Below are 112288 nucleotides of genomic sequence, written 5' to 3'. Positions count from 1 at the left end.
TGGTTTACCTGGAGCGGTGGCGCACCATCCGCCTGAGCGACGGGCGCACCGTGCCCGCGCTGACCTATATGGTCGACCGCACCCACCCGCAATATGCCGGCTCGCTGCCGCGGGAGAAACAGCTCGAGATCGTGCGTGGCGCGCAAGGACAATCGGGACAGAACCCGGATTATGTCCTGAACACGGCGGCTCATCTTGCCGAGCTCGGTATCAAGGACCGTACGGTGACCTGGCTGGCGGACAAGCTGAGGCTTGACTGCGTCAGGTGACGGTTGCCTGGGCGCTGCCTGAGCCCCTGCGGGAGCTGTTTTCCGGCAACCGGGAAAGGACCGGGGAAGGGTGGGGCGCATGCCGGGCTTCGTCGATCAGCCGGTTGCTGGCGGTTTCGATCCGTTCCACCATTTGCGTATGGAACTCATCCATCGCCAGTCCCGGCGGGAGGATCGGCAGGAATTCAACGATCACCGTTCCAGGATAAACCAACCAGGACGATCGTGGCCAATAGAGACCCGCATTGTGGGCCACGGGCAGCACCGGACACTGGAGCTCCTTGTAAAGGTGCGCAATTCCGAACTTGTACTTCGGTTCCGCCCCCGCCGGGCGGCGCGTGCCTTCGGGGAAGATCATGATCTGCCGGCCTTCGCAGATCGCCTGCTTGGCGGACTCCACCATGGCCGCAAGCGCTTCAGACCGTTTGCCGCGATTGATCGGAATTTGCCGGAATTTTGCCGTGTACCAGCCGAAAATCGGGATCCAGCGCAATTCCCGCTTCAAGATGAAGGTCGGGTCCGGGAAGTGCGGGATCAGCGTCACCGTTTCCCAGGCTGATTGGTGCTTGAGCGCCACCATGCACCCGCCCTGCGGGATGTTTTCAAGTCCGCGGAGTTCAACCTTGAGACCGGCGACATAACGCATGAGCGCCAGCAGCATTCGGGACCACAGGGGCACGACCCACCAGCCCCATCGGCGCGGCAGCAACATTACCGGCGACAACAGGATCATCATGACCAGCGTAACGCCGTAAAAAAGGATCTGGAACAAGGTGGAGCGCAGAAACAGCATAAAACCTCTCGTCCGCTGGCTAGGCTCTTCGTCGGCCTAGAAAGCATGTGCCAGCCTAGCCAAAAATCCGGCTGGCCCCGATGCGTAGACGCGCGAGGGTATACTTCACATATTCCCGCATGAGAAGCTGCATGGTCTTGCGATCAGAATACCAGGAAGACAGGTCGAGACCCGACGCATAAACCGGATAGGGCACCAAGTCGATATCCGGAAGCGTATCGGTCAGTTCGAGACTTGCCCGCGGAAGGTGGTAAGCGCTCGTGACGACCAAAAGTGTCTTGAAACCGTGCTTCTTCACCCAGTGTGCGGTTTCCGTCGCGTTTCCGGCCGTGTTCAGGGCGATGCGGTCCAGATCCACGCAACAATCGAACAAAGGACGGTCGGCCGACGTGACAGAGACGATCTGGTCCCGGGTCGTTCCCGGGTGAACCCCGGAAATCAGCAGGCGACGGGCCCTGCCTTCATCCAACAAGGTCAACGCCTGGGAGATGCGCTCCGTCCCGCCGGTGAGAACGACAATCGCATCCGCCTGCGGATCGGCGGGAAGGCTGGCAGTCGACACCTTATGGGCAAAAACGCCGAACAACCCGGCAAAGGCGATCAGTATAAAGGCAAAGCCGAGTACACCGCCCGCCAAGAGACCCCGGAGCGGGACAGACCACCCCGCCTGCGGGCCATTTGGCCAAATCCCGCCCCGGCGGATCGCTTCCGAACGCGATCCGGTCGAGCAGGAGGGGGTGGGTTCGGCCCGGAGCGAATCGCGGCCGGGCGGGCTAGCACGTGTCATGTCCCTGACGATGATAGATGATTCGGCCGATTTTGGGACATTCAGGTTCAATCCCGCTGCCAGCGTCAATCCCCTTTTGCAAGATGGGCTTTTACGGCCAGTCCAGACGTCAAAGCGGTCAGTACCGCAACAAGGAACACCACCGCAAGAACCCCGAGATAACCGGGAAGTGAAACGGATACAGATCCGAACAAGGCCGACAACTGGTCCGAGCTTGCCAAACCTTCCGCTTCCCGGCTGAAAACATCAAGCACGACAAAACACACGACCGCACAGGCGCCTCCCGCGATGCCGCCAATCAAGCCGAGCACCAGGAAGTGACGCTGGAACTCCCGGGCGATGAAGCTGTCTTCGGCGCCCACAAAATGCAGGACCGAGATGACGTCCTTGTTCCCCGCCATGGCCGCCTGGGTGGCGAACACGACGCTGAGAACCATGGAGGCCATGACCAGGGCCAGGATCGCAAAGCCGGCCAGCACCACGGTGCCGGCCATCGCCGACAAGCGGGAGGTCCAGACCGAATGATCGTCGAGGCTCGCACCGGAGATCGATCCCGTGATCGCGGTGCGCAACTGATCCAGATCAACACTCCCTGGATCCGCCAGGGTTATTTGGATCAACCGGGGGACAGGCAAAGCGTCGAGATCCAGCCCCCCTCCCAGCCACGGTTCCAGAAGCTGCCTTGTCTCCGCATCCGACAGGGCGCGGACGACCCCGATCCCCGGAAACTCCTGCGCCAAAGCCACCGCCCTGTCGATTTCCCGCGCCATATCAATACCGTCCACAGGCCGGATCTGTATGGTAACTTCGCGAACAAGATCGTTTTGCCAGGCGTCTGCGGCGTCCCATACGACAGAAACGGCCCCGACCGTCAGACACGCCAGAAAACTCATGATGGCAACGACCAGGGTTAGCGCGCGCCCGGCCACGGATTGCGGCGGCACGATAGGCGCCGTGGGCCGGAGCGCATTCCCTTCCCGCGCCAGCCTCCTGCGCCGTGCCGGTTTGGCGCGGGCCGGTGCGGGAGGCCGGTTGGGGGCTGACTTGCCTGGTGCTTGGCGTGAAGCGTTCGCTCTGGGTTTCGAGATCTTGGCCATTCCCCACCTAATCGAACACAGACAAGCGGCCATCGGCAAGCACCAGCCGCCGGGCTTCAACCTGTTCGAGGAGCGCGATGTCATGGGTGGCAATCACCACGGATGTCCCCAGCTTGTTGAGTTCAATGAAAAGACGCAAAAGGCGGCGGGCCAGCGGCGGGTCGACATTGCCCGTCGGTTCATCCGCCAAAAGCACGTCCGGCCGGGTGATTAGCGCCCGGGCAATGGCGGCGCGCTGCTTTTCGCCACCTGACAAAACCGGCGGCATGGCCTGCATTCGCTCGCCCAGCCCCACCCACTTCAACAATTCAACCACATCCGCGCGATACTCGGCTTCCTCCTTGCCAACAACACGTAGGGGAAGCGCGATGTTTTCATAGGTTGTCAGATGATCCAGGAGGCGGAAATCCTGAAACACCACGCCGATTTTCCGGCGGAGCAAGGGGATTTCCTGCTTGTCTATCTGGCTGAGGTCGCGGTTGAAGATCCGGATCAACCCCCGGGTGGGCTTGAGCGACATGAACAGCAGGCGGATAAGACTTGTTTTCCCCGCTCCCGATGGTCCGGTGAGGAACTGGAAGGATTGCGGGGCAATCTCGAACGAGAGATCGCGCAAAATCTCCGGCCCCATGCCGTATCTCAAGCCGACATTCTCGAAACGGATCACGCGGTTTACTCCTTGGTCGCAAGGCACGTTAACGCCCGCCGCGTTAACGTTTCATTAAACATATGGATGCCCATCTTGAGAAAAAGGGTGGGAACGCGCGCGCGCCGCCCAGCTATAGTGTGGGTAACGTATTTTGGACAGTGCCGGAAGCGGTACATATCGGCCAGGCTGACCGCTATGGCTTCAAGGAAGGCGAGGGGTCTTCTGACATATGAAGATCAAATGCCCGGAGTGCAGCACCACCTACGACATCAAGCCGGCCATCCTGGGCACAGAGGGCCGGAGCGTGAAATGTGCGCGCTGCGGAAATCGCTGGTTCGTTTCTCCACAGGATAATGCCGCCGAAGAGGATCCCTCTCCAGTCGGGGATACAGATCGCGGCGACATGAAGGACTGGACTGACGATGCTGCGGAAGACTCGTCCTCGTGGAGCGAGGGTGAGCAAAAAGCGGACGACTGGGATGATGCGGACACTGGCGCGCCTGAAAAGCCTGCCCCGCGGGCCGCTGAGCGGAAAGCAGCTCAGCAGAAGGCCGCGCCCCAATCCGAAGCTGCCGCGCCCGAGGCGGGAAAGCAGCCGGTCGATGTCGAATCCTTTGCCAACCGGCCGAAAATCAAGGTCAATCCCTATAAATTCCGCCGTGACCGGATCGGTGCCATCCTGACCTGGCTGGCCCGCCGGAATTACCGTCGCATTTCAGGGATCGCGCTGTTTGTCGGGTCGATCGGCGTTCTGGCCCTGCTTGTCCTGAACCGGGCGGCGATCGTCAAACAAGCGCCGGATCTGGCTAGCCTTTATGGACTTGTTGGCCTAGACGTGAACCTGCGCGGGCTCGAATTCAGGGATCTCCGGACCTTTTCCGACGTCAATGAAGGCGAGCGAGTGCTGGTGGTGGAGGGCACAATCCGCAATGTTCTTGAAGGCCCCAACCCGGTTCCCGCCGTTCGCCTGACTATTCGGGGAACAGATTTGCAAGACATTTATTCTTGGACGGTAGAACCACGAACCAAATCGCTCAACGCCCTCGATGAAACCAGGTTCCGGACGATCCTGTCCGATCCTCCTGACGGGGCCAACGACATCCAGGTCCGGTTCATTGACCGCACCCAACGACAGATAGTGCTCGAGTAATATGGCCGTTACGATCAACACCCTGTTCGATGAAGACACGATTTCGACCCGCGTCGAGGATCTGGCGGCGGAAATCGCCCGGAGCAACCCTGACAACCTGCTTGTAGTCGCCGTTTTGAAGGGAAGCTTCATATTCGCAGCGGATCTGGTCAGGGCAATGCATCGCGCGGGCCTGGAGCCCGAGATGGAATTCATTCACCTGTCCAGTTACGGCGCAGGGACCGTCGGGTCGGAAAATATCCGGATTTTGCGCGATGTCGAAAGTGACGTTAACGGCCGGGACATCATTTTGGTGGACGATATTCTCGAATCGGGCCGCACACTGAGTTTTGCCTGCCAAAGGCTTCTGGACCGCGGGGCAAAATCCGTCAGGATCGCCGCGCTTCTCGACAAGCCGCAGAGCAGGAAAATCTCCATTTCGGCCGATTATATTGGTTTTGCCTGTCCCGACAAATTTGTCGTCGGCTACGGCATGGATATGGGACACGCATGGCGGCAATTGCCGTTCATCGGTTACGTGGTTCCGGAAAACGATCCGGAGACCCGTGATAACGAGGGAGACTAGGATGGCCCGCATTCTTCTGACCGAAGATGACGACGCGGTGCGGGGATTTGTAAAACGCGCCTTGGAACTCGACGGGCATTCCGTGGAGGCGGCCGAAGACGGCGGCGAGGCCGTGGACCGTTTGACCCGCGAGAATGGTGCCTTTGACCTTCTCCTGTCCGACATCAAGATGCCGGTCATGGACGGGATCGCGCTGGCCTTGCACACCGCACGCGCTTTTCCCGACATGCCCATCTTGCTGATGACCGGCTTCGCCGATCAGCGCGAGCGAGCGAATGGTCTGGACGAATTGGTCAGGGATGTCATTTCCAAGCCTTTTTCGCTGGCTGACATCCGGCGCGCGGTGCGTCAGGCTCTTCCCAAGTCCCTGCCCGACCACGCCTTGCGGATCGCCTGACCGGCCGGCCGGTTTTTCCGGCAGGCGTTATCCCGGCACAGATGAAAACCCCGGCCAAGAACCGGGGTTTTGGTTTTCAATCTGCCCTTGGACCAGATGGGACAGTTTTGCGGATGACCCCCGCTTGCAGCATCCCAGACACCGGGCTAGTACCGCCGTAACAGGCGTTCAAGATAATCGAGCTCGATTTGCGGCCGGTCCGGGTCCGAGAAGCGGCGGCGCAGCTCTTCCAGGATGCGACGTGCCCTTTGAACGTCGATTTCATCCGGCACCTGCACGCGGTTGCCGAAGTCTGGGCCCTCTGTCCGGCGGGGCCGTCCCAGCGGGTCCTCGTCCATCGGAGAACGGCCTTGCGCCATGCCCGGTCCCTCGCCCTGGCCCATCATTTGCTGGGCCATGCCCTGCGCGCCGCGCCGGAGCGCATCCAGCGCATCGCCTTGCTGACCCAGCGCCTGCTGCCCCTGACCCTGGCCGAGGGAGTCCTGTGCCTGACCCATCGAATCACCGGCTTCGCCGAGAGCTTCGTTTTCCCCCATGCCGTTCTGACCGAGCTGGTCCATGAGCTGCTGGAGCTGCTGCGCCAGATCGCCTTGACCCTGCTGTAGCTGATCGAGCATTTGCTGCAATTGCTCTGCGGTCATTTGTTGCTGGCCCTGTCCGCGTTGCTGCTGCTGGCCCTGCTGACCCTGCTGCTGGTTTTGATTGAACTGGTGGGTCTGATCCATCAACTGCTGCTGGCGCTGGATCATTTCACCGAGTTCGTTCAGCATCTCCATCATCTCGCTGGTCATGCCGTCCGGCATCTGTTGCGGCCGGCCAGCTTGCAGATTTTCCAGCATTTGCTGCATCTGGGCGAGAAGTTCGCGCGCGGCGTCCCGGGAACCGGTGCGCGCCAGTTCTTCGATCCGGTCCAGCATCTGCGAAAGGTCCTGCTGCGACAGGTTTTGCTGCTGCGAATTGAACGGCTGCATGGCCTGGGGGTTGCTGCGCAACTGTTCCGCCAAAGCCTGCATGTAATCGTTCAACGCCTCCCGCAACTCCTGGGTCAGACGTTCGATCTCCTCGTCGCTGGCGCCGTTTTCAAGCGCGTCACGCAGCGCTTCCTGCGCGTCGCGGAGTGCCCGCTCGGCCATCGACAAATCCCCATCCTCGATGGTCAGCGCCAGATCCCAGAGCAAGGGAAGCAGGGACTTCAGTTCGTCATCCGTCCGGGCTGCCACGACCTGGCGATAAGCGTAGTCCATCCCCAGATAGACGCGCGCTCCGACATCGAACGTTTCGGGAGAGAGCATCAATCCATCCAGCGCGGTAATCACCCGGACGTGGTTGTTGGCATCCAGGGCCAGATCCCGGCGCTGTTCGACGATGGCGCGGGCCAGCGGCTTGCGGAAGCGCCGCTGCGGAAGGGTAATCCGATACGCCGGGGAATATCCCTCCTGACCGGCTTCGTCACGCGCAAGGAGTGTAAGGTCCACGTCGGAGCCCGCCCAGGGATGGGATGTCAAATCGCGAATGGTTTCGCCGGTACTCGACGATGCGGAGCGTGGCGGCAGCGAGAGGGGAAATTGCGGTGCATCTACCAGCGGACGGCGGGGCTTGGGATTGGGCGAGGTATCCGGCGCCGGGGCAATCCGGGCCTCCGCCGCAACGACGCCGTAGTCGTCCTGCACCAGGTATTCGAACTTCAAAGCGCCGCTCAACTGCTGTTCGGGATCATCCAGAAGGCGGATATCCGGACTGTCATCCGGACGAACGTCAAAGCCGAACCGGGAAATCTCCGTTTGCCCACGAGCCAGGACGATTGCCCCGGTGTCGTTGAGCTCATGGCTGACCTCGAACGGGACGTCTTCGCCGAGCGCCTCATCCTCGCCGGCGGGCAGGACCGCAACCGGGTCGGCGCCGTCCGAGCCTTCGAAGGTCACGCTCAGATTGCTGAGGCCTTGCGCCCGGATGGTCACAACAGACCCTTCAGGCACGGAAATCAGGGCGCCCGGATCGCGCAGACCCGCACTTTCGCCCGTAAGGTAAATCGGCGGCTCGTTGGTGTAGACCGGCGGGGTCACCCAGGCATCCAGACGGCTGGCGATCTCCTGGCTGCTCAGCGGCACATCAAATGCCGCGCCAAGCCGCATCCATCTGTCCTGACCGGAAGACATGAACCCGACGACAAGAACCATGACCGCCACGACCCGGAACGCAAAAGGGTCCAGCCGGAACGCCTGGGGATCGGGGCGCTTCGCCTTCATCTTGGACAGCGCTGCGCTCATCCGGCGTTTGTGGAGGGTCCACAAAGCCAAGGTGGCCGGGTCATCTCCACCCAGGGAAAGCTCGTCCTCGAAGGCCGTCAAAGGGCGATGGTCGACACCGCTGTCGCGCTCCACCCGGGCCAGCGCCTCTTCGCGGCCCGGCCACCGGACACCCAAAAGCCCGCGCGCGGACCACAAAAACCCGGCCGCCAGACCAACCAGAACGATAACCCGCAGCCAAATCGGCAGCACCAGCCAAAGCCCAAGCCAGGACAAACCCACGAACAAGGCGACCACGATGAGGGGCGGGAAGACGGCGCGCCACACCCGTTCCACAAAGAGGGACATGCGGCTTTGACGAATGACCTTGTCAAGGCGCCGCGCAATAACCGAGGGCGTCAGCTGATCCGGATCAGCGGGCCGCTCGGGGGAATGGCCTGGGTCATTGGTGCTGCGGGTCAATTGTCCGCCTCCGTGTCACGCGTCCTGGCTCAGCCCTGGCGTTCCCACCCGGACTTTGGCCCTCGTCGCCTTATGTAAGGTGAGGCAAAGGACCGGACTCGGCAAGCAGTTGACCCGGTAAACACGGCAGAAATTATGTCACGAACCCGTTAGCCACTCCGGAATCCGGTCCAGACCGATCATATCGTCATAGGTTGGCCGGGGCCGGACGACGGCAAACTCGTCATTGTTCACAAGCACCTCGGGTATCAAAAGGCGGGAATTGTAGGTGCCGGCCTGAACCGCGCCATAGGCGCCCGCCGAAAAAACGGCCAGAAGATCTCCGGCGGCGACAAGCGGAATATCGCGCCCCTTGGCGAGATAATCGCCGGTTTCGCACACCGGCCCGACAATATCGGCCTTCAGCCGCGATGCATCGCCGCCAGGTTCCAGGACAGGCCGCACTTCATGGTACGCATCATAGAGCGTCGGGCGGATCAGATCATTCATCGCCCCGTCGACGATGACAAAGTGCTTGTCATCGCCATCCTTCACGTAAATGACCTTGGTAACGAGCAGACCGGCATTGCCTGCGATCAGGCGGCCCGGCTCGAACATGATCGTGCAATCCAGCTCACGAACATGCTTTTTCACGACTTCGGCATAGGCATCGGGATGCGGCGGCGGGTCGTTGTCGCTCGTGTAGGGAATGCCAAGGCCGCCGCCGAGATCGATGTGATCGATAACATGGCCGTCCGCGCGCAAATCCCGGATCAATCCGCCGAGCCGGGCAAAGGCATCATCGAATGGCTGCAAGTCCGTGATCTGGGACCCGATATGCATGTCGATGCCGGTGACCTTGATCCCCGGCAGGCGGGCGGCGGTCGCGTAGACTTCCCGGGCCCTTTGCCATGAAATCCCGAACTTGTCTTCCGCCTTGCCCGTGGAGATTTTCGCGTGGGTCCTGGCGTCCACATCGGGATTGATGCGCAGGGAAACCCGGGCAACGGTTCCCATGTCCATGGCGACCCGCGACAGCTGATGCAACTCGGGCTCGGATTCCACGTTGAAACAAAGAATGTCCTCGGCCAGTGCGCAAGCCTGTTCCGCCTCGGTTTTGCCAACTCCGGAGAACAAAATCTTGCTGGCCGGAACGCCGGCCGCGCGCGCGCGGCGAAGCTCGCCTTCCGACACCACGTCCATGCCGGCGCCCAGCCTTGCCAGGGTCGCGAGAACCGCCTGGTTGGAATTGGCCTTCATCGCGTAGCAGACCAGCGAGGGGATATCGCTGAAAGCTGAGGTGAAGACCTCGTAATGCCGGGTCAAGGTCGCCGTGGAATAGACATAGAACGGCGTCCCAACGTCGGCGGCAATCCGCGGGAGCGGAACATCTTCGGCGTGCAACACGCCATTCTTGTAAGCGAAATGGTGCAAGACAGGCTCCCATTTGGGGCAAATCCGGGCGCGTTGCCCGGTCAGGATGCGGCAATTAACGGATCAGCGGATCCAGGACAAAGCCTCGAGGTTCGGTGCTCGGAAGCGGTTCGATCGCCGCTCCGGTGGCCGGGTCAACACCTTGACTGATCGCGTCCGGGGCACTCCTGGGATCCTCCAGGCCACCCTTCCGGCCGCATCCGCCAAGGAGGATCGCGCCACTCACCGCCACCAGCAAACATGCCCTGCCCGCAGAATTCATCCGCATCTTCTTTCCCCGGTTGCCCTCAAGCTGCTCGGCCTTCTCCTCGCATGCAAAACGCCGAACGGCAAGGGGCCGCCGCGTCTTGAGCGATCAGGCCTTCTCCGCGGCCAGCGCCTTCAGCCAGCGGCGCGCCTGCTTGCGCACATTAACTGGCGATGTCCCGCCATAGCTTGTCCGGCTGCGCACGGACTTATCAACCGACAGAACCGAGAACACTTCCTGGGTGATTCTCGGCTCAACCGCTTTCATGTCCTCAAGGGGCACCTTGTGCAACTCGACACCCTTGTCAACGGCGAGCGCCACCATCTTCCCGGTCACGTGATGGGCATCGCGAAACGGAAGCCCCAGAACCCGGACCAGCCAGTCCGCCAGATCGGTTGCCGTGGCATATCCCGATCCGGCCGCTTTCTTCATGGTTTTGATCACGGGCTCAAGGTCCCGCATCATGCCGGTCATCGCCGCAAGCGCCAGGGAGATGCTGGCCAGACCGTCGAACGCCTGTTCCTTGTCTTCCTGCATGTCCTTGGAATAGGCCAGGGGCAGGCCCTTCATCATCGTGAGCAGACCCTGCAGCGACCCGTAGATTCGGCCGGTCTTGGCGCGAACCAGTTCGGCCGCATCCGGATTTTTCTTTTGCGGCATGATCGACGAGCCGGTCGAGAATTTGTCCGACAGTTTCACGAAACCGAATTGGGCCGAGCACCAGATCACGATCTCTTCCGCCAGCCGGGACAAATGCATCGCTGTGATCGAGGCGCAGGACAGAGCCTCGATCACGAAATCGCGGTCCGAGACGGCATCCAGCGAATTGGCGGTCGGACGGTCAAACCCAAGCGCCTCGGCCGTCATCTTCCGGTCAATGGGAAACGAGGTCCCGGCCAGCGCCGCCGAGCCAAGCGGACTTTCATTCATCCGTTTGCGGGCATCGCGAACCCTGGACCGGTCGCGGGCGAACATTTCGACATAAGCCATCAGATGGTGGCCGAAGGTGACAGGTTGAGCCGACTGAAGGTGGGTGAAGCCCGGCATCACATCGCCGGCATGCAGCTCGGCCTTTTCCGCCAGGACTTGCATCAACTCCGACAGTTGGTCGTCGAGCGTGTCGAGCGTGTCGCGGACCCACAACTTAAAGTCCGTGGCCACCTGGTCGTTGCGCGAGCGGGCGGTGTGCAGACGGCCGGCCGCCGGACCGATCAGTTCCGCCAATCGGGCCTCGACATTCATATGGATGTCTTCCAGCGCTCTGGAAAACGTGAACGTTCCGCTTTCGATCTCTGACAGGATCGTGTCTAGACCTTGAACGATCGCCTTGGCATCGTCCGGCGTGACAATTTGACGGGCGGCCAGCATGCGCACATGGGCTTTCGAGCCTTCGATGTCCTGCCTATATAGCTTGCGATCGTAGTCGATAGAGGCGTTGATCTCCTCCATGATCGCGTCCGGTCCTTCGGCGAACCGACCGCCCCACATGCGATTGCTCATGCCCTGGCCCTTTTGAAATGCCCCTTGCGAGGACGAAGAAAAATGACGAATCCGACGGAAACCGGACCCCGCTTGAAACCTGGTGTGATTGCTGCCGGCCTTGGCGGTGCCGCGGCCATCGCGGTCGCGGTATACGTGATCGCCAGCCCCGCTGGCAATATCGCCGGCGGCCAAAGCTGTTCCGTCTCCATGGCCGCGGCTCAGGAAACAAAGCCTTTCGCGACCGGTGAAGTCGCCGCGTTTCTGCCCGCGCAGAACCCGCTCCCACTGGACGATCTGGTGTTTCTCGGGCCTGACGACGAGGAAGTCAGTATAGCGGATTTCGAAGGGCGCACCGTCTTGATGAACCTTTGGGCCACATGGTGCGCACCCTGCCGGAAGGAAATGCCGGCACTCGACAAACTCCAGGCGGATCTGGGAGGGGAGGATTTCAAGGTCGTGGCGGTGAATCTGGATCGCGGGGGACCGGAGAAACCAAAAGCGTTTCTGGAAGAAATCGGCGTCAACCGCCTTACCTATTACCACGATGCCTCGAACGGCCTGTTCAAGGACCTGCGGGCAAAGGCGCGCGCAACCGGACTGCCGACAACCATCCTGATCGGGCCAGAGGGCTGCGAAATCGGTACCATGTATGGTCCGGCGGAATGGGCCGACAGCGAAGCTGTGGCCCTCATCAGGGCGGCGATGGCACGCCCCCAAGATTAACGGTCATGGCGCCGGTTAGATTTGGCCGGCGCTGTCACTCACGAACCGAAGAAGTCTTGATCCGGACCGGCGTCAGACGGTGATGTCGACGGCGTTTCCAAGCCCGGGGATCTGCCGGTTCTCACGTTCTTCCTGCTGCTCGGTCGCGTCAGCCTCTTCCAGACGTTCGGCCACCTGGCGTTCCTGCTCGTTTTGATCCCGAATCGCGTTCGTCGCCAGTTCGCTGCGGACATTCGCCGTGCTGTAGGCAGCCGCAGAGCTGGTGCTGTCAGATATGCTTGCCATGATTCCAAACTCCAATGGTTCGCCTTGCGGCACGCCCGGTCCGGTCAAACGACGAGATTGACGCGGTTCCCCAGGCCATTCTGGTCATTTCGTGTCTCGACCCGGTTTTCGAGTTGCTCAGCTTGCCGGGCGAGCGTCTCGGCCCGGCTGCTGCTGAATTGCGCCTGGCGGCCAACGATTTCCGCGACCGCTTCACCCTGGCGGGTCCGGACCGCCTCGGCCTTTTCGGCCATCCGCTCGTTTTGCGGAAGGACGGTCGATTGACTAAGCGCCTGGGCGGACGAATATCCAATTCCCTCAGGCATGAGTACTCCAGTTCTTGGATAATACTCGCCTATATGTCACCACTTGCACCCGAAAGAAAAGTAAAGGGAGGCAGCTGCTTCAGGATAGAGAAAAGAAGCCGCTTACCTTATCGGAGGGTATTTAATAAAATTTTAGATAATTCCGATCATCGGCATGAAAACAAAGGTTTTTTGAAAGAAGGTCAGCTTGATTTCGATCCAAAAAGCCATAACACGCCCCGGCTTCACCGGAGCCGAAAAAATACGATACCGACCACTAGGAGTTTTCGTTCAGTCAAAGACGATCAAGCCGTGACGTCGATGGCGGTGCCAAGGCCCTGAGGGGGGGCTGCCTGCGCCGATTCGAGACCCTGGGCGCCGGCCTCGAGAAGAGCGACGACACCAGCTTGCTGGTCGGCGGACATCTTCAAGAGTTTGGCCTGCAGTGCCTGGCCGGTTTGAGCCTGGGTGCTGGCTACGTAGGCATTGGCAAGGCTGACAGTATCCATCGGTCAACTCCGGTTTCCACCACCGCACCATGTCGGGAAACGGTAAACGCAACGTTAAAAGTTTGCCGGATCAGACCAGGGACTTGCGCTGCAGTTTGCCGGATGGCGTCCGGGGCAAGGAGCTGACAAACCGATAGGCTTTCGGCCGCTTGTACTCGGCAAGGCAACCGCCCGCATGGGCGGCAAGAACGGTGGCATCCTCAAAACCGGGATCCCGGGGAACGACAAAAGCGGTGATCAGATGAACGCCGGGTCTCGCCTCCACCGAGGTGACCGCCACTTCCGCCACCTCCTCGTGGCGCATCAAGGCCCGCTCAACCTCCTCGGGCGCCACGCGGTATCCGAATGCATTCATCACGTCATCTGCACGCCCTTCGTACCAGATGTAGCCATCCCGATCCTGCCGGGCCCGGTCTCCCGTCAAGAACCAATCGCCCCGAAACGCGGATTCAGTCTCACCGGGGCGATTCCAATAGCGCAGCATCAAGCCCGGTTCGGACCGATGAACGCTCAGCAGCCCCACCGCATCGGCCCCCGCCTGTTCGGGCGTCTCGCTTGCCTCACTGAGAATGGCGACCCGCCGCCCCGCTTGCGGCTTGCCGGGCGATCCGGGGCGAACAGGCACGGTCGGGCCGGATGAGATATAGGTGGAGATTTCACTCATCCCAAGCGCCTCATACAGGGGACGGCTGGTTCGTGTTGTCCATTCCAGATGAAGATCCGCTGCCAGAGCTTCCCCGGCGGTCAATCCATGCCGGAGGGCTGGAAACGATCCGGCCGTGACATCGGCATATTTCAATATCCGCCGATAGAGGCTCGGAACGGCAGCGAAAAGGGTCGCGCCCGATGCCTCCAGCAAACGCGGCCACACCGCAGGATCACGCGGCCCGGAATAAACAAGACTGGTTGCGCCATTGGCCCAAGGGTCCATAAGCCCCACGCCGAGCGTATAGGTCCAATTGAAAGCGCCGGCATGAAGCAAACGGTCCGTGCGTTCCAGCCCGTACCAGTCCGCATACATGGGACTGCGCGCTGCCGCTGCCCGCTGACCGTGCAACACCCCTTTGGGTGTCCCGCTGGTCCCGGAAGTGTATATCAGAAAGGCCGGATCGTCCGGACCGGTGTCTTCAAAGCCCGGTATCGCGCCGGTTTTCAGGGCTTCGGGGGACAGGAGAGGGAGGCTGGAGGCCGGAAGCGCGGTTTTCCCGTCATGGACGACGAGCGCCGCGCCGCTGTCGGACAGGATCTGGCCCGCCTCCACGGAAGTCAGAAGATCGGATGTGGGGACGGGAACGAACCCACCGGCAATCGCGCCAAAAAACACCAGCGGAAAATCGCTGCTGTGCCCCAGGCGGATCAACACCCGGTCGCCGCGCCGCAGTCCGGCGGATTGCAGCCCCCCTGCGATCCGCAGAATGGTGTCGCGCAGGACCCCATAGGTCCAGGTTTCAAGACCCTCGCCTTCGGGTCCGATCACCTCCAAAGCCACATCGGCGGGATCCGGAGATGCGTTTTCAAGGCAGTATCGGGCGAGGTTCATGCGCCGCGGATCAGCGGGTTGGCACCGGGACGTCGCCACGGTAATCGTAAAAGCCGCGCTGAGCCTTGCGGCCGAGCCAGCCGGCCTCAACGTATTTTACAAGAAGCGGGCAGGGCCGGTACTTCGTGTCGGCAAGCCCCTCGTAAAGCACCTGCATGATCGACAGACAGGTATCCAGACCGATGAAGTCGGCGAGCTGCAAGGGTCCCATGGGATGGTTTGCGCCCAGTTTCATCGCCTTGTCGATCGAGTCAACCGAGCCGACACCCTCATAAAGCGTGTAGATTGCTTCGTTGATCATCGGCAGAAGAATGCGGTTGACCATGAAGGCCGGGAAGTCTTCGGCGACCGCCGTCTGCTTGCCTAAACGGTCGCAGAACGCCTGGGAAGCCTCGAATGTCTCGTCTTCCGTCGCGATCCCGCGCACTAGTTCAACCAACTCCATCAACGGCACCGGATTCATGAAGTGGATGCCGATAAACCGCTCTGGTCGATCGGTCGCGGCCGCCAGACGGGTGATCGAGATGGAAGAGGTGTTGGTGGCCAAAATGGCTTCGGGCTTCAGAAGCGGGCAAAGCTGGGAAAAGATCTTCCGCTTGACCTGCTCGTTCTCGACAGCCGATTCAATCACGAGATCTGCGTCGCTCAGTAGATCGAGATCCGGGGCTGGCTTGATCCGGTCGAGGGCCGCTTTGCGCTGATCTTCCGTGATCAGTTCCTTTTGAACCTGGCGGGCCAGGTTGCCATTGATCGAGGCGAGCCCCGATTCGATGCGCTCCAGGGAGATATCGCTGAGGGCCACGTCATAGCCACCAAGCGCACAAACATGGGCAATGCCGCTGCCCATTTGACCCGCGCCAATGACACCGACTTTCTTGATCTCGACCACCATACTGCAATCCGTTTGTTCAAACGATCCCTGTGACCGTTATTGCCGGGCTAGTTTTGGCAAGTCTCGGGCCCAACGGCAAGAACTCTCCGGCGAAATCGTCCGTTCGCCGGAGGGAATTTTGGGAATGAGGTTGTTCCGCCTATTCGACGGCTGCCTTCAGTTCCGGCAAAACGTCGAACAGATCGGCGACAAGCCCATAGTCCGCCACCTGAAAAATCGGCGCTTCCTCGTCCTTGTTGATCGCCACGATGATCTTGGAATCCTTCATCCCGGCCAGGTGCTGGATGGCACCGGAAATACCGCAGGCGATGTAAAGATCCGGGGCGACCACCTTCCCGGTCTGGCCAACCTGCCAGTCGTTCGGGGCATAACCGGCATCCACCGCGGCCCGCGAAGCGCCAACGGCAGCACCAAGAGCATCGGCCACCGGCATGATGACTTCCTGGAACTTCTCTTCCGATCCCAACGCGCGGCCGCCGGAAATGATGATCTTTGCAGATGCCAGCTCCGGACGATCCGATTTTGAAAGCTCTTCCCCGACGAACTGAGACAGATCGGATCCGCTCCCCACAGTCGCCTCTTCGATCGAAGCCATTCCGCCGTCCCCGGCCGCGGCGAAGCTTGCCGTCCGCACGGTGATGACCTTTTTCGGATCGGTTGACTTCACGGTCTGGATCGCATTGCCCGCGTAGATCGGCCGCTCAAAGGTTTCGGCGTCGATAACGGCAGTGATTTCAGAAACCTGCATCACATCGAGCAGAGCCGCGACACGCGGCATGATGTTTTTGCCGTTTGTCGTCGCCGCGGCGACGATCGCGTCATAGTCACCGGCCATGGCAACAATCAGATCGGTCACCGGCTCGGCGAGCATGTGGCCCAGCGCATCGCTGTCGGCAACCAGAACCTTGGTCACGCCTTCAAGCTTGGCGGCCTGTTCGGCAGCGGCTCTCACGTCCTTCCCGGCAACCAGAACATGAACATCGGACCCGAGCGCTGCCGCCGCGGTCAAGGCCTTGGCGGTCGCGTCGTTCAACCCGGCGCCGGAGACTTCGGCCACAAGAAGTGTAGTCATGATTTGTCCTCCTGTGACGGGCCCTTAAAGGACACCGGCCTCATTCTTGAGTTTATCAATCAGCTCGCCAACCGATGCGACCTTCACGCCGGCCTGGCGTGCTTCAGGCTCGGCCGTCTTGATAACGGTCAGGCGCGGCGTGAGATCGACCCCGTAATCCGCCGGTGTCTTCTCGGCGATCGGCTTCTTCTTCGCCTTCATGATGTTCGGGAGCGACGCATACCGCGGTTCGTTCAAGCGCAGATCGGTGGTCACGATGGCTGGCATCTTGAGTTTGACGGTCTGCAAACCCCCATCGATTTCGCGGGTCACATCGACGGTGCCCTCGCCGAGCTCAACCTTGGAGGCGAAAGTCCCCTGGCTCCAGCCGAGCAACGCCGCCAGCATCTGGCCGGTCTGATTGCAGTCGTCATCGATGGCCTGCTTGCCGACGATCACAAGCCCTGGCTCTTCTTCCTCCACGACCTTCTTCAAAATCTTGGCCACCGCCAGGGGCTCGACCGAGTCATCGGTCTGCACAAGGATGCCGCGGTCGGCGCCCATCGCCAGACCTGTCCGCAGGGTCTCGGTCGCCTGCTTTGGTCCGATCGATACGACGATCACTTCGTCCGCCTTGCCGGCTTCCTTCAACCGCAGCGCCTCTTCGACGGAGATCTCGTCAAACGGGTTCATCGACATTTTCACATTGGCAAGATCGACACCCGAGCCATCCGGCTTCACGCGGACCTTTACGTTATAGTCAATCACCCGTTTTACGGGCACAAGGATCTTCATTGCCTCTCAACCTTTTGCTGGGCCGGCAGGGGTGCCAGGCCGCCTCCTCCGGCTTAGCCGCCACAATGCCCGAACGGGCAAAATGGCGGAATTCAGCCAATCATGGCGCTCGGTGCGGGACGGTACTGACCCAAACAGCACGTGTCAACGCTGGCCTAACGGAAGGTTGGCCAAAAGAGCGGGGCCCGCCCGGGACCCGTCCGGCCACCTTCCCTCAACCCGCTTTCAAGCCTCGGTCGAACAAGGGCACGCCCCGGCGGCGCAGAAAGACAACGAGCACGCACCCGGCCGCCATTCCCCCAATATGTGCCGACCAAGCGACGTTGCTTTCTGGCCCGAAAGCGGCATTCACCACTTGATATACGACCCAGGCGCCAAGGACCCATTTGGCAGATAGCCGCAGCGGGATCCGCCCCAGCACGAGCACCCAGACCTTCACCCTGGGATGCAGCATGAGATAGGCGGCAACGATGCCCGAAACCGCTCCGGACGCGCCAACCAGCGGAATATCCGACCCATAGTTGGCGAATGTGTAGGCCAGCCCGCCGGCGGCCGCGCACAGGAGATAAAACAGCAGATACTTCACATGCCCCAGGGCGTCCTCGATGTTGTCACCGAACACCCAGAGGAACACCATGTTGCCGATCAGATGCCACCAGCTGCCGTGCATGAAGGCATAGGTGACGATCGAGAAACTGTCCGGAAGCACCTGCAGCTCGGGCGGAAGGCCTTTCAAATCGAGAAAAACGCTCGGCACCAGACCATAGGAATAGGCCGACGCGTTAAGCGCGGCTTCCGCGCCGCCCCGCTGGAGAACGGTGAAGGCAAGGATGTTCAGGGCAATCAGAGCCAGGTTGACGACGGGCGTAGTGACATGCACCAGGCGGTTGTGGTCATGAAGAGGAAGAAACATCTGCGCGGATTCCAAAGAGCGATCCCCGCACTTTAGTCCCTGCGCCTGTGGTTTCCAGACTTATTCGCATCCCGGCCGAATGGAACATGCCCTAGCGGTTTTTGCCAGGCACCCACAGCACATCGCTTTCGCCCTTGCCGTTCAAGTAGCGGGAGGCGACGAAGAAGAAATCCGACAACCGGTTCATGTAGCGGATCGCCGCCGGATTGATCGTTTCCTGCCCGGCAAGCTCGGTCATCAGCCGTTCGGCCCGGCGGGCCACGGTCCGAGCCAGGTGCAGATAGGTGGCGGCCGGACTGCCGCCCGGCAGCACGAATGAGCGCAAGGGCGACAATTCGGAATTCAGCCGGTCGATGGCCGCTTCGATGGCCTCCACCTGGCTGTCGACAATGCGCAGGGGCTCGTATCCCAGGTCCTGACCGGTTTCGGGCGTCGCCAGATCCGCGCCGAGGTCGAAAAGATCGTTTTGAATACGGTTCAGAACCGCATCAATTTCCGGATAGGCGTGCCCGGTGTGCAACCGGACCAGCCCGACGACGGCGTTGGTCTCGTCCACGGTGCCGTAGCTTTCCACGCGCAGATCGTGCTTTGGCCGCCGTTCGCCGGAGCCCAGCGCCGTGGTGCCATCGTCACCGGTCTTCGTGTAAATCTTGTTCAAGACAACCATAGTGCCCCCACAGGTCCATATTCATTTTCAAGACTGGATCCCGGCCTGTTATCGCGCGGGACCAAAGAAATAGAGCCCGCCCATCACAAGCACAATGACAAGGAACTGCAACCCCACGCGCCACCGCATCAATTGCTGCGAACGGTTCGCGGAACCCCCACGCATCATGTTCCATATGCCCATCAACAGAACCAGGGCAACGGCGGCCATCCCCACAGGCACGAGCGCATTCACGATTGCGGCCATATCTTTTCCTAACGTGTGTTGTTTGACCAGCCTAGAGGAAGTGTCGCCGAAGCCGGTGTGTTCAAGGCCGTAGCCCGGAATTATTCCTCTGCGTCCGCGGCCCGGATGCAAAAACGATCCAAGAGCCCCGTTGGCAAGATCCGTTTTGCAACCGCCATGACTGTTGTTGGAATGGTCACATGATAGCGCGCTTTCGGGCGTTTGGCTTCCAGGGCATGTATGAGCCGCTTCACCACCGCCGCCGGCGGCAGCTTGAAAGGACCTGGCTCGCCGGCCTCCATTCGCGCCCGCCGCTTTTCATAGGTGGTCCGATGCACCGACGCCTGCAATCCATCCGGCCCGATCCATCGGTCGAAGGCTGAAAGCGCGTTTTGCGTGAACCTCGTATCGATCGGACCGGGCTGGATCAACGACACATGGATGCCGCTCCCCGCCAATTCCTGCCGCAGCGTGTCCGAATAGGCCTCAAGAGCGAACTTGGAGGCCGTGTAGGCGCCGCGATACTTCAGCGCAACAAAACCCAGCACCGAAGAGCACTGGACGATCCTTCCATGGCCCCGGACACGCATGGCCGGGATCACCCGGCGGGTCAAATCGTGCCAGCCGATGAAATTCGCTTCGAACAGGGCCCGAAGCGCCTCCACCGGGATATCTTCCAAGGCGCCGGGAACCGCGTAGGCACCATTGTTGAAAACGGCGTCCAACCCCCCGTCGCACGCCGTGAGCACCGCTTCGGTTGCCGCTTCGATACTGGCCGCATCCTGGTAATCGAGCCGGAACGCCTCAAACCCGCAGTTCAAAAGAGCGTCCACATCTTCCGGTTTCCGCGCGGTCGCGAAGACCCTCCAATTCCGGCCGCGCAGGATCCGGGCCGCTTCCGCGCCTATGCCGGAAGAACACCCGGTGATCAGAACGGTTCGAGCCGGGCTGTTCGTCATAGCGTCGGTGGGCATGCGAAACGGATCCAATCAGATTAACAAAACCGCGGGCACGATCGCCCGGTCAGATTGCCTCGCCCAAGAGCAGCTTCGGGGTCGGACCGGCCAGACCGGCGGCCTCGGAAATGAAGCGCGACTTGAGCGACGGCATCCGGTCCACGAGCGCGAGGCCGAAGTCGCGCACGGCCCGGATCGGATCCATGTCATTGGAGAACAGCCGGTTCAGCACATCCGTGACGACACCCATCTGGTAGGTGTCGAACCGCCGCCAGCGTTGATAGCGATCAAGCACGTCGAGACCGCCCAAATCCTGCCCGATGCGCCGGGCATTGACGAGAACCTCCGCCAGGGCCGCCACATCCTTGAACCCCAGGTTCAGTCCCTGACCGGCGATCGGATGAATGCCATGGGCCGCATCGCCAATCAGGGCGAACCGCGGTTTCACGAAATCGCGGGCCAGCCGGAGCCCAAGCGGGTAGGCTTGGCGTTTGCCATCCAGTTCGAGCTGGCCAAGATGATGGCCGAACCTGCGCTCCAGCTCCAGCTCGAAGGTGAACGCGTCACTGTTCACCAGACGGCGCGCGTCCGCCGTCCGCTCCGTCCAGACAAGGGACGACCGGTTTCCTTTCAAGGGCAGGATCGCGAAAGGCCCGGCCGGCAGAAAATGTTCCTCGGCCCGGCCGTTATGGGGCCGTTCGTGCCGGACGGTCGTGACGATTCCGGATTGCCCGTAATCCCAGTGGACGGTTCGGATGCCTGCCAGATCACGGAGCCGGGAGCGCACGCCATCGGCGGCCACCAGCAGGCTGGCCGTGACCGCCCCTCCGGTTTGAAGTGACAGTGCCACGCGCTCTCCACGGGTGGCGAATTCCGTCACACTGTCGGGTGTGATGAAATCCACGCCCAGTCCCGCCGCCTTTTGATGCATGGCCGGCAGCATCACGCTGTTGGGCGTCATATGCGCGAATGGCTCGCCGTCGGTCACTTCTCCCCCGAATGTCAGGAAAACCGGGCGAACCGTGTCCCTCAACTTGCTGTCCGTCACGATCATTTCATTGATCGGCTGGGTTTCGGGCGCAATGTCCGCCCAGACGCCGAGCTGGTCCAGCATGCGGACCGCAGCCGCCGCGATGGCGGAAGCGCGCGGATCCTGCGCCAAAGCCTCGCCGGGCTTGGGATCCACGACCGCAACCGCGATGGCCGGATCGCCGGTCTTGAGTGCCAGCGCGAGCGAGAGGCCGACATACCCGCCACCTGCGATGACGACATCATAGTTCCGATCCGCGGCTTGCGACTGTGCCATGTGTTCTCTCCCGGGCGGTGCCCTTACCTTTGGGAAGCTTGACTTTGACGTCAGGTGACGCCCAAGACTGCTCAAAGCACAGCCCGATCGGTCCCGACCGGGCCATTGTTCCCGTCCTATTTAGCAAGGATCGCGCCGATGAACACGGCCATTCATACGCTCCTCGACATCCTCGATCTGGAACGGCTGGAGGAAAACCTTTTCCGGGGCCGGAGCCCGCAAGTCGGCTGGCAGCGCGTCTTCGGCGGCCAGGTGATCGGCCAGGCCCTGGTCGCCGCGTCGCGGACCGTTGTCGAGGATCGCCACGTGCATTCGCTGCACGGTTATTTTCTGCGGCCGGGCGACCCGGAAGTCCCGATCATCTATGAGGTCGACCGGATCCGGGATGGCGGCAGCTTCACCACCCGCCGTGTGGTCGCCATTCAGCATGGGCATGCGATCTTTTCCATGTCCGCCTCGTTCCAGATCGCAGAAGAGGGGCTGGAACATCAGGTCGAAATGCCGCAGGTGCCCCAGCCGGACGACCTGCCAGGCGACAAGGATCTGAAGGAAAAATTCCTCTCCATCGCGCCGGAAAATGTCCGCAAGTACTGGGAACGCGAGCGGCCGATCGAGCTTCGTCCCGTGGACCTCACCCATTATTTTTCCAAGGAGAAACTGCCGCCCAGGCAGTATGTCTGGGTCAGGGCGACGGGTGTCCTGCCGGACGATGAGCGCATCCATCAGTGCGTCCTCGCCTATGCCTCCGACATGACCCTGCTCGACACGTCCCTGTTTCCGCATGGAACCTCTGTCTTCAGCCCGAAGATCCAGGCGGCAAGCCTCGACCATGCCATGTGGTTTCACCAGCGTTTCCGGGCCGATGAATGGCTTCTATATGCAACCGACAGCACCCAGTCCGGGGGCGCAAGGGGTTTGAACCGGGGCATGCTCTTCACCCAGGACGGAAAACTGGTCGCTTCGACAGCGCAAGAAGGACTGATACGGCTGAGGCGGAAACCGGAAAACTAACCCGGTCAGCGCGCCGTGAACCCGCTGATCGCGAGTGGGTTTTCGGTCATGGCCCGAGGGTCGGGCGTATCGGGCAGCAGCGCGCCGGAAAAAGCCTCAAACAGCTTGCGGATAAAGCCTTCAGGCAAGTCGTAGGTGATAAACACCATCCGCGTGCGATGGTCGTCGTCCGGCCAGGCCTCAAGGGTCGCGGGCGGGTGAAAGACATGCTGGACACCGTGGATTACCACCGGCCGTCCCGGATCTTCGGCCAGCTTCACCACACCCTTCATGCGCAGGAGTTTCGGTCCGTGGGCGGACCGCAAAAGGTCGAGGAACATCTCCAGCGAGGCCGCCGAGATCGGCCGGTCCGTGGCCAGCGTGAACGCCCGGATCTTGTCATCATGCCGGTTCACATCGTGGGCATGATCGTGATGGTGCCCGTGGCCATGCCCGTGGCCATGCCCGTGGTCATGGTCATGGTGCTTGTGCCCATGGCCATCATCAAAGGCCTCCGCGTTTAGCCATTTCGCCACGTCCGGAATTTTGGTCTCGGGATTGTATAGACCCGCATCGAAAAGTCTTGAGGGAACTGCCTCACCCTTTTGGGTATCAAGGATCCGGGCGCCGGGATTGAGGTTCGTCAAGCGGGCCAGGAGGGGCCCGGGATCCCGGGCCGGATCCTTTTCAAGAAGATCGGTCTTGGTCAGAACAATCCGGTCGGCAACGGCTGCCTGCCGCCGTGCTTCTTCATGTTCTTTCAAGGTGTCCAGGCCGTTCACGGCATCGACCAGCGTCACCACGCTTTCCAGCCGGTAACGCAGCACAAGATAGGGGTGGAGCATGACCGTGTGGAGGATCGGCGCGGGGTCGGCCAGACCCGTCGTTTCGATCACAACCCTCGCGAGCCGGTCCATCCGGCCATTGTCGACACGCCGGAGAAGGTTTTCCAGCGTCGTCACCAGATCGCCGCGGATCGTGCAGCACAAACAGCCGGAGGATAGCTCCAGGATACCGTCACCTGCCTGATCCACCAGCAGGTGATCGAGCCCGATCTCGCCAAATTCATTGATGATGACCGCCGTGTCGGCCATCGCCGGGTCCTTGAGGATGCGATTGAGCAAGGTGGTCTTTCCCGATCCCAGAAACCCTGTGATCACGGAAAGCGGGATCGGTGGCTTCGGGCCGCGAGGCTTGGCAGAGACAGGCGCGGATTGCGATTGAGACATGGAACAGGTCCTGGACGATCGGGAAAGCGATATCCCATGACCTAATGTACCTCACTGCCGGATAGAAGCACCCATGACAAGAAAACCATGGTCGGCCGGGCTTCGGAGCGGGCAGTCCGATCAGACGATGAGGGCTGCCCAAGGGGCTTGTTCGCGCTTTAAGCGCTGATCGGCTTGGGATCCCCGCTTTCCGCCGTGGTGAGGTCCGTCAGATCAATGGGGGTCAGTTCGTCTTCAATCGAGACAGGATTGCCGTCGGGTTGATCCGCCACCGCCTCGTCTTGCACCGGCAATCCATCCGGATCCGGTTCCCCCGAATCCGCGCCGGACGCATCGTCCAGATCGCAAGGCATGTCGTGTTCGAACGGATCGTCATCATTGGCCACCGGAACGGTTTCCCGGACCGCCAGCGCCGCGCGGCGCAACAACGCGATCACCTCCTCGACCGAGCGGCCGCTTTCGAGCTGGTCGGCCGAAAGCTCGGCCAAATCAGCCAAGGCTATGATAGTCGCAGAAGACTTTGGTTCATACATCGGTCAGCTCTTCTAGCTGCAAGACTGGCTTCGAGCCATTGGTGGCGTGATCACTTTTTCGCGCAACTGAGGCCGTTCGAGATCACCATGAACCCTGCGCGAGGATTCCGGTTCCATAGACTTTTATGATCAAGGTTAAAAAATCTTTAAACACAGGTCTTTATGACCTGTTCTTGGGAATCTGAGCCAGGTATCATCACCGATCAAGAAATAGCCAAAAAAGGTTCGACTAGGCCTAATTTTTCCGCGGGCTTGGTGCGGGAACAGGAACGGCAAAGCCGACACTGCCCCGAAAGATCGCGCCGGGAGAGGGGGTGATGACGGCGGCTGGAAGCTCAACCGCGGCTCCGGGGCGGGAAACAGCCGCCGTCTCGCTGGCATTCTGTACGACCCGCCCGAACCCGGGCTTTGCGTTCGGAACAGGGATCACGGCCAGCTCGAGCCGGGGAGCTGCGACGCCGGAAGGTGTTCCGAGGGTGAGCGGTATAGGGTTAAACGCGATGCGGCGCGGCCCGATCGTCCGATCGAGAATCAAGCCCCAGTCGGTCTTGCCGTTGGGCAGGGTCCAGCTGTCCGGGGTCTCGTTCTGCGGAGCCTTGGGCTGCGCTCCGGGCAGCACGAGGTCGCCGGCGGAGGTGGGTGCAGCAAAGGACAGCGCGCTCGCAAGTCCCCTTTTTGGCGAAGCCTTTTGCATGTCATAGCGAGCCATGATGCCTTCGGCGCCCGGTTTGGCGTTGCGCCGGCAATAACCGTCGGCAGGTGGCGGAGTGCCGCTGCTGGGCAGACTGGTCACCAGCGGCCCCTGCCGGATCCGGAAACCCTTGTCCATCAACTCACGCGTATGGGCAATCCGCTCCAGCCCGGACGCGGCTCCCAGAACCACCGCAATCAACGTACGTCCACGACGGGTGGCGGTTGCCGCGACATTGAAGCCGGAATTGCAGATGTAGCCGGTCTTCATTCCATTGGCCCCGGGCACGCGGAGAAGATATTCCCGGTTGGCAGACCGAAGCGTCTTGTTGCCGAACTTCAAGCCGGGCTGTTGGTAAAGATCGCGCGCCTCGGGAAAATCGCGCCAGAAGGCCTGGGCGAGGATCGCCATATCCCGAGCCGTGGACACCTGCCGGTTGTCGGGCAAGCCATGCGGATTGTAGAAGCGGGTGTCGGACAATCCCATGCGCCGGGCTTCCGCGTTCATCATGTCGATGAAGGCTTGTTCGCTTCCGGCAACGGCTTCGGCGAGCGCAACCGAGATATCGTTCGCCGATTTGATCATGATGATCTTCAGAGCAGCTTCCACTGTAAAGGTCGTGCCGACCTTGAAACCCATCTTGCTCGGTGGCTCGGCCAGGGAGTTCGCGGACTGAACGACAGGCGAATTCAAGGAAATGCGGCCTTCGCGGACCGCCTTGTAGGTGACATACGCGGACATGATCTTGGTCAACGAGGCCGGATACCATTTGCGCGTGGCATCCTTCTGGTCGAGAACCCGCCCGGTTTCCGCATCGATGACAATATGCGCGCCAATGGCCGCATATGCGGAAACCGGAAGAAAGCCGATCACCAAACCGGCCGCCAGGGTAGCGATCCACGTTTTTGGACGTCGAAGAAGACTTGAAAACACCGCGTTCCTCGCCTGTCGTCGCTTCGGTTGACCTTACGCCAGTGCCCCCATCCATAGCGAAAATGGGGCGGTTTGGCAAAATCAAAGCAAAGCTATCCAAAAATGGAATTGCCTCCATTCTAGGCAATTGCTCATTCAACAGCCGGATCAAGAGATGTGTGACAATCGACGCTTGGCAAGTTTGCCGGGGGTTCCTCACTGGCACGGACCTTGCTGTCCTGCCGGCAGTATTTTCTGATGGATCGCAAGGACCCGGTCGCCGGCCTTGTGCTCTTCATCCAATCGCAGGCAAACTGTTCACGATCAGGCCAAAGGCTCCGCTCGCCAATTCGCATCCCTCCGCAAGCCGCAAATCAGGGTGTTCATGTACCGATTTGACGAACCCGAATTCAAGGACCGAAGCGCACCGGTCCTGCAGCGCGCCCGGGGAGAAGCCCGTGTCGCGTTCAAGCGCAAGGAGGGCAGGACCCGGCTCCAGGATCTGTTTCAAAGCGGATCCGCCAAGATGCGCCTGCCGCGGATCTACACCGGGGCGCCAACGGCGGTTCTGATCAACACGGCCGGTGGCCTGACCGGCGGAGACCGGATGATTTACCGGGCCGCGACGCAAATGGGTGCCCATGCGATCGTCACAACACAAACGGCCGAACGCGCCTATCGCAGCTCCGGCGGCGCCGCCACAGTCTCGGCGGATCTCGCAGTATCGTCAGAAAGCCGTCTCGAATGGCTGCCTCAGGAAACCATCCTTTTCGACCGTTCCGCCCTGGCCCGGTCCCTGACCGCGGATCTGGCCGGCACCGCCGGTTTGCTGTGTCTTGAGGCCGTTGTGATCGGCCGGCCGGCCATGGGGGAAGTTGTCGAGCACGTGCAGTTCTCGGACCGCTGGCGCATCCGGCGCGACGGAAAACTGGTTTATGCCGATGATATTCGTCTCCATGGAAATCCGTCGGAGGTTTTCAAAGGGCCGGCGACCGCGAACGGAGGAACGGCATTCGCCACCCTGATCGACTGCGATCCGGCCGCGGAAGAGCGTTTGTCGCGCGCCCGCGAGGCTCTGGAGGCCGCGCACCGGTCATCAGGCCTTGCCGGCGGGTGCAGCGCGTGGAACGGTGTTCTGACCGCAAGATTTGTGGCTTCGGATGGACGGACCCTGAAACAGGGTCTCTCGGCGTTTCTCACACACTATCGGGACGCCCAGCTTCCCCGGGTCTGGCAAATATGAGGCGAACCGAAAACAAGGAGAGGGCTGCGTGAACCTGACACCTCGCGAAAAAGACAAGCTTTTGATTTCCATGGCAGCGATGGTCGCGCGTCGGCGCCTGGACCGTGGCGTCAAGCTCAACCATCCGGAAGCCATCGCGCTGATCACGGATTTCGTGGTGGAAGGCGCGCGCGACGGACACTCTGTTGCCGAACTCATGGAGTCCGGTGCCAAGGTGCTCACGCGGGATCAAGTCATGGAAGGGGTCGCCGATATGATCCATGATATCCAGGTCGAAGCCACCTTTCCCGATGGCACCAAGCTCGTGACCGTTCACGAACCGATCCGATAGCGACCGAAGGAGAGCGGGATGAAAAGACTTTACCTGTGTTTTGTGGCGGCCGCGCTGGCTCCGGCGAATGCACTGGCGCATCCCAGCGTCCAGGACCACGCCCATCCACATACGGATGCCGCCAGCTATTTCACGGTGGAAACCCTGCTGCTCGTTCTCGCGGGCTTCAGCATTGGCGGAATTCTCGCCTATCGCCGCCGCCGCAAGGAGATGGACAAATGATCCCCGGACAGATTTTTCCGGCCGGCGGTGACATCGAGCTGAATGCCGGTCTTGAGACCCTCACGCTGGATGTCGCAAACACCGGCGACCGGCCGATCCAGGTCGGCAGCCACTATCATTTCGCCGAGACCAATCCGGGCTTGTCCTTCGATCGGGACAAGGCGCGCGGCATGCGGCTCGATATTCCGGCCGGGACGGCTGTCCGGTTTGAACCGGGGCAAACACGCAGCGTCACGCTCGTCGCCTATCGCGGCGATCGAACGGTCTATGGTTTCAATCAGAAAGTCATGGGGCAACTTTGATATGAGTAAGGCATCGACCGCGGGTTGGATCATCGTGTTTGGCGTCACGGTATTTGCCGCGGTCGGTGGCGCACGGGGGCAGGGCGACGTGGACTGCAAGGACCCCCAAACCCAGCTCGATATGACAATCTGCGCCAGCCGGGACTGGCAGGACGCAGATGCCGAGCTGAATGCCGCCTACAAGGCAGCCATGATCGAGATGCAGCAAACCGACAGCGCCCTTCCGGATGCTCTGAAAGGCGCGGCGGACACACTTCGGGCTGCCCAGCGCGACTGGATTCCCTTCCGCGACAAGGCCTGTGCAGCCTACGGATTTCTGGCCCGGGGCGGCACGATGGAGCCCATGCTCGTGGCCAACTGCAAAACGGACCTGACCCGGCAAAGAACAAAACAGTTGCAAGAGCTTGCCAAGGGGCTTGGCAATTGATCCGCTCCTTCGCTTTTGCTGCCCTTGTTGGCGTGGCGTTTTTCCCCTGCAGCGTCGCCGCCCAGTCGGCCATCGATTGCGGTTATCCGCTTAATAATGCCGAGCGGACCTTTTGCGCCGAACAGGCGCTTCTTGAGGCGGAAACTGAAATGGCCGCCGCCTTCGGCAAGGCTCTCGCCCGGATGGAAGAACTGGACGAGCCGCTGCCAGAGCACCTGAAGGGGGGGCCGGACGCGCTGCGCGCGGCCCAGGAGGCCTGGACCGATTATCGCGACAAGGACTGCCTCGCTTACAGCTATCCGTTCCGGGCTGGAACCCGCGGCAACATGAGCCGCCTGACCTGCATGATCTTTCTGACCCGCCAGCGCGGGGAGGATCTCCTGGCCATGATCGAGGACTACAGCCAATGACGGGCCTGCGCATCAATCACCGAGTGGAGGGATAAATGGCTTTCAAGATGCCCCGTGCCGCCTATGCGGACATGTTTGGACCGACAACCGGTGACAAACTCCGGCTGGCCGATACGGACCTCATCATCGAGGTGGAGAAAGACTTCACGACCTATGGCGAGGAGGTCAAGTTCGGCGGCGGCAAAGTGATCCGGGACGGGATGGGCCAGTCCCAGGCTCCGCGCTCGGCAGGCGCTGTCGATACTGTCATCACCAACGTGCTGATCGTCGACCATTGGGGCATCGTGAAGGCGGATGTCGGCTTGAAGGACGGCCGTATCGCCGGCATCGGCAAGGCGGGCAACCCGGATGTCCAGCCCGGCGTCGACATCGTCATCGGCCCCGGCACGGAAGCCATCGCCGGCGAAGGCAAGATCCTGACCGCGGGCGCCCTGGATGTGCACATCCATTTCATCTGCCCGCAACAGATCGACGATGCGCTGATGTCCGGCGTCACCACCATGCTGGGCGGGGGGACGGGACCGGCGACCGGCACCAACGCGACCACCTGCACGCCGGGACCCTGGCACATCACGCGCATGCTGCAAGCGGCCGACAGCTTTCCGATGAACCTTGCCTTTGCGGGCAAGGGAAACGCCTCGCTTCCCGCCGCTCTGGAAGAACAGATCGTCGCCGGGGCGTGCGCGCTCAAGCTTCACGAAGACTGGGGCACCACGCCGGCCGCAATCGACACCTGTCTGTCCGTCGCCGACGAGTACGACATTCAAGTGATGATCCACACGGATACGCTGAACGAATCCGGCTTCGTCGAAAACACCAAGGCCGCGTTCAAGGGCCGTACGATCCATGCCTTTCACACGGAAGGGGCGGGTGGCGGCCACGCGCCGGACATCATCAAGGTCTGCGGCGAGATGAACGTCCTGCCGTCATCGACCAATCCCACACGTCCCTACACGGTGAACACCATCGATGAGCATCTCGACATGCTGATGGTGTGCCATCACCTTGACCCGTCCATTCCCGAGGACGTGGCCTTTGCCGAGAGCCGGATCAGGCGCGAGACCATCGCGGCGGAGGATATTCTCCATGACATGGGGGCGTTTTCGATCATCGCGTCCGACAGTCAGGCCATGGGCCGGGTCGGCGAAGTGGTGATCCGCACACTTCAAACGGCGCACAAGATGAAGGTCCAGCGCGGCCGCCTGGCCGAAGAGACCGGGGACAACGACAATTTGCGGGTCAGGCGTTACATGGCCAAATTCACCATCAACCCGGCCATCGCCCACGGGCTCGATGAGCATATCGGGTCGGTCGAAGTGGGCAAACTGGCCGATCTGTGCTTGTGGACTCCAGCCTTTTTCGGCGTGAAGCCGGACATGGTCCTGAAACTCGGCACAATCGTGGCCGCGCCGATGGGCGATCCCAATGCCTCGATCCCAACGCCACAACCCGTTCACTACCGGCCGATGTTCGGCGCGTTCGGCAAAGCCATGCGCGAAAGCCGGGTCACGTTCGTCTCACAGGCCGCCCATGACATGGGGGTCAAGGCCAAGGCCGGTCTGGACAGTCTCGTGCTGCCGGTGAAGAACGTGCGCAGCGGCATCTCCAAGAAATCGATGATCTTGAACGATGCCACTCCGGACATCGAAGTTCACCCGGAGACCTACGAGGTGCGCGCCAACGGCGAACTGCTGACCTGTGAACCAGCGGAAGTCCTGCCGATGGCCCAGCGCTATTTCCTGTTTTAGAACAATTGCCAAGGGGTTCGATCCACCGACGCACACCACCGGGGAGGGTGGGACGACATGTACAAGATCATCGGATTTCCGCGCTCAAGGGCGATGCGGGTCATGTGGCTGCTCGAAGAGCTCGAACAGCCATATGAGATCGATCCCGCCAAGCCGCATTCGGAGGCGATCACGGCCGTCAACCCGAGCGGCAAGGTACCGGCGCTGGTCGACGGTGGCGCGGTGCTGACGGAATCTGTCGCCATTTGCACATATCTTGCCGACAAGCACGGGCAGTTCACATTTCCCGCCGGAACGCTTGAGCGGGCGCGCCAGGACGCGTTCACCCAATTCGCTGTCGATGTGCTCGAAGGCGCTCTTTGGACCGCGGCGAAGAACAGTTTTGTTCATCCGGAAACCCTGCGGGTCCCGGAGATCAAGCGGCTGTGCAAAGCGGAGTTTTCCGCCGGCCTTGAGCATCTTGGCCGCATGCTGGGGCAAGGGCCTTACGTGATGGGGGAAACGTTCACGCTTCCCGACATCATCCTGGGTCACTGTGGCGGTTGGGCGGTGACGGCCAAGTTCGATCTGCCGAAGGATGGACCGGTCTACGACTATTTCAAACGGCTGAGGGCGCGCCCCGCCTATCGGGCCATGATGGACAAGGTGATGGCGGCCGAATGAACCGGGTAACCGAGATTTTGCCGGCCGGAACGTGGTCGGGTCCTGCCAGCGACACGGTGCAGCTCGATCGTGAGGCCAGGCACAAGCGCCGGGCGGTTCTGACGGGGCAGGGCGGCCTCATCGCCCTGCTGGATGAACCCAAGGCCGTTTTCCTGGCCGATGGCGATGCGCTGCGGCTCGACAGCGGGCAGATCATGGTTGTCCGGGCCGCGCCGGAGGACCTTGTCGAGATCGAGGCCGACGACATGGCTCACCTGGTGAAGATCGCCTGGCATCTGGGCAACCGCCATTTGCCGACCCAACTGTTCGCCGACCGGCTGCGGATCCGGCGGGACCACGTGATCGAGGACATGGTGCGCAAGCTTGGCGGGCGCGTGACGCAGGTCACAGCCGCGTTCGATCCGGAAGGCGGCGCCTACGGTTATGGCCAAACCCGCGGCCACGGCCACAGCCACGGGCACCATCATGACTGACACTGCACACGCGGGTGCGCTCTACAAGCTTCTGTCGTTTTTCTCGCCGGCCTTCCCGGTGGGCGCTTTCACCTACAGCCACGGACTGGAACAGGCCGTCGAAAACGGAACACTGCAATCGGCGTCCGATGTGGAGCGATGGCTGGGGGAAGTGGTGGCCTATGGGGCGATCCGGTCCGATGGGATATTGCTGGTTCACGCGTTCCGTGCGGTGCAAGCCGGGGATCGGGCGGCGCTCGACGATCTGATCGGCCTTGGCCTCGCGCTTCAGCCGTCGAGGGAACGGTATCTGGAATCGAGCGCCCAAGGGACGGCGTTCATGGTCACCTTTCTTGCGGCCTGGTCGAGCCAGCAGGACACGGCTGCCTGCGCGTGGTTGAGATCCGTCGATACGAACGGGAAGACCGCCTGGCCCTATCCCGTTGCAATCGGAGCCGCCGCCTCCGCGAGCGATCTGCCCGTCGAAGAAACCGTGACCGCCTACATGCAGGCTTTTGTGTCCAATCTGGTGTCCGCGGCGATCCGCACCGTGCCGCTTGGACAAACCCAGGGCCAGAAGGTGCTCGCTACGCTCCAGCCGCTCTGTCAATCGGTTGCCAGGGATACGCTCGCGGCCAGCCTGGACGATCTTGGCAGTTCATCATTCCTGGCCGACATCGCGTCGATGAACCACGAAACCCAATACACGAGGTTGTTCCGCTCATGACATCCGTGAATGGCCCTTTGCGCGTCGGTATCGGTGGGCCGGTCGGCGCCGGCAAAACCACGTTGACAGGCCGGCTTTGCAAGGCCATGCGCGACCGGTATTCGCTCGCCGTCATCACCAACGATATCTACACGCGGGAGGATGCCGAAGCGCTGGTCCGATTGCAGGCACTTCCAAGCGAGCGCATCCGCGGCGTGGAAACGGGCGGTTGCCCCCACACCGCGATCCGCGAAGATGCGTCGATCAACCTTGCCGCGGTCGGCGAACTGATCCAGGCCTTCCCGGATCTCGATCTGATCCTGATCGAATCCGGCGGCGACAATCTGGCAGCCACCTTTTCCCCGGAACTCGCGGATTTGACGATTTATGTGATCGACGTCGCCGCCGGAGAGGACATACCGCGCAAGGGCGGACCCGGGATCACCCGATCGGACCTGCTTGTGATCAACAAGACGGATCTGGCGCCCCATGTCGGCGCCGATCTTGCGGTCATGGAACGCGACGCGGCCCGCATGCGGAAGGGCAAGCCGTTCATTCTGACCAACAACAAGCTGGGCGCTGAAATTCAGGTGATCGTGGATTTCCTGATCGAGAATGGCGGGTTGTCCCGGCGCGAAGCCGGCAAGATCGCTTCCGAAAACAGATGACGGTCTGCCGTTCAGCCTGTAGACCCATGCTCGAAATCGCGTGGGGAGAACAGCCATGATGTTCGACGGGATCAATCTGCTCGGTGCGCTGTTTGGCGCAATCGCCTCCTTTGCCTTTGGCGCGGCCTGGTATGGCGTGCTCGGCAAGGCATGGCGGGCTGCGGCGGGACTGACACCGGAACAGACCCGCCTGACGTTCCCGAAGCTGATGCTGGCGTTTGTCTGCCAGTTCCTGATGGCCTTCATTTTTGCCGGCGTAATCTATCACGTGGACGGAACGTCGATCCGGGCGGGCGTGATTTCCGGCGTCCTGCTGTGGACCGGCATCATTCTCACCACCCATATCGTCAACCACCGGTTCCAGAACCGGCCATGGTCCTTGACCCTGATCGACAGCGGTCACTGGTTCGGCGTCCTCATGATCCAGGGTGTGGTCATCGGGGCGGTCGGAAGCTGGCCCAGCACTACGTAAATCCCCGTAAACAAAAAACTTTCCCACCTGCAGGGAACGGCTACGAAAGTACGAATTCCCACTGGTGGACGCTGCGATACCTCCCGCGCATAATGGCGCCGGCAAAAACCGACTTGCGTCCGCTCCGGGCCGGTCGGACTTTTGAAAAGTCGTCTGGGAGGAATGATCGAAATGTCGGACAGCGTTTTTCCGGTCCCGTCGGACCTGGCGTCCCGTGCCCACGTGGACAACGCAAAATACCTTGAGATGTACAAGCGGTCGGTCGATGACCCGGATGGTTTCTGGGGCGAGCACGGCAAGCGCGTCGATTGGATGAAACCTTACACCAAGGTCAAGAACACCTCCTATGACCACCATAATGTGTCCATCAAGTGGTTTGAGGACGGCACGCTGAACGTTTCCGCCAATTGCGTGGACCGGCACCTGGAAACCCGCGGCGACCAGCCGGCGATCATCTGGGAGGGTGACGATCCCTCCGAACACAAGGTGATCACCTACAAGCAGCTTCATCATGAAGTGAACGTGTTCGCCAATGTCCTTCATGCGCAAGGCGTGAAAAAGGGCGACCGGGTGACGATCTATCTTCCGATGATCCCGGAAGCGGCCTACGCGATGCTCGCCTGCGCGCGGATTGGCGCGATCCATTCGATCGTCTTTGGGGGCTTTTCGCCCGACAGCCTCGCCCAGCGCATCGACAGCTGCCAGAGCAACTGTGTGATTACAGCCGATGAGGGATTGCGGGGCGGCCGGAAAGTGCCCCTCAAGGCCAATGTCGACAAAGCCACCGAGAAGGCACCGGTGAACAGCGTCATTGTGGTGAAACGCACTGGCGGCGAGATCACCATGAAAGACGGCCGGGATGTCTGGTACCACGAGGAAGCCGATCGGGTATCCGACCATTGCCAGCCGGTCGAGATGAACGCCGAAGATCCGCTGTTCATTCTGTACACGTCCGGATCGACGGGCCAGCCGAAAGGCGTCGTGCATACCACCGGCGGATACCTCGTCTATGCGTCGATGACGCACCAGTATGTTTTCGACTATCAGGAGGGCGATATCTACTGGTGTACGGCCGATGTGGGCTGGGTGACTGGGCACAGTTATATCGTGTACGGCCCGCTGGCCAATGGCGCGACGACCTTGATGTTCGAAGGTGTCCCGACATATCCGGGCCCCGACCGGTTCTGGGAAGTGTGCGACAAGCATAACGTCACGATCTTCTACACCGCTCCGACCGCGATCCGCGCGCTGATGGGGGCCGGCGACGATCACGTCAAGAAGCACTCGCTCAAGTCCCTGCGCCTGCTGGGATCGGTCGGCGAGCCGATCAACCCGGAAGCCTGGACATGGTATTACAACGTCGTCGGACAGGGCCGGTGCCCGATCGTCGACACATGGTGGCAAACCGAAACGGGCGGCATCCTGATAACGCCTCTGCCGGGCGCGACCGATCTGAAACCAGGATCGGCGACCCGGCCGTTCTTCGGGGTGCAGCCGGCGATCGTCGATGCGGAAGGCAAGGTGCTCGACGGCGCGACCGAAGGCAATCTGGTCATGCTCGACAGCTGGCCCGGCCAGATGCGCACGGTCTATGGTGACCACGAACGCTTCGTTCAGACCTATTTCTCCACCTACAAGGGGATGTATTTCACCGGTGATGGCTGCCGGCGCGACACCGATGGTTATTACTGGATCACCGGCCGCGTCGACGATGTCATCAACGTTTCGGGCCACCGGATGGGCACGGCCGAGGTCGAAAGCGCGCTCGTGTCCCACCCCAAGGTCTCCGAGGCCGCGGTCGTTGGATATCCGCACGACATCAAGGGGCAGGGCATCTATGCCTATGTCACTTTGATGGATGGGGAAGAACCGACCGATGCTCTCAAGAAAGAGCTGGTGACCCATGTGCGGGCGGAAATTGGCCCAATCGCCTCACCGGATCTCATCCAATTCGCGCCGGGGCTCCCCAAAACCCGGTCCGGCAAGATCATGCGCCGCATCCTGCGGAAAATCGCCGAGGACAGCTTCGACAGCCTTGGCGATACGTCGACACTGGCCGATCCGGCGGTGGTCGACGATCTGATCGACAACCGGCAGAACCGGGCATGAGGTGACGGGAGCCGCCGAAGACAAAAAAGCGCGGCTTGTCCGCGCTTTTTCTCGTCAAATCAGATGAATTACCGGGCGAGATAAATCGCCTGGATGGTTCTGGCGATATTGCCGAACGCGTCAATGAGGTCCTGGCTGGAGGTCGCCCTGTAATAGCTGTTGGGCGACGAGCAGGCCTGCATGTTCCGCGCCCCGGTCGAACTGTTGTTCGACCCGAAATAGACACCGAACACGCGGATGCCTTCATTTTTCATGTTTTCGCAAATCTGCCGGTGCCGTTGCGAGGACTGGTTATTGTATCCACTGTTCCCGTCGGTAATTACCCATTGATCGCAAAGCCACTGCCATGTCCAGCCGACCCGGACCCAGCCGCAGCCATAATCATAAGCACGGTTGTTGTCGCCATCCGTCATCATGACCGCAAACTTCAGGACGTCCGCATTGTTGTAGGGCTCCGGATCGCTGTCCGATGGCCACAGGTTCACCCAATTCGGCGACAGCGTATACCAGCCCCAGGCAGCGCCGGTCTGGCCGGCCGTGCCGCCACTCGCCTGCAACGCGCGGATCGCCGGGATCAGCACGTCCCGGTCCGAGGTCAGCGGGATCAGGCGGGACGAGGACGAACAGCCTGTCGACCCCCCGCCGAAGAACGTGTCTTCCCCCCGTTCGGGATCCCAATCGTATCGGGCGTCCGTGAATTTCTGCGGTCCCATCCGTTCCGTCACGCACCGGGACGATGCTCCGTCCGTGACTGTAGTCGCATAGGGCTGCAGATTGACGCCTTCACTGTAGGGCACGAGCGATATCCGCACCTTGCTGTCTGATGCGCCCACTTCCGCAGGGATCAAAATGTCGACGATCCCCTCGGACGCCGTTCGCAGCGTGTTCATGTCCCCGCCCATGGAGCCGGTGACGTCCACGATCAGCGCCAGTTCGACATCGAATTTGGAGTAGTTGACCTGGGCCCCCACGTCGACGGACATTTTCTCTGATCCCAAGCCACCCAGTTTCATGAAGGGCGTCGGGACCGCGATCGAGGACCAGACATCCACGGTGCCCAGTTCAGCGTTGATGGAATAGTCGAGTTTTTCAATGGCTTCCGCGCTCAAGCCCATGTTTTCGACATTGGCCGTAAACGCAGCTTCGATCGCGGCTTCGATTTCACTATCGGTCATGACGGAGCTGGATAGCTGGGTGGCAACGCTCAAAGCCGCCGCGTCCAGGGCATGCGCCATTTTCTCACGGTTGCTTATGACCTGCGTGAAATCCACCGCGGTCCCGGCAATCACCACCAAAAGGACGACCAGAACACCGAAAATCGGCAGGATCGAGCCGCTGCTGTCCCGGCAAAAGCGCCTGGCAAAAGCGCGGATACCACGTTGCGTAAAGTCTATCATTCCAACTCTCCGAAGAATACGCGGAGAGTACACGATGTGTTTGTCGAAGACGTTAATACCAATAAGGAAAACTGGTAATTTTTACAGTATATGTCTCAATGTTTATCAGACATTCTTTATAAATGGTAAACGGCGCTGGATAATTCAGCCATTCCCGTTTCCACCGGCTCCGGAGGCCGGGTCCGGGGAGGCGGCGGATAGGAACCGGATCAAGGCTCGAGCTCGGTATCCCAGTAAAGAAAGTCCAGCCAGCTGTCGTGGAGATAGTTCGGCGGAAAGGCCCGACCGTTATTGTGCAGATCCTGGATGGTGGGCTGAAAGGGCATGTGCATCGGCCACATGTTGATTTGTGCGCAGCTCTTGTTCGCCTTGCGAAGGTTGCAAGGGGAGCATGCGGTGATCACGTTTTCCCAGGTGGTCTGCCCGCCTTTGGAACGCGGGACAAGATGATCAAAAGTCAGTTCCTCGAGGGAGCCGCAATACTGGCACTGGAACTTGTCACGAAGGAAGACGTTGAAACGGGTGAAGGCGGGAAATCGGTTGGGTTTGACGTATGTCTTGAGCGAAACAACACTCGGCAATCGGAACTCGAAGCTCGGACTTCGGACCGCCGTATCGTATTCGGAAACAATGTTCACCCGATCCAGAAACACGGCTTTGACCGTGTCCTGCCACGACCAAAGAGACAACGGATAATAGCTCAGAGGCCGGTAGTCGGCATTCAGCACCAGCGCGGGATGGGCACCTGACGAAACGGCAATCGTCACCTTTCGCTCCTCACGTCCTGTTCAGCAAGACGGGTGCCCGGTCAATCGGACAAGACCGCCCTCTTGAGACGGGAGTATTGTAGGCAGCACATGACAGTCTTGTGAAGCCTGATAAAGTCGAATGCCGCTTTTGGTCGCAGCGCCGGGATCAAAAGCGAAGAGCATCGGGAAGAAATTGTTCCCAAACTCTTTTCGGTCAGCTGCGAAACGGAAAACCGACACCAACTGCCGCTGTTCAGACGGGCTCGAAATGGCTCTTTTGGATGTCCGGCGCCGAATCAGTGCGGCCCCATTTGTTCACCCGTATCCATTCACACGAAATAGATATGCCGAACCGGCCGGCGCGAACGCTTGAAAGCGTTCGCGCCTTTTCCCTGATCAGATGGAAATCAGTTTACGGTCCACTCGCGGATATCGACGAAGTGGCCCGCGATGGCGGCTGCGGCAGCCATGGCCGGAGACACGAGATGCGTGCGGCCCTTGTAGCCCTGGCGGCCCTCGAAATTCCGGTTGGACGTCGACGCACACCGTTCGCCCGGCTTCAGTTTATCCGCGTTCATGGCAAGGCACATGGAGCAGCCTGGCTCGCGCCACTCAAAACCGGCATTCTTGAACACCACGTCCAAGCCTTCCGCCTCGGCCTGCTCCTTCACAATGCCGGAGCCCGGCACAACCATGGCATTCACACCTTCCTTGACCCGCGACTTTCCAATCACCGCGGCGGCGGCGCGCAGATCCTCGATCCGGCCATTGGTGCAAGATCCGATGAAGACACGATCGATCGGAATATCCGTAATCTTCGTCCCGGGTGTCAGGCCCATATATTCCAGCGCGCGTCTTTTCGAGTTGCGGCGGTTTTCATCGGCGATGTCATCGGGATTTGGCACGACGCCCTGAACCGACACGACATCTTCCGGCGACGATCCCCAGCTGACGATCGGCGGCAGGTTCGCCGCATCCAGCTTCACGACCTTGTCGAATTCGGCGCCTTCGTCGGTATGCAGGGTCTTCCAGTAGGCCAAGGCATGATCCCAAGCCGCGCCCGACGGCGCCTTGGGGCGGCCCTTGATGTAGTCGAAGGTCTTTTCGTCGGGCGCAATCAGGCCGGCCCTTGCCCCGCCCTCAATGGTCATGTTGCACACCGTCATCCGGCCTTCCATCGACAGGGACCGGATCGCCTCGCCGGCGAACTCGATCACATGGCCGGTTCCCCCCGCGGTGCCGATCTCTCCGATGATCGCGAGAATGATGTCTTTTGCGGTCACGCCCTCCGGCAACTGGCCGTCGACCTGCACCAGCATGTTCTTCGCCTTTGACTGGATGAGGGTTTGCGTCGCCAGAACGTGCTCCACTTCCGATGTGCCAATTCCGTGCGCGAGCGCGCCGAAGGCGCCATGGGTGGATGTGTGGCTGTCGCCGCACACGATGGTCATCCCCGGAAGCGTGAAGCCCTGTTCAGGTCCCACGATATGGACAATGCCCTGCCGCATATCGAGTTCAGAATAGTATTCGATGCCGAACTCCGCTGCATTTCTCGCCAGTGTTTCCACCTGCAGCGCGGATTCAGGATCGTCAATGCCGCCACTGCGGTCGGTGGTCGGGACGTTGTGATCGACAACGGCGAGGGTTTTCTTGGGTTGACGCACCTGGCGTTTGTTCAGCCGCAATCCCTCGAAAGCCTGAGGGCTGGTCACCTCATGGACCAGATGCCGGTCGATATAGAGCAATCCAGTGCCATCTTCCTGCATGTCAACGACGTGGTCGTCCCAGATCTTGTCGTAAAGTGTGCGTGCGCGCGCCATGGTTCTCTCCTGAAACCGCTTCCCTGATTGACCGGCAAGACAGGCCGCGGGCGGCCACCTGACAGGATCCGGGAAGATCAGCCGATTTTGGCTGTTTTTGTCTTCTATGACATGACTCACCGCAGCACGTCCGGTCAAGCGGGAGCAGTTGAGCTTTCGTCAAGCGTCCTTGAGGGGCAAAGAAAAAGGCGGCCCAAGGACCGCCTTCAAAAGGATCGTGAAACCTGACGGTTTATTCCGCTGCTGCGTCCGCTGCGTCCTTGGCGGCAGCTTTTTCGGCGGCCAGGGCGGCCTTGGCGGCCGCAACTTCGGCGCGGGTTTGCTCATTGAGGCGCTTCGCGCGGGAATTGGTTGCCTCGACGATACGGGCGGATTTGCCACGGCGGTCGCGCAGGTAGTAGAGCTTCGCGCGGCGGACCTTACCGCGGCGGATCACTTCAACCCCTTCCAGCATCGGGGAGTAGACCGGGAAGACACGCTCAACGCCTTCACCATAGGAAATCTTGCGAACGGTGAAGCTTTCATTGATGCCGCCGCCGGACCGCGCGATGCACACGCCTTCATATGCCTGGGTCCGGGTGCGGTTTCCTTCCGTGACAATCACGTTCACTCGGACCGTGTCGCCGGGTGAAAACTCGGGAAGCGTCCGCTTTTGTTCAATGCGCGCCATTTCTTCGGCATTGAGCTGTTCGATGATGTTCATGGCATTTTTCCCTTCTCAATTAACAAAGCGATCAGAGCGTTCCCCGATCGGGCCGGGAACGAATTCATCGACTTTGGGCCATGCAGATGTTTTGCCGGGGGCGTCCCTTCGGGACAGTTCCGGCCGACAGCCCACATTTGTGGACAATTCCACGCGCGCTCATACAGCAAGCCGACGCCTTTGTCATGTGTTTTAGCTCGCAAGAACGTTCATTTTCGAAAAATGCGGGGCACCCGTTCGGTCGATCAAACCGCCGTTTAGAAGTCCCAAAAAAGTCTGCCGCCTCAGCGGAAGCCGATCAATCGCTGTCATCTTCCGCCATGTAAGCGCCCCAAAGATCGGGACGCCGGGCGCGCGTCAAGCGCTCGGCTTCGGCCAGGCGCCATTCATGGATTTTCTTGTGGTTGCCGGAGCCCAGAACCTCGGGAATTGTCCGGCCTTCAAACTCCACCGGGCGGGTGTAGTGCGGGTGTTCGAGCAAGCCCTTCTCGAAACTTTCCGTTTCCGCGCTTGCCATGTTTCCCATGACACCGGGAATGAGACGAACCACCGCGTCCAGGACCGTCATGGCCGCCATTTCGCCGCCGGACAGAATGTAGTCGCCGACCGAAACCTCTTCGAGTTCGCGGGCTTCGATCACACGCTGATCAACCCCTTCGAACCGGCCGCAGATGATGACGGCCCCCGGACCTTTTGCCAGATCGTGGGCGCGCGCCTGGTTGAATGGCCGCCCGCGCGGGCTCATGAGAAGGCGCGGGCGCCCATCGTCCTTGTTCGATGCAGCATCGATCGCGCGGGCCAGGACATCCGCCCGCAACACCATGCCCGCACCGCCCCCGGCCGGCGTGTCGTCGACCGACCGGTGCTTGTCTGTGGTGTGATCGCGGATCTGGCAGGTATCGAGGGCCCACAAGCCGCGCTGCAATCCGCGTCCTGCCAAACTCATGCCCAGCGGACCGGGAAACATCTCCGGATAAAGCGTAAGAACCGTGGCTTTAAAGGTCATGACCTGTGTCCGTGTTCCCTTGGATTTCCCCAGACCATTAACCCAATTTCTCCAATTGCGCGAAAACTGCACCTGCCCATCCGGGTATTTGGATTTCATTAACGGTACACGCGGACGATAGGACACGAAATCAAAGGAAAGCCCAGTGTCTCCGCACCGCGCCAAAACGATCCGCCTTCCCTTGCCCACTGCCGTTCAGCGCGTGCTCGGGCCGATAGAGGTCAATCTGTCACCGAGCCGGTTGCTTCCCATGGCGGGACTGATCGGTTTCGGGGTCCTGGCCGGACTGTTGTTCAATACCGGTGTCGGGCACCCATACGACAAGATCGTTCATGTGGTGTTTTTCGCCCTGCTGACCCTGTCGATTCACACCTTGTTCTCATGCCGTCTGCGGGTATCCGCCGCGCTTTCCTTCACAATGGGACTGGCCGGTGAGGCGGTCCAGGGCTTGCTGCCTCATCACGAAAGCTCTTTTCAAGATGCCTTCGCCAATGCGGTCGGCATTGCGTTGGTCGTGGCCGCTATCGCATTGAAGCGCTCGGAAGTGAAACAGGCCTTGAACAGCGAACCGATCAAACTGGATCTGGAGCGGATGGGCTTGCAGCCCGTTCACTCGGACCCAGGTTCCCCGGGCCGGGACCGCTCCTCGGACAAGTAGTCTTCCGGGAGATCAACCACAACATACCCGTCGGTCACAGCCACAGTGGGAACGAAATCCCGGGTGAAGGGAACATAATAGCTCGGACCGCGAGGCGGCCGGACTTCCAGAAGATCGCCCGCGCCGAAGTCCTGAACCGAAACGATCCTGCCCAGCTGCTCCCCCGACGTGCTCCGCACCTCAAGGCCGGCCAGATCCTCATAGTAGAACTCATCTTCGTCCGGAGCAGGCAAGCGCCCGCGTTCGATGAAAAGGTCCGTGCCATTCAGCGCTTCGGCGGTGTTGCGGTCGTCGATTTCCCTGAATTTCGTGACTACGACCGTCTTTTGCATCCGGGCCCGGACAACCTCGAATGTCCTTGATCCGTCCGCGGTCATCAGCGGACCGTAGTCCCCGAAGGAAAGCGGATCATCCGTGAAGGATTTGACCCGCACCTCCCCACGGATGCCATGGGCGGCGCCGATGCGCGCCACCAACACCCTTTGTGTCTCTTGGGAGTTCATGTCAATGGGCCCCATGATCAGGCTCGGCGCATGCGTCGCCCCGCAGGCTCTTTTCCTCAGGCCGAGGACATCCGGGGGCGCATCGAGGCACAGGCGCAAAGCGTTGGCTTCGCGGCCCGTGCTTCGCGGCGCGGCCGAAGGCCTTACTCGGCCGCGGCCTCTTCAGCGGCAGCTGCTGCCGCCGCGGCGGCTTCTTCTTCGGCGGCCTTCTTCTCATCCAGACGCTCTTGCGCCTTGCGGCCGAGCTGGGCCTTTTTCGGATTGTTGCGCGGTTCACGCTTCAGCAACCCGGCGGCATCGAGAAACCGTGCGACACGATCGGTCGGCTGGGCACCGGTTCCAAGCCAGTGTTGAATGCGCTCGACATTCAGCTCAACCCGGTTCTCGGAATCTTTCGGCAGCATCGGGTTGTAGGAACCGACCTTTTCGATGAAACGGCCATCGCGCGGAGCGCGGATGTCAGCGACAACGATGCGGTAGTACGGGCGCTTTTTGGAACCGCCACGTGCCAGGCGAATTTTAGTAGCCATTTTTACTTGTCTCCAATTGTTTCAATGCCGGTTCTCGCGGCAATGGCTTCGTGGTGCCGGATCACCTCCCGAACGATGAAGTTCAGGAATTTCTCGGCAAAATCAGGATCGAGATGGGCATCGCTCGCCAGCTGGCGCAACCGCTCGATCTGGATCCTTTCGCGCGCCGGGTCTGCCGGCGGCAAATCATGTTCGGCCTTGAGACGGCCAACCTTCTGGGTGCACTTGAAGCGTTCCGCCAACATGTGCACCAGAGCGGCGTCGATATTGTCGATGGAAGCGCGCAGCCGCTTGAGCTCTTCCAGGGCGGCCTGACTGGTCAGGCCGGTTTCCGCATTGCTCATCGCTTCTTGCCCTTGCCCATCCCGGGCAAACCGCCCGGCATTTTCGGGCCTCCAAGACCTGGAAGCCCCGGAAAGCCCGGCGGCAGGCCTGCGCCACCCAGACCGCCGGGAAGTCCACCCGGCAATCCGCCCGGCAGGCCCTTCGGCAATTCGCCGCCGCCCGGCAATTGTCCAGACTTGGCCATTTCTTCCAGCTGTTTCGGATCGACATCGGGCATGCCACCGCCCATGCCGCCCATCAGTTTCCCGAGCAAGCCTTTGCCCTTACCCATCTTCTTCATCATGTCCGCCATCTGGCGGTGCATTTTCAAAAGCTTGTTGACCTCGGCAACCTGAACGCCCGAGCCGGCGGCGATGCGCTTCTTCCGGCTGGCCTTCAAAAGGTCCGGCTTGCGCCTTTCGTCCGGCGTCATGGATTGGATGATCGCGATCTGCCGCCTGAAAACCTTGTCATCGAGGCCGGCGGCGTCGATCTGCTTCTTCATTTTTCCGACACCGGGCATCATTCCCATCATGCCGGACATCCCGCCAAGCTTTTCCATTTGGCGCAGCTGCTCGGACAGGTCTTCCAGGTCAAAATGACCTTTCTGCATCCGCTTGGCCATTTTTGCGGCCTTTTCCGCATCAATGGCCTCGGCCGCTTTTTCGACCAGCGAGACGATATCGCCCATGCCCAGAATGCGGTCGGCGATCCGCTTCGGATGAAAGTCTTCCAGGGCGTCCGATTTTTCGCCTGTCCCGATCAACTTCACCGGCTTGCCGGTGACGGCCTGCATGGAAAGCGCTGCGCCGCCGCGCCCGTCACCATCCATCCGCGTCAGAGCGATCCCTGTGATCCCGACCCGCTCATCAAAGTTCTTGGCCAGATTCACAGCGTCCTGACCGGTGAGCGAGTCGGCCACCAGCAGGATCTCGTGCGGCTGGGCGGCCGCTTTAACCTCCGCCATCTCGATCATCAACGGTTCGTCGATGTGGATTCGGCCCGCGGTGTCGAGAAGCACGACATCGTAACCGCCAAGCCTGGCCGCAGACATCGCCCGCTTGGCGATCTCAACCGGTCCCTGGCCTTCGACGATGGGAAGGGTATCGATGCCATTCTGCTCGCCGAGAACCTTCAACTGCTCTTGCGCGGCCGGGCGGCGCGTATCAAGCGAGGCCATCAGGACCTTGCGCTTCTCGCGTTGGGTCAGGCGGCGGGCGATCTTGGCCGTGGTCGTCGTTTTACCGGAGCCCTGCAGACCGACCATCATGATCGGCACGGGCGCGGGCGCGTTCAGATCCAGCGTCCGGGTGTCGGACCCCAGCATCTCGATAAGCTGGTCATGGACAATTTTGACGACCATCTGGCCCGGCGTGACCGATTTGACGACTTCGGCCCCCACAGCCCGGTTCCGGACCTTGTCAGTGAAGGACCGGACAACCGGCAGTGCAACGTCCGCTTCGATCAAGGCACGGCGAATCTCGCGCATTGCTTCGTTGACGTCGTTTTCCGACAACGCACCACGCCCGGTGAGCTTGTCGAAAATGCCGCTTAATCGATCGGACAGGCTTTCAAACATCAAAACGTCCTTGGGTCTCGTATTCGGGAAATTCCCGAAACCATATGGCAAACAGGCAATCGAATCCAAACGGATCCATCTGCGCAAAGCAGTTTGGCACCCGAGAGCGCATCGCGCTGTCGGATGTTGACCTCCGGGAACTCTTTAGACCTTCGCGGGTCCCGGTCGGCGGCTCGAATTGTCAGTCACTCATATGGAGTTCGCGGGCTTATGCCGGAAAGGGTGCGATGAGTCAAGGAAGGGCGGGGATATTGGGGAACTCGCGCATCAAGCGAGCCGTCATTGCCGGAGTTGATCGCGAAACAATCATTCCCGCTTGGACGTTTCGTACCTGGCCGAGGTTTCATAATAGTCATTGAAACCTATCCGGTCCCGCAATTCCGAAAAGCTCATCAAGTCCGGTGTGCGGTCCATATCGGCTTTCAGTTTTTCAAGCGTTGCCGCCATCGCCTTCATGGCGCTTGCCATCAATGTCAGGGGATAGGCCGCCAGAGAAAACCCTATGTCCTGAAGTTCCCGGTGGGACAGGTCCGGCGTTTCACCGCCCTCCACGATGTTGGCCATCTTCGGGCCTGGCAATTCGCGGCAGATGGTGTGCATCTCCTCGACGGTCTTTGGCGCTTCCACGAAGAGAATATCAGCCCCGAGTTCCTTGAACCTTGCCGCACGGTCGATTGCCTCGGCGAGCCCGTGATCGTGGCGGGCATCCGTGCGCGCGAGGATCAGGATATCGGCCCCTTCAGTCCTTGCGTCATTTGCGGCCCGGATCCGGTCGAACGCCTCCGCCCGGGACACCACCGCCTTGCCCGGTGTATGGCCACAGCGTTTCGGTGCGAGCTGATCCTCGATCATGACAGCGGCCGCACCCGCCTTGGCAAATCCGTGCACCGTGCGCCGGACATTCATGGCGTTGCCATATCCGGTGTCCCCATCGGCGATGAGCGGAATGGACACCGCATCGGTGATGTTGCGGACCTGGTCGAGCACCTCCGCATAAGACATCAAACCGAGATCCGGTTGACCGATCCGCGCCGCGGACGTGGCAAAGCCCGACATGAACGTCACGCCAAACTTCCCCTGCTCTATCAGCTTGGCGGACAGGGCATCGAAACAGCACGGCATCACATGCAGCCGGTCCTGGTTCAGAAGGGCCCGAAGGTCGGTCGCCGGAGATGACATGGGTGTTCCTTTTGCCGCGCGCATGGTGGTTCCTTTTTCAAGGAGCGACCTATAGCGGTTTCCTGGCCACCAAACCACTGCCGGACAGAACAAGACCACCGCCGGTGACGATCCGGCGATGGTCTTGGTCTGAGGACATCGTGTCAGTCACACGCGCCTCTGTGGAGCACCCGGAAACTGCTAGAGGTCAAGCGCCTCAAATTCCTGCGGATCCAGAACCAAGTCCCGGTTTGCGTCTGCCGCATCGAAAGCCTCCTGGGTGATGTTCGGGATTGCGACGGACAGTTCCTCGAAGCTGACAACACCGTTCTGGTCCCGATCCACCTGTTCGAAGGACATGCCTTGGGCCATCGCCGTTCCGGAAAGAACGTAGGCCGCGGTCAGGGCCGCAGCAGTCGTGGTTCGTATCATGAGAGACCTCCTCTTGGTCTTTGGCGTTCCGTCCGTTCACTTGCTTCTCACAAGCCTGTGAACCGGAACGGTGTGACCTTGCCGCCGGTTTCGGGTCTCAAAGAGGACGATTTTTGAAAGTGTTTGGGAGTTTTCTGGGCTAGCAAGCCGGTTTCGTCCAGAAATCGGCTAATCCCTGTCAATTTTGACAGTTTGCGGCGATTTTACGGTCAGCCGCCAGATCGGTGTCCCATCCGGCGAACGGTTCCGTGCTTCTGGCTAAAAAAAAGGACGGTGGGCGGGATTTATTCGGCTCAGTCCCGGGCCCCGAAAATGGCCGACCCAACGCGGACATGGGTCGCACCGAAGCCAATCGCCACTTCATAGTCCGATGACATCCCCATCGAAAGGCCGGTTAGTCCGTTTCGGTCCGCGATTTTTTGCAGAAGCGCGAAATGCGGCCCGGGTGCCTCTTCAACCGGCGGAATACACATCAGCCCGGCAAGGGTCAGGCCGATCTCGTCGCGGCACAGCTTGATGAAGGCGTCGGCCTCACGTGGCGGGATCCCTGCCTTCTGCAGCTCTTCGCCGGTGTTGACCTGGATGTAACAGGGAAGATCACGGCCCTGCTTTTCCATTTCCGTTTTCAGCGCCTTGGCGATTTTAAGCCGGTCGACCGTATGGATGACGTCGAATGTCTGCACCGCCTCCCGCGCCTTGTTCGATTGCAGGGGGCCGATCAGATGGAGCTGAAGGTCGGGATATTCTTCTTTCAGGGCCGGCCATTTCGCCATCGCCTCCTGAACACGGTTTTCTCCAAACACCCGCTGGCCAGCGTGGATCACGGGCCGGATGGCGTCGGCATGGTAGGTTTTGGAGACGGCGATCAGGACAACGCTGCCGGTGGGTCGGCCCGCGGCCGTTTCAGCACCACAAATGTGGGCCTTAACCTCAGCCAGACGCGTTGCAGATGTATCGGTCATGAACGGCTCCAGATATGCGGCAGATTGGTTGAACCAGGTCGGTCGTCCCGGGTGTCTTAGGCCGCCGCTTGGCAATCTTCAAGACGGGCCACCGCACCCGATGGACACCCAACGGCCAGGGATTTTCAGCAATCTGCGCCGCTTTGGGGTCAAACTCGCTCCCGAATGTTGACCGGCGGCCCGAATTCTGGTGACTGTCCCAGAACTGAAGATCAATAACGCCGTCAGCGCAAGCGGGCGGACAAACGACACGGCAATTCATGACAACGGAACGCTACAACGCGCGTGAAGTCGAAGCGCGCTGGCAAAAGGTTTGGGAAGACAAGGACGTCTTTGTCACGCAGAACGACGACCCAAGGCAAAAGTACTACGTCCTTGAAATGTTCCCCTATCCTTCGGGGCGGATCCACATGGGTCACGTGCGCAATTACGCCATGGGCGATGTCGTGGCGCGCTACAAGCGGGCCAAGGGCTTCAACGTCCTGCACCCGATGGGATGGGACGCATTCGGCATGCCCGCGGAAAACGCCGCCATGCAGAACAAGGTCCACCCACGCGATTGGACCTATGAAAACATTGCGACGATGCGCGGTCAGTTGAAGTCCATGGGCCTCTCTCTGGACTGGAGCCGGGAATTCGCCACCTGCGATGTGGAATACTACACACAGCAACAGCGCCTGTTTCTCAAGTTCCTGGAAGGCGGGCTCGTTTACCGCAAGAAATCCAAGGTGAACTGGGATCCGGTCGACATGACCGTTCTGGCAAACGAACAGGTGATCGACGGACGCGGCTGGCGGTCTGGCGCCCTGGTCGAGCAACGTGACCTGACCCAGTGGTTCTTCAAAACCTCCGACTATTCGGAAGATCTGCTCGAGGCACTGGAAACGCTCGACCGTTGGCCCGAAAAAGTGCGGTTGATGCAGAAGAACTGGATCGGACGCTCGGAGGGCCTGCGCGTCAGGTTTGCCTTTTCCGAGGCGGCTCCGACCGGCGACACGTCCCTGGAGATTTTCACCACCCGGCCGGATACGCTGTTCGGGGCCTCTTTCATGGGCCTGTCACCGGATCATCCGATTTCAGTGAAACTGGCGGAGACTAACCCGACCCTGAAAGCGTTCATCGACGAATGCCGCCGGGTTGGAACATCGGAAGAAGCGATCGAGAAGGCCGAGAAGAAGGGCATTGATACCGGACTTCGGGTCAAACATCCCCTCGATGACGGGATCGAGCTTCCGGTTTATGTCGCGAACTTCATTCTGATGGACTACGGCACTGGCGCGATTTTCGCCTGTCCGGCCCATGACCAGCGCGACCTCGATTTTGCCCGCAAATATGGTCTGCCGGTGAAACCGGTGGTCCTGCCAAAGGATGCGGACCCGGCCAGCTTTGACATTGGAGATGAGGCCTTCACCGATGACGGCAGCATCTTCAATTCGGGCTTCCTGAACGGCCTGTCCATCGCGGAAGCGAAGGAAGCCGTGGCCGCCAAACTGGAAAGCAGCACGCTTGACGGACATCCCCAAGCCAGCCGCCAGGTGAATTTCAGGCTCCGGGATTGGGGCATTTCCCGCCAGCGCTACTGGGGCTGTCCGATCCCGGTCGTTCATTGCGACGGCTGCGGCGTCGTACCGGAAAAGGATGAGAACCTGCCGGTCGAATTGCCGTCGGATATCGATTTCGAAAAACCGGGAAATCCACTGGACCGGCACCCGACGTGGCGCGATACGCCCTGCCCGGCCTGCGGCAAGCCGGCCAAGCGGGAAACCGACACGATGGACACCTTCGTCGATTCCTCTTGGTATTTTGCGCGGTTCACATCACCAAGGGCCGATCAGCCGACGGATCCGGCCGCTGCCACGGACTGGCTGCCGGTGGACCAGTATATCGGCGGGATCGAGCATGCGATCCTCCATCTTCTCTATTCCCGCTTCTTCACCCGCGCCATGCAGAAAGTCGGTGCGCTTAATCTCAAGGAACCGTTCAAGGGCTTGTTCACCCAGGGCATGGTTGTCCATGAGACCTACAAGTCCGACGATGGAACCTGGCTGAGCCCTGCGGAGATCACCCTGTCGGAAACGGATGGGACACGCAGCGCCGTTCACGCGGTAACCGGCAAGCCTGTCACGATTGGCTCCATCGAAAAGATGTCGAAGTCGAAGAAGAACACCATCGACCCCACCGACATCATAGACTCCTACGGTGCCGACACGGCGCGGTGGTTCATGCTCTCCGATTCCCCGCCGGACCGCGATGTCATCTGGACGGAAGAAGGCGTTCAAGGTGCCTGGCGGTTTGTTCAACGTGTCTGGCGGCTGATCGGCGAAATCGCGGCCACCACGGACCCCAAGGCCGCGCTGCCCGCCGATATCGACGACCAGGTTCTGGAACTGCGCCGGACGACCCACAAGACGCTGCAAGCGGTCTCCAATGATATCGAGACCCTCGGCTTCAACCGGGCAATTGCCCGGATCTATGAGTTTGTCAACGCGATCAGCAAGGTGGCGAATGCGAGCGAGCGCGGCGCTGGCGGAGAATTCGGATTGCGCGAGGCCGGAACGATCCTGGTTCAGATGATCGCACCGGTCATGCCACATCTTGCCGAAGAAAGCTGGAAGGTGCTCGGTCACCGCACATTGGTCAGCGAAACGGCATGGCCCGAGGCCGACCCCGACTTGCTCGTGGATGACACGATCCTGATGCCGGTTCAGATCAACGGCAAGAAGCGCGGCGATATTTCTGTCAGCCGGGAGGCTTCCAAAGATGCGATCGAAGCGGCTACGCTCGAACTCGATTTCGTGAAGAAGACCTTGGATGGGCAAACCCCAAAAAAGGTGATTGTGGTCCCGCAAAGGATTGTGAATGTCGTTGTCTAAACCCCATTCCCGCAGGGGCGCCCTCGTGGCCCTCCTGGGCCTTGCGGTCGGCGCACCGCTTTTGGCCGGATGCCAGGTCCGGCCTCTCTACGGCTCCCTGGACACAAGTTCTGGGGTCTCCGGACCGGGTGTCGCGGATGAACTGGCCGCGATTTCCATCGATCCGATTTCGGGTTACAGCCGGTCCACCGCCGCCCGGGAACTGTTCAATGAACTGACCTTCCGGTTTGAACGCGGCACAACAAGCCCTTCAAAGCGATACAGGTTGAAAGTGTTGATCAATGTGGTCAACTCCGAAGTGGGTGTCCAACAGTTGGCCGACGTTCCGGCGGCCTACTCCACGACCCTCAATGCCACCTTTGTTTTGTCATCCCTGACGGAGGACAGAACGATCCTGACCGGCAAGTCCTTCGCAACAGCCAGCTATGACTTTTCGAACCAGCGTTTTGCAAACAGCCGGGCCCGCCGCGATGCGGAGGAGCGGGTGGCAAAATCGGTGGCAGAAGACATTCAGGCCCGTATCGCCGGGTATTTCGCGAGCCAGGCCTCCTGATCCTTCAAACCCGGGCCCATCGATACCGTGACCGCACTCAAGGCCACAGAAGCTGATCGCTTCATCGCCAATCCGCCCACCGGTGGCGGGGTGATCTTGATCTATGGGCCGGATACTGGTCTCGTTTCAGAGCGCGCGAGCCGTCTTGTGGCAAAGGCTTCAGAAGGTGAAAGCGACCCGTTCAGTCTCGCCAAGATAGACGCGGCCGATCTGGCAGCGGATCCCGCCCGGTTGATGGATGAGGCGCTCACCATTCCCCTTTTCGGGGGCCGCCGGATTATCTGGATCAAGGAAACCCCCGGGAAAAATCTTGCGCCTGCGGTCACTCCGCTTTTGAAAGAAGCGGCGTGGCCATCCCTGATTGTCATCGAGGCCGGTGATCTGAAAAAAGGTGTCGGGCTGCGAAAACTCATAGAGCCACACAAGCGGGCCATTGCAATTCCGTGCTATGCCGATAGCGAACGCGCCATCGATCAGCTGATCGACGAGGAAACCCGGGAAGCTGGCTTGGCAATATCCCGAGAGGCGCGCGCGGCGCTTCACAGCCTTCTGGGCGGCGACCGGATCGCAAGCCGGGGCGAGCTCAAGAAACTCTGCCTCTATGCCATGGGCAAGGAGCGCATTGAAACCGATGACGTCATTTCCATCATCGGTGATGCGTCAGCGTTCGAATTATCCGAATTGATCGATGCTGCGGCCCTCGGCGATCTGGGAACACTGGATCACGGGCTCGAACGGCTCGCCGCATCCGGGTCCAACGCGTCGGTGATAGCCAACCAGGTGCTGAAGCATTTTCAACTTCTGCACCGCATGCGCGGCGAGGTCGACCGGGGCCGGACGGCTGGCCAGGTTGTCGACAACCAGCGGCCGCCGATTTTTTTCAATCGCCGGCCTGCCATAACGCGGCAACTTCAGATCTGGACCTCATCCGACATGGAGAAGGCCTTTTTGATCTTGTCAGACGCCACCCGAACCTCAAGGTTAAATGACCGGATCAGTATACCGGTCTTGTCGGAAGCTTTGCTAACCATCGCCCGCGCGGCAAAAGCGCGTGGCACCCGCTCTCGATAAAAAGGCCAAAGACCGTTAGATTGCCGGGGGCATTTCGGATGCGAATCGAAAGGTCAGCGCAATTCGACCCCGAGCTTGCGGCAGAGTTCTTCCAACTGTTCCAGCGAGCTGTACTTGATTTTCAGATCGCCAGCTTCCTTGCCCGGCTTGTGCCCCAATGTGACCTTCAGCCCCAAAGTGTCGCCCAGGCGTTTTTCCAAGGACTTGGTGTCCGTATCCTTTTCGGCCTTTGGCGGCCGGTCTCCGCCCTTGCCCATCGCCTTGGCAAGAGCATCCGGGTTTTGAGCCAGTTTCTCCGCATCGCGAACGGTCAAGCCCTTGTCCACGATGAGCTCAGCCAGCGCGGCGGGATCCTCAACCGTGATCAGGGCCCGCGCATGACCGGCAGTCAAGAGCCCTTCAGCCAAGTAGTCTTTCACCGAATTCGGAAGCTTCAAGAGCCGCATGGTGTTCGCAACATGACTGCGGCTCTTGCCGATCACCTTGGCAAGTTCACCCTGGCTGTAGGAAAATTCCGCCGTCAGTTGCTCGTATCCCATCGCTTCTTCGATGGGATTCAAATCCGCGCGCTGAACGTTTTCAATAATGGCAAGCTCGAGCGCTTCTTGATCTGTGACATCACGAACAACGATCGGCGCCTCATGCAAACCAGCCTTCTGCGCCGCCCGCCAGCGCCGCTCGCCCGCGATGATCTCATATTTGTCCGAGTGGCCAGCCGCAAGACGGACCAGGATCGGCTGGACGATCCCCTTCGCGCGCACTGATTCGACCAGATCGGCCAGATCCTTTTCATGGAACGTCTTGCGGGGATTGCGCGGGTTTGGGGTGAGATGCTCGATGGGAACCTTTCGGGTATCCTTCTGGATGCGCTCCGGCGGTGGCGTTGGCTCGCTCTGGTTCGAAGCATCGCCGATGAGTGCCGCAAGACCGCGACCCAAACGCTTCTGTTTTACACCGTCGTCTGCCATCTCTTTCCTCGTCTTGTTGTTCTTCTTGGTTTTGAGATTCCATTCGGGAAAAGAACCATTTAACCACCTGGTTCCCAAGGTAACCGGAACGGTTCAAGCCAATCCCGTCACGGTTTGATCAGGCGGCGACCCGTCGCAGATCCCGTTCACGCTGAATGATTTCCGATGCGAGCCGGAGGTAAGCCTGACTGCCCGCGCATTTCAGATCATACAGCAGGGCGGGCTTGCCATATGACGGCGCTTCCGAAATCCGGACATTGCGCGGAATGATCGTTTCATAAACCGCATCCCCCATCGTCTCGCGGACATCCGCCACGACCTGGCTCGAAAGGTTATTGCGGCTGTCATACATGGTCAGCACGATGCCATGGATCGTAAGCTCGTTGTTCAGCGCATTCCGGACTTGCTCCACCGTGCTCAAAAGCTGGCTGAGACCTTCCAGAGCGAAGAACTCACACTGCAGGGGTACAAGGATCGAGTGCGACGCAGACAGCGCATTGATCGTCAGCAGATTGAGCGATGGTGGGCAATCGACCAACACATAGGTGAAGCCCACCTCCTGAAACAGCCGGGATGTTGTCAGGCTTTGAATGGCATTTCGCAACCGAAACGCCCGATCACCACTGGATGCGATTTCAAGCTCAAGCCCCAGCAGATCCATGGTCGAAGGCGCAACCCAGAGCCGGTTCACCGCGGTTTCCTTGACGGCCTCGGCAAGCGCGCAATCCCCGCTCAACACATCGTAGGTCGACAAACCCCTGTCCCGGCGTTCAATACCAAGACCGGTCGAAGCGTTTCCCTGCGGATCGAGATCAATCACCAGGACCCGTTCTCCGATGGCCGCCAGCGCGGTTCCAAGGTTTATGGCTGTCGTGGTCTTGCCTACACCACCTTTTTGGTTGGCAAGCGCAAGCACGCGCGGGCTTTCTGGAAGCAAGCTCATTTTGGCGATAACCTTCCTATTCGGGCCGGGCGGAAACGTTCGAGAGCACCAGCATCCGGCTCATAGGGTCGATGACACTTTTCTTTTCTACCAGATCAAAGCTCCAGGCGTGAGACGCTTCGTCAACTTCCCGCTGGAAATCTTGACCTTTGTGGAAAACGCTGACCGCACCTTCGCTCGTGAAGGGCCGGGAAAGAGCCAAGAGTTCCGGCAAAGAGGCGAGCGCACGCGCCGATACCCCATCCACACGGCCAAGATCCCAGCCGTCCGCGACGGTCTCGATGCGGCCGCAATGAACGGTCCCCTTGGACCCAGTTTCCCGCAGTGCCGCCCGCAAGAAGGCCGCCTTCTTCTGACTGCTCTCAATCAGGTGCACATGGGCCCCAGCAACGTCGGCCAAAACGATCGCGGACACTATTCCAGGGAAGCCGCCGCCGCTGCCGATATCGACCCAAACCCGCGCGTCCGGCATCACCCAGGTGGTTTGAAGACTATCGATGACATGCCGCGTCCAGATCTCGGGAATGGTCGAGGGAGCGATGAGGTTCTGGGCCTTCTGCCATTTCAAAAGCAGATCGACATAGACCATCAGGCGCCGGAGCGTTTCACGTGAAACATCCCCGTACTTATTCACATGCTGCTCAAGCTTGTCCACATCCGCCGCGGCGCCCATCACGCGGCTGCCTCGGAACCCATCCGCCGTTTCAGATGAGACAGAAGCAGGGTCAGGGCCGCCGGCGTGACACCGTCAATGCGCGATGCCTGGGCAAGCGTGCCCGGACGAACGGTCTCAAACTTCTGACGCACTTCATTGGACAGCCCGGTCAAAGACGCATAGTCGAAATCGGACGGGATCCTCAGCGCCTCATCTTTCTTGAGCGCCGCAATATCCGCCGCCTGCCGATGCAGATACACCGCATAAAGCGCATCGGTCGCCACCTGATCCGCGATCTGGGCGTCCAGGTTGCCGAGCTCGGGCCACACCTCCCGCAACCGATCAACGGTCATATCCGGGTAGGATAACAGATCGAACGCGCTTCGACGGATGCCGTCCTGGTTCACCGGCAGACCCTTCCGCTTGGCTTCGGCCGGTGTGATCGTCAAGCCCTTGAGCAACGCCGCCGCATGATCGAGCGCCTTCATTTTCATTTCGAAAGCGACTCGACGCCGTTCGCCGATGCATCCGATCTCCAAACCAACGGGAGTCAGCCGCTGATCGGCATTGTCCGCCCGCAGAGACAAACGGTATTCGGCGCGCGAGGTAAACATCCGGTACGGTTCTGTGACCCCTCGGGTTACCAGATCGTCAATCATCACCCCGATATAGCCCTGAGACCGGTCAATGACGATCGGCTCACCGCCCGTCGCATGCTGGGCCGCATTCAGGCCGGCAAGCAGTCCCTGAGCCCCCGCCTCCTCGTAGCCGGTCGTTCCGTTGATCTGACCGGCCAGGAAAAGCCCTGGGCACCGTTTCGCCTCCAAACCAGCCGTCAATTCCCGAGGATCGACGTGATCGTATTCGATCGCATAACCCGGCTGAAGGACCGTGACATTTTCCAGACCCGGAATGGTCTTCAAGAACGCGAGCTGCGCATCTTCGGGCAAGGACGTGGAAATACCGTTTGGGTAGACCGTATGGTCATCGAGCCCTTCCGGTTCCAGAAAGATTTGATGCCCGTCCCGATCACCGAACCGGACCACCTTGTCTTCGATCGACGGGCAGTATCTTGGCCCGCGCCCCTTGATTTCCCCGGAATACATCGCCGAGCGGGACAGGTTCTGCCGGATGATATCATGGGTCTCAGGGGTCGTGCGCGTGATGTAGCAGTCGACCTGCGGCGTCGTGATCTTGTCGGTGAGGGTCGAGAAAGGAACGGGATCCTCATCCGCCGGCTGCGCTTCGAGCTGGGCCCAGTCAATCGTCCGCCCGTCGAGGCGGGCCGGTGTACCCGTCTTCAGTCTTCCAAGAGCGAAACCGATTTCTTCCAGGGACGCGGACAAACCGACGGCCGGCTGCTCCCCCTGCCGCCCGGCAGGGATCTTGCGATCGCCAATATGGATCATGCCGCGCAAGAACGTTCCCGACGTCAACACAACGGCGGCGGCATCGATCGTCCGGCCATCTGCAAGCAGCAGACCCGTAATTCGACCGCCGGTCCGGAGGAATTCATGAGCCTCCCCTTCCACGACGGTCAGGTTCCCGATCGCAGCGATTTCCTCCTGCATCGCGAGCCGGTAGAGCTTTCGGTCCGCTTGCGTTCGCGGACCGCGAACGGCGGGCCCCTTCCGGCGATTGAGCAGCCGGAACTGGATCCCGGCCTTGTCCGCCACACGCCCCATCAAACCATCGAGAGCATCGATTTCTCGAACCAGATGACCCTTTCCCAGTCCGCCGATTGCCGGATTGCAAGACATCACACCGATCGTTTCGAACTTGTGGGTCACAAGGGCAGTCGCCGCGCCCATGCGCGCTGCTGCCGCCGCAGCCTCGCAGCCCGCATGCCCACCACCGATTACCACCACATCATAAGCCAAGTTGCTCATCTTGCCGTCCATCAGACCTGAAGAAAGGAAGCCTCTACGACCCGACCCAAAACCAGATCCATCAGGCCGTCTTGGTCACAAAAGATTTTTGTCGTCACCGAAGATACGGGTGGAGACCGGTGACCCAATAGCCAAGCCGACCTCGCCTCACAGCCGTGGTTTCCCACAGACGCTTCGCCCCCTTATACGAAGGAGCAGTGTTCTGGTCAAAACAATCCACGCCCACATGACCCGCGTCCCGGCTGGAAAGCACCAATCCTTATCCGAAATGATTCACGTGAAACACGTTTCGATCCTGAATCGAAGCTTTGTTCAGGCTGATTCACGTGAAACATCACACCGTTTCGCCAGCCTATTTCCCGATGCAAAACTCCCGGAAGATCACATCCAGCAAATCCTCCACATCGATCCGTCCCGTAATCCTCCCCAGAGCGTCGGCTGCCTGTCGCAGATCCTCCGCCCGCAATTCCATGGGCAAATGAGACTGCAGGCACGCCGTGCTCAATGCCTCAACTGCCTCTTGAAGGTAGTGCCGATGCCTGGCCCGCGTGGCAAGCGGCGCTTCGCCCACCGAAATCCTGTCCTGGGCAAATTCGGTCAAGGCGGCCAGAAGGGGCTGGATCCCGGCCTCGGTCTCCACCGAACACGGAACAACCCGAGACCCAGGATTGGCCCCGTTTGCGTCCAGCCGGTCGATTGGAGACAGATCCTGTTTGGTGGCGATCGTCCAGACCGGAACCCGATCCAGGATCTCAGCGCCCACTCCAGTCGCCGGATCGGAACATTCGGGCCCACCCGCCTCCCGGGCCCAGAGGATCAGATCGGCGGACAGGCCGCGCGCCCGCGCGCGCCGGATCCCCTCCTGTTCGACGCGGCCTTCCGTTTCCCGTAAACCGGCGGTGTCCGCAAGGGTGACGGGATATCCGCCCAAATCCAGATGAACCTCAATCACGTCCCGGGTGGTCCCCGCCTCTTCCGTTACAATCGCCACATCCCGCCCGGCAAGAGCGTTCAGGAGACTTGATTTCCCGGCATTGGGAGCCCCCATCAAAACAACCTGAAGACCGTTTCTGAGCCGCTCCCCGCTTTTGGATTGTTTCAGATGCGATTCAATTTCACCGGCAAGCTCTGCAGCCTCCCCCCACACGAGATCGGCAACGCTTCCTGGGACATCTTCTTCATCGGCAAAATCGAACTCGGCTTCGATCATTGCCCGCATGTGGATCAGCCGGGCTCTCCAGCCTTCATAGAGGATGCCCAACGCTCCGCCCATCTGCCGCAGAGCCTGTCGTCTTTGCTGTTCGGTTTCCGCCGCAATCAGATCGGCAAGACCTTCGACTTCGGTCAGATCGAGACGGCCTTTTTCAAAGGCCCGCCTGGTAAACTCTCCGGGCTCGGCTGGACGGCATCCGGTCCGGTCGGACAGGGTCTCAAGAACGGCCGCGACAACGGCCCGGCCGCCGTGACAATGGAACTCGGCAACATCTTCGCCGGTGAAACTGGCGGGCCCCTCAAACACGAGAACCAGAACCTCGTCGAGAATGGTGCCGCTCTGGGGATCCTTTAACAATCGCAGACAGGCCCGCCGCGCCGGGGGCACATCGCCGCACATCTCCTTGACGACAGTCAACGTTCGCGGACCAGACAGACGGATCACGGCCACGCCCGAAGGGACAGCACCGCTCGATAAGGCGAAGATTGTATCGGTCATGATGTGTTGTTCAGATGCTGACTTGATGTTTCACATGATCGGCCACGAGACCGATACGGGATATGGAATGTTGATAGACCAGGCGTCGACCGGGGAGAGTGATGTCATTCACCCTCGTTGATCGGACGGGCATCGGATCGGGTTCCTCCCTCTATCCCCTGTTTCACGTGAATCCGGACGGTGTTTTCCGCGCCCTTCTATACAACACATGCCAGGACAGCGCGTGAGTCTCAGGAACCAAGGGATGCTGGAAATCATCAGCATTGGACCGCACCATCCCCAGCCGCTCCATCACCGCGATCGACGGTTTGTTCTGCCGCGCCGTGAACGATACGATCTCGTCCAGTCCAAGCGTATCGAAGCCGAATCGAATCCAGGCCCCGCCAGCCTCAGTCGCATATCCCTTGCCCCATGCGGCCGGTTTCAAGCGCCACCCCACTTCGACACAAGGACCGAAATGCAACCGGTTGGCATAATCTGGGATGCTCAAACCCACGAACCCCAGGAACTCTCCACCTTCCTTGGTATCGATAGGCGAGAAACAAAACCCATCGCGATCCGTCTTCACAAGCGCCATATCAATAAGAGCTTTGGTTTGATCGCGGGACAGAACATTGGGAAAGAACCGCATCACCTGAGGATCGCTACACATTTCGCAAAACGGATCGAGATCGTCTTCACGCCAGGGGCGGATGACCAATCGATCGGTTTCAAAGCTGGGACCGCCCATTTTGTTTTGCCTCCGATTCAATTGGATTCACGTGAACCATCTCATGCAAAAAGGCGCGGGGTTGCGCCCGCGCCTTTGTCACACCAATTCGGGTCCGAATCCAATCAGGTGTTCATGCTATCGAAGAACTCGTCATTGGATTTGGTCTGCTTCAACTTGTCGAGCAGGAACTCGATAGCGTCCACTGTCCCCATCGGATTGAGAATGCGGCGCAGGACGAATGTCTTTTTGAGACGTTCCGCCGGCACAAGAAGCTCTTCCTTCCGGGTCCCGGACCTTTGGATATCGATCGCGGGGTAGACCCTCTTGTCGGATATCTTCCGATCAAGAATGATTTCCGAGTTACCGGTCCCCTTGAATTCCTCGAAGATAACTTCGTCCATACGGCTCCCGGTATCGATCAATGCGGTTGCGATGATGGTCAGGGAACCGCCTTCCTCGATATTCCGCGCCGCGCCGAAGAAGCGCTTTGGCCGCTGCAACGCATTGGCGTCGACACCGCCGGTCAACACCTTGCCCGAGGATGGGACAACCGTGTTGTAGGCACGGCCGAGACGCGTGATCGAATCCAGCAGGATCACGACATCACGGCCATGTTCGACCAGCCGCTTGGCTTTTTCGATAACCATTTCGGCCACCTGAACGTGACGGGCAGCCGGTTCATCGAATGTCGAGGAGACCACCTCGCCATCAACCGTCCGCTGCATGTCGGTGACCTCTTCCGGCCTTTCATCGATCAACAGAACGATGAGGTAGCATTCCGGATGATTTGTGGTGATCGACTGCGCGATGTTCTGAAGGAACACGGTCTTGCCGGTCCTGGGTGGCGCGGTGATCAATCCACGCTGTCCCTTCCCCAGGGGAGCCACAAGATCGATCACCCGCGAGGACAGGTCCTTGCGGGTGGGATCTTCGATTTCCATCCGGAAACGCTCATCTGGATAAAGCGGGGTCAGGTTGTCGAAATGAACCTTGTGGCGCGCCTTGTCCGGGTCCTCGAAATTGATGGTATTGACCTTCAGAAGGGCAAAATACCGCTCACCGTCTTTCGGACTGCGGATCTGACCTTCGACCGTATCCCCCGTGCGCAAGGAAAAGCGCCGGATCTGGGAGGGGGACACATAGATATCGTCCGGCCCCGGAAGGTAGTTGGCGTCCGGCGACCGCAGGAAGCCAAATCCGTCCTGCAACACCTCGACGACACCTTCGCCGATGATATCCACGTCCTGGGCGGCCAGATTTTTGAGAATGGCAAACATGAGTTCCTGTTTGCGCATCGTGCTGGCGTTTTCGACGTCAAGCTCTTCAGCAACCTGCAAGAGCTCTGTCGGCGTTTTCTCTTTGAGATCTTTAAGTTTCATTTCCCGCATCAAACTGGGATCATTTCTACAGATTGTGTTCTAGGAGAGGGCTTCTGAGCCGAACCGAATACGCGCGTCAGAAGGGAACTGAGGGAACTGCCAAATCGTCTGGATTAGACTGGGCACACCGAAATGACTTTCGGAACCACGGCCACGTTGTTGGAGTCGAGCGGACAATAAGCTCTTTTAAAGAATTCCGCAAGTCTGCAATGTATTCCAAAAAACGCCGCAACCGGTCACCGGCTGCGGCATCATTGTATCATCGGAATCCAAGTCTCGTCAGAACGGCTGAACGATCACAAGAATCACGATCAGAACCATGAACAACGTCGGAACTTCGTTCAAGATCCGATAGAATTTGCCCGATTTTGTATTTTCATCACGGGCGAATTTTTTTACGCATACAGCCAGATAACCGTGAGCAGCAGACATCAGAACGACCAGCAAAAGCTTGGCGTGAAACCAGCCCTGGCTGAACGCTCCGATTTCAAATGCCGCCCAAAGCCCGAAAATCCACGATGAGATCATCGCCGGAGTCATGATGGCCTTTAGCAAGCGCCGTTCCATCACCTTGAAGGTTTCCGACTGATCCGAACCAACCGGTGCGGCAACATGATAAACGAACAACCGCGGCAGATAGAGAATGGCGGCCATCCAGGCGATGATCGAAATCACATGGATCGCTTTGATCCAGAGATAAAGATTATCCAAACCGCTACCCCCTTTTCACCCGTTCGACCATCCGGGCGACATTTTCGGGATCCGCGTCCGGCGTCACGCCGTGTCCAAGATTGAATATGAACGGACCCTCCTTGAAAGTCGACAGGATATGGTCGATCCCCTCGTCAAGGGCCGGGCCGCCGGCAACCAACCGCATGGGATCCAGATTCCCCTGGACCGGGACCTTCTTCTGGATTTCCAGCGCCAGTTCATCCGGAGCGGTCCAATCGAACCCGACAGCATCCACACCCGTGCCATCGACATAGGCTTTCATCCGCGCCGAGGACGCTTTTGGAAACCCGATGATCTTGGCCTGCGGTCGCTGGGCACGGACACCTTCGACAATCGCCCTTGTGGGTTGAATGGACCATTTGCGGAACCCGGCATCGTCGAGCACACCTGCCCAGGTATCAAAGATCTGGACGGCGTCCGCCCCGGCATCCAATTGCCGCACCAGATAGCGGATCGAAGCTGTCACGAGTGCTTCGACAAAGGCCTGCATCAACTCCGGATCGCGATAGGCGCCAACGCGGGCGGCCACCTGATCCTGGGTCGTATGTCCGGCGACCGAGTAGCACGCAACAGTCCACGGAGCGCCACAGAACCCCAACAACGTGGTCTCATCCGGCAGTTCCCGGCGTAAGCGCCCAACGGTCTCGATCACCGGTTCAAGGTGTTTCTCTGCTCGATCCTGATCCAGCCCGGCCACCAGATCCCTGGTCAGCGGTTTGAGAACCGGTCCTCGTCCTTCTTCAAACCACACCGGATACCCGATGGCATCCGGCACCACGAAAATGTCCGAAAAAAGGATACTCGCGTCAAAGCCATACCGGCGGATCGGCTGGAGGGTCACCTCTGTCGCCAGATCGGGTGAATAGCAGAACTCAAGGAAGTTCGAGGCCTTTTTGCGGGTTTCCCGGTATTCCGGCAGATACCTGCCAGCTTGACGCATCATCCATATGGGGGGTGGCCATATCTTTTCTCCGGCCAACACTCTCATCACCGCCCGATCTTGAGATTTCATACAGACGATCCCTTTCTCACCAATCCCTCTTAAAACAAGATTCTATATTTGAATCTGTTTTTTCTTATTGTGCGTGGATTACAAGGATCCTTCCTTATCCACACACGGCGACGATCAAATTCCAGATCTGAAAACTCTACCTATTTTCTGGACAAGTTATCATCCCCAAGAGTCGATAACCCGCAAAAGCACCTATCTGCAATAGTTTATGGAGTTGTTAACCTTCCGTTAACGATTTTGACCTCAGTGGAGAACCTGTCGATTAATTCCATCGGCTATGTTAATCCACACCAGTTCCGAACCGTTTCGGGGAAGCTGTTCACGCGTTTACGATCTGTTCATAAATTTGGCCAAGTGGGCATAAATTCCGCCTCCAACGGGCCGGTGAGATCGTTAGACCCAAATCATCAACAGGCCTGGGGATGACACCGTGCGAAACTCGAAACACTATTTTCATCTCCATCTGGTGTCCGATTCAACCGGCGAAACACTGATGACCGTTTCGCGCGCAGCCACCGTGCAATACGACAACGTTCAGTCGATCGAACACGTCTATCCGCTGGTTCGCACGCAAAAGCAGCTGGACCGGGTGATCAGTGAAATCGAGGCGGCGCCCGGGATCGTGCTTTACACCCTTGTCGATCCGGAGGTCGCAGGCCGCTTGGAGGCCAAATGCCGCAATGTGGGGGTCCCTGCGGTCAATATCCTCGATCCCGTGTTCGCGGTATTTCAGTCGTATCTCAATGTCGCGCAAACACCCCGGGTCGGAGGGCAGCACGAACTGGATGCTGAGTATTTCAAACGCATGGAAGCGCTGAACTACACCATGATGCACGACGATGGTCAGGACTGGAACGACCTGGAGACCGCCGATATTGTCCTCGTGGGAATTTCGCGGACATCCAAGACACCGACCTGCATTTATCTTGCGAACCGCGGCATCAAGGCTGCCAACGTGCCACTGGTGCCCGGCATCGAATTGTCGCCCCATGTGAAGGCGCTGAAGAAGCCTTTGATTGTCGGATTGATCGCATCTGTCGAACGCATTCAGCAGATCCGCCGGAACCGGGTTTTGTCCCTGAATTCCGATGGGTATACGGACACCTATGTGGACCGGAAGGAAATTGCATCGGAAATCACCATGACAAGGCGTCTGTGCTCCGAGTTCGGATGGCCACTGATCGACGTCACCCGGCGGTCGGTCGAGGAAACGGCTGCAGAGATCCTGACCTTGTACAAGGCCTTCAAAGCGCGTAGCCCTATGGAAAGCCAAGCCTAAATCTCCAATCGATCGGAATCTCCCCGATGTCACTTGTCCTTGCAAGCGGGAGCCGGATCCGCGCTGAACTGCTCGCGAATGCCGGTCTTGCATTTGAAACCGACCCTGCTCAGGTCGATGAGCGGGCAATCGAAGACCCACTGCTGAAGGCGGGATTTCCGCCTGAAGATCTGGCAGCGATCCTCGCCGAAGCGAAAGCGCAGGATGTCAGTGCCCGCCGGCCGCATGATCTGGTCATCGGAGCGGATCAGATCCTTGCCTTCGAAGGGGGCCGCCGGACCAAACCGGACGATATGCCTGCCGCCCGCCGCCAGCTTCTCGAGTTTTCGGGCAAGTCCCACGAACTTCTGTCCGCCGTGGTCCTTGCCAAGGATGGAGAAACGATCTGGCGCCATGTCTCCGTTGCCCGGCTGACCATGCGTTCCTATTCCCCGCAATTCGTGGGTCATTATCTGGCGGCGGCAGGCGATGCGGTGCTCTCCAGTGTTGGTGCCTACCAACTGGAGGGCCTCGGCATTCAGTTGTTCGAGAAAATCGACGGGGACTATTTCACCATTCTCGGTCTGCCGCTTCTGCCTCTACTTGAAGAACTGCGAAATCAGGGAATGTTGGAACGATGACTGCTGGTCCGAAAGCAGCCGTAACCGGGTGGCCCGTCGCTCACTCCCGGTCTCCCCTCATTCACGGATACTGGCTGGAAAAGCATGGTTTGGAGGGATCCTATATCCCTTGCGCCGTACCTCCCGAGGATGCGGAACGGTTTTATTCCCAGTTCAGGAGTTCCGGACTTGTCGGCTGCAATGTAACGGTGCCGCACAAGGAAATCGCGGCCAAGGCCTGTGATGAACTCGATCAGGCGGCTCAGGCGATGGGCGCGGCGAACACGCTTTGGCTGGATAACAACGGCCGTCTGTGCGGTGCGAATACCGATGGGCTCGGCTTTCTGGGAAACCTGGACCAATGGTCGCCGGGTTGGGATGAAAACCGGAAAACCGCTGTGGTTCTTGGTGCTGGGGGCGCAGCCCGTGCAATCGTATGGGCGCTTTTGCAACGGAAATTCACAGATGTGCATATCGTCAACCGGACCTTTGAAAAGGCCCAGCTAATATCGGAGCATTTTGGTTCCGGTACGAAAGCCGTTCCCTGGGACAGATTGTGGGAAATTCTTGGACAAGCCGATCTTCTGGTGAACACGACGGCGCTTGGAATGCAGGGAAAACCGGCGCTTGAAATCGATCTGGGGCGGTTGCCAAATCATGCACTGGTCACCGACATCGTGTACGCCCCGCTGGAGACCAATCTTCTGAAACAGGCCAAAGCGCGCGGGAACCCGACGGTCGATGGGCTGGGTATGCTTCTCCATCAGGCCGCGCCTGGATTTGAGAAATGGTTCGGCATGCGGCCTGAAGTAGACAGCGACTTGCGCGCCCTGGTTTTACGGGATCTGGGGGATGCGCCGTGATCAAGATCGGCCTGACCGGTTCGATCGGCATGGGCAAGTCGACCACCGCCAAGCTGTTTGCCGACCAGGGTGTACCTGCGCACGATGCCGACGCGACCGTCCATTGTCTTTATGCCGGCCGTGCGGCCCCTTTGATCGAGGCCGCCTTCCCCGGTACCGTCGAGAACGGGATCGTTAATCGCTCCAAGTTGTCACCTTATGTTTTGGGCAAACACGAGGCTTTGAAACGGCTTGAAGCCATTGTTCATCCCATGGTTCGCGAGGAGGAACGCGCTTTTCTGGCGCGCGCGGCTGCTGGCCGTCGCCGTGCGGTCCTTCTTGATATCCCCCTCTTGCTGGAAACCGGCGGTGAAGCGCGGGTCGATGTCGTCGTGGTGGTCAGCGCCGCGGCCGACATCCAGAAAGCCCGCGTATTGGCCCGTCCCGGTATGAACGAAGACCGGTTTGAGAGCATCCGGGCGCGTCAGATGCCGGACGCGGAGAAACGGCGCCGTGCGCATTTCGTGATCGACACGGGCCATGGCATCGAAGCTGCGCGCCGGTCCGTTGTTGCGGTCTTGCGGGCGTTGGCTCCCCTGCCTTGACAAGAGGTCTACTGGATCCCGGGAATGAAGCTACAATAGATGTCACGGTAGGTGGTTTGCTCGAAACATTCGGACTTCGCCATTACATCCGCCGGAGCTCGAACTTGCAAAGCCGGTTCGCCGTTGACGGTGTTTCCATCACTATGCAGCTTCATGATTGTCTTGTGTCCGCTTTTCCATTCCAGAACATAGGTCGCGGAGAACGCGTTCGCGGAGACCCTGATAGAGCATGGCTCCACAACGAGTGTGTTCCCGGAAATCAGCGAGCAGGTGCCCTCATGTGTTTCGGCTCCGGCGACCGGAGCTGGCTCGTTCACGATGGCAAGAACCGCAAAAACACCAAACATCGAAAATGATCGCATCGTCAAAATCTCCACCCGAAATAGAGATGAATGATGCCTGTCATTTCGAAGGGTCACAAGACGACGGAGCACGTCTCAACTGTTGGCCTTCGATTTGAGCTGCGCGAAGATCGGGGAAAAGGGGTTCTATCCCTTGCACCCGGCTCTCTATGGGGCAGAGTGGCCTCATCTTTGTGAACGGGTCGGACAATGCGAGAGATTTCCTTCGATACTGAAACGACGGGTCTTAATCCGCGTGGGGGAGACCGCCTGGTCGAAATCGGCGGCGTGGAGCTGATCAATCACATACCGACCGGAAACATCTGCCATCTTTACATTAACCCGGAACGGGATATGCCGGAAGAAGCCTTCCGCGTGCATGGCTTGTCCGAGGAGTTTCTCTCCGACAAGCCAAAATTCGCCGAAGTCGTGGACGAGTTTCTCGCATTCGTTGGTGATGGAACGCTGGTCATTCACAATGCGGCTTTCGATATGGGCTTCATCAACATGGAGCTGGAGCGGGCTGGCCGGCCGATCATTCCCGACAGTCAGGTCATCGACACCCTCGCTTTGGCACGGCGCAAACATCCGACCGGGCCTAACTCGCTCGACGCGCTCTGCTCGCGCTACAACATCGACAACTCCAGGCGGGTGAAACACGGCGCCCTGCTCGATGCCGAAATCCTGGCGGAAGTCTATCTTGAACTGATCGGGGGCCGTCAGACAGCGCTCGGTCTGGTCATGGAGACGGAGGAAGCTGGAGAAACCGGGTCCAGCGCCGAGCTTGAGCCAGGTGTCCTGTTGAAGTTCAATGCCAAATCCCGCCCCACCCCGCTTCGCTGCCTCATCAGCGAGGCGGAGGCAAAGGCGCATGCCGCCTTCATCGCTGGAATGGGCGATGATGCGATCTGGAAAAAATACGGCCTCTAGCCTGATCCGCCCGGACCGCCGGCGATTTGAAGGCGGATCCCAGGAACGAACATTGTCGTGACGCCGGGCACGATATCGATACTCTTGTTCAGAGCATCGAAGGAAGAACCCTGTCCGGCGGCCGGTGGCCGTCCATGAATGTCTTGATATTGATGATGACTTTTTCGCCCATCTCGATCCGGCCCTCCATCGTGGCGGATCCCATATGCGGCAGCAGGACCACGTTCTCGAGTTTGACGAGTTTCGGATTAACGGCCGGTTCGTGTTCGAACACATCCAGGCCGGCACCGGCGAGTTCTCCGGCTTCCAGCATGCGGATCAGGGCGTTTTCGTCGATCACCTCGCCCCGGGCCGTGTTCACCACATAGGCTTCCGGCTTCATCAGCTTCAATCTGCGGGCGGACAGAAGATGGAACGTGCCTGGCGTGTGCGGACAGTGGATGGACACGACGTCCATGCGGGCCAGCATCTGGTCCAGGCTTTCCCAATAGGTGGCTTCCAGTTGCTCTTCCGTTTCCGGGGCGACCCGGCGCCGGTTGTGATAGTGGATGGACATGCCAAAGGCTTTAGCTCTGCGGGCTACAGCCTGGCCAATCCGGCCCATGCCGACAATTCCGAGCCGCTTGCCCCAGATCCTGTGGCCGAGCATCCAGGTTGGCGACCAGCCCGCCCATTCGCCATGTTCCAGGGCCTTGATGCCCGCGGCGAGGCGCCGTGGAACGCCAAGCATGAGCGCCATCGTCATGTCGGCGGTGTCTTCGGTCAGAACCCCCGGCGTGTTGGTTACGTTGATGCCGCGGTTGTTTGCTGTCACCACGTCGATATTGTCGACGCCATTTCCGAAATTCGCGATGAGTTTCAGGCGCTCACCGGCTTGAGACAGGACCGAGGCGTCCACACGGTCGGTGACGGTCGGAACCAACACGTCGGCGGTCTTCACAGCTTCCACCAGTTCGGCTTGGCTGAAAGGCCGGTCGGACTCATTAAGCCGTGTCTCGAACAACTCCCGCATGCGTGTTTCAACCACGTCCGGCAGTTTCCGGGTCACCACGACAACAGGCTTTTTCTTGACCATGCTTTACGCCTTGTGCTTCCTGTGCAAGCTGACGAGTCAGCCCTTCCTCCAAACGGCGCTAGCCGATAAGCGCAACGTTTCCCAAGGTCTTTTCCTTAGCAGATGAGACGGCAGAAACAAGTGGACGCTCGATCAACGGTCTCTGGTCATCCCGGGCCGCAACGGGCATGCTGGCACTTGATGAAAGGGCTCTATATGGGTGATGCCAGACAAACCGCCGCAAGAACAGTTGGACACATGATTAACATGCCAGGATGGAGTTTTTCGAGGGTGAAACGGTTTTGGGGTATTCTTTGTCTTGCCGCTTTTTTGGCCTTTCCAGCGGTGCCGCATGCGCAGACCTCAGAGACGGGCCCCAGCGGATTGCCCCTTCCCCGCTTTGTGAGCCTCAAATCTGATCGGGTGAACGTCCGGAACGGGCCGGAGCGCGCCCACGACATTGTCTGGACATTCGTCAAGGCCGGCTTGCCGGTGGAAATCATCCAGGAATTCGATAATTGGCGCCGGATTCGGGACTGGGAAGGAAATGAGGGATGGGTTTTCCACTCGTTGCTGTCCGGCCGGCGCACCGCGCTGGTCACACCCTGGGAAGAAGGCGTGCGGACACCGCTGCGGGCGCGCTCGCGATCCGATGCCCAAATCGTTGCTGAACTTGAGCCTTTCGTTCTTGTCAGCGTGAGCGAATGCGCGGGTGGTTGGTGCCGGGTCAATGGCGACAATTTCGATGGCTGGATGGATCAAACCCGGTTGTTCGGAGTGTATCCGGACGAATTGGTCGATTAGCCACAAAAGACGCACAGGCTGTCAAAACAGGCCTTTGGTTTCCAAAGGCTTCTGCGCATCCGCAAAAAAGCTTCCTATGGACCGCCGGGCTGAACGGCGGGGCGGCCCGAAACCGGGCTTTTGCGCCTCGCCTGTTCAAACTTCCTTAGTCCGCTTTTGCGCGTTCCTGCACTTTCAATTCGTCCAGATGCGGCATGGAAATGATGTTGTAGCCGCTATCGACGAAATGAACTTCACCGGTCACACCGCCGGACAAATCCGATAGGAGGTAAAGCCCGGTTCCCCCGATTTCGTCCAGTGATACCGTCCGGCCAAGCGGGGCATTGCGCTTCTGATAATTGAACATCAGGCGAGCGTCCGAGACACCGGACCCCGCAAGTGTTCTCACCGGGCCTGCCGAAAGGGCGTTCACGCGGATGTTGCGATGGCCGTAGTCGACGGCGAGATAGCGGACCGAGCTTTCCAGCGCGGCCTTGGCGACACCCATCACGTTGTAGTTCGGCATCACGCGGGTAGATCCGCCATAGGTCAAGGTGACCATGGATCCGCCATTGGTCATCAGTTCGGCCGCCCGCTTTGCGATTTCGGTGAACGAGAAACACGAGATCACCATCGTGCGGATGAAGTTTTCCCGTGACGTGTCAGCGTATTTTCCGCGCAGTTCTGACTTGTCGGAAAAGGCGATGGCATGCACGAGAAAATCAATGCTTCCCCATTCCTCCTGCAGTGTCTCGAACACCGCATCGACGGAGGAAATATCCTCGACATCGCAAGGCAGCAGGATTTTGGATCCAACCGAATCGGCCAGAGGCTTCGTGCGCCGCCCGAAGGCTTCGCCCTGATAGGTGAAGGCGAGGTCCGCCCCGTGGTCTGCCAGTGTTTTGGCGATGCCCCAGGCAATCGAGTGGTCGTTGGCGACCCCCATGACGAGACCGCGCTTGCCTTTCATTAAACCGGACATGAAGATCTCCTCAGCCTAGGTATCGCGACAGGACCAGGGAGGCATTCGTGCCGCCAAAGCCGAAGCTGTTGGAAAGAACGGTATCCAGTCCGGCATTGTCGATGCGGGTTGTGGCGATCTCGTCTTTGTGCAGAGCGGGATCGAGCTCTTGGATGTTGGCCGACGCGGTCACGAAGTCGTTCTGAAGCATCAGCAGGCAATAGATCGCTTCCTGAACGCCCGTCGCGCCCAGACTGTGACCGGTCAGCGATTTGGTCGACGAGGCCACGGGCTGATCGTCGCCGAACACCCGGCGGATCGCCTCGATCTCCCCGACGTCGCCGACCGGGGTCGAGGTGCCGTGGGTGTTGATATAGTTCACCTTCCGGTCGCCCAGGTTCTCGATCGCCAGCCGCATGCAGCGTTCACCGCCTTCGCCGGACGGAGCCACCATGTCGTAGCCATCCGAATTGGCGGCATAACCGGTTATTTCCGCGTAGATCTTGGCGCCGCGCGCCTTGGCGTGCTCGAGCTCTTCCAGAACAACCACGCCGCCGCCGCCGGCGATGACGAACCCGTCCCGGTTGGCGTCATAGGCGCGCGAGGCGGTTTGCGGTGTGTCGTTATACTTCGAGGACATGGCGCCCATGGCGTCGAACAGGCAGGACAACGTCCAATCCAGCTCCTCGCCGCCGCCGGCGAATACGATATCCTGCTTGCCCCACTGGATCTGCTCCGCAGCGGCTCCGATACAATGCGCGGAGGTCGAGCAGGCGGAGGTGATCGAGTAGTTGATCCCCTTGATCTTGAAGGGGGTGGCAAGGCAGGCCGAATTGGTCGAGCTCATACCGCGGGTGACCATGAATGGTCCCATCCGCTTGGGCGAGCCTTTTTCCAGAACGATTTGATGGGCCTGGAAAAGGTTTTTGGTCGATGGACCGCCGGACCCCATGATGAGGCCCGTCCGGGGATTGGACACATCGCTGTCTTCAAGACCGCTGTCAGCGATGGCCTGTTGCATCGATATGAAATTATAGGCCGCGCCATCGCCCATGAAGCGGAGTTGCCGCTTGTCGATCAGCTCCGGGATGTTGACATGGGGCATGCCATGCACCTGGCTGCGAAACCCATGTTCCTGATAGTCCGGCGCGAACTCGATCCCCGACTTTCCTTCCTTCAGGCTCGTGAGGACTTCCTCAGCGTTTGAGCCAATCGAGGACACAATCCCCAATCCTGTGATGACAACCCGCCTCATTGCGGTCTCCTAATTTTTCAACGGCTCGGCTTTTGGCAAAAGCGCCAAGCCCTTAATAACGTACCGGCCGGTGCTGGCTTCACGCGCAGCGCCGGCGGAGGTGTCCGGTTTTGCTGGCCGCGTCAGGCGGTTGAGAGGCCGACGCGCAGATCCGTTGCCTTGTATATTTGTTCGCCGTCCGCCTTCAGCCAGCCATCCGCGATGCCCAGCACGAGGCGGCCCTTCATGATCCGTTTGAAATCGACGCCATACTCAACCAGCTTGGTGGCTGGTGTGACCATTCCCTTGAATTTCACCTCGCCGGTGGACAGGGCCATCCCCTTGCCGGGCAGACCTTGCCAGCCGAGGTGAAAACCGGTCAGCTGCCACAAGGCATCGAGCCCGAGACAGCCCGGCATGATCGGGTTTCCCTGAAAGTGGCAGGGGAAGAACCAGAGATCGGGTTTGATATCGAATTCCGCTCGAATGAAGCCTTTGTCGAACTCGCCACCGGTTTCGGAGATCTCGGTGATCCGGTCGAACATCAACATTGGCGGGAGGGGCAACTGCGCGTTGCCTTGGCCAAACAGCTCGCCGCGGCCGCAGGCGAGCAAGTCTTCATAGTCGTAGCTGGAGCGCCGCTCGGTCATTCATGATCCGTTTGTCTTTGGCCCAATCGGTCGAGTCCACGCTTCTGGGCCAGTTCTTGTATAGGACGAATAGGGCGCTTTCCTAACACACAGGCAATCGCTTCGAAAGGTTCCGCAAAGGTGAAGTGGCTTGCGCGATTTCGAGGCGGTACCTTGCCGGGTGAATTGTGACATCGCGCCACATTGGATTTGTGCAATGAAAAACTTGCATTTTAGCCCCAAGAAATGGCAGTAATGGGAACGCTGGACGCGTCAACCATGCCGGATTTCCTGACGAAAACACCGGATATGTGTTGCGGATGTAGCTTTCAGTTGCCAGGCGAAGATTACGGAGAAGGCCAGATATGACCGAAAATGCAGCGGTACATTACAGATGTACTGATGTCTCCGACATGCTTCGGCAGGCCGGACTGCGGCCAACCCGTCAGCGCGTCTCCCTGGCTGAATTGCTGTTTTCAAAGGGAGATCGGCACATTTCTGCCGAGCTTCTGCATGAAGAGGCCGTGGGCGCAAAGGTTCCGGTCTCTTTGGCGACCGTTTACAATACCCTTCACCAATTTACCCAGGCTGGCCTGTTGCGCGAAGTCGCGATTGACGGGACCAAAACCTATTTCGATACCAACACCTCGGATCACCATCACTTTTTTATCGAAGGTGAGAACAAGGTGGTCGACATTCCCGGGGAAGGCGTCGGCATCGGTTCGGTTCCCAAGGCGCCGGCGGGGATGGAAGTCGTTCGCGTCGATGTGATCGTGCGGGTCCGTCCAAAGGCGTGATCTGACCTCAACCGGCCGTATTTTCGCTCAAGAGACGGTTGATCCGCTTCAGACTCACATCATAAAGCGCGACAGGTTGCCCGTCCGGTGACTTGCGAATGATCTTCCTGAAGCTGAAACCCGCGCTTGTCAGAAGACGAACGGATTTACTGTTGTCCGGCAGCGTGACCGCCAGGATGCGGGGAAGCCCAAGGGTTGAGAACCCGTGGTCGACGATGGCGCCCACCGCCTCCCGTGCGAATCCCTGTCCTTCAAAGCTGGATACGAGGGCGTAGCCCAGATCCGGCGCGAGAAGCCCGTTCCGCTTGTTCAAACCGCAAATGCCGACGGGCGTCCCCTCCGGCTTTAGGTTCATGAGCCACATTCCGAAACCGTTTTGGCGGAACGTGGACAGCATCCGGTCCTGGATGAAGGCTTCCGCGTCGGCGATCGAGCCAATTCCGCGATCGCCGATGAACCGGTGGTAACCCGGCTCATTCATCAGTTGCAGGATGAACGGGGCATCCGATGCCGCGGGTCTTCGGAACCGGAGCCTTGAGGTCGGTGATGGATCCTGTTGAGGCCGGCTCACGATGCAGACAGCGCCTCGCCGTCGGAAATGCGCTGGGCAGTGCGCAGGGCAATGTCGGGGATTGCGTCCAGCTTTTCCCGTTCAGGGCTGCGGCACAGATCATAGATCACGCAGCGCTTGCATTCCGGCTTGCGCGCTTTGCAGATGTACCGGCCATGCAGGATGAGCCAATGATGGGCATGTTGCCCGAATTCCCGCGGAACGGCTTTTTCCAGGGCCTTCTCGACATCCAGCGGCGTTTTTCCCGGCGCGATGCCGATGCGGTTGGCGAGCCGGAACAGATGGGTATCGACCGCTATCGTCGGATGCCCGAAAAAGATATTCAGGACGACATTGGCGGTTTTCCGGCCGACACCGGGAAGTTTCTCCAGTGCCTCGCGGTCCTCCGGAACCTCGCCGCCATGGTCCCGAATGAGCTGCTCTGACATCAAGATGACGTTTCTGGCTTTCGTCTTGAACAAGCCGATGGTCCGGATCTCCTCCCGCACCCTGTCTTCTCCCAGCGCCAGCATTTTTTGCGGTGTGTCGGCCATGCGAAACAAGTTTTTGGTCGCGCGGTTGACCCCGACATCCGTCGCTTGAGCAGACAGAAGGACCGCCACCAACAGGGTGTAGGCATTGGTGTAGTCGAGTTCGCCTTCCGGTTCCGGGTTGTCTGCATGGAACCGGCGGAAGATGTCGTAGGTCTCCGAACGCGAGTACCTGGAACGCTTCAGCACCTTGCCTGGGTTGTCGACCGAGGGCGCGCGCTTTGCCGGCTTTGCCGGCTTGGAAGAAGGGGCGGCCCGTTTTCTGCGGGGTTTGGTCTTTGCTTCTGACATGCCCTCTCTATAATCGCAGGGCATGAGTGAGGACAATCCGAAACGCGGCCAGTCTGGACGACAGGATCTCGACGCCCCCTTTTTTTCAGCCGTCCTGACACCCTACCGGTCGTTGGGTCCCAATGGGTTTGTCGTTCTGATGGTGTGCCTCGGCCTGATTTCCTTCGTGGCCGGGATTTTGTTTCTCAGCATCGGTGCGTGGCCGGTCTTCGGGTTTTTCGGCCTCGATATGCTGCTGATCTATCTTGCGTTCCGCCTGAACTACCGCTCCGCCAAAGCGTATGAGGAAGTTGTCGTTTCCCGCACGGAGATTGTCATCCGGAAAGTGGGTCCGGGTAAACGGCACCAGGAGTTCCGCTTCAATCCGATGTGGGTGCGGTTGTCGATCGAGCGGATCGAGGACGAGGGCGTGACCAAGATCGCCCTGACAAATCGCGGCCAGAGCGTGGATCTCGGCGCTTTCCTGAACCCGGAGGATCGCACGAGCTTCGCCGGGGCCATGGCGAACGCCTTGTCCGTCGCCAAGTCGGGCGGCATTTGAACCGGCCTTGCCGTCTGACAGCAGCGCGAGGTTGCATCGCAACAAGAAGACGCGGTTTAATATGGCGCTCCATTGTCAAGCGCGAGGTCCAAGCCATGCCCATGTTCAAATTGCCCCTGTCCGGAGACGTCGCCCAGACCATCAATCCCTGGACCAGCATGGTCCAGATGTTTGGCGGCCAGTTCGGCCTGATCAACATCAACTTGGGAAAATCGCGCAATCCGGCGGTCGAGCAGGCAATTTTGGAAGATGTCGGCAGCTACGGCCGGCAGATCGGCCGGATCAGCGAAGCGCTGGAGGTTGTGGTCCGGAAACTGGATTCGGACACACTCAGCGCGGCCGACCGCAAGGCAATCGACGATTTCACCGATATGATGGCGGAAGTCCAGAAGGTCAAAAACCGGCACACCGGCTGAAGGGCCCAAGATCAGCGGGCGTTTCATCTGAACCGATTTCACGCCAAAGACTGATCGATTCTTGAGTGGCCGCGTGTTACGCGGGTCTGCCAAACCACCCGATGCGCTACGCGGTGGCAGAGAAGCTGTAATTTCGGGAATCCGAAGGATCGCTCCTGTCGGCTACGGTATACGGCTGACTAGGAACGTCCATGGAAGGACTGTCGCCGCGGTTATAGGCGTCCATCGAAAGAAGGGCGTAGTCCAAATCTTCGGGCCTGAGTGCCATCGTCAAATCCTTTCAAAGTAGAATTGCGGAACAAAAGGACGCTGCGAGCCGTCCGCGTCCTCGATCATCACTGAATAAGAAGGAGGAGGGTCTTTTGCGAGCCAGGGAAGACGCGTCCGGAGCCCGGTTGTCAGCGGTGCGCCTGTGAACGTGACGCTGGCGTTGATGAAGCGGACACCGGCCCCAAAGGCCGCCGCCAAATGCTCTGGCCGCACAACGTGCACCGAAGACTGATCGTTCTCATCGTCAAACCGGACTATCACAGGCAATTGGTCCGCTGTGAGCGGACATGAGCCGTCGAGCCGCTTGAACCGCCGTACATAGACCGCGAAATTCGGCTGTTCCCGCTTGATGCCGCAGGCCTGGTCCACGAGATAGCCATAGTCGCCCTTGCACTGTCCCCACTCGGTCGTTCCGGTGCAGTAGCGGGTCATGGCCACGAACAGCGTGCCGCGCCCGGGCAGATCCAGCGCCAGCGCCTGGCCCCGGACGTTGCGGGAAACCTGACCCGCGTCCGGCAGAAGATCGATCGGCGTGCTGCTAATCGTCATTTCCTGCACGACGCTGCCGGTCACCGGCGCACCGTCCACCTCTAGCGTCACGTCCAGCCGGTAGCGCACATGGGCGGTCGGTGCGAACCAAGACCAGAGAGTCCAGGCGGTAACACCGAACACAATCAGGTAGAGCAACACAGGCACGATGCGCCGTTTGAAGAAGCTGGTTGCGGGCATGGTTACTCCGTCTTGCGTCGGCTTGGGCCAAAACGCATGTTTTTTCTGATTCTGCAACCTAATCGGGAAAATGCGTTTGAAGGGTAAGCGCCCGCCCCGGTGCCTTTCAGCAAAAGAACCACTTTCAAAACAAGGTCATCCCGGGCGAAGACCCGGGACCAGGTCTGGTTCATTGATTGCCGCGCAAAAGAGGGCGCACACCCTTCAGGCGGCGAACGGTTGTTGGGGTTTTTGCAGTCTACAGCCGCTTGGCCCGCTCTGCCTTGAGCGCATAAAGGGCCTCAAGGGCTTCGCGGGGGGTCATGTCGTCCGGGTTGATGCCGTCGAGATGCTCCACGAGAGGATCGGTTGCGGAAGGACCTGAAGCGGCGGGGCTTGCAGGTGTGAGGGCGGCAAAAAGCGGCAGCTCGTCGATCAGGCTTTGCGCCGGGTTTTGCCGGTCCTGCTCCTCCAGCTGGCTCAGCACCTGTTTGGAGCGCTCCACCACACGGGCCGGCAAGCCGGCGAGCTTGGCCACCTGGATGCCGTAGGACCGGTCTGCCGCGCCCGGCACGATCTCATGCAGGAAGATCACCTCGCCGTTCCATTCCTTGACCGAGACGGTCGCATTCGACAGGCGGTCGAGCTTTTGGCTCAGCGCGGTCAGTTCATGGTAATGCGTGGCGAACAGGGCGCGGGACCGGTTGACCTCATGCAGGTGTTCGATGGTTGCCCAGGCAATGGACAGTCCGTCGAAAGTGGCCGTTCCCCGTCCGATCTCATCCAGGATCACCAGCGAGCGGTCCCCCGCCTGATTGAGGATCGCGGCCGTTTCCACCATTTCGACCATGAAGGTGGACCGGCCTCTTGCCAGGTCGTCCGCCGCTCCGACCCGGGAGAACAGCCGGTCGACCACGCCGATATGAGCCGATGCGGCGGGCACGAATGAGCCCATCTGGGCAAGGACGGCGAACAACGCGTTCTGGCGCAAAAAGGTCGATTTGCCGGCCATGTTCGGCCCGGTGATCAGCCAGATGCGCCCGGTGTCCCCCTCTCCTTCTGGTCCGAGGTCGGCGTCATTGGCGACGAAGCTCTCACCGCCCCCGGTTTTCAGCGCCTTTTCGACCACGGGGTGACGGCCGCCTTTGATGTCAAAGGCACAGCTCATGTCCACGACAGGCCGGATGTATCCCTCCTCCTGGGCGAGCTTGGCGAGGGCGGACGAGACATCAAGGATGCTCAGGCCCCGGGCGGCCGCCTTGATCAGGTCGCCGCTCGACACAATGGCCTCCGCCAGCTTGTCGAATATCTCCATTTCGATGGCCATCGCCCGTTCCCCGGCGCTGGCAATCTTTGATTCCAGATCCGCCAGCTCCGTCGTCGTGAAGCGCATCGCCCCCGCCATGGTCTGGCGATGAATGAAGCGGTTGGGGTTGTCTTTCAGCTTGTCCGCCTGGGCGGTCGGCGTTTCGATGAACCACCCGAGCACGTTGTTGTGTTTGATCTTCAGCGAGCGAAGGCCCAGCTCTTCCGCATAGTCGGCTTGCAGCCGGGCGATCACCTTCCGGCTTTCGTCGCGCAGCGCGCGCAATTCATCGAGGTTGGGGTCATAACCTTCGGCGACAAAGCCACCGTCGCGCTTGAGTAGCGGCGGATCCTGCCTGAGGGCCCGGATCAGCTCCTTGGCAAGCTCGTGCGGGGCTTGGGCGAGGCTAGAGCGGGCAGCGGCGATCTCGGCGGGATGGGCGTCCTGGGCACCTGTCTGCATCAAGACGGTCTGCGCGGCGGCCAGCCCCTGTGCGATCGCCAGAATATCGCGCGGGCCACCGCGTTGAAGCGCGATGCGCGAGAGCGCCCGCGCCATGTCAGGTGCGCTTTTCAAGGTCTGACGGACGTTCTCGCGTATCAGGTCGTTGTCGGCAAAGAAGGCGACCGCATCCAGACGCTGGGCGATCACATCGGGGTTTACCAGCGGTCCTGCAAGCCGGCTCGCGAGCAGCCGGGCCCCGCTTCCGGTGACCGTTCGGTCTATGGTGGCCAGCAGACTGCCCTGTTTTTCGCCCGACAGGGTGCGGACCAGCTCCAGATTGGCGCGGGTGGCCGGATCGATGAGCATGCGCCCGGCCCCCGCCTCGCGGCTGGGCGGATCGAGCGGCGGGCGTTCGCCGAGCTGGGTTTTTTCGATATAGTCAAGAATGCCGGCCGCGGCGGACAGTTCCGCGCGCGAGAAGGTTCCAAATCCGTCAAGGGTCTTGACGCCAAAGTAATGCGCCAACCGGTCGGCGGCGGTCGAACTGTCGAAAAAGGCACGCGGGACCGGTGAAAGGGCAGCGCCCCCCTGTTCGGCGATGCCGCGGATGACCGGTTCCTGCAACAGCAGGTCGGGAAGGATCAGTTCGCGGGGGGCGATCTGGGCAAGATCGGCGGCGAGCCGGGCATGATCCGTCTCCGCGACATGAAAACCGCCAGTGGACATATCGACCCAGGCGAGCCCGTAAATCGCATCCTCTTCCGACGATCCGGTCTTGATGCGCGTCAGGGCGGCGAGAAAATTGTTCGCGCCCGCATCCAGCAGCCGCTCCTCGGTCAAGGTGCCGGGTGTGACGAGGCGCACCACATCCCGCCGAACCACCGATTTGGAGCCCCGCTTTTTCGCTTCCGCCGGATCTTCGGTCTGCTCGCAGACCGAGACACGAAAGCCCAGGCTGATCAGTTTTTGCAGGTAGTCGTCGGCGGCATGAACCGGCACACCGCACATCGGGATATCTTCGCCCTGATGTTTGCCGCGCTTGGTTAGGGTAATGCCCAGCGCACGGGACGCGACTTCCGCATCCTCGAAAAACAGCTCGTAAAAATCTCCCATCCGGTAGAACAACAGACTGTCCGGATTGGCCGTCTTGATCTCGATATACTGGGCCATCATCGGCGTGACTTTCGCGTCTGCCGACGGACCTTCTTTGACGCTCGCCTGTGACATGGTGCGAAAGTAGCAAACCCTTTTGCCGCTTTCACATTTCCCGGAGGCGATCATGCCTTGAGCGGCCAGTTTTCGGGGGATAAGGTCTGAAACCCGCCTGCCGGATACAGCCCAACCGAGGAAACACCCAAGTCATGTCCAGGAAAGAGTCGCCCAAGACCGCCATCAGCTTCACCGACCAGGAGGCCCTGAACTTTCATCAGGAAGGCCGGCCCGGCAAACTGGAGATCTCGCCGACCAAGCCCATGGCAACACAACGGGATCTGTCGCTCGCCTATTCGCCTGGCGTCGCGGTTCCGGTGCGGGCTATTGCCGAAGACCCGAGCCGGGCGTTCGATTACACCACGCGCGGCAATCTCGTGGCGGTGATTTCAAACGGAACAGCCATTCTGGGTCTTGGCAATCTGGGCGCGCTGGCCTCCAAGCCGGTGATGGAGGGCAAGGCTGTCCTGTTCAAGCGGTTTGCGGATGTGGATTCCATCGATCTCGAAGTCGATACGCAAGATGTGGACGAATTCATCAATGCGGTGAGGTATCTGGGACCATCCTTCGGCGGTATCAATCTGGAGGATATCAAGGCGCCGGATTGCTTCATCATCGAACAGCGCCTTCGCGAACTGATGGACATTCCTGTCTTTCATGACGATCAGCACGGGACAGCGATCATCGCGGCGGCGGGACTGATCAATGCGCTTCACCTGACCGGCCGCGACATGAAAACGACCAAGGTGGTTTGCAATGGGGCCGGGGCCGCGGGCATCGCCTGTATCGAGCTGATCAAGGCCATGGGTGTTTCGCATGAAAACGTGACGCTTTGCGACACCAAGGGTGTGATCTACAAGGGCCGCGAAGAAGGCATGAACCAGTGGAAGTCGGGCCACGCGATCGAAACCGGCAACCGGACGCTCTATGATGCCATGAAGGGCGCGGATGTCTTCTTCGGTGTATCGGTCAAGGGAGCGCTGACCCAGGACATGCTGCGGGCAATGGCGCCCAACCCGATTATTTTCGCGATGGCCAATCCGGATCCGGAAATCACGCCGGAGGAAGCTCACGAGGTCCGCGACGATGCGATCGTGGCGACTGGCCGGTCCGACTATCCGAACCAGGTCAACAACGTTCTCGGCTTCCCCTATATCTTCCGTGGCGCATTGGATGTGCGGGCAACGACTATCAATGATGCCATGAAGGTGGCCTGCGCGGAGGCGCTTGCCCGGCTTGCCCGCGAAGAGGTGCCCGATGAAGTGGCCGCCGCCTATCGCGGCTCCCGGCCAAAATTCGGACCGGAATACATCATTCCCGTGCCCTTTGATCCAAGGCTCATCCATGCCATCCCGCCTGCCGTGGCACAAGCGGCCATGGACAGTGGCGTCGCGGGCCGGCCGATTGTCGATATGGAGGCCTACAAGCACGAACTGTCCGCCCGCCGCGATCCCGTGGCCGGAACGCTGCAGCGGATCTTCTCCAAGGTGCGCCAGCAGCCCAAGCGGGTGGTGTTCGCCGAAGGCGAGGAGGAGCCGGTGATCCGGGCAGCGGCCAGCTTCGTCAACCAGGGGCTGGGCGAGGCGATCCTGATCGGACGGGAAGACGAAATCAAATCGATGGCCCTGCAGGCGGGCGTGGAGATCGACCGGCCCGGCATCCGCATTCAGAACGCCAGGGTTTCCAACCGAAATGCAGATTATGCCGCCTATCTTTATGCGCGCTTGCAACGAAAGGGCTACCTGCTGCGCGACTGTCAGCGCATGGTCAACAACGACCGGAACTATTGGGGTGCGATCATGGTCGCCCGGGGCGATGCGGACGCGATGGTGACGGGCCTGACTCGGAACTATTCGGTTGCCCTCGATACGGTCCAGTCATGCCTCGATGTGAAGCCGGGTCATCGCATGATTGGCGTGTCTCTGGCGCTGGCGCGCGGGCGCACCGTCCTGATTGCCGACACGGCCGTGATCGACATGCCGACGGCAGAGGAACTGGCCGATATCGCGGAGGAAGCGGCCCATGTCGCGCGGCGTCTTGGCTACGAGCCGCGCGTTGCCATGCTGGCCTACTCCACCTTCGGCCATCCCAAGGGCGAACGCTCGGAAAAGGTGCAAGAGGCCGTGCGTATTCTTGACCGGCGCCGCGTGGATTTTGAGTATGACGGCGAAATGGCCGCCGATGTGGCGCTGAATATGGACAAGATGGGAGTGTACCCGTTCTGCCGTTTGAAGGGGCCGGCCAATATCCTTGTCATGCCGGCGTTTCACTCGGCCTCGATCTCGACCAAGATGCTGCAGGAACTGGGCGGCTCGACGGTCATCGGCCCGCTTCTCGTCGGTCTCGACAAGCCGGTTCAGATTGTGCCGATGGGCGCCAAGGATTCCGAGATCGTCAACATGGCTGCGATCGCCGCGTATAATGTGACTTAGAAATAGCCCATAGGGCTGCTGCCCTTTGTGGCTCTCCGCTGCACCTTTCCGGGACGAGGGGGGGCGAGCCGAGGTCTGGGATCGGGGAACCCCGGAGACAGCTCCGGTTGACCCTGAAGGCCGACCCGATCCCGGCTCAGGGCCGGGATGACGGTGGAGAAATGGATCTTGTGTCAATTTTGAAGTGAGAAACTGCGGTAGAAAGGACGGTCCGGCTGCCTGCGTGGGTCTACATATTGGCATCGCGCCCGTATCAAACGCTTTACACCGGCGTCACATCTGACTTGGCTAGACGGGTTTACGAGCATCGCGAAGGGCTGATCAAAGGTTTTTCCGAAAAGTACGGCACTAAACTTCTAGTCTGGTACGAAAATCATACCGAAATCTCGGCGGCTATACAGCGGGAAAAACAAATCAAGAGGTGGCGTCGGAGATGGAAGTTCGAGTTGATCGAAGCACTGAATCCTGACTGGATCGACCTTTATCCAACCCTTAATAAATAACACGTTTGATCTGATCATCATTTTGTCGGCGCATTCCATAGAACCCATGCATTGGGGTATCCCGATCCCGGATCTCCGCTGCGCTGCGTCCGGGATGACAAAAAAGAAAAAACCCGTAGTCATCCCGGCCAAGCGAAGCGCGAGCCGGGACCGGAGAGCCACGGAATTTGCATTGTTCATCCCGGCTCATGGCCGGGATGACGTTAGGTGGCAGGCTGGCAATCGGCCGTTTCCGTCTTTGACAATCCTCCGCCGTCCGGCGATACCTTCCCTATGACCCACATCACTTTGAAAATCTGCGGTTTGTCGACCGAAGAAACCATGAGAGCGGCGCTGGAGGCGGGTGTGGATATGGTCGGGCTCGTGTTTTTTCCGAAAAGTCCGCGCCATGTGAGCCTGTCTGCGGCGGCGCATTTGGCGGACATGGCCCGCGGAAAAGCCGAAATCGTGGCCTTGACGGTGAACATGGATCTGGACGGATTGTCGCGGATCAAGGAGCTGGTCGCCCCGGACTGGTTTCAGTTTCACGGCTCCGAGCCCCCAGAGGCGCTCGCCGTTGCAAAGGTGATGCACGGCACTAAAATCATGAAGGCGCTCGGGATTTCGGGTCCGGAAGACCTTGAGAAAATCTCCCTTTATGAGCAGGTGGCCGATCGGTTGCTTCTGGACGCAAAGGCGCCGGAGGGGTCTGACATTCCAGGTGGGAACGGGGTGACGTTCGACTGGAGCCTGCTCAAGGGGCTTGACCTGAAAAAGCCGGCCATGCTTGCTGGCGGACTGAATGCGTCCAATGTGGCCGACGCCATCCGTGAGAGCGGGCTTACGGGCATTGATGCCTCGTCGGCCGTTGAAACAGAAAAAGGCGTCAAGGACGCCGGTCTCATCCGCGACTTCGTGGCAGCTGTCCGGAGCGCGGAAACGATAGGGAGTTAAGTGGCGATGACCACGATGGCAAACAGCATCCGGACAGGTCCGGACGAGCGGGGTCATTTCGGGATCTTTGGCGGACGGTATGTCGCCGAGACCCTGATGCCGCTGATCCTCGATCTTGAACGGCATTACAATGACGCCAAGGCCGATCCGGCGTTTCAGGCGGAAATTGATGACCTCAACACCCACTATACCGGCCGTCCGTCGCCGCTTTACTTTGCCGAGCGGCTGACCGAGCATCTCGGCGGTGCGAAGATCTACTTCAAGCGCGACGAGCTGAACCACACCGGATCACACAAGATCAACAACTGCCTGGGGCAGATCCTGCTCGCCAAACGCATGGGCAAGACCCGGATCATTGCCGAAACCGGCGCCGGGCAGCACGGCGTTGCAACAGCAACGGTCTGCGCGCGGTTTGGTCTTCCCTGCGTTGTCTACATGGGCGCGACGGATGTTGAGCGGCAGAAGCCGAACGTCTTCCGCATGAAGCTCCTTGGGGCCGAGATCGTTCCGGTCACGGCTGGCGCGGGCACGCTCAAGGACGCGATGAACGAAGCGCTGCGTGACTGGGTGACCAATGTCGACGATACTTATTATCTGATCGGAACCGCCGCTGGACCGCACCCCTATCCGGAAATGGTCCGCGACTTTCAATCGGTCATCGGCAAGGAACTGAAAGAGCAGATGATGGCAGCCGAGGGGCGGCTGCCGGATGCGATCGTTGCTTCCGTCGGTGGCGGCTCAAACGCCATCGGCATGTTCCACGCCTTTCTGGATGACAAGGATGTCGAGATCATCGGCGTCGAAGCAGGCGGCAAGGGGCTTGATGGCGAGGAGCATTGCGCGTCGCTGGCAGCCGGAAAACCGGGCGTTTTGCACGGCAACCGGACATTTCTGCTGCAGGACAACGATGGCCAGATCTTGGAAGGCCACTCGATTTCCGCAGGTCTGGATTATCCGGGGATTGGGCCGGAACATTCCTGGCTGAAGGATATCGGGCGTGTGCAGTATGTTCCGATCATGGATGACGAAGCGATGGAAGCCTTCCAACTTCTCACAAAGGTCGAGGGCATCATTCCGGCGCTCGAGCCGGCCCATGCGCTCGCTCATGTCATGAAGATCGCCCCGAAAATGAAAAAGGATCAGATCCTCGTCATGAACCTCTGCGGCCGGGGCGACAAGGACGTCTTCACCGTTGGCAAGATGCTCGGGTTTGATCTGTAACAATCTCAGCCTGCACGACATACAAAAGCCCCGGTCAATTGGCCGGGGCTTTTTGCTGGTCAGTCCCGGTCGAGTTGCGTTCCAAAAGCGGCGGCGAGCAATGATTGGCGTCCGCGCGCATCCAGGCGCCCTGCCCGTTCTGCTAGTCCGGCAGTGTCATAGGCGATCGTTGTCAGCGTCGGGCGTGAATCCGGGTCCGGTTGACCACGCAGACGGGTCCAAAAGGTTTGGTGTTCAGTATGGGGCACAGGCTCAAAGAGAGATCGCGCCATGGAGACCTCCTGTCTATTCTGGTGCACGGAGTGCGTTTGCATAGATATACAGGCGCAACCTGTGCACTTCAATTGGTCTTCAGATGGACCGGCCATGCGATATTCGCATAACATTTCTCGACAATGCGCTGGTGCCGGCAGCCAAATACCCTGTTCTGCCGCCTCTATTCGGCTCTGTCCCGCACCGAGCACATTGACAGGGGGCAATGCGGACCCCTACATCGACAGCCGAACATAGTTCCAGCACGTGGATCATCAGACGCATCGCGCGGCTGCGCCTGATCAAGGTTCAGGACAGCAAGGTAAGGATAGAATGACGGAAACGCGTATTGACCGGCGCTTCAAAGCCTGTGCGGAGGCCGGCCGGCCGGCTCTTGTGACCTTCATCACGGCGGGCGATCCCGATCTGAAGACATCACAGGCTGTCTTGGACGCTTTGCCGGCGGCCGGCGCGGACGTTATTGAGCTCGGCATGCCGTTCTCCGATCCGATGGCGGAAGGCATTCCGATCCAGTTGGCCACCCAGCGCGCCCTGAAAGCCGGGCAAACCATGGACAAGACACTGCAGATGGTCCGTGATTTCCGGGAAAAGGATGCGGATACGCCGATTGTTCTCATGGGCTACTACAATCCAATCTATGTCCGGGATCCGAAAAAGTTTGTCGTCGAAGCCAAGGCTGCGGGTGTTGACGGTCTGATCGTCGTCGACATTCCCCCGGAAGCCGACGATGAACTCTGCATTCCGGCCGTCGAGGCGGGGCTGAATTTCATCCGCCTGGCAACGCCGACAACCGATGATGCGCGCTTGCCTGCGGTTCTCGAAAACACGTCCGGCTTCGTTTATTACGTGTCTGTGACTGGGATCACCGGCGCCGCGATCGCGGACACTGGCCGGGTTGCGACTGCGGTGAACCGGATCAAGGGGCATACGAAACTGCCCGTGGCTGTCGGTTTTGGTGTAAAGACCGCCGATCACGCCGCTGAAATCGGCAAGGATGCCGATGGGGTGGTTGTCGGATCCGTTCTGGTGAATGCGATCAAGGACAGTCTGGATGAAGCGGGTCAGGCGACCGACCGGACCGTTGCCGCGGTCACGGATCTTGTCGCCGATCTGGCTGGCGGTGTTGCCCGCGCGCGCGGCGCGTGAGACAAGATGCCGTAAAGGCATGCCGCATCGAGTTTTAACGACATGAAGGGACCTGCGTCTCGTGAACTGGATCAACTCAATTGTTCGGCCAAAAATCCGTGACCTTCTGACAAAGCGGGAAGTTCCGGAAAATCTCTGGATCAAATGCCCGGAGACGGGCGAGATGGTGTTTCACCGCGATCTGGAGGCCAATCTCTGGGTGGTCCCGAGTTCCGGACACCACATGCGCATTCCGGCGAAAAAGCGCCTGGAGATCTTTTTCGATGACGGCCATTACGAGCGCATTGAAACCCCCGATGTGCAGGCCGATCCGCTCAAGTTCCGCGATACCAAGCGCTACACGGACCGCTTGAAGGAAAACCGCTCGAAAACAAACGAAAAAGACGCTGTCTATGTCGCCTCCGGAAGGGTCAATGGCGCGGACATGACAGCCGCTGTCCAGGATTTCGCCTTCATGGGCGGCTCCTTGGGCATGGCCGCGGGCGAAGCGATCTTGACGGGAATGACCAGGGCCGTTGACAACAAGACGCCGTTTGTTCTGTTCGCAGCGTCCGGAGGCGCGCGGATGCAGGAGGGCATCCTGTCGCTCATGCAGATGCCGCGCACGACGGTTGGCGTCCAGATGCTGCGAGAAGCCGGCCTTCCCTATATCGTCGTTCTGACCAACCCGACCACGGGCGGCGTTTCCGCATCCTATGCCATGTTGGGGGATGTCCATATCGCCGAACCCGGCGCGCAGATCGGCTTTGCCGGGCGGCGCGTGATCGAGCAAACCATCCGCGAGAAGCTTCCCGAAGGATTTCAGAGCGCCGAATATCTGCTCGAACACGGAATGGTGGACATGGTGGTCACGCGCCATCAGCTCAAGGACACCATCGCGCGGATCTGCGGGATTTTGATGAAGCGTGAGGTTCAGGTGCCGGATGTCTCCGAGGAGCTTCAGGCTGCCGCGCCGGAACCCGAAACGGAGGCCGCGTCCGAGGCTGCTGATGCCGTCGGAGAAACCGCCGATGGCGAGCCAGCCAAGTCCTAACCGTCGCGCTTTCGACAGTCTCCTGTTCCAGATACGACACCAGGTGGCTTGCCGGCTTGCGTGGCCGCGAACGGTTGCTTAGAGCATCCACTGACAAAGGTTGAATCGCTTTGCGGACAATCTGATCAGGAAAAGATGCCCTATCGCCCTTTCAAGGGCGGGCAGGTTTCCAGGTCAGATTGACGTGTACCGTGTCAACCTGCCCGGGTCCTCGGTCGCTGATCCAGTCCGGATGGACAGACCGGGAAGAGCGGAAAAAGACCATCTGGAGGGTGATTTGGATCAGATCACGGCAATCTTGGATCGGCTTCTGGCCCTGCATCCGAAAGAGATCGATCTGTCTCTGGGGCGCATGGAGCGGTTGCTCAAGGCGCTGGGCTCACCGGAAAAACACCTGCCGCCGGTGATCCATATTGCCGGTACGAACGGGAAAGGCTCGGTGACGGCGGCCATGCGGGCCATGCTGGAGGCCGGAGGCAAACGGTGTCACGTCTACACCTCGCCGCATCTTGTCTCTTTCAACGAACGCATCCGATTGGGGACCGATGGTCAACTCGTGTCGGATCCGGTGTTGTATGACGCGCTTCACCGCTGCGAAGAGGCCAATGACGGAGCGGAGATCACATTTTTTGAGATCACGACGGCCGCCGCTTTTCTGCTGTTCCGCGAACATCCGGCGGATGTCCTGCTTCTGGAAGTGGGGCTGGGCGGTCGCCTGGATGCGACCAACCTGATCGACGATCCAGTGGCCACCATCATCACACCGGTCTCGATGGATCACGAGAAATTTCTCGGCGACAGCCTTGCGGCGATTGCCGCCGAGAAAGCCGGGATCCTGAAGCGTGGCTGTCCAGCGGTGATTGCCCAGCAACGGGAGGAAGCGGGCGAAGTGATCCGGAAAGCCGCGCAAAGGGTTGGGGCGCCAGCCCTTGTGTACGGAGAGGATTACACGGCGTGCGAAGACCAGGGGCGTCTGGCGTTCCAGGATGTGGCCGGCGTTACGGATCTTCCCCTGCCCAATCTCAGGGGCGGCCATCAGATCTTGAATGCCGCCGTCGCGATAGCGGCCTTGAAGGCCGCCGGTCTATGGCCCGGAGATGAAGCCGCGGCGGCGGGCTTGAAGGCCATCAACTGGCCCGGGCGCCTTCAGGCTCTGGTACAGGGCCCGCTTTTCGATCTTGCGCCCGAAGGATCTGAGATCTGGCTGGATGGTGGACACAATCCAGGCGCCGGTGTTTCGGTCGCCGCTTTCATGGGAGAGCGGGAAGAGCAGAGCCCTCGCCCGCTGTACCTGATCGCCGGGATGCTGACGACGAAGGATCCGGTCGGGTTCTTCCGTCCGTTCAAGGGATTGGCCCGGCATGTGGCAACGGTCCCCATCACTTCGGCCAACAATGCACGCGATCCTTTCGATCTGGCTGATCTGGCCCGGGCGGCCGATCTGGAGGCAACGCCCTTCCCGAATTTGCAAGCTGCCTTCAAAGATGTGATGGATTGTGCTGCCAAGGATGGCGAACCGCCCCGAATTCTGATCTGCGGATCGCTTTATCTGGTGGGCGAAATTCTGGCGATCAACGGTATGGCCCCGAACTGACAGACGGTGGGGCGCGGGAAGAAGGACGTGTCCATGGTGTCTCGGATCTGCCTCGGTCTTTCGGTTTCTTGCCTTCTGGTCGCCCTGTGCGGCCCGGCGCCCGGTTTTGCGGAAGGCTTTGAAACGCCGCCGGTCCAAGATCCAGAGGCTGTGCTGGGTGATAATGCATCCGGGCCCGGTTATGGCGTCCTTGCGCCAATTCGCAGCGACGGTTTTCTGCGCCTTTACGAGCTTCGCACTGACCGCGGGATCGAGCGGATTTCCGGCGACGGGCTCCTTCACCTGCGCATCAACGACATCAGGGCATTGATGGCCTTGCAGGGTCTCGAGGCAAACGCTTCTTTTATGGAGGGGCTGAAGGAAGCGGCGAGAAAGCCGGGCGAATTCATCGAAAGCGCGATCGAGGATCCCGCTGGCACCGCGCGCAGCACGGTTTCAGGTGTCGGGCGCCTTTTCGGCCGCGTATCGCGCGGTGTTTCCAATGTTGTCACGGGTCATGGCGGATCGCCGGAGGATCTGGCCAAGGCCATCACGGGCCAGGACCGGGCGCGCCGCGAACTGGCCGTTCAAATCGGAGTTGACCCCTATACGGCCTATGCGCCGCTTGCCGAAAAACTGGATCAGACCGCCAGTGTGACCACAGCCGGTGAGTGGACCGTGAGCGCCATCACCGCCCTGCTTCCGGGCGGTATGGTTGTCGGTCTTGCGCGAAGCGCGGAAAGCTTCCGGACGATGATTATCGACAGCACACCCGCCGAGCTGCGAGATCGCACGGCAGCAACGTTTGCCGAGGCCGGTGTGAGTCCGGACATCGTGCAGGCATTCTTTCAGAACCCGCACTACACACAGACCGAACAGGTGATTTTCGCTTATCGGTTGAATGAAATGACCGGCGTTGGCCAGCGTTCCCTCCTCGTTGAGCGCGCCGCGGACGCCAGGACACGGGATGAGGCCTATTTCCATCTCCGCCGGATCGTGCTCACCGAAACCTATCACCGCGAGACGGCACCGCTCAGCCAGTTCAAGATCGTGGCGGGCTATCCCATCGCCTTGCGTCTGGATGGAGCCGCTGCCCTGGTCGCCCCTTTGGACATGGTGTCCTGGACCGAAACAACGAGCGCCGCTTTCACCGCGATCGCCGAGGCCTTTGAGCGTCAGCCCTTCCCGCCGACCAGGGTCGATTTTGTCATGACCGGCGATATCACGGACACCGCAGCCGTTCAGATTGCATCTTTCGGCTGGGAAGTGACAGCGAACATGCCCATGCCCGAGGGACCGGTCAAGTAGGTCAGCGCGTTTCCAGAACCGGTTCCGAGAGCCCGGCTTCCCATCCGAGGATCGCCCGCTTGCGGGTCAGGCCCCAGTGATATCCGCACAAGGTTCCGTTTTTTCCGAGAACCCTATGACATGGCACCACGAAGGAAACGGGATTCCGTCCAACGGCGGTTCCCACCGCGCGGGACGCCTTCGGATTTCCAATAGTCTCGGCTATGTCGGAATAGGTCGTTGCACGTCCCATCGGAATCTTCAAAAGCGTCTGCCAGACCCGGATTTCGAAATCGGTTCCGATCAGAACAATGTTGAGCGGGGTGTCGGCCTGCCATTTCGAGGGGTCGAACACCCGCTCCGCGTAAGGCGCGGTCGCGGCCCGGTCTTCGACATATGAGGCAGCCGGCCAGCGGGATGTCATGTCCTCGAATGCGTTTGTTTCCTCTCCCCGATCGGCGAAGGCCAGCCCCGCGAGCCCCTTGTCGGTCGCCAATACCAGAACCTGGCCGAAGGGCGAGGGGTGAAATCCGTAAAGGATCGCAAGGCCGGCGCCGCGATTGCGATAGGCCCCCGGGGTCATGGCTTCGTGCGTCACGAAAAGATCGTGCAACCGGCCGGGTCCAGACAGCCCGACTTCGTAGCTCGTGTCGAGAATGCTGGCGGAGTCGCGCAACATCGCTTTCGCGTAATCCAGCGTTATCGCTTGAAGGAACTGCTTGGGTGTGATCCCGGCCCAGCGCGAGAATACCCGCTGAAGCTGGATCGGCTGAAGGTTCACCTCCCTTGCCAGCTCGTCGAGGCTCGGTTGTTCGCGCCAGCTATGCGTGATGCGTTCCAGGGTCTGGCGAACGACCTCGTAGTCGGCTTGCGCATCCGGTCCGACAGCGCGCGGCTCCAGATTCTGGTCGGATAGGCGGAAGGGCTTGGTCATCGAATGTCCGGTCCAGTTGGTGAATGGTATCATACTAACGGTCAAGCTGCGCTCCACCCACCCGATATGCGATCAAATCAACTTGTTTTTGTTCTGGCATAGTCCGCCTCGGCAACAGCGGGGCCTTTGCGCGTTGTCAGCAGCAAATTCGTTTCGGTGTTCGCAATTCCCTCGATGAGCCGAATCCGGTTGAGCACATCATCGAAGGCATTCAGGTCCTGCGTGGCGATGTCCAAAACCAGGTCCCACTTGCCGTTGGTCGAGTGAATCGCCCGAACTTCGGTCATGGCTGTAAGTTTACGGGTGACCGGATCGGTGTTGCGCCCCGCAATTTCGACGAGGGTTACGGCCCGGATCGGCAAATCCCGCCAATCATCCCGCAGAACGGCAGTAAAGCCCAGAATTTCCCCGGTTCCGATAAGCCGTTCCATCCGGCTTCGGATAGTGGCACGCGAAACGCCAAGGTCCGATGCCAGGTCGGATACGGTGCGCCTGCCATCGGATCTCAATAGCGCGACGAGCTGATAGTCGAGATCGTCCATTTATCACTTTGTAAGATGATATATATCAAAATGATAAGTCATAGATCAAAAATGATCAAGTCTGGGGATTTACTCCGCCACTTAAATTCCTGACTCTCAGGTCGAGACATCTGTTCAGGAGTAGGAAAAGTGGCAGGCCAGACAATCCGGCTGGTTGGAGCACCGGTTGAAGAAGGCGCCGGCCGCCGCGGCTGCGTGATGGGACCCGATGCGCTTCGAACCGCCGGATTGAGGGAAAACCTGGAATCCCTGGGGCATTCCGTCACCGATCTCGGCAATCTGACACCGGAGTCGGTCCATGGCTTGAGTGTCCCCAACCCATCCATCAAGAACCTGAATGCCATTGCCGGTTGGACCAGGACACTGTTCGCTTGTGCCGAAAAGCTCGGCGGGGAGGGTGTCGTGCCGGTCTATATGGGCGGTGATCACGCGCTGGCGCTGGGCACCGTGGCAGGCCACGCCTGCGCCGCGCACAAGGCCGGACGCCCGTTGTTCGTTCTCTGGCTGGACGCGCATTCCGATTTTCACACTCTGACGAGCACGGACAGCGGCAATCTCCATGGCACACCGCTGGCGTTTGCCTGCGGTCTGGACGGTTTTGCGCCACTCTTGGGCGCCCCGCTGGACCATACCGTCGATCCCCGGCATGTCGATATCCTGGGGGTCCGCTCCATCGACCCGGCCGAACGGGCCTTTCTTCTGGAAGCCGGGGTGACGGTCAACGACATGCGGACCATCGATGAACACGGGATTCCCGCCCTGCTCCGCCCGTTTCTCGATCGGGTTCGCGAGGCTCATGGCTTGCTTCATGTGAGTCTGGATGTCGACTTCCTGGACCCGGGCATCGCCCCCGCCGTCGGCACGACGGTACCGGGCGGCACGACATTCCGCGAGGCGCATCTCGTGATGGAGATGCTGCATGACAGCGGCCTCGTCACGTCTCTCGATATTGTGGAACTCAACCCCTTCCTTGATGACCGTGGCAGGACGGCGCGGTTGATGGTGGATCTCACCGCCAGCCTGTTTGGCCGCAAGGTCTTCGACCGTCCCACACGGAGTTTTTGAAAATGAACCCGACCAGCCTGGCCCCATCCGAGTTGGCATATGTGCCCTTCGTGAGCGTCGATAACATGATGAAAAACGTCAGCGCCATTGGCGTCGAGACGGTCATGAAGGGCATCGCCGATTACATCGAAGAGGACTTCCTGCGCTGGGAAAGCTTCGACAAGAAACCGCGGATCCCGGCCCACGCGCCCCAAGGCGTGATCGAACTGATGCCGACCAGCGATGGCAAGACCTTCGGCTTCAAATATGTCAATGGCCATCCGGACAACATCAAGGACGGGCGCCAGACCGTGACCGGTTTCGGCGTTCTGTCGGATCTGTCGACGGGCTATCCGCTGCTGTTCACCGAAATGACCATCCTGACCGCGTTGCGGACGGCAGCGAATTCGGCACTGGCGGCAAAATACCTCGCGCCGAAGAGCTCGAAAACCATGGCGATCATCGGAAACGGCGCCCAGTCGGATTTCCAATGCCTTGCCTTCAAGACCATGTTGGGAATCACCGAGATCCGCGCCTATGACATCGATCCGGATGCCTCTGTCCGCCTTGCTCGGAACCTGGCCACATCCGGTCTAAACGTCACGATCTGCAAAACGGCGGAGGACGCTATCGAAGGTGCGCAGATCATCACGACGGTGACTGCTGACAAAAAGTGCGCCACCATCCTGACCGACAACATGGTGGGCCCCGGAGTTCATATCAACGCCGTTGGCGGCGACTGTCCCGGCAAGACGGAACTCCACAAGGACATCCTTCTCCGGTCCGACATTTTCGTCGAATTCCCGGACCAGACCCATATCGAGGGAGAATTCCAGCAGCTTCCGCGAGACCATCCGGTGACCGAACTCTGGCAGGTTTATGCCGGGCAGGCTGCCGGGCGCACATCGGAGCACCAAATCACCCTGTTCGACAGTGTCGGCTTCGCCATAGAGGATTTTTCGGCCTTGCGGTATGTCCGGGACATGCTTCCGAAGACGGGGTATTTCGAGAAACTCGATCTATTGGCCGATCCGGACGATCCCCGCGATTTGTTCGGCATGGTTCTGCGGGCGGAAGCCGGACGCAATGGCGAAGCGGCCTGATTGACCAGCAGCCTCAGGACAGAGCGGTTTCGATTTCGCGCAAAACGGCCCTCGCGGCGGCCCGGGGATCTTCCGCTTTGGAAATAGGCCGGCCAATCACGAGATAGTCGCTGCCGGCGTTGATGGCTTCGGCTGGTGTCATGACGCGCTGCTGATCGCCGGTTTCGCTTCCGGCCGGCCGGATCCCCGGTGTGACAATCACCATCTCTGGGCCGAGTGCCCGGCGCAGCGCGGACGCTTCCGTGGCGGCGCATACGATTCCGCCCATGCGGGCCGTTTTGGCGTGTCTCGCCCTTGCCTCGACAACGTCTGCGATCGGCCCGCGATAACCGGCATCGGTCAGATCGGCTTCGTTCATGGACGTCAAGACGGTCACCCCCAACAGGCAAAGGTCTTGATGATTGAGCTCGTCGAGCGCCTTGACCGCCGCGCGCATGGTTTTGGGGTAGGCGTGCACGGTCATGAACGTCATGCCCATGCGAGCGATATTCTTGACCGCTTGCGTGATGGTGTTGTCGATGTCGTGTAGTTTGACGTCGAGAAAGATCTTGCGCCCGTCCCCGGCCAGCTCCTTGGCGAGTTCCAGACCGCCCGCGAACTGGAGCTCCATGCCGATCTTGTAAACACCGACAAGGCCGTCCGTCGCCGCCACCAAGGCTCTCGCCTCATCCACCGACGGCACGTCGAGGGGCAGAACGAGACGGTCATTGGGCGTTTTGGGGGTAAATCGGCTGGCGGGCATGGGAGGACCTTGAAGGACGAACAAAGCTCCGCCGACATAGCAAAGCCTCCGTCCGCACACCAGCGATTTGACCGGGCCCAAGCTATTCCCAACCCTCTGGCAGGCTGCTACAACGCCGCTTTGCTGGCTTTCAGTTCTAAAACGCGAGCTGGCTCGAGAAGAGGATCAGGCATGCGCAAGAGTTCCATTACGCGCAACACCAAGGAAACCCGGATTTCAGCCGAGATCATGCTGGACGGGTCTGGAAACTACGATATCCAGACAGGTGTCGGGTTTTTCGACCACATGCTGGAGCAACTCGCTCGACACTCCCTGATCGACATGAAGGTCCGGGCCGAAGGCGACACCCATATCGATTTTCACCACACCGTCGAGGATGTCGGGATCGCGCTGGGCCAGGCTGTGCGCGAGGCGTTGGGCGATATGGCCGGGATCACCCGCTACGCCGACACGCATCTTGCCATGGACGAGGCCCTGACCCGTTGCGCCCTCGACGTCTCGGGCCGTCCCTTTCTGGTCTGGGATGTCACGTTCGAGCGCGACAAGATCGGCGAATTCGACACGGAACTGTTCGAGGAGTTTTTCCGCGCCTTTGCCATGAATGCCGGCATCACTCTTCATATTGCCAACCTTTATGGAACGAATAGCCATCATATCGCGGAAACCTGTTTCAAGGCGGTCGCCCGAACGCTGCGCAAGGCGACCGAGATCGATCCGCGGCAAGCGGACCGGATCCCCACCACAAAGGGGCAACTGGGCGGATGACGGCAAACACGACTTTCTACGTGATGGCGCCGCCCGATGCCGACCCGGACATCACTGCGGCCGAAACAGCCGAACGTCTTGTTTTTGTGCCGGATAGGTTCAGCATCCTCGCCTTCGCCTTTTCGGTTCCCTGGATGCTGGTGCATCGGATGTGGTTTGTGCTGCTCGGCTATCTCGCGCTGACCCTGGCAATCGAGTTGGTGGCTTTCTGGACTGTCGGTGCCGCGGCGGGTGTTGCGGCGTTGGCCGTGTCTTTTGCTTTTGGTCTTGAAGCGCAAGGCCTGCGGAAATGGTCGCTGGAGCGGAAAGGGTACCGCCAGGTTGGCCTGGTCGCCGCCGGTGATCTGGAGGAAGCGGAAATACGGTTCTTTCATGGAACGCTGTCTGCCAGGTCTGGACCGCAATCCGGCGGTGAGGAAGACGGCCCTGTCCGCAGCGCGCCCGCCCGGGTTGCAGGCTGGCCGGTGCCTCGGATCGGGTCGGAACAGGTGATCGGTCTGACGTTGGGACGGGAAACGCGAAGATGAGCGTGGCAATCATCGACTATGGCTCCGGAAACCTGCGGTCGGCGGCAAAGGCTTTCGAGCGTGCCGCGCGCGAGCATGCTGCCGAACCGGATATTGTCGTGACGGCGGACCCTGACCGGGTCCTGAGGGCGGACCGGATCGTTTTGCCGGGCGTTGGCGCCTTTGCGGATTGCCGGCGGGGTCTGTGGGCCATTGACGGGATGCCCGAAGCCCTGGCCGAAGCGGTCCAGGACAAGGCAAAACCGTTTCTGGGCATTTGTGTTGGGATGCAGCTTCTGGCCGAACGCGGTTTGGAGCACGAGACCTGCGAAGGGTTTGGCTGGATCGAAGGCGATGTCACGGCCATGATCCCGTCCGATCCGGGCCTGAAGATTCCCCATATGGGTTGGAACACCATCGATGTGCGAGACACGGCCCACCCGGTCGTCAAGAACCTCGACACCGGACCGGACGGGCTGCACGCCTATTTCGTGCATTCCTATCACTTTGCTTGTGTCCGCCCGGAAGACCGCCTCGCTACCTTCGATTATGGCGGCGCCTTCACGGCCATGGTCGCAAGGGACAACATTATTGGGACCCAGTTCCACCCGGAAAAGAGCCAGCGCCTTGGACTTGGTTTGATCGCCAATTTTCTCGACTGGGCCCCGTAAATCCGAAACGAGACGAAAATGATACTTTTTCCCGCCATCGATCTGAAAGACGGCCAATGCGTGCGTTTGAAGCTCGGCGACATGGATCAGGCGACCGTGTTCAACGACGATCCCGGCGCCCAGGCAAGGGCTTTTGAGACCCAGGGCTTCGAATGGTTGCATGTGGTTGATCTGAACGGAGCCTTCGCCGGCGAAAGCGTCAATGGGTCCGCGGTCGAGGCGATCCTGGATGCGACGGGGAACCCGGTTCAGCTCGGCGGCGGCATCCGGACGCTGGATCACATCCAGACCTGGATCGACAAGGGGATTGCCCGTGTGATCTTGGGCACTGTGGCTGTCCGGGATCCTGAGTTGGTCAAGCAAGCCTGCAAGGCGTTCCCGGGCAAGATTGCCGTGGGCATTGATGCCAAGGGCGGCAAGGTCGCCGTGGAAGGCTGGGCGGAAACGTCTGAGCTCACCGCGATTGATCTTGCAAAACGGTTTGAGGACGCCGGCGTTTCGGCCATCATTTACACAGACATTGACCGGGACGGCATTCTGAAGGGTTTGAACATTCCCTCAACGCTGGAATTGGCGCGGGCCGTTTCCATTCCGGTGATTGCGTCTGGTGGTCTTGCTTCTATCGACGACATCAAGCGGCTTCTGGAGCCCGACTGTGCGATCCTCGAGGGCGCCATTTCCGGCCGCGCGCTGTATGACGGCCGCCTCGACCCGAAAGAGGCGATGGATTTGATCAATGCAGCCCGGCAGGTGGCGTCATGACGCTGAAAGCCCGTGTCATTCCCTGCCTCGACGTCATGAACGGCCGTGTCGTCAAAGGCGTCAATTTCGTCGACCTCGTTGATGCCGGGGACCCGGTCGAAGCGGCCAAGGCCTATGATGCGGCCGGGGCGGACGAACTGTGCTTCCTCGATATCACCGCCAGCCATGAAGGCCGGGATACGATCTATGATGTTGTCCGGCGCACGGCCGAGGCCTCTTTCATGCCGGTGACCGTCGGCGGCGGCGTGCGCAGTGTGGACGATATCCGCAAGCTGCTTCTGGCTGGGGCCGACAAGGTCTCGATCAACACAGCCGCCGTCAAGAACCCGGATTTCGTTCGCGAGGCCTCGGAAAAGTTTGGCGCGCAGTGCATTGTCGTGTCGATTGACGCCAAACAGGTGAACGGGCCGGGTGAACCGGAAAGATTTGAAATCTTTACCCATGGCGGCCGGACGCCAACCGGGATTGATGCGGTTGATTTCGCCCGCAAAGTGGTCGCGCTCGGCGCCGGTGAACTGCTGGTGACCTCCATGGACCGAGATGGGACCAAAGCAGGCTACAACATCGCCCTCACCCGGGCCATCGCGGACGCCGTGCCGGTGCCGGTGATCGCCTCTGGCGGCGTCGGCACGCTGGATCATATGGTGGAAGGAATTCGTGACGGCCACGCGACCGCCGTTCTGGCGGCTTCCATCTTTCACTTCGGCGAATACACCATTCATCAGGCCAAAGAGCATATGGTGGCAGCGGGTATTCCGATGCGGCTTGATGTCTGAAGGGTGCCAAAAGACAAACTGGGGTCAGTTAGACCAATGACGCAATTCACACTGGCCGATCTCGACGCCATTATCGCCGCGCGGGCGGAAAGCAACGACGAAAAGTCCTACACCCGCAAGCTGATGGGCAAGGGCGTTGCCAAATGCGCCCAGAAATTGGGGGAAGAAGCGGTCGAGGCGGCCATCGCCGCCGTTCAAGGGGACCGGGAAGAGCTCACCGGCGAGGCTGCCGACGTCTTGTACCATCTGCTGGTCGTTCTCAAGACAGCGGGCGTTTCCCTGGCGGATGTGATGGCCGAGCTTGAGCGACGTACGGGGCAAACCGGACTTGAAGAAAAGGCCGCGCGCCCCTCTGAGTAGGCTGTACTCTGTATCGCGCGGCAGGAATGGCGCTGGACATGGATCAGAAAGTCACCATCAACACTGATATGGATCTTTCCCCGTATCTGGTGTTCGACGAGAAGCAGTGGGCAGGGTTGCGCGCCGACACGCCCATGACGCTGACCGGTTCGGAGGTCGCCCAGCTTCAGGGTCTGAACGATCCCATGTCGATCGAGCAGGTCGAGAAGATCTACCTGCCGCTCTCCCGGCTTCTGGCCTACTATGCTGAATCGACCTTCGGTCTGCATGTGGCGACCCAGAAATTCCTCGGGACCAGGGACGGAAAGATCCCGTTCATCATCGGGGTGGCCGGGTCCGTGTCCGTCGGCAAGTCGACGACCTCCCGTGTCCTGCGCGCGCTGCTCGCCCGGTGGCCCGCCAGCCCCAAAGTCGATTTGATCACGACCGATGGATTTCTGTATCCGAATGCCGTTCTTGAAGCGGAAGGTTTGATGCAGAAAAAGGGGTTTCCCGAGAGTTTTGACCGCCCCCGGCTTCTCAAATTCTTGTCTGACATCAAAGCCGGGCGCCGGCATGTGCGCGCACCCGTCTATTCCCATTTCTATTATGACGTGATGCCCGGACACACGGTCACCGTCGACAAGCCCGATATCTTGATTGTTGAGGGTCTGAATGTTCTTCAGACCCGCGAGCTACCGAAGGATGGACGGGCAGTTCCCTTCGTCTCCGATTTTTTCGATTTTTCGATCTATATCGATGCCGACGAAGCCCTTCTTGAGGACTGGTATGTTGAACGTTTCATGCGCTTGCGCGAAACCGCGTTCCGGGATCCCAGTTCCTATTTTCACAAGTATTCCCGGATCACGGATGCAGAGGCGCAGGACACGGCATTGCGGATCTGGCGGGATATCAATCTGGAAAATCTCCGGGAGAATATTCTCCCCACCCGGCCGCGGGCCGATCTGATTCTGACGAAAAATGCCAGCCACCGCATTTCCAAGGTCGCGCTGCGAAAGGTCTGATTTCCGATCAACGCATACGGAAACGGCCGCGGTTCAGGCGGCCGTTCTTTTGTGTTTGACAAGGATATGGCCGGTGTCAGGCGGCCGAACGGTCCCGCACACTTTGTAGGAAACCGGCCACTTGGGAACGTAAGGTTCCGGCGTTTGCCTCTAGCCTGCGGGCGGCCTCGTCGACGGTCAGGGCTGTTTCTCGGGTCGTTTCGGCCGCCTCGGACACATTCTTGATGCTGGTCGTGACTTCAGTCGTGCTGCGGGAGGCATCCGTGGCGTTCGTGGCAATCTCCTGTGTCGCCACACCCTGCTCTTCCACGGAATTGGAGATCGATCCGGCGATCTCGTTGATCTGGTCGATGATCGCGGTGACGGAGGAGATCGCGGTCACCGCAAGTTCCGTCTCACCCTGGATCGCCGAGATCTGACTGGAAATTTCTTCCGTGGCCTTGGATGTCTGCGTGGCCAGTTCCTTCACCTCCGCGGCGACGACGGCAAAGCCTTTTCCGGCTTCGCCGGCACGGGCCGCTTCGATGGTGGCATTGAGCGCCAGCAGGTTGGTTTGTGCGGCAATGGCCTGGATGAGCGTCACCACCTCGCCGATCCGGCTTGCCGCATCGGACAGGCCATTCATCCGTTCATTGGTCGAGCTGGCTTCCGCGGCGGCCTTGGCGGCGATTTCACTCGAGGATTGCACCTGGCGGCGGATTTCGTTGACCGAGGCGGAAAGCTCTTCGGCTGCCGCGGCCACGGTTTCCACGTTGCTGGCGGCCTGCGATGAGGCCGTCGCCACCTTGCTGCCCTCGGCGTTGGTGTGTTCCGCACCGTCGGTCATTCTGGCCGACGCGGCTTGCAGGTCTTGAACGGACCCTTCGATGATGCTCATCATCTCCATGATCTGAGCGTCGAAGTCGGCACTGAGGCGCTGGATTTCCGAGCCCCGCTGCGCGGCGGCTTCCTGCGCTTGCTGTTGTTCCAGTTCCAAAGCCTGACGCGCTTTTTCGTTGTCCAGGAACACTTCCATCGCGGCCGCCATCTGGCCGATTTCGTCGCCCCTGTTGGCGCCTTCGATGATGATGTCATTCTCCCCTTTGGCCAGGCTGTTCATGTTGGCGGTCAAGGACTGTAGAGGTCTTATGGTGCTGTGCAGGGCAAAACCTGCAACGCCGAGAGCCATAATTGCGCCGCCAATGGCAACTGACAGCACCAAAAAGGCCTCTCGCCAATAGGCTGTTTCAATATCGTCGACATAAACGCCAGTGCCAATCATCCAGTCCCAGGGTGAGAACCCGGCACCCCAACCGATTTTCCGTTCCGGCTCAGCCCCCGGCGTCTTCGGCCAATCGTAGGCAACCGATCCGCCGTCGCCACGCGCGTGCCGGAGAAGCTCTTGAACGATCATGACACCGTTCTCGTCGCTGAAATTGCGGAGACTGGTCCCCACGAGGGCCGGGTTTGGATGCACTAGGGCGACGCCCTCGGCATCATAGACATAGATGTAGTTGTTGCCTTCGAACCGTATCGCGGCAATCGAAGCCTTCGCCCCTTCCTGGGCTTCTTCAGCCGTCAACTCGCCGGACTTTTCGAGCTCGTGAAAATATGCGGCGATGCTCACCGCGCTGTCGGAAATGTCTTCGATCTTGGCAATGCGCTCGTGCATCATTGCTTCGTGAAGCGCATTCAGACTGAGGACGCACAGTGCGACGGTGAACGTGAGAACGGTGAGCACCGGAAGACTGATCTTCCAGGCTAGGGGCCATCTGGAAAAGCTGAACATGACTGAGCCTCGTCGTAACTTCAGCGAACTGTTTGCGCCCAATGTTTAACAAAAGAGTTAAACGAACCGGGCTTTCGCAGTATTGGCAAAAAAGAAGCAAATTCACCGAAGAAATGAGCAGATGTTTTTATATCTGAGGTTGCATGGCTTGAAAGATCAATCCTTTCGTCTAAATTCGCCAGATATCAGTGTCTCCTACGGAAGCCCTTCAAAAGAGGTCGGGATCCGTCACAAAGGACAAGGTTGGATCTTTAAACTTCCCGTGTCCAGGATCGATCAACGCCCGGTCGGGACGATGGCGTGTCAGATCGCCGCAGCGAGGGCAATTTGCGGTCGGATTGAAATGGTACGCTCCAATCTGGCCGGAAAGAATTGCTCGCACTTTTGTGCTGTTGGAGCATCATGGACTGCTTCGATTGACCGCGAAGCTGTTCAATCTTGTCAGGAGATGACCTAGCGTCTTGAGCAAAAGACGTCTCTCAAACCCGGTCTGGCCCATGTCGCATTGTTGATCTGGCCCCGCAAAACATGTCCTTGCGCTTCGAAATGAAAGCCAGAGGCCGCGGGCTGACGGTTCAGCAGGATCGCCCGGTAGCCCATTTCTGCCACCGTTGCTGTCTGGCCGTCGGCCGAAAACACCACGTTCAGGTCAATACCGGCCGTGCAGAGATAGTCGGCGACCTGACCGCTCCCCGGGCCGGTCTGAAGGATTGGCGCTGCCGTCCCGATATCGGCGGGCGGAACGGGACCCGACGGAAATGGTGCAAGCGGCTCCAAAGGCTGGCCGAGGCCGGTCCCGCCGCCTTGCGGCGAACCGGTTATCCCGGTTATCACGACTTCGCGGTAGGGTGTGCTGCTGACATAGATACCCTGGCACTGGCCGCTGGTTCCGCGCACCATCCAGGCGTGGGAAACGAAGGTCTGTTGCTCGAGGATCTGTCCGGGCTGAAGACGCGCATAGGCGCGCTCGCCGCCATTATAGTCGATCCAGTTGACGTCAATGGGCATCGGACTTGAGTTGCGGAACACAATTTGCCCTGGCCGGACGCCGTCCATGGACCGGATCCGTCCTGCTTCAGAGCAAGGGACGTCGCCGGTTCCAATCGATGCGACGCCGAATTCCCCGTCCGAAAAATCTGTTTCGCCAATGATCTGTTGCGGCGCCGAACACCCGGCGACAAAGAGCCGGACCGGTGAAGCGCTGCCGCTCAATGATACCGCATAAGGCGTCATCCCCTGTATTGCGACCGTCAGTTCATTGTGTCGGATCAGGGCCTGCCAGAGCGGATCTGCCAGATCAAGGGTGAGTTCGGGAAAGGAGAGACCGAACCGGTTGTTCGCGGATGACGGCATGGCCGTGTAGGTCTGATTGAAGTCTCCGGCGCTCAGGCGCACAGGGTGGCCGACGCCTTCTTGAATCCCCGGGTGCGTTTGGACCAGCCGGACCACCGCCTGGCCGGCCTGCGTGCTGCAGCTTGCGCGAAAGTCGGCATCCTCGGTCCCTGGTACCGTATGGATCAGCGTGGAGATCGTTCCGGGCCCGTTGCCCGTTTCAGCGCTCCAGACCCGGTCGTCCGATGGACCAATGGTGATGGCGCCTGTATTGCCGGCTGGTGCTCCCTGCCGGGCCAGCGAATCCTGAACGATGGCGCTCAGATCCCTTTCCGGCGGCGCAGATGTTTCCGGTGCTCCCGCGTCCACGGACGTTTGCGGGATCTCGGCGCTGTCAAGTGGTTCGAGCCCGCCAGCCGGAGAAAGCGGGTCAAGCCCATCCTGCGCGGGCTCGCTTGCCGCTGGGGATCGCGTGCTTGTTGGCGGGTCCGCCTGACCGCCGACAGGCCCCGGCTGGATTCCGGTCGATCCCCCGACGACCCGCGCACGGCCCGGTTTGCCATCCGTTTCGACATCGACAACAAGAGTTCCACCGGTACACAAATTGGCGCCGCGATGCAGGACCCGGCTGTTTTCCAGGGTGACCTCCAGTTCGACTTCGCACGGGGGAAGGGTCCCGTTGTTCCCGATGGTATCGATGATGACACCTTCGGAATCCCGGTTGATGATCGGGCGGAAGCGCTTGTCGATCAGGATCGATCGGATGCCAGGAGACGGCGGTTCAACATTGATCCTGAGAGTTTCGGGCGGTGTCTGGGCGAGCCCCGGCGTGGCCGCGAGAAGGCCTCCAAGCAGCAGGGGCGCCAATGCCTGTCGTCCGGTTGGACCGGTCGCCAAAAGGCCACTCCTTTTCCGCCCCATTCCGTGCCTCCAAAATTATCTTTCCCGAGGGCCGGAAAGACAATCCCGCCATTCCGTTCCGTTTGCGCTAAATAGGCAAATCGCCGGGAAAAGGGCAAGAGGCGGATGCCGTTTACCGCGGCGCCCTTTTGGCCAGTATGCGCTGAAGTGTCCGCCGGTGCATGTTCAACCGTCTGGCGGTCTCCGATACGTTGCGGTCGCAAAGCTCGTAGACCCGCTGAATGTGTTCCCATCGGACCCGATCAGCGGACATGGGATTTTCCGGCGGCGGTGCCTTGTCTTCCGGCGCGCGCGCCAGCGCGGCGATGATGTCGTCTGGATCGGCCGGTTTGGCCAGATAATCGATCGCGCCGAGTTTCACGGCCGTCACGGCTGTCGCGATGTTCCCATAGCCGGTCAGGACGACGGCCCGGCAGTTTGGTTGGATCTGACGGATTTTTTCAATCACATCCAGCCCGTTTCCGTCTTCAAGGCGCATGTCGACGATTGCGTAGGAAGGGGCCACCACATTCAGCTTTGCGGTTGCTTCACGAACGCTGTCGGCCGTCTCCACCGTGAAGCCACGCTTTTCCATCGACCTTGCAAGCCGCTGCTGAAACGGTTTGTCATCGTCGACGATGAGGAGGCGCTTTTCCTCGCCTTCAGTCTGCATTGGCTTCGGATCGGTCATCAGGCTTTGTCCGTTCATGTCGTTCTTATACGGGCTGGGGGCCCTGCCGGTTTAGATCGCGCATGCACCGCGCGTCCCGCTATACATGGTCTATATGGGCCGAAACCCTGCGTTCGTCTATCTTGCTTGCGGTTTCAATGACATCACGCGGCCAGCTGACGCGAATCTGCGCGCCGCGTGCCGGCGGCGACTGATTCTGCAGGAAAATCTTGGCCCCGGTACGCTCGAGCAGGGTCTTGGCTATGAAAAAGCCCAGACCGAGGCCGCCGCCAGAGTCTTTCCGGCCCGATTTGGCGCCGCGTTCAGAGACATAGGGATCGCCGATCTTGGCCAGGACGTCGGGTGAAAATCCCGGTCCGTCGTCCGTAATGGTCAGCGCGACACTCGTGTCGTCCCAAACAGCCTGGACCTCGACAGCCGTCCTGGCAAAGTCGATGGCGTTTTCGACGAGATTTCCAAGGCCATAGCGAATGGCTGCATTTCGGGATCCGATTGGTTCCGGGCCCTGCCCAGCTGCCTTGACCGAGATCTCGACACCGAAGCCCCTGTGGGGGGCGATCACCTCTTCGATCAGTTGGGTCATGGGCATGCGCTGGTAGGTGCGATCCTGATCGCTCGACAGAGAGGTCAGTTGTTTCAAGATCTGGCGGCACCGCTCAGCCTGCGAGCGGATCAGGGCGACGTCCTCGGCACGGGCATCGTCCGGTTGGAACTCGTCGCCAAGCTCCTTGGCCGCGAGATAAATGGTGGCCAGCGGGGTTCCCAATTCATGCGCGGCGGCGGTCGCAAGACCGTCCAGCGCGTTCAAATGCTGTTCCCGCGCCAGCACCAGTTCGGTTGCCGCAAGGGCATCGGCCAACTGCCGTGCTTCCTCGGCCACCCGGAAGGCATAGGCCGCCATGAAACCCAGCGACGAGACAAGCGCGATCCAAACCCCGACCGAGTAGACCGGGGGCAGCTTGAAATCGAGATCACTTGGCCAGGGAAGCGGCAAGTGCCACATGGCCAGAAAGCTGGCGCACACACAGGCCAGAAACCCGAGAACAGCAGTCTTTCGCGCCGAAAGTGCCGTGGCCGAAACCATCACCGGGGCCAGGAGCAGAAACGCAAAGGGATTGCCCAGTCCGCCGGTCAGAAACAGAAGTCCGCTCATTTGCAGGATGTCGTAGGAAAGCTGCCAGGTCGCAGCGCTTTCCGAGATCCGCAAGGTGGAAGGGGCATGGATTTTCAAGAAGATGTTCAGCCACGCTGAAAGCGCGACCAACGCGAAGGCAAGGCCGACGGGGAACGGGTACCCGAGCCCCAGGTGAACCACCAGAAGGGTCACGGACTGACCGGCAACGGCGAGCCATCGCAACCGTACCAAGGTGTCCAGTTTGAGCCGACGGTTCGGCAAGATCATGGTGGGAGTGTCGGTACCGAGCATAGGGTCCTTTGTGGGGCGATTTCGAGAGGCTGGCAAGACCGGGCCGCGCGCCAGTGATATGGACAAAAGGTCCGGCCCAGGCGGCAAGAAGCGGCCGGGTATGGCGGCTTTGATGTGTGCTCTTCCCCGGCACACAGGGGACCGCCCCTGTTCGGCGCGGTTTTGGCCATTCCTGTCCCGTGGCGCGGATTTGCCTGCTTGGCTTGCTGGAAACACAAGAGAAACCAAAGGGTTTTCCCCGGCAGGATCGTTCGTGGCCAAGCAGATACGCCCGGATGCGCGCCGGCCATATCTGGGGTCATTTCCCTAGACCCTTGTATGGGCCGGTTGCAGGTGGTAGCCAGCCCATCAAGAGCTGTTGCGGTGCCCGCGGGCCGCCAGCCGGAGGGCCGGGTCCAGGGGGATCCTTCCGCTTCTGACAAGTGCCGCGAAACGGATTAGGAAACGATGACCGACACGAATGACAGCGGCGCACAGCCGCAAACGGAGAACGCCGCAGCATCTCCGGGCATGCAGATCCTTGGCCAGTACATCAAGGACCTGTCGTTCGAAAACCCGAATGCACCGCGCTCCCTGCAACAAGGAGAGCAACCGAAGCTCGATATCAACGTCAATGTCGGTGCGTCCCAACTGGGTGAAGGGCAGTTCGAGGTCATGATCACCTTGACCGCGAAAGCCGAGCGGCCGGATCTGGTGATGTTCAACGTGGAACTGGTCTATGCCGGTCTCTTCAAGGTTTCCGGTGTTCCGGATGAGCACATGCATCCGTTCATCATGATCGAGTGTCCGCGGATGCTGTTCCCCTTTGCGCGCAACATTCTGGCGGACGCCACACGCAATGGCGGCTTCCCGCCGCTCTTGCTCGACCCGATCGATTTCGCGCAGCTTTACCGTCAGAACATGGCCCAGCAGGCAGCCGCCCGCCAGGCCGCGGAAAACAAGCCGAACTGAACCGGGTTCGCGGCAATGTAGAAAAAGGCCGCCCGGATCCACGCCGGGCGGCCTTTCCCGTCAGCTCATCTCCAGGATCTCTTCCCAGCTTTTCCGGACATGTCCGTTGAGCGGGTTATTCGCCGACTGTTTGTAGCGAATGGTTTCGATCCGGAAACTCTTGGCATCGAACAGCGCCAGCCTGCCGACGAGACCGTCTCCAAACCCCGCCACCTCCTTGATGACTTCCATGGCTTGCATGGCGCCGACAACGCCGGTGAGCGCGCCCAAGACGCCCGCTTCCGCGCATGTCGGCACAACACCCTCCCTTGGCCGTTCCGGAAACAGGCACCGGTAGGTCGGATTGGGCTGGCCGTCGGCATTCGTTTCAAACGGGCGAAGCGTGGTCAGCGAGCCATCGAACCGGCCAACCGCCGCTGTCACCAGCGGCTTTCTTGCAAAAAAACAGGCATCTGACACCAGATAGCGGGTGGAGAAATTGTCGGATCCGTCCGCGACCAGATCATAGTCCGACACCAGGGACATCACGTTGTGCCCCTTTAGCCGCACGGGATGCGGCACGACCCGTACATTCGGATTGAGCCGGGCGATGGCCTCCGCAGCGCTTGCCACTTTCGGTTCGCCCAATTGATCCGTGGTGTGGATGACCTGTCTCTGCAGGTTGGACAGCGAGACCGTGTCATCGTCCACGATGCCGATCGTGCCGACCCCGGCGGCGGCGAGATACTGCAGGACCGGGGCGCCAAGGCCGCCCGCGCCGATCACCAGAACTTTCGAGGCCTTCAGCTTCTGCTGTCCGGGACCGCCAATTTCGGGCAGGACAATATGGCGGGCATAACGTTCCAGTTCGGCGGTAGAAAGCATGAACTCTTCTTTTTCGTTTTCGATGACAGGGCCGTTCAGCCCAGGATTTTGCTGACCAGCCGGGCCGTGTAATCGACCATCGGGATCACCCGCGCGTAGTTGAGGCGTGTCGGTCCGATGACGCCGAGAACGCCGACAATCCGCTGGTCCTTGTCCCGGTAGGGGGAAACAACCAGCGAAGAGCCCGACAGCGAAAACAGATTGTTTTCCGATCCGATGAAGATGCGCACCCCGTCCCCGCTTTCCGCAAGGCCTAGGAGTTGGATCAGTTCGCGCTTGTTTTCAAGATCGTCAAAAAGAAGCCGGATCCGTTCCAGATCTTCGGCCGCACCCAGGTTGGCGAGCAGGTTCGAGCGGCCGCGAACGATGAGTGTGCCCGGGTCCTTTGCATCGCCACCCCAAACGGCAAGGCCGGCATCCACAACCTTGCGGCTGAGTTGGTCGAGTTCCGCTTCATTGGCGGCTTTGGCTTTCTCCAGCTCGGACTGGACTTCGCTCAGGGTGCGTCCGCGAATGTGGGAGTTGAGATAGTTTCCGGCTTCGACCAGGGCGGAAGACGGCAGGCCGGGGGGAAGATTGATGATCCGGTTTTCGACCGACCCGTCCTCACCGACGAGGATGGTCAGGGCCTTCAGCGGTTCGATCCGGACAAATTCGATATGCTTTAACCGGATATCGGACTTGTGGGTCAGGACGACACCGGCACCGGCCGACAGGCCGGACAGCATCTGGCTGGCCTCGGTCAGAACTTGTTCGACAGAATTGGCGTTGCGGGAGGCGCGGACCTGAACCTCGATCTGCCGCCGTTCGTCCTGGGTCAGGTCACCGACTTCCAGCAGCGCGTCGATGAAGAACCGCAGGCCTGTTTCGGTCGGCAGCCGCCCGGCACTGGTATGCGGAGACTCCAGCAGTCCCATATGCTCCAGATCAGCCATTACGTTTCTGACGGAGGCGGGTGAAAGCGCCATTCCAAGGCTGCGCGACACATTGCGCGAGCCGACCGGATCTCCGGTCTCCAGATAGGTTTCGACAATTGAGCGAAAAATTTCCCGGGATCTTTTGTCGAGATCAATGAGGTTCACCGGCGTAGAACTCCCTGGCACAGGCGTCACCAACAACTGCTCAAAAGATATAGGTACAAAATCGCCACGGAGCGCAAGCGGCGCTTTACCTTGCGGGCTTTGCAGGTCTACAAGGCGCATGAAATGCCGCGCCTCCACTTGCCGTGGCGATTGGATCTATGAACAGGAAGCCAACATGCGTCCTTCAAAACGAGCCGCCAACGAACTTCGTGCCGTCACCCTCGAACGCAGCGTGTCCAAACACGCAGAAGGGTCCTGTCTCGTCAAGTTCGGGGATACGCATGTCATGTGTACAGCCAGCCTTGAGGAGCGTGTCCCGCCCTGGCTTCGTGGCCAGCAGCGTGGCTGGGTAACCGCAGAATACGGCATGTTGCCGCGCGCAACCGGAGAACGCATGCGGCGCGAGGCGAGCGCTGGAAAGCAATCCGGCCGGACACAGGAAATCCAGCGTTTGATCGGGCGATCGCTGCGGGCGGTTGTCGATCTGGAGGCCCTCGGCGAGGTTCAGATCTCGGTGGACTGCGATGTCCTTCAAGCCGATGGGGGAACGCGAACCGCGGCCATCACCGGTGCCTGGGTTGCGCTGCGCGACTGCATTGAATGGATGCGGGCGCGTGACATGGTGACCAAGCCTGTTCTCAAGGATCATATTGCCGCCGTCTCTTGCGGCATAGTCGAGGGCACGCCCGTGCTCGATCTTGACTACGCCGAAGACAGCACTGCCGAGACCGACGCCAATTTCGTTTTGACGGGGGCGGGAGGAATCGTGGAAATTCAAGGAACCGCAGAAGGCGTTCCCTTCTCTGAAGAAGAGTTTTCCCAGATGATGGCGCTGGCAAAATCCGGCATCGCCAAACTGGTCGATCTTCAGAAAATGTCCATCCTTTAATCTGCCGGGACACATGATGAGCCATCGCAAGCTTGAGCCGGGGCGCCTCGTTGTCGCCAGTCACAACGCGGGGAAGGTGCGGGAGATCCTGGAACTCCTGGAGCCCTACGGGTTTGACGTCGTCTCGGCAAGCGAGCTCGATCTTCCCGAACCGGAGGAAACGGGGACCACATTCGAGGCGAATGCCGAGTTGAAGGCGGTTGCTGCCGCGCGGGCATCCGGTTTGCCGGCCCTGGCGGATGACAGCGGGTTTTGCGTCGACGCGCTGGCGGGCGATCCCGGCATTTATTCCGCGCGCTGGGCGGGTCCGGACAAGGACTTCGCCATGGCGATGCGCAATGTCGAAGAAAAAGTGCAGCAAATGGCCGGGGCCGACCCTGCTGGCCGACGGGCCTCCTTCGTGGCCGTGTTGTGCCTGTGCTGGCCGGACGGGCATACGGAGTTTTTCCGCGGCGAGGTGAAGGGCGATCTGGTCTGGCCTCCTCTCGGTGAGCAGGGCTTCGGCTATGATCCGATGTTCCGTCCGGACGGACATACGCGCACCTTCGGGCAGATGAGCTCCCAGGAAAAACACGGTTGGTCCAGCACCAAACCGGCATTGTCCCATCGGGCCCGAGCGTTCCAGAAACTTGTCAAAGCCTGTCTGGAGGCATGATGGGGAACCCGGTTCCTGGCAATCCGGAAGGTGGTTTCGGGATCTATGTTCACTGGCCGTTCTGCGCGGCCAAATGTCCCTATTGCGACTTCAATTCCCATGTCCGCCACCAGCCGGTGGATCAGGATCGATATGCCGCCGCCTTTGAGCGCGAACTCGCCCATTTCGCCGATTTGACGAAAGGCCGGACGGTCAATTCGATCTTTCTGGGTGGCGGCACTCCGTCATTGATGCAGCCTCGCACCGTCGAGCGCATCCTGACGGCGATTTCCGGTTTCTGGAGCGTGGATGGGACGGCGGAAATTTCACTTGAGGCCAACCCTTCCAGCGTCGAGGCCGAGCGGTTCAAGGGCTACCGGGCAGCCGGCGTCAACCGTGTGTCGCTCGGGGTGCAATCGCTCGATGACCGCGACTTGCGCCTTCTGGGCCGGTTGCACGACGTAAAGGCAGCGCTGCAGGCAATTGAAACCGCACGGGCGACTTTTCCGCGCCTGTCATTCGACCTGATTTACGCGCGGCCGCACCAGACTCTGGACGCTTGGCGCAGCGAGCTTGACCAGGCTCTTGATCTGGCGGCCGATCACCTCTCGCTTTACCAGCTGACCATCGAGGAAGGCACGCCGTTCTACACGCTCTACAAGGCGGGCAAACTGACAGTGCCGGACCCGGACCTAGGGGCTGAGTTCTACACCCTGACGCAGGAAGTGACCGAAGCGCGCGGCATGCGCGCCTACGAGGTGTCGAACCATGCGCTGCCCGGGGCGGAATGCCAGCACAATCTGGTCTATTGGCGCTATGGGGACTATGTCGGCGTCGGGCCAGGAGCCCATGGGCGCCTCACGGTTGGGGCGACCAAACGGGCAACCTCCATCGAGCCGAACCCTGAGAACTGGCTTGAGAACGTCGAACGGCATGGTCACGGCAAGATTGAGGACCAGGGCTTGCTGGAGGAAGAGCAAGGCGATGAATATCTCTTGATGGGCCTTCGATTGTCGGAGGGTATCGACTTGAACCGGTTCGAAAGCCTGGCTCACAGAAAAGTCGACCCGCGCCGCATTTCGGCTCTGATAGAGCACGGCATGATCGAGAAACTCGGGGAAAACCGGGTTCGGGTCACACGGGACGGAATGATGGTGCTGGATGCGGTGGTTGCGGATCTTGCAGCCTGAACCCGCGTTTTGACGTCGATCGACACCAGCCTTACGGTTTTGTTTTGAATACCATTTCAAAAAATCTGTTGCATTGCAATAACATCCGTCGCCGGTGAGAAGTCGTGGCCCGCCGCTCGATTTGGGGTGAACCATAGCAGTATTGCAGCCCATGCCTGTTTGCCGCTATCATGCTGCAATGCAGAAGAAGTGTCTTTGGTCTGTCACATGTGAAGATCTCGGCAGATCTGTCCGATACTAAGGAGTTGGGTGCTTGCCGTATTACCAATTTTACGAGATCAACCATGCCGCCATGGGGCCTGTTCGCGCAGCGGCAGACATGACCCGCTTGTATTTCCAAAATCCTCTGAATCCCTGGAGTCATACGGATCTTGGCAGGTCGATCGCGGCCGGATGCGAAGTCCTTGAGCGCATTACCCGGCGCTATGGAAAGCCGGAATTCGGACTGAATGATACGACCGTCAGCGGGGTGCGGGTTCCGGTCCGGGAAACCGTGGTGTGGAGCCGGCCGTTCTGTGATCTGATCCATTTCGAGCGGGGCACTTCGTCGTACCGAAAGGATCCGAAAATCCTGATTGTTGCGCCCATGTCCGGGCATTACGCGACACTTCTTCGCGGCACGGTCGAAGCTCTGTTGCCCAAGGCCGATGTCTACATAACAGACTGGATCGATGCCCGCATGGTCCCACTGCAGGACGGGAAATTCGATCTGGACGACTACATCGACTATTTGATCTCGATGCTGCATTTCCTGGGCCCGGATACGCATATCCTTGGGGTGTGCCAGCCGTCCGTTCCGGTCTTGGCTGCGGTCGCGGTCATGGAAGGCCTGGACGACCCCTATGTGCCTGCGACCATGACGTTGATGGGCGGACCGATCGACACCCGGGTCGCCCCGACAGCGGTGAATGATCTGGCGGTGAGCAAAGGGATCGACTGGTTCCGGCGCAATGTCGTGATGCAGGTTCCCTTCCCGCACCCGGGCTTCATGCGGGAGGTCTATCCTGGTTTCCTCCAGCTGTCCGGCTTCATGTCCATGAACCTGGACCGGCATGTCTCGGCGCACCGTGAATTCTTCCAGCACCTTATCGAAGGGGACGGGGATAGCGCGGAAAAGCACCGTGAATTCTATGATGAGTATCTCGCTGTCATGGATCTGACGGCCGAATTCTACCTGCAGACGGTTGAAACCGTTTTCATCGAACACTCCCTGCCGATGGGCAAGATGATGCATGGGGACACGCCGGTCGATTGCACGAAGATCCGCCGGACCGCCCTTTTGACAGTCGAGGGAGAGAAGGACGACATCACCGGTCGGGGTCAGACCAAAGCGGCCCACGATCTGTGCACGAACCTTCCCGACGACATGAAAGCCCATTACGAGCAGCCGAGTGTCGGCCATTACGGGGTCTTCAATGGATCGCGCTGGCGTGCCGAGATCTGCCCGCGGGTGATGGATTTCATCCGGTCCCATCCGACCACCGGGAAGAGCGGGACTGCCCCAAGGGCGATCCCGGCGGCACCAGAAAAGGTGCAGAACCGTGCTGCGGCCGGTGCCTCTCTTGAAAAAATCCTCCTTGCCCGTCCGCAGGGTGTGGCCGACGATTTGAAAGCGATCAGCGGCGTTGGGCCGAAACTTGAAACGGCGCTCAATGAGGCGGGCATTTTCCACTATTGGCAGATTGCCGGGCTGACGGACGAACAGATCGAAGCGCTTGATTCCAAGCTTGATTTTCGTGGCCGGATGGCCCGTGACGGTTGGATTGAACAAGCGCGCAAACTGTCCGAGGCGGTTGGCTGACATCCGGGTTGTCGCCCTGTTGGCGCCAGGCCACGCATCTGGGCCCCGCGAGACACCGCGGGGCCTTTTGCCGTCAATCCTCCCCGGTGCGGAACCAAATCGCGCCATACAAGCTTGAACGGCGGTGTTCCGGCCACCATGTCCTGATTGTTGATGGTTTGACTTGGATAGGACGATGACGACAGCAACGACATCTATGATTAGACCGGCATGGACCCCGGCCACCATCGCTTTGATGGTCCTTGGGTTCGTGGTGTTCTGGCCGCTGGGCCTTGCTATGCTGGCTTACATCTTGTGGGGCGACCGCTTCCATGAAATGGCCCGCGACGCCAAGGATCAGTGGAGGACGAGCCCAATGAAGGATGCCGTGGACCGGATGGGTCAGACCGGGTTCCAGAGCCGGACCGGTAATGTGGCCTTTGACGAATACCGTGAGCGCGAACTAAAGCGTCTTGAGGAAGAACGCGCGAAGCTCGACGCGATGCGGTCCGAATTCGACGAGTTTCTAAGAGATCTGCGCCGGGCGCGGGACCAGGAAGAGTTCGATCGGTTCATGTCAGATCGTGGACGTGGACCTTCGCCGGACATGCGTTGATCCGGTGAGCGTTGACTTGACCGAAGGCGGCGCTCATGCGCCGCCTTCGTCCTTTTCGGACTAAAAACGTGAGGCATCTGACCGG

The 112288-nt window shown here is 60.0% G+C and carries 117 protein-coding genes (1 of these 117 only partly in view); 55 read left to right on the top strand and 62 right to left on the bottom strand.

Annotated elements, in window-relative coordinates; all coding sequences use genetic code 11:
* Nucleotides 1-269: the 3' portion of a gamma-glutamylcyclotransferase gene (locus tag F0184_RS04485; protein ID WP_150495182.1), read on the top strand. Its footprint begins 262 nt before the window's first position; the window shows 269 of its 531 coding nt (coding positions 263-531); its start codon lies beyond the left edge, outside the window; its stop codon occupies nucleotides 267-269.
* Here F0184_RS04485 and F0184_RS04480 read toward each other — a convergent pair.
* The 4 genes from F0184_RS04480 to ftsE all read right to left on the bottom strand — a co-directional run bounded on the left by F0184_RS04480 (nucleotide 262) and on the right by ftsE (nucleotide 3613).
* Complete coding sequence (locus F0184_RS04480) at nucleotides 262-1062, bottom strand: lysophospholipid acyltransferase family protein (RefSeq protein ID WP_150494964.1); 801 nt, start codon at nucleotides 1060-1062, stop codon at nucleotides 262-264. The two genes, F0184_RS04485 and F0184_RS04480, sit on opposite strands and share 8 nt — an antisense overlap.
* A 55-nt stretch (nucleotides 1063-1117) precedes the next feature.
* Complete coding sequence (locus tag F0184_RS04475) at nucleotides 1118-1849, bottom strand: YdcF family protein (protein ID WP_150494963.1); 732 nt, start codon at nucleotides 1847-1849, stop codon at nucleotides 1118-1120.
* Between the two features lie 65 nt (nucleotides 1850-1914).
* On the bottom strand, nucleotides 1915-2793 hold the full coding sequence (locus F0184_RS04470) for a cell division protein FtsX (RefSeq protein WP_244298970.1): 879 nt from the start codon (nucleotides 2791-2793) through the stop codon (nucleotides 1915-1917).
* Between the two features lie 160 nt (nucleotides 2794-2953).
* Complete coding sequence (gene ftsE, locus F0184_RS04465) at nucleotides 2954-3613, bottom strand: cell division ATP-binding protein FtsE (RefSeq protein WP_150494961.1); 660 nt, start codon at nucleotides 3611-3613, stop codon at nucleotides 2954-2956.
* A 211-nt stretch (nucleotides 3614-3824) separates the two neighbouring features.
* On the opposite strand from ftsE, the gene F0184_RS04460 reads away from it, so the two are divergent.
* The 3 genes from F0184_RS04460 to F0184_RS04450 are packed head-to-tail and all read left to right on the top strand — an operon-like array spanning nucleotide 3825 to nucleotide 5707.
* Nucleotides 3825-4745 (top strand): zinc-ribbon domain-containing protein, encoded by a 921-nt coding sequence (locus tag F0184_RS04460; RefSeq protein ID WP_150494960.1) that lies wholly within the window; start codon nucleotides 3825-3827, stop codon nucleotides 4743-4745.
* Between the two features lies 1 nt (nucleotide 4746).
* On the top strand, nucleotides 4747-5310 hold the full coding sequence (gene hpt, locus F0184_RS04455) for a hypoxanthine phosphoribosyltransferase (RefSeq protein ID WP_150494959.1): 564 nt from the start codon (nucleotides 4747-4749) through the stop codon (nucleotides 5308-5310).
* A 1-nt stretch (nucleotide 5311) separates the two neighbouring features.
* Nucleotides 5312-5707, top strand: a complete 396-nt coding sequence (locus F0184_RS04450; RefSeq protein WP_150494958.1) for a response regulator — start codon at nucleotides 5312-5314, stop codon at nucleotides 5705-5707.
* Between the two features lie 146 nt (nucleotides 5708-5853).
* Here the strand turns inward: F0184_RS04450 and F0184_RS04445 are convergent, their stop codons facing one another.
* From F0184_RS04445 to argH, 3 genes are all read right to left on the bottom strand, one after another.
* Nucleotides 5854-8415 carry a TIGR02302 family protein gene (locus tag F0184_RS04445; RefSeq protein WP_208998318.1) on the bottom strand — a complete coding sequence of 854 codons (2562 nt, stop codon included), beginning with the start codon at nucleotides 8413-8415 and terminating at the stop codon, nucleotides 5854-5856.
* Between the two features lie 138 nt (nucleotides 8416-8553).
* On the bottom strand, nucleotides 8554-9828 hold the full coding sequence (gene lysA, locus F0184_RS04440; RefSeq protein WP_150494957.1) for a diaminopimelate decarboxylase: 1275 nt from the start codon (nucleotides 9826-9828) through the stop codon (nucleotides 8554-8556).
* A 355-nt stretch (nucleotides 9829-10183) separates the two neighbouring features.
* Complete coding sequence (gene argH / locus F0184_RS04435; protein ID WP_150494956.1) at nucleotides 10184-11575, bottom strand: argininosuccinate lyase; 1392 nt, start codon at nucleotides 11573-11575, stop codon at nucleotides 10184-10186.
* Nucleotides 11576-11617: 42 nt separating this feature from the next.
* Between argH and tlpA the strand changes: the two genes are divergently transcribed.
* Nucleotides 11618-12280 (top strand): thiol:disulfide interchange protein TlpA, encoded by a 663-nt coding sequence (gene tlpA / locus F0184_RS04430; protein WP_150494955.1) that lies wholly within the window; start codon nucleotides 11618-11620, stop codon nucleotides 12278-12280.
* A gap of 72 nt (nucleotides 12281-12352) precedes the next feature.
* Here the strand turns inward: tlpA and F0184_RS04425 are convergent, their stop codons facing one another.
* The 12 genes from F0184_RS04425 to F0184_RS04370 form a co-directional block, all read right to left on the bottom strand.
* Nucleotides 12353-12565: a hypothetical protein gene (locus tag F0184_RS04425; RefSeq protein ID WP_150494954.1), complete on the bottom strand. Its 213-nt coding sequence runs from the start codon at nucleotides 12563-12565 to the stop codon at nucleotides 12353-12355.
* Between the two features lie 44 nt (nucleotides 12566-12609).
* Nucleotides 12610-12870 (bottom strand): hypothetical protein, encoded by a 261-nt coding sequence (locus F0184_RS04420; RefSeq protein WP_150494953.1) that lies wholly within the window; start codon nucleotides 12868-12870, stop codon nucleotides 12610-12612.
* A gap of 284 nt (nucleotides 12871-13154) precedes the next feature.
* Complete coding sequence (locus tag F0184_RS04415; protein ID WP_150494952.1) at nucleotides 13155-13358, bottom strand: putative motility protein; 204 nt, start codon at nucleotides 13356-13358, stop codon at nucleotides 13155-13157.
* A 70-nt stretch (nucleotides 13359-13428) separates the two neighbouring features.
* Nucleotides 13429-14898 carry a class I adenylate-forming enzyme family protein gene (locus F0184_RS04410; RefSeq protein WP_150494951.1) on the bottom strand — a complete coding sequence of 490 codons (1470 nt, stop codon included), beginning with the start codon at nucleotides 14896-14898 and terminating at the stop codon, nucleotides 13429-13431.
* Between the two features lie 10 nt (nucleotides 14899-14908).
* A complete protein-coding gene (locus F0184_RS04405) occupies nucleotides 14909-15790 on the bottom strand; it encodes a 3-hydroxybutyryl-CoA dehydrogenase (RefSeq protein ID WP_150494950.1) in 882 nt (293 codons plus the stop codon).
* A 139-nt stretch (nucleotides 15791-15929) separates the two neighbouring features.
* Complete coding sequence (locus F0184_RS04400) at nucleotides 15930-16862, bottom strand: electron transfer flavoprotein subunit alpha/FixB family protein (protein WP_150494949.1); 933 nt, start codon at nucleotides 16860-16862, stop codon at nucleotides 15930-15932.
* A 24-nt stretch (nucleotides 16863-16886) separates the two neighbouring features.
* A complete protein-coding gene (locus F0184_RS04395) occupies nucleotides 16887-17636 on the bottom strand; it encodes an electron transfer flavoprotein subunit beta/FixA family protein (RefSeq protein ID WP_150494948.1) in 750 nt (249 codons plus the stop codon).
* 214 nt (nucleotides 17637-17850) lie between these two features.
* Complete coding sequence (locus F0184_RS04390) at nucleotides 17851-18549, bottom strand: rhomboid family intramembrane serine protease (RefSeq protein ID WP_150494947.1); 699 nt, start codon at nucleotides 18547-18549, stop codon at nucleotides 17851-17853.
* Between the two features lie 91 nt (nucleotides 18550-18640).
* Entirely contained in the window at nucleotides 18641-19216 is a 576-nt protein-coding gene (locus F0184_RS04385) for a cob(I)yrinic acid a,c-diamide adenosyltransferase (protein WP_150494946.1), read from the bottom strand.
* A 48-nt stretch (nucleotides 19217-19264) separates the two neighbouring features.
* The gene (locus F0184_RS04380) at nucleotides 19265-19462 is read right to left on the bottom strand and encodes a twin transmembrane helix small protein (RefSeq protein WP_150494945.1); all 198 of its coding nucleotides are present in this window, start codon (nucleotides 19460-19462) and stop codon (nucleotides 19265-19267) included.
* Nucleotides 19463-19542: 80 nt separating this feature from the next.
* Nucleotides 19543-20415 carry an SDR family oxidoreductase gene (locus F0184_RS04375; protein WP_371871050.1) on the bottom strand — a complete coding sequence of 291 codons (873 nt, stop codon included), beginning with the start codon at nucleotides 20413-20415 and terminating at the stop codon, nucleotides 19543-19545.
* A 49-nt stretch (nucleotides 20416-20464) separates the two neighbouring features.
* Nucleotides 20465-21703 carry a ubiquinone biosynthesis hydroxylase gene (locus tag F0184_RS04370; RefSeq protein ID WP_150494944.1) on the bottom strand — a complete coding sequence of 413 codons (1239 nt, stop codon included), beginning with the start codon at nucleotides 21701-21703 and terminating at the stop codon, nucleotides 20465-20467.
* Nucleotides 21704-21841: 138 nt separating this feature from the next.
* Between F0184_RS04370 and tesB the strand changes: the two genes are divergently transcribed.
* Nucleotides 21842-22714, top strand: coding sequence for an acyl-CoA thioesterase II (gene tesB, locus F0184_RS04365; RefSeq protein ID WP_150494943.1), 873 nt, complete (start codon nucleotides 21842-21844; stop codon nucleotides 22712-22714).
* 5 nt (nucleotides 22715-22719) lie between these two features.
* On the opposite strand, the gene F0184_RS04360 is transcribed toward tesB, so the two are convergent.
* The 3 genes from F0184_RS04360 to F0184_RS04350 form a co-directional block, all read right to left on the bottom strand.
* Complete coding sequence (locus F0184_RS04360) at nucleotides 22720-23922, bottom strand: CobW family GTP-binding protein (protein WP_150494942.1); 1203 nt, start codon at nucleotides 23920-23922, stop codon at nucleotides 22720-22722.
* A 158-nt stretch (nucleotides 23923-24080) separates the two neighbouring features.
* On the bottom strand, nucleotides 24081-24455 hold the full coding sequence (locus F0184_RS04355) for a DUF4381 domain-containing protein (RefSeq protein WP_150494941.1): 375 nt from the start codon (nucleotides 24453-24455) through the stop codon (nucleotides 24081-24083).
* Nucleotides 24456-24690: 235 nt separating this feature from the next.
* Nucleotides 24691-26019 carry a D-alanyl-D-alanine carboxypeptidase family protein gene (locus F0184_RS04350; protein WP_208998317.1) on the bottom strand — a complete coding sequence of 443 codons (1329 nt, stop codon included), beginning with the start codon at nucleotides 26017-26019 and terminating at the stop codon, nucleotides 24691-24693.
* A 424-nt stretch (nucleotides 26020-26443) separates the two neighbouring features.
* Here F0184_RS04350 and F0184_RS04345 point away from each other — a divergent pair, with 424 nt between their 5' ends.
* From F0184_RS04345 to acs, 13 genes are all read left to right on the top strand, one after another.
* Entirely contained in the window at nucleotides 26444-27301 is an 858-nt protein-coding gene (locus tag F0184_RS04345; protein ID WP_150494939.1) for an urease accessory protein UreD, read from the top strand.
* 28 nt (nucleotides 27302-27329) lie between these two features.
* The gene (locus tag F0184_RS04340; RefSeq protein WP_150494938.1) at nucleotides 27330-27632 is read left to right on the top strand and encodes an urease subunit gamma; all 303 of its coding nucleotides are present in this window, start codon (nucleotides 27330-27332) and stop codon (nucleotides 27630-27632) included.
* A gap of 18 nt (nucleotides 27633-27650) precedes the next feature.
* Nucleotides 27651-27854: a hypothetical protein gene (locus F0184_RS04335; protein WP_150494937.1), complete on the top strand. Its 204-nt coding sequence runs from the start codon at nucleotides 27651-27653 to the stop codon at nucleotides 27852-27854.
* Nucleotides 27851-28156 (top strand): urease subunit beta, encoded by a 306-nt coding sequence (locus F0184_RS04330; RefSeq protein ID WP_150494936.1) that lies wholly within the window; start codon nucleotides 27851-27853, stop codon nucleotides 28154-28156. The genes F0184_RS04335 and F0184_RS04330 overlap by 4 nt, the downstream gene beginning before the upstream one ends.
* Before the next feature lies 1 nt (nucleotide 28157).
* Nucleotides 28158-28583: a lysozyme inhibitor LprI family protein gene (locus F0184_RS04325; protein WP_150494935.1), complete on the top strand. Its 426-nt coding sequence runs from the start codon at nucleotides 28158-28160 to the stop codon at nucleotides 28581-28583.
* Entirely contained in the window at nucleotides 28580-28993 is a 414-nt protein-coding gene (locus F0184_RS04320; protein WP_150494934.1) for a lysozyme inhibitor LprI family protein, read from the top strand. Before F0184_RS04325 ends, F0184_RS04320 begins: the two co-directional genes overlap by 4 nt.
* Before the next feature lie 35 nt (nucleotides 28994-29028).
* A complete protein-coding gene (ureC, locus tag F0184_RS04315; RefSeq protein ID WP_150494933.1) occupies nucleotides 29029-30741 on the top strand; it encodes an urease subunit alpha in 1713 nt (570 codons plus the stop codon).
* Nucleotides 30742-30798: 57 nt separating this feature from the next.
* Complete coding sequence (locus tag F0184_RS04310; RefSeq protein WP_150494932.1) at nucleotides 30799-31404, top strand: glutathione S-transferase family protein; 606 nt, start codon at nucleotides 30799-30801, stop codon at nucleotides 31402-31404.
* On the top strand, nucleotides 31401-31877 hold the full coding sequence (locus tag F0184_RS04305; RefSeq protein WP_150494931.1) for an urease accessory protein UreE: 477 nt from the start codon (nucleotides 31401-31403) through the stop codon (nucleotides 31875-31877). Before F0184_RS04310 ends, F0184_RS04305 begins: the two co-directional genes overlap by 4 nt.
* A complete protein-coding gene (locus F0184_RS04300; protein ID WP_150494930.1) occupies nucleotides 31870-32583 on the top strand; it encodes an urease accessory protein UreF in 714 nt (237 codons plus the stop codon). The genes F0184_RS04305 and F0184_RS04300 overlap by 8 nt, the downstream gene beginning before the upstream one ends.
* A complete protein-coding gene (gene ureG, locus F0184_RS04295) occupies nucleotides 32580-33230 on the top strand; it encodes an urease accessory protein UreG (protein WP_150494929.1) in 651 nt (216 codons plus the stop codon). The genes F0184_RS04300 and ureG overlap by 4 nt, the downstream gene beginning before the upstream one ends.
* 55 nt (nucleotides 33231-33285) lie before the next feature.
* Nucleotides 33286-33702 carry a DUF1761 domain-containing protein gene (locus tag F0184_RS04290; protein WP_150494928.1) on the top strand — a complete coding sequence of 139 codons (417 nt, stop codon included), beginning with the start codon at nucleotides 33286-33288 and terminating at the stop codon, nucleotides 33700-33702.
* Between the two features lie 171 nt (nucleotides 33703-33873).
* Nucleotides 33874-35811, top strand: a complete 1938-nt coding sequence (gene acs, locus F0184_RS04285; RefSeq protein ID WP_150494926.1) for an acetate--CoA ligase — start codon at nucleotides 33874-33876, stop codon at nucleotides 35809-35811.
* Nucleotides 35812-35879: 68 nt separating this feature from the next.
* Here the strand turns inward: acs and F0184_RS04280 are convergent, their stop codons facing one another.
* From F0184_RS04280 to trmD, 5 genes are all read right to left on the bottom strand, one after another.
* The gene (locus tag F0184_RS04280) at nucleotides 35880-37208 is read right to left on the bottom strand and encodes a TadE/TadG family type IV pilus assembly protein (RefSeq protein ID WP_150494924.1); all 1329 of its coding nucleotides are present in this window, start codon (nucleotides 37206-37208) and stop codon (nucleotides 35880-35882) included.
* Between the two features lie 209 nt (nucleotides 37209-37417).
* Nucleotides 37418-37975, bottom strand: a complete 558-nt coding sequence (locus F0184_RS04275; RefSeq protein ID WP_150494922.1) for an HNH endonuclease — start codon at nucleotides 37973-37975, stop codon at nucleotides 37418-37420.
* A gap of 389 nt (nucleotides 37976-38364) precedes the next feature.
* Complete coding sequence (gene leuC / locus F0184_RS04270) at nucleotides 38365-39777, bottom strand: 3-isopropylmalate dehydratase large subunit (RefSeq protein ID WP_150494920.1); 1413 nt, start codon at nucleotides 39775-39777, stop codon at nucleotides 38365-38367.
* 232 nt (nucleotides 39778-40009) lie between these two features.
* Complete coding sequence (gene rplS, locus F0184_RS04265; protein WP_150494918.1) at nucleotides 40010-40480, bottom strand: 50S ribosomal protein L19; 471 nt, start codon at nucleotides 40478-40480, stop codon at nucleotides 40010-40012.
* A 298-nt stretch (nucleotides 40481-40778) separates the two neighbouring features.
* Nucleotides 40779-41486 carry a tRNA (guanosine(37)-N1)-methyltransferase TrmD gene (trmD, locus tag F0184_RS04260; protein ID WP_150494916.1) on the bottom strand — a complete coding sequence of 236 codons (708 nt, stop codon included), beginning with the start codon at nucleotides 41484-41486 and terminating at the stop codon, nucleotides 40779-40781.
* Nucleotides 41487-41631: 145 nt separating this feature from the next.
* On the opposite strand from trmD, the gene F0184_RS04255 reads away from it, so the two are divergent.
* Nucleotides 41632-42144, top strand: coding sequence for a VanZ family protein (locus F0184_RS04255; protein WP_150494914.1), 513 nt, complete (start codon nucleotides 41632-41634; stop codon nucleotides 42142-42144).
* Here the strand turns inward: F0184_RS04255 and rimM are convergent.
* The 7 genes from rimM to F0184_RS04220 all read right to left on the bottom strand — a co-directional run bounded on the left by rimM (nucleotide 42096) and on the right by F0184_RS04220 (nucleotide 47632).
* The gene (gene rimM / locus F0184_RS04250) at nucleotides 42096-42647 is read right to left on the bottom strand and encodes a ribosome maturation factor RimM (protein ID WP_150494912.1); all 552 of its coding nucleotides are present in this window, start codon (nucleotides 42645-42647) and stop codon (nucleotides 42096-42098) included. The two genes, F0184_RS04255 and rimM, sit on opposite strands and share 49 nt — an antisense overlap.
* Nucleotides 42648-42790: 143 nt before the next feature.
* Entirely contained in the window at nucleotides 42791-43177 is a 387-nt protein-coding gene (gene rpsP, locus F0184_RS04245) for a 30S ribosomal protein S16 (protein WP_150494910.1), read from the bottom strand.
* 2 nt (nucleotides 43178-43179) lie between these two features.
* Nucleotides 43180-43521, bottom strand: a complete 342-nt coding sequence (locus tag F0184_RS04240) for a chorismate mutase (RefSeq protein ID WP_150494907.1) — start codon at nucleotides 43519-43521, stop codon at nucleotides 43180-43182.
* On the bottom strand, nucleotides 43518-45080 hold the full coding sequence (ffh, locus tag F0184_RS04235) for a signal recognition particle protein (protein ID WP_150494905.1): 1563 nt from the start codon (nucleotides 45078-45080) through the stop codon (nucleotides 43518-43520). The genes F0184_RS04240 and ffh overlap by 4 nt, the downstream gene beginning before the upstream one ends.
* A 306-nt stretch (nucleotides 45081-45386) precedes the next feature.
* Entirely contained in the window at nucleotides 45387-46259 is an 873-nt protein-coding gene (locus F0184_RS04230) for an isocitrate lyase/PEP mutase family protein (RefSeq protein ID WP_150494903.1), read from the bottom strand.
* Nucleotides 46260-46439: 180 nt separating this feature from the next.
* Nucleotides 46440-46670, bottom strand: coding sequence for an EF-hand domain-containing protein (locus F0184_RS04225; protein ID WP_150494901.1), 231 nt, complete (start codon nucleotides 46668-46670; stop codon nucleotides 46440-46442).
* Between the two features lie 293 nt (nucleotides 46671-46963).
* Nucleotides 46964-47632 carry a YggS family pyridoxal phosphate-dependent enzyme gene (locus F0184_RS04220; RefSeq protein WP_150494898.1) on the bottom strand — a complete coding sequence of 223 codons (669 nt, stop codon included), beginning with the start codon at nucleotides 47630-47632 and terminating at the stop codon, nucleotides 46964-46966.
* Between the two features lie 260 nt (nucleotides 47633-47892).
* On the opposite strand from F0184_RS04220, the gene leuS reads away from it, so the two are divergent.
* Genes leuS through holA form a run of 3 tightly spaced genes read left to right on the top strand, consistent with a single transcriptional unit; the run spans nucleotide 47893 to nucleotide 52129 of the window.
* Nucleotides 47893-50505, top strand: a complete 2613-nt coding sequence (gene leuS, locus F0184_RS04215; RefSeq protein ID WP_150494896.1) for a leucine--tRNA ligase — start codon at nucleotides 47893-47895, stop codon at nucleotides 50503-50505.
* Nucleotides 50492-51058 carry an LPS assembly lipoprotein LptE gene (locus tag F0184_RS04210; protein ID WP_150494894.1) on the top strand — a complete coding sequence of 189 codons (567 nt, stop codon included), beginning with the start codon at nucleotides 50492-50494 and terminating at the stop codon, nucleotides 51056-51058. Before leuS ends, F0184_RS04210 begins: the two co-directional genes overlap by 14 nt.
* Nucleotides 51059-51085: 27 nt before the next feature.
* Nucleotides 51086-52129 (top strand): DNA polymerase III subunit delta, encoded by a 1044-nt coding sequence (gene holA / locus F0184_RS04205; protein WP_150494892.1) that lies wholly within the window; start codon nucleotides 51086-51088, stop codon nucleotides 52127-52129.
* Nucleotides 52130-52182: 53 nt separating this feature from the next.
* Here the strand turns inward: holA and F0184_RS04200 are convergent, their stop codons facing one another.
* The 9 genes from F0184_RS04200 to hemE form a co-directional block, all read right to left on the bottom strand.
* On the bottom strand, nucleotides 52183-53097 hold the full coding sequence (locus F0184_RS04200) for a ParB/RepB/Spo0J family partition protein (RefSeq protein WP_150494890.1): 915 nt from the start codon (nucleotides 53095-53097) through the stop codon (nucleotides 52183-52185).
* 118 nt (nucleotides 53098-53215) lie between these two features.
* Entirely contained in the window at nucleotides 53216-54040 is an 825-nt protein-coding gene (locus F0184_RS04195) for a ParA family protein (protein WP_150494888.1), read from the bottom strand.
* A gap of 16 nt (nucleotides 54041-54056) precedes the next feature.
* The gene (rsmG, locus tag F0184_RS04190; protein WP_150494885.1) at nucleotides 54057-54713 is read right to left on the bottom strand and encodes a 16S rRNA (guanine(527)-N(7))-methyltransferase RsmG; all 657 of its coding nucleotides are present in this window, start codon (nucleotides 54711-54713) and stop codon (nucleotides 54057-54059) included.
* Nucleotides 54713-56584: a tRNA uridine-5-carboxymethylaminomethyl(34) synthesis enzyme MnmG gene (mnmG, locus tag F0184_RS04185; protein ID WP_150494883.1), complete on the bottom strand. Its 1872-nt coding sequence runs from the start codon at nucleotides 56582-56584 to the stop codon at nucleotides 54713-54715. Before mnmG ends, rsmG begins: the two co-directional genes overlap by 1 nt.
* A gap of 352 nt (nucleotides 56585-56936) precedes the next feature.
* On the bottom strand, nucleotides 56937-58295 hold the full coding sequence (gene mnmE, locus F0184_RS04180; protein WP_150494881.1) for a tRNA uridine-5-carboxymethylaminomethyl(34) synthesis GTPase MnmE: 1359 nt from the start codon (nucleotides 58293-58295) through the stop codon (nucleotides 56937-56939).
* 163 nt (nucleotides 58296-58458) lie between these two features.
* Nucleotides 58459-59025 (bottom strand): GNAT family N-acetyltransferase, encoded by a 567-nt coding sequence (locus tag F0184_RS04175; protein ID WP_150494879.1) that lies wholly within the window; start codon nucleotides 59023-59025, stop codon nucleotides 58459-58461.
* Between the two features lie 104 nt (nucleotides 59026-59129).
* Entirely contained in the window at nucleotides 59130-60395 is a 1266-nt protein-coding gene (gene rho / locus F0184_RS04170; protein WP_150494877.1) for a transcription termination factor Rho, read from the bottom strand.
* A 270-nt stretch (nucleotides 60396-60665) separates the two neighbouring features.
* Nucleotides 60666-61097, bottom strand: a complete 432-nt coding sequence (hemJ, locus tag F0184_RS04165) for a protoporphyrinogen oxidase HemJ (RefSeq protein WP_150494875.1) — start codon at nucleotides 61095-61097, stop codon at nucleotides 60666-60668.
* 4 nt (nucleotides 61098-61101) lie between these two features.
* Nucleotides 61102-62130, bottom strand: coding sequence for a uroporphyrinogen decarboxylase (hemE, locus tag F0184_RS04160; RefSeq protein WP_150494873.1), 1029 nt, complete (start codon nucleotides 62128-62130; stop codon nucleotides 61102-61104).
* Between the two features lie 430 nt (nucleotides 62131-62560).
* Between hemE and F0184_RS04155 the strand changes: the two genes are divergently transcribed.
* From F0184_RS04155 to coaE, 4 genes are read left to right on the top strand one after another with little or no spacing between them, the layout of a single operon-like run.
* Complete coding sequence (locus F0184_RS04155; RefSeq protein ID WP_150494871.1) at nucleotides 62561-63409, top strand: pyruvate, water dikinase regulatory protein; 849 nt, start codon at nucleotides 62561-62563, stop codon at nucleotides 63407-63409.
* Between the two features lie 26 nt (nucleotides 63410-63435).
* Entirely contained in the window at nucleotides 63436-64029 is a 594-nt protein-coding gene (locus F0184_RS04150; protein ID WP_150494869.1) for a Maf-like protein, read from the top strand.
* Entirely contained in the window at nucleotides 64026-64871 is an 846-nt protein-coding gene (locus F0184_RS04145) for a shikimate dehydrogenase (RefSeq protein ID WP_150494867.1), read from the top strand. Before F0184_RS04150 ends, F0184_RS04145 begins: the two co-directional genes overlap by 4 nt.
* On the top strand, nucleotides 64868-65455 hold the full coding sequence (gene coaE, locus F0184_RS04140; protein WP_150494865.1) for a dephospho-CoA kinase: 588 nt from the start codon (nucleotides 64868-64870) through the stop codon (nucleotides 65453-65455). Before F0184_RS04145 ends, coaE begins: the two co-directional genes overlap by 4 nt.
* 8 nt (nucleotides 65456-65463) lie before the next feature.
* Here the strand turns inward: coaE and F0184_RS04135 are convergent, their stop codons facing one another.
* Nucleotides 65464-65817, bottom strand: coding sequence for a hypothetical protein (locus F0184_RS04135; RefSeq protein ID WP_150494863.1), 354 nt, complete (start codon nucleotides 65815-65817; stop codon nucleotides 65464-65466).
* A gap of 189 nt (nucleotides 65818-66006) precedes the next feature.
* Between F0184_RS04135 and dnaQ the strand changes: the two genes are divergently transcribed.
* Complete coding sequence (dnaQ, locus tag F0184_RS04130; RefSeq protein ID WP_150494861.1) at nucleotides 66007-66726, top strand: DNA polymerase III subunit epsilon; 720 nt, start codon at nucleotides 66007-66009, stop codon at nucleotides 66724-66726.
* An 88-nt stretch (nucleotides 66727-66814) separates the two neighbouring features.
* Here dnaQ and F0184_RS04125 read toward each other — a convergent pair whose 3' ends face one another.
* The gene (locus F0184_RS04125) at nucleotides 66815-67801 is read right to left on the bottom strand and encodes a 2-hydroxyacid dehydrogenase (protein WP_150494859.1); all 987 of its coding nucleotides are present in this window, start codon (nucleotides 67799-67801) and stop codon (nucleotides 66815-66817) included.
* Nucleotides 67802-68047: 246 nt separating this feature from the next.
* Between F0184_RS04125 and F0184_RS04120 the strand changes: the two genes are divergently transcribed.
* Nucleotides 68048-68584: an SH3 domain-containing protein gene (locus F0184_RS04120; protein WP_150494857.1), complete on the top strand. Its 537-nt coding sequence runs from the start codon at nucleotides 68048-68050 to the stop codon at nucleotides 68582-68584.
* 145 nt (nucleotides 68585-68729) lie between these two features.
* Here the strand turns inward: F0184_RS04120 and fabI are convergent, their stop codons facing one another.
* From fabI to fabA, 3 genes are all read right to left on the bottom strand, one after another.
* A complete protein-coding gene (fabI, locus tag F0184_RS04115; RefSeq protein ID WP_150494855.1) occupies nucleotides 68730-69545 on the bottom strand; it encodes an enoyl-ACP reductase FabI in 816 nt (271 codons plus the stop codon).
* Between the two features lie 10 nt (nucleotides 69546-69555).
* Nucleotides 69556-70779 (bottom strand): beta-ketoacyl-ACP synthase I, encoded by a 1224-nt coding sequence (fabB, locus tag F0184_RS04110; protein ID WP_150494852.1) that lies wholly within the window; start codon nucleotides 70777-70779, stop codon nucleotides 69556-69558.
* 122 nt (nucleotides 70780-70901) lie between these two features.
* Nucleotides 70902-71408: a 3-hydroxyacyl-[acyl-carrier-protein] dehydratase FabA gene (fabA, locus tag F0184_RS04105; protein WP_150494850.1), complete on the bottom strand. Its 507-nt coding sequence runs from the start codon at nucleotides 71406-71408 to the stop codon at nucleotides 70902-70904.
* Between the two features lie 344 nt (nucleotides 71409-71752).
* Between fabA and irrA the strand changes: the two genes are divergently transcribed.
* Entirely contained in the window at nucleotides 71753-72184 is a 432-nt protein-coding gene (irrA, locus tag F0184_RS04100) for an iron response transcriptional regulator IrrA (protein ID WP_150494848.1), read from the top strand.
* 7 nt (nucleotides 72185-72191) lie between these two features.
* On the opposite strand, the gene F0184_RS04095 is transcribed toward irrA, so the two are convergent.
* Both F0184_RS04095 and nth read right to left on the bottom strand, forming a co-directional pair.
* Nucleotides 72192-72755 (bottom strand): GNAT family N-acetyltransferase, encoded by a 564-nt coding sequence (locus tag F0184_RS04095; RefSeq protein WP_172971985.1) that lies wholly within the window; start codon nucleotides 72753-72755, stop codon nucleotides 72192-72194.
* Nucleotides 72752-73576 (bottom strand): endonuclease III, encoded by an 825-nt coding sequence (gene nth / locus F0184_RS04090; RefSeq protein WP_150494843.1) that lies wholly within the window; start codon nucleotides 73574-73576, stop codon nucleotides 72752-72754. The genes F0184_RS04095 and nth overlap by 4 nt, the downstream gene beginning before the upstream one ends.
* Before the next feature lie 22 nt (nucleotides 73577-73598).
* On the opposite strand from nth, the gene F0184_RS04085 reads away from it, so the two are divergent.
* Both F0184_RS04085 and F0184_RS04080 read left to right on the top strand, forming a co-directional pair.
* Nucleotides 73599-74117, top strand: a complete 519-nt coding sequence (locus F0184_RS04085; RefSeq protein ID WP_150494840.1) for a DUF2244 domain-containing protein — start codon at nucleotides 73599-73601, stop codon at nucleotides 74115-74117.
* Between the two features lie 95 nt (nucleotides 74118-74212).
* Nucleotides 74213-74533: a hypothetical protein gene (locus F0184_RS04080; protein ID WP_150494838.1), complete on the top strand. Its 321-nt coding sequence runs from the start codon at nucleotides 74213-74215 to the stop codon at nucleotides 74531-74533.
* 270 nt (nucleotides 74534-74803) lie between these two features.
* Here F0184_RS04080 and F0184_RS04075 read toward each other — a convergent pair whose 3' ends face one another.
* Together F0184_RS04075 and mutS are read right to left on the bottom strand one after the other, a co-directional pair.
* Complete coding sequence (locus tag F0184_RS04075; RefSeq protein ID WP_150494835.1) at nucleotides 74804-75532, bottom strand: hypothetical protein; 729 nt, start codon at nucleotides 75530-75532, stop codon at nucleotides 74804-74806.
* A gap of 238 nt (nucleotides 75533-75770) precedes the next feature.
* The gene (gene mutS, locus F0184_RS04070; RefSeq protein ID WP_150494833.1) at nucleotides 75771-78488 is read right to left on the bottom strand and encodes a DNA mismatch repair protein MutS; all 2718 of its coding nucleotides are present in this window, start codon (nucleotides 78486-78488) and stop codon (nucleotides 75771-75773) included.
* A 134-nt stretch (nucleotides 78489-78622) separates the two neighbouring features.
* Here mutS and F0184_RS04065 point away from each other — a divergent pair, with 134 nt between their 5' ends.
* From F0184_RS04065 to trpB, 4 genes are all read left to right on the top strand, one after another.
* Nucleotides 78623-80902 (top strand): NADP-dependent malic enzyme, encoded by a 2280-nt coding sequence (locus tag F0184_RS04065; protein WP_150494831.1) that lies wholly within the window; start codon nucleotides 78623-78625, stop codon nucleotides 80900-80902.
* A 215-nt stretch (nucleotides 80903-81117) separates the two neighbouring features.
* The gene (locus tag F0184_RS04060) at nucleotides 81118-81405 is read left to right on the top strand and encodes a GIY-YIG nuclease family protein (RefSeq protein ID WP_150495179.1); all 288 of its coding nucleotides are present in this window, start codon (nucleotides 81118-81120) and stop codon (nucleotides 81403-81405) included.
* A gap of 273 nt (nucleotides 81406-81678) precedes the next feature.
* Entirely contained in the window at nucleotides 81679-82338 is a 660-nt protein-coding gene (locus tag F0184_RS04055; RefSeq protein ID WP_150494829.1) for a phosphoribosylanthranilate isomerase, read from the top strand.
* A 6-nt stretch (nucleotides 82339-82344) separates the two neighbouring features.
* The gene (gene trpB / locus F0184_RS04050) at nucleotides 82345-83559 is read left to right on the top strand and encodes a tryptophan synthase subunit beta (RefSeq protein ID WP_150494827.1); all 1215 of its coding nucleotides are present in this window, start codon (nucleotides 82345-82347) and stop codon (nucleotides 83557-83559) included.
* Between the two features lie 59 nt (nucleotides 83560-83618).
* Here the strand turns inward: trpB and F0184_RS04045 are convergent, their stop codons facing one another.
* Nucleotides 83619-83831: a hypothetical protein gene (locus F0184_RS04045; RefSeq protein ID WP_150494826.1), complete on the bottom strand. Its 213-nt coding sequence runs from the start codon at nucleotides 83829-83831 to the stop codon at nucleotides 83619-83621.
* A gap of 313 nt (nucleotides 83832-84144) precedes the next feature.
* Between F0184_RS04045 and trpA the strand changes: the two genes are divergently transcribed.
* The 4 genes from trpA to F0184_RS04025 all read left to right on the top strand — a co-directional run bounded on the left by trpA (nucleotide 84145) and on the right by F0184_RS04025 (nucleotide 88892).
* Nucleotides 84145-84978, top strand: coding sequence for a tryptophan synthase subunit alpha (gene trpA / locus F0184_RS04040; protein ID WP_150494824.1), 834 nt, complete (start codon nucleotides 84145-84147; stop codon nucleotides 84976-84978).
* 61 nt (nucleotides 84979-85039) lie between these two features.
* Entirely contained in the window at nucleotides 85040-86011 is a 972-nt protein-coding gene (gene accD, locus F0184_RS04035) for an acetyl-CoA carboxylase, carboxyltransferase subunit beta (protein ID WP_150494821.1), read from the top strand.
* A gap of 277 nt (nucleotides 86012-86288) precedes the next feature.
* A complete protein-coding gene (locus F0184_RS04030; protein WP_150494819.1) occupies nucleotides 86289-87605 on the top strand; it encodes a bifunctional folylpolyglutamate synthase/dihydrofolate synthase in 1317 nt (438 codons plus the stop codon).
* Nucleotides 87606-87638: 33 nt separating this feature from the next.
* Entirely contained in the window at nucleotides 87639-88892 is a 1254-nt protein-coding gene (locus F0184_RS04025; RefSeq protein ID WP_150494817.1) for a hypothetical protein, read from the top strand.
* Nucleotide 88893: 1 nt separating this feature from the next.
* On the opposite strand, the gene F0184_RS04020 is transcribed toward F0184_RS04025, so the two are convergent.
* Both F0184_RS04020 and F0184_RS04015 read right to left on the bottom strand, forming a co-directional pair.
* Entirely contained in the window at nucleotides 88894-89805 is a 912-nt protein-coding gene (locus F0184_RS04020; RefSeq protein WP_150494815.1) for a methylated-DNA--[protein]-cysteine S-methyltransferase, read from the bottom strand.
* A 77-nt stretch (nucleotides 89806-89882) separates the two neighbouring features.
* Nucleotides 89883-90347, bottom strand: a complete 465-nt coding sequence (locus tag F0184_RS04015; RefSeq protein WP_150494813.1) for an Lrp/AsnC family transcriptional regulator — start codon at nucleotides 90345-90347, stop codon at nucleotides 89883-89885.
* A 129-nt stretch (nucleotides 90348-90476) separates the two neighbouring features.
* Here F0184_RS04015 and rocF point away from each other — a divergent pair, with 129 nt between their 5' ends.
* Nucleotides 90477-91412, top strand: a complete 936-nt coding sequence (gene rocF, locus F0184_RS04010; protein ID WP_206668301.1) for an arginase — start codon at nucleotides 90477-90479, stop codon at nucleotides 91410-91412.
* A gap of 2 nt (nucleotides 91413-91414) precedes the next feature.
* Nucleotides 91415-92494 (top strand): ornithine cyclodeaminase, encoded by a 1080-nt coding sequence (locus F0184_RS04005; RefSeq protein ID WP_150494809.1) that lies wholly within the window; start codon nucleotides 91415-91417, stop codon nucleotides 92492-92494.
* Between the two features lie 13 nt (nucleotides 92495-92507).
* On the opposite strand, the gene pyrF is transcribed toward F0184_RS04005, so the two are convergent.
* Nucleotides 92508-93236 (bottom strand): orotidine-5'-phosphate decarboxylase, encoded by a 729-nt coding sequence (gene pyrF / locus F0184_RS04000; RefSeq protein ID WP_150494807.1) that lies wholly within the window; start codon nucleotides 93234-93236, stop codon nucleotides 92508-92510.
* Nucleotides 93237-93407: 171 nt separating this feature from the next.
* Between pyrF and hisB the strand changes: the two genes are divergently transcribed.
* From hisB to coaA, 7 genes are read left to right on the top strand one after another with little or no spacing between them, the layout of a single operon-like run.
* Nucleotides 93408-94001, top strand: coding sequence for an imidazoleglycerol-phosphate dehydratase HisB (gene hisB, locus F0184_RS03995; RefSeq protein ID WP_150494805.1), 594 nt, complete (start codon nucleotides 93408-93410; stop codon nucleotides 93999-94001).
* Nucleotides 93998-94528, top strand: coding sequence for a DUF2628 domain-containing protein (locus F0184_RS03990; protein ID WP_208998316.1), 531 nt, complete (start codon nucleotides 93998-94000; stop codon nucleotides 94526-94528). Before hisB ends, F0184_RS03990 begins: the two co-directional genes overlap by 4 nt.
* Nucleotides 94525-95178 carry an imidazole glycerol phosphate synthase subunit HisH gene (gene hisH / locus F0184_RS03985; protein ID WP_150494802.1) on the top strand — a complete coding sequence of 218 codons (654 nt, stop codon included), beginning with the start codon at nucleotides 94525-94527 and terminating at the stop codon, nucleotides 95176-95178. The genes F0184_RS03990 and hisH overlap by 4 nt, the downstream gene beginning before the upstream one ends.
* Nucleotides 95179-95196: 18 nt before the next feature.
* Entirely contained in the window at nucleotides 95197-95940 is a 744-nt protein-coding gene (hisA, locus tag F0184_RS03980; protein ID WP_150494799.1) for a 1-(5-phosphoribosyl)-5-[(5-phosphoribosylamino)methylideneamino]imidazole-4-carboxamide isomerase, read from the top strand.
* A complete protein-coding gene (gene hisF, locus F0184_RS03975; protein WP_150494797.1) occupies nucleotides 95937-96716 on the top strand; it encodes an imidazole glycerol phosphate synthase subunit HisF in 780 nt (259 codons plus the stop codon). Before hisA ends, hisF begins: the two co-directional genes overlap by 4 nt.
* 36 nt (nucleotides 96717-96752) lie before the next feature.
* The gene (locus tag F0184_RS03970) at nucleotides 96753-97076 is read left to right on the top strand and encodes a phosphoribosyl-ATP diphosphatase (RefSeq protein ID WP_150494795.1); all 324 of its coding nucleotides are present in this window, start codon (nucleotides 96753-96755) and stop codon (nucleotides 97074-97076) included.
* Nucleotides 97077-97114: 38 nt separating this feature from the next.
* Complete coding sequence (gene coaA, locus F0184_RS03965; protein WP_150494793.1) at nucleotides 97115-98080, top strand: type I pantothenate kinase; 966 nt, start codon at nucleotides 97115-97117, stop codon at nucleotides 98078-98080.
* A gap of 76 nt (nucleotides 98081-98156) precedes the next feature.
* Here coaA and F0184_RS03960 read toward each other — a convergent pair whose 3' ends face one another.
* From F0184_RS03960 to F0184_RS03945, 4 genes are all read right to left on the bottom strand, one after another.
* Entirely contained in the window at nucleotides 98157-99848 is a 1692-nt protein-coding gene (locus F0184_RS03960) for a methyl-accepting chemotaxis protein (RefSeq protein WP_150494791.1), read from the bottom strand.
* A gap of 453 nt (nucleotides 99849-100301) precedes the next feature.
* On the bottom strand, nucleotides 100302-102101 hold the full coding sequence (locus F0184_RS03955; RefSeq protein WP_150494789.1) for a VHL beta domain-containing protein: 1800 nt from the start codon (nucleotides 102099-102101) through the stop codon (nucleotides 100302-100304).
* A 112-nt stretch (nucleotides 102102-102213) separates the two neighbouring features.
* Nucleotides 102214-102771 carry an ActR/PrrA/RegA family redox response regulator transcription factor gene (locus F0184_RS03950; protein ID WP_150494787.1) on the bottom strand — a complete coding sequence of 186 codons (558 nt, stop codon included), beginning with the start codon at nucleotides 102769-102771 and terminating at the stop codon, nucleotides 102214-102216.
* Between the two features lie 79 nt (nucleotides 102772-102850).
* The gene (locus F0184_RS03945) at nucleotides 102851-104197 is read right to left on the bottom strand and encodes an ActS/PrrB/RegB family redox-sensitive histidine kinase (RefSeq protein WP_150494785.1); all 1347 of its coding nucleotides are present in this window, start codon (nucleotides 104195-104197) and stop codon (nucleotides 102851-102853) included.
* Nucleotides 104198-104644: 447 nt separating this feature from the next.
* On the opposite strand from F0184_RS03945, the gene secB reads away from it, so the two are divergent.
* The gene (gene secB / locus F0184_RS03940) at nucleotides 104645-105148 is read left to right on the top strand and encodes a protein-export chaperone SecB (RefSeq protein WP_150494783.1); all 504 of its coding nucleotides are present in this window, start codon (nucleotides 104645-104647) and stop codon (nucleotides 105146-105148) included.
* A gap of 60 nt (nucleotides 105149-105208) precedes the next feature.
* Here the strand turns inward: secB and F0184_RS03935 are convergent, their stop codons facing one another.
* Together F0184_RS03935 and hrcA are read right to left on the bottom strand one after the other, a co-directional pair.
* Nucleotides 105209-106012 (bottom strand): HesA/MoeB/ThiF family protein, encoded by an 804-nt coding sequence (locus F0184_RS03935; RefSeq protein WP_150494781.1) that lies wholly within the window; start codon nucleotides 106010-106012, stop codon nucleotides 105209-105211.
* Nucleotides 106013-106047: 35 nt separating this feature from the next.
* A complete protein-coding gene (hrcA, locus tag F0184_RS03930; RefSeq protein ID WP_244298967.1) occupies nucleotides 106048-107094 on the bottom strand; it encodes a heat-inducible transcriptional repressor HrcA in 1047 nt (348 codons plus the stop codon).
* Nucleotides 107095-107269: 175 nt separating this feature from the next.
* On the opposite strand from hrcA, the gene rph reads away from it, so the two are divergent.
* From rph to F0184_RS03905, 5 genes are all read left to right on the top strand, one after another.
* Entirely contained in the window at nucleotides 107270-107983 is a 714-nt protein-coding gene (gene rph, locus F0184_RS03925) for a ribonuclease PH (RefSeq protein WP_150494777.1), read from the top strand.
* 16 nt (nucleotides 107984-107999) lie between these two features.
* The gene (gene rdgB, locus F0184_RS03920) at nucleotides 108000-108638 is read left to right on the top strand and encodes an RdgB/HAM1 family non-canonical purine NTP pyrophosphatase (RefSeq protein ID WP_150494775.1); all 639 of its coding nucleotides are present in this window, start codon (nucleotides 108000-108002) and stop codon (nucleotides 108636-108638) included.
* Complete coding sequence (hemW, locus tag F0184_RS03915) at nucleotides 108638-109807, top strand: radical SAM family heme chaperone HemW (RefSeq protein ID WP_150494773.1); 1170 nt, start codon at nucleotides 108638-108640, stop codon at nucleotides 109805-109807. Before rdgB ends, hemW begins: the two co-directional genes overlap by 1 nt.
* Nucleotides 109808-110099: 292 nt before the next feature.
* Nucleotides 110100-111608, top strand: a complete 1509-nt coding sequence (gene phaZ / locus F0184_RS03910) for a polyhydroxyalkanoate depolymerase (RefSeq protein ID WP_208998333.1) — start codon at nucleotides 110100-110102, stop codon at nucleotides 111606-111608.
* A 175-nt stretch (nucleotides 111609-111783) separates the two neighbouring features.
* A complete protein-coding gene (locus F0184_RS03905) occupies nucleotides 111784-112203 on the top strand; it encodes a DUF2852 domain-containing protein (protein ID WP_208998315.1) in 420 nt (139 codons plus the stop codon).
* The last annotated feature ends 85 nt before the right edge of the window (nucleotides 112204-112288 follow it).

The sequence above is a fragment of the Roseibium aquae genome, from assembly GCF_008711285.1.
In the GTDB taxonomy this organism is placed as follows: domain Bacteria; phylum Pseudomonadota; class Alphaproteobacteria; order Rhizobiales; family Stappiaceae; genus Roseibium; species Roseibium aquae.
The sequence above is the reverse complement of the archived record's forward strand: the minus strand, read 5'-3'. Positions and strand labels throughout refer to the sequence as shown.

Bases quoted from the DNA above. Each gene is read 5' to 3' on its own strand.
- rph (WP_150494777.1), top strand. From the start codon at position 107,270: ATGCGTCCTTCAAAACGAGCCGCCAACGAACTTCGTGCCGTCACCCTC.
- F0184_RS04125 (WP_150494859.1), bottom strand. From the start codon at position 67,801: ATGGTCAAGAAAAAGCCTGTTGTCGTGGTGACCCGGAAACTGCCGGAC.
- ureG (WP_150494929.1), top strand. From the start codon at position 32,580: ATGACATCCGTGAATGGCCCTTTGCGCGTCGGTATCGGTGGGCCGGTC.
- F0184_RS04355 (WP_150494941.1), bottom strand. From the start codon at position 24,455: ATGTATGAACCAAAGTCTTCTGCGACTATCATAGCCTTGGCTGATTTG.
- F0184_RS04345 (WP_150494939.1), top strand. From the start codon at position 26,444: ATGTACCGATTTGACGAACCCGAATTCAAGGACCGAAGCGCACCGGTC.
- F0184_RS04025 (WP_150494817.1), top strand. From the start codon at position 87,639: ATGGTGTCTCGGATCTGCCTCGGTCTTTCGGTTTCTTGCCTTCTGGTC.
- F0184_RS04325 (WP_150494935.1), top strand. From the start codon at position 28,158: ATGAGTAAGGCATCGACCGCGGGTTGGATCATCGTGTTTGGCGTCACG.
- F0184_RS04065 (WP_150494831.1), top strand. From the start codon at position 78,623: ATGTCCAGGAAAGAGTCGCCCAAGACCGCCATCAGCTTCACCGACCAG.
- acs (WP_150494926.1), top strand. From the start codon at position 33,874: ATGTCGGACAGCGTTTTTCCGGTCCCGTCGGACCTGGCGTCCCGTGCC.
- nth (WP_150494843.1), bottom strand. From the start codon at position 73,576: ATGTCAGAAGCAAAGACCAAACCCCGCAGAAAACGGGCCGCCCCTTCT.
- F0184_RS04175 (WP_150494879.1), bottom strand. From the start codon at position 59,025: ATGGGCGGTCCCAGCTTTGAAACCGATCGATTGGTCATCCGCCCCTGG.
- pyrF (WP_150494807.1), bottom strand. From the start codon at position 93,236: ATGCCCGCCAGCCGATTTACCCCCAAAACGCCCAATGACCGTCTCGTT.
- ureC (WP_150494933.1), top strand. From the start codon at position 29,029: ATGGCTTTCAAGATGCCCCGTGCCGCCTATGCGGACATGTTTGGACCG.
- F0184_RS04305 (WP_150494931.1), top strand. From the start codon at position 31,401: ATGAACCGGGTAACCGAGATTTTGCCGGCCGGAACGTGGTCGGGTCCT.
- leuC (WP_150494920.1), bottom strand. From the start codon at position 39,777: ATGGCGCGCGCACGCACACTTTACGACAAGATCTGGGACGACCACGTC.
- F0184_RS04120 (WP_150494857.1), top strand. From the start codon at position 68,048: ATGCCAGGATGGAGTTTTTCGAGGGTGAAACGGTTTTGGGGTATTCTT.
- rdgB (WP_150494775.1), top strand. From the start codon at position 108,000: ATGAGCCATCGCAAGCTTGAGCCGGGGCGCCTCGTTGTCGCCAGTCAC.
- F0184_RS04450 (WP_150494958.1), top strand. From the start codon at position 5,312: ATGGCCCGCATTCTTCTGACCGAAGATGACGACGCGGTGCGGGGATTT.
- fabA (WP_150494850.1), bottom strand. From the start codon at position 71,408: ATGACCGAGCGGCGCTCCAGCTACGACTATGAAGACTTGCTCGCCTGC.
- F0184_RS04210 (WP_150494894.1), top strand. From the start codon at position 50,492: ATGTCGTTGTCTAAACCCCATTCCCGCAGGGGCGCCCTCGTGGCCCTC.
- fabI (WP_150494855.1), bottom strand. From the start codon at position 69,545: ATGTCCGGTTTAATGAAAGGCAAGCGCGGTCTCGTCATGGGGGTCGCC.
- F0184_RS04360 (WP_150494942.1), bottom strand. From the start codon at position 23,922: ATGTCTCAATCGCAATCCGCGCCTGTCTCTGCCAAGCCTCGCGGCCCG.
- dnaQ (WP_150494861.1), top strand. From the start codon at position 66,007: ATGCGAGAGATTTCCTTCGATACTGAAACGACGGGTCTTAATCCGCGT.
- F0184_RS04145 (WP_150494867.1), top strand. From the start codon at position 64,026: ATGACTGCTGGTCCGAAAGCAGCCGTAACCGGGTGGCCCGTCGCTCAC.
- ffh (WP_150494905.1), bottom strand. From the start codon at position 45,080: ATGTTTGAAAGCCTGTCCGATCGATTAAGCGGCATTTTCGACAAGCTC.
- F0184_RS04020 (WP_150494815.1), bottom strand. From the start codon at position 89,805: ATGACCAAGCCCTTCCGCCTATCCGACCAGAATCTGGAGCCGCGCGCT.
- rimM (WP_150494912.1), bottom strand. From the start codon at position 42,647: ATGAACTCCCAAGAGACACAAAGGGTGTTGGTGGCGCGCATCGGCGCC.
- F0184_RS03970 (WP_150494795.1), top strand. From the start codon at position 96,753: ATGACGCAATTCACACTGGCCGATCTCGACGCCATTATCGCCGCGCGG.
- mutS (WP_150494833.1), bottom strand. From the start codon at position 78,488: ATGTCACAGGCGAGCGTCAAAGAAGGTCCGTCGGCAGACGCGAAAGTC.
- F0184_RS04370 (WP_150494944.1), bottom strand. From the start codon at position 21,703: ATGGCACAGTCGCAAGCCGCGGATCGGAACTATGATGTCGTCATCGCA.
- hpt (WP_150494959.1), top strand. From the start codon at position 4,747: ATGGCCGTTACGATCAACACCCTGTTCGATGAAGACACGATTTCGACC.
- F0184_RS04330 (WP_150494936.1), top strand. From the start codon at position 27,851: ATGATCCCCGGACAGATTTTTCCGGCCGGCGGTGACATCGAGCTGAAT.
- F0184_RS04300 (WP_150494930.1), top strand. From the start codon at position 31,870: ATGACTGACACTGCACACGCGGGTGCGCTCTACAAGCTTCTGTCGTTT.
- mnmG (WP_150494883.1), bottom strand. From the start codon at position 56,584: ATGAGCAACTTGGCTTATGATGTGGTGGTAATCGGTGGTGGGCATGCG.
- F0184_RS04055 (WP_150494829.1), top strand. From the start codon at position 81,679: ATGACCCACATCACTTTGAAAATCTGCGGTTTGTCGACCGAAGAAACC.
- F0184_RS04005 (WP_150494809.1), top strand. From the start codon at position 91,415: ATGAACCCGACCAGCCTGGCCCCATCCGAGTTGGCATATGTGCCCTTC.
- hisB (WP_150494805.1), top strand. From the start codon at position 93,408: ATGCGCAAGAGTTCCATTACGCGCAACACCAAGGAAACCCGGATTTCA.
- F0184_RS04480 (WP_150494964.1), bottom strand. From the start codon at position 1,062: ATGCTGTTTCTGCGCTCCACCTTGTTCCAGATCCTTTTTTACGGCGTT.
- hemE (WP_150494873.1), bottom strand. From the start codon at position 62,130: ATGAAATCTCAAGATCGGGCGGTGATGAGAGTGTTGGCCGGAGAAAAG.
- tlpA (WP_150494955.1), top strand. From the start codon at position 11,618: ATGACGAATCCGACGGAAACCGGACCCCGCTTGAAACCTGGTGTGATT.
- F0184_RS03905 (WP_208998315.1), top strand. From the start codon at position 111,784: ATGACGACAGCAACGACATCTATGATTAGACCGGCATGGACCCCGGCC.
- F0184_RS04080 (WP_150494838.1), top strand. From the start codon at position 74,213: ATGCCCATGTTCAAATTGCCCCTGTCCGGAGACGTCGCCCAGACCATC.
- F0184_RS04195 (WP_150494888.1), bottom strand. From the start codon at position 54,040: ATGAGCTTGCTTCCAGAAAGCCCGCGCGTGCTTGCGCTTGCCAACCAA.
- leuS (WP_150494896.1), top strand. From the start codon at position 47,893: ATGACAACGGAACGCTACAACGCGCGTGAAGTCGAAGCGCGCTGGCAA.
- trpA (WP_150494824.1), top strand. From the start codon at position 84,145: ATGACGGAAACGCGTATTGACCGGCGCTTCAAAGCCTGTGCGGAGGCC.
- trmD (WP_150494916.1), bottom strand. From the start codon at position 41,486: ATGACCTTTAAAGCCACGGTTCTTACGCTTTATCCGGAGATGTTTCCC.
- hisF (WP_150494797.1), top strand. From the start codon at position 95,937: ATGACGCTGAAAGCCCGTGTCATTCCCTGCCTCGACGTCATGAACGGC.
- F0184_RS03950 (WP_150494787.1), bottom strand. From the start codon at position 102,771: ATGACCGATCCGAAGCCAATGCAGACTGAAGGCGAGGAAAAGCGCCTC.
- F0184_RS04410 (WP_150494951.1), bottom strand. From the start codon at position 14,898: ATGAACCTCGCCCGATACTGCCTTGAAAACGCATCTCCGGATCCCGCC.
- F0184_RS04460 (WP_150494960.1), top strand. From the start codon at position 3,825: ATGAAGATCAAATGCCCGGAGTGCAGCACCACCTACGACATCAAGCCG.
- F0184_RS04475 (WP_150494963.1), bottom strand. From the start codon at position 1,849: ATGACACGTGCTAGCCCGCCCGGCCGCGATTCGCTCCGGGCCGAACCC.
- trpB (WP_150494827.1), top strand. From the start codon at position 82,345: ATGACCACGATGGCAAACAGCATCCGGACAGGTCCGGACGAGCGGGGT.
- F0184_RS04415 (WP_150494952.1), bottom strand. From the start codon at position 13,358: ATGGATACTGTCAGCCTTGCCAATGCCTACGTAGCCAGCACCCAGGCT.
- mnmE (WP_150494881.1), bottom strand. From the start codon at position 58,295: ATGACCGATACAATCTTCGCCTTATCGAGCGGTGCTGTCCCTTCGGGC.
- F0184_RS04395 (WP_150494948.1), bottom strand. From the start codon at position 17,636: ATGAAGATCCTTGTGCCCGTAAAACGGGTGATTGACTATAACGTAAAG.
- F0184_RS04385 (WP_150494946.1), bottom strand. From the start codon at position 19,216: ATGGTTGTCTTGAACAAGATTTACACGAAGACCGGTGACGATGGCACC.
- F0184_RS04390 (WP_150494947.1), bottom strand. From the start codon at position 18,549: ATGTTTCTTCCTCTTCATGACCACAACCGCCTGGTGCATGTCACTACG.
- F0184_RS04400 (WP_150494949.1), bottom strand. From the start codon at position 16,862: ATGACTACACTTCTTGTGGCCGAAGTCTCCGGCGCCGGGTTGAACGAC.
- F0184_RS04200 (WP_150494890.1), bottom strand. From the start codon at position 53,097: ATGGCAGACGACGGTGTAAAACAGAAGCGTTTGGGTCGCGGTCTTGCG.
- F0184_RS04075 (WP_150494835.1), bottom strand. From the start codon at position 75,532: ATGCCCGCAACCAGCTTCTTCAAACGGCGCATCGTGCCTGTGTTGCTC.
- F0184_RS04135 (WP_150494863.1), bottom strand. From the start codon at position 65,817: ATGCGATCATTTTCGATGTTTGGTGTTTTTGCGGTTCTTGCCATCGTG.
- F0184_RS03945 (WP_150494785.1), bottom strand. From the start codon at position 104,197: ATGCTCGGTACCGACACTCCCACCATGATCTTGCCGAACCGTCGGCTC.
- F0184_RS04380 (WP_150494945.1), bottom strand. From the start codon at position 19,462: ATGGCCGCAATCGTGAATGCGCTCGTGCCTGTGGGGATGGCCGCCGTT.
- F0184_RS04220 (WP_150494898.1), bottom strand. From the start codon at position 47,632: ATGACCGATACATCTGCAACGCGTCTGGCTGAGGTTAAGGCCCACATT.
- argH (WP_150494956.1), bottom strand. From the start codon at position 11,575: ATGAGCAATCGCATGTGGGGCGGTCGGTTCGCCGAAGGACCGGACGCG.
- F0184_RS04280 (WP_150494924.1), bottom strand. From the start codon at position 37,208: ATGATAGACTTTACGCAACGTGGTATCCGCGCTTTTGCCAGGCGCTTT.
- F0184_RS04310 (WP_150494932.1), top strand. From the start codon at position 30,799: ATGTACAAGATCATCGGATTTCCGCGCTCAAGGGCGATGCGGGTCATG.
- fabB (WP_150494852.1), bottom strand. From the start codon at position 70,779: ATGAGGCGGGTTGTCATCACAGGATTGGGGATTGTGTCCTCGATTGGC.
- hisH (WP_150494802.1), top strand. From the start codon at position 94,525: ATGAGCGTGGCAATCATCGACTATGGCTCCGGAAACCTGCGGTCGGCG.
- F0184_RS04335 (WP_150494937.1), top strand. From the start codon at position 27,651: ATGAAAAGACTTTACCTGTGTTTTGTGGCGGCCGCGCTGGCTCCGGCG.
- rplS (WP_150494918.1), bottom strand. From the start codon at position 40,480: ATGAACATCATCGAACAGCTCAATGCCGAAGAAATGGCGCGCATTGAA.
- F0184_RS04225 (WP_150494901.1), bottom strand. From the start codon at position 46,670: ATGATACGAACCACGACTGCTGCGGCCCTGACCGCGGCCTACGTTCTT.
- irrA (WP_150494848.1), top strand. From the start codon at position 71,753: ATGACCGAAAATGCAGCGGTACATTACAGATGTACTGATGTCTCCGAC.
- F0184_RS04420 (WP_150494953.1), bottom strand. From the start codon at position 12,870: ATGCCTGAGGGAATTGGATATTCGTCCGCCCAGGCGCTTAGTCAATCG.
- phaZ (WP_208998333.1), top strand. From the start codon at position 110,100: ATGGGGCCTGTTCGCGCAGCGGCAGACATGACCCGCTTGTATTTCCAA.
- coaA (WP_150494793.1), top strand. From the start codon at position 97,115: ATGGATCAGAAAGTCACCATCAACACTGATATGGATCTTTCCCCGTAT.
- secB (WP_150494783.1), top strand. From the start codon at position 104,645: ATGACCGACACGAATGACAGCGGCGCACAGCCGCAAACGGAGAACGCC.
- hemW (WP_150494773.1), top strand. From the start codon at position 108,638: ATGGGGAACCCGGTTCCTGGCAATCCGGAAGGTGGTTTCGGGATCTAT.
- F0184_RS04375 (WP_371871050.1), bottom strand. From the start codon at position 20,415: ATGCCCACCGACGCTATGACGAACAGCCCGGCTCGAACCGTTCTGATC.
- F0184_RS03990 (WP_208998316.1), top strand. From the start codon at position 93,998: ATGACGGCAAACACGACTTTCTACGTGATGGCGCCGCCCGATGCCGAC.
- tesB (WP_150494943.1), top strand. From the start codon at position 21,842: ATGAACACGGCCATTCATACGCTCCTCGACATCCTCGATCTGGAACGG.
- F0184_RS03935 (WP_150494781.1), bottom strand. From the start codon at position 106,012: ATGCTTTCTACCGCCGAACTGGAACGTTATGCCCGCCATATTGTCCTG.
- F0184_RS04240 (WP_150494907.1), bottom strand. From the start codon at position 43,521: ATGAGCAATGCGGAAACCGGCCTGACCAGTCAGGCCGCCCTGGAAGAG.
- hisA (WP_150494799.1), top strand. From the start codon at position 95,197: ATGATACTTTTTCCCGCCATCGATCTGAAAGACGGCCAATGCGTGCGT.
- F0184_RS04045 (WP_150494826.1), bottom strand. From the start codon at position 83,831: ATGGCGCGATCTCTCTTTGAGCCTGTGCCCCATACTGAACACCAAACC.
- F0184_RS04015 (WP_150494813.1), bottom strand. From the start codon at position 90,347: ATGGACGATCTCGACTATCAGCTCGTCGCGCTATTGAGATCCGATGGC.
- rho (WP_150494877.1), bottom strand. From the start codon at position 60,395: ATGCGGGAAATGAAACTTAAAGATCTCAAAGAGAAAACGCCGACAGAG.
- F0184_RS04085 (WP_150494840.1), top strand. From the start codon at position 73,599: ATGAGTGAGGACAATCCGAAACGCGGCCAGTCTGGACGACAGGATCTC.
- F0184_RS03955 (WP_150494789.1), bottom strand. From the start codon at position 102,101: ATGGGGCGGAAAAGGAGTGGCCTTTTGGCGACCGGTCCAACCGGACGA.
- F0184_RS04150 (WP_150494869.1), top strand. From the start codon at position 63,436: ATGTCACTTGTCCTTGCAAGCGGGAGCCGGATCCGCGCTGAACTGCTC.
- F0184_RS04230 (WP_150494903.1), bottom strand. From the start codon at position 46,259: ATGTCATCTCCGGCGACCGACCTTCGGGCCCTTCTGAACCAGGACCGG.
- F0184_RS03960 (WP_150494791.1), bottom strand. From the start codon at position 99,848: ATGTTCAGCTTTTCCAGATGGCCCCTAGCCTGGAAGATCAGTCTTCCG.
- F0184_RS04405 (WP_150494950.1), bottom strand. From the start codon at position 15,790: ATGGTGGTCGAGATCAAGAAAGTCGGTGTCATTGGCGCGGGTCAAATG.
- rsmG (WP_150494885.1), bottom strand. From the start codon at position 54,713: ATGGGCGCCGCGGCGGATGTGGACAAGCTTGAGCAGCATGTGAATAAG.
- F0184_RS04425 (WP_150494954.1), bottom strand. From the start codon at position 12,565: ATGGCAAGCATATCTGACAGCACCAGCTCTGCGGCTGCCTACAGCACG.
- F0184_RS04290 (WP_150494928.1), top strand. From the start codon at position 33,286: ATGATGTTCGACGGGATCAATCTGCTCGGTGCGCTGTTTGGCGCAATC.
- rpsP (WP_150494910.1), bottom strand. From the start codon at position 43,177: ATGGCTACTAAAATTCGCCTGGCACGTGGCGGTTCCAAAAAGCGCCCG.